The following is a 108,576-nucleotide window of genomic DNA, read 5'->3' as shown; positions in this document are numbered from 1 at the left end:
CATGGCGCGGGGCGGCCGTCATGATGCTTCTCCGCGAGAGCATGTTGCGAAAAAGTGGCACGGTTTTTCGCAATCAGCATGCTCTAAACGATGAGAGTCGATCACGTTTTCTGCGTTTGGACAATTACGTCCAAACGCAGCGTGATCGAGAGCATTTCCGATGAAAATCGAATCCTCTGCAATGCTTTATCTCTTTGTCTTCACGTCATTTCTTAGACCAGTCCGCTACGCAGTCTGACTGGAATCGTTCTGGCCCTTGGGCGCCTCGGGAGACATGTTCTCCTCCTGCGCCGCGAAGACATTATGCGCGTAAGCGTCGAGAATGGCTTCAGACCGCGTCAGCCGGCCAGCGGCCTCTTCGGCGCGATCGGCCTTGTAGAAATCGAGCTTCTGGATCCTCGCGATCCAGGTCTTGAACTTGGACAGTTCCTGCTCGTTCTCCTCGAGCTCCGCGAAGGTGAAATGCCTGACGCGGGTTTCTTCCGCGATCTCCTCTTCGAAGGCGATGCATTTCTCGATGAACTCCTTGTACTGGTCGTCGCGATCGGCATTGAACCGGGCGATGAGCTTGTCCTGCTGCTTCTGGTCGAGACCGACGGTGGCCAGCAGCAGCGCTTCGCCCTCGGCCTCGGCGATCTCGTTCTCCAGCATCTTGAGGCGCCGCAGATGGTCATCCGTCTTCGGCAGGACGCAGACGCCGCCCTGCAGATAGAGCGCCCCCATGCCCTTGAGCTTGCGCCAGATCGAGATCCGCTTCCGTGCGGGCTCGGCGGGGACCTTGTAGGTCAGCAGCAACCATTCCAGCGCCGTCATCGTCTCTCTTCGATCCTCTTGAATGTTACGGTCGTTACAATCATACTGAACGGAATATCGCGTATCGATCATACCACGGTCGCGCCGAAAGATCCCGTTCTGCTGGGCGGCCTGCGAAACGAAAGCGACAGCCATGATCTCATGGGCCACCGCCGCACCCGCCATCTCCGCCGCCTTCCTCGCCTCGCTGGTCGAGGTGGTCGAGGCCTTCACCATCGTGCTCGCGGTCGCAACCGTGCAGGGCTGGCGACCGGCCCTGGCGGGGACGGCGGCAGGGCTCGGCGTTCTCGGCCTGCTGGTCCTGGCCTTGGGCCCGGTGATCGACCGCGTCCCGCTCCAGGGCCTCCAGCTCGTCATCGGCGTCCTGCTGCTGCTGTTCGGCCTGCGCTGGCTGCGCAAGGCGATCCTGCGTGCCGCGGGCATCATCGCCCTGCATGACGAGGACCGCGCCTTCGCCAGCGAGACGGCCAGTCTTGCCGAGGCCGCGCGCCTTGATGCCACGCGGCGCAACTGGATCGCGGGTCTTGCCGCCTTCAAGGCGGTCGTGCTGGAGGGCGTCGAGGTCGTCTTCATCGTCATCGCGGTCGGTGCCGGGCGCGGGCTGCTCTGGCCGGCGGCGTTCGGCGCGGTTGCGGCCTGCGCGCTTGTTCTCGTCATCGGGCTTGCCGTCCACAAGCCGCTCTCCCGCGTGCCGGAGAACACGCTCAAATTCGGCGTCGGCGTGATGCTCTCGGCCTTCGGCGTCTACTGGACCGGGGAGGGGCTCGGCGTCGCCTGGCCCGGCCATGATCTCGCGATCCTGGTCCTCGTCGCCATGTTCCTGGCCATCGGGCTCAGCCTCGTCCCGTTCGCCCGTCGTCCCCAGAAAATTGAGCCTCAGGAGATGGCCCGATGACCCTGCTGCGTCTGATCCTTCGGGAGCTCGTCGGCCTGTTCGTCGATGACGAGAAGCTTGCGCTTTCGATCCTGGCCGTGGTCGGGGCCTGCTGGCTCCTCGTCCATGCCATTCATGGCAGCGCCTTCAGCACGGGGTTGCTGCTGGTTTTGGGCTGTGTCGGCGTGCTGATCGCCAGCGTCCTCCAGGGCGCGCGGCGCTAGGGCAGGCGGACGAAGCCGGCCTGGTTGATTGATCGGCACAAAGGAGGCCGGGTTGTGTGTCCGCGCGGCATGGTGCGCGTCTGCGCGATGCGTACTGGTGGTGTCGTCCCTCTGAGCCCGAATGATCGCAAGCGACTGCGGTCGATCGTTGATGACTGCAGCAGCCTGCAGAAGCATGTGACCCTCATTGTCTCTTGTTCATTGGCGGAGCCTTCCACTGTCCATCGAGCGCTTCGTGTTTTGGCCAATAGAGGCGCATCGCCGCGAAGAACGGACCGGCGGGCGCCGGCAGCCAATTGGCTTCCTTGTCCTTGCCTGGCGAGTCGTGCTGGACATTGAGCGTCACGCCACCGTCGGCATCGCGCTTCAGGTCGGGCAACATGGCAGAGTTGACCAGGTAGCGGTTGAGTGGATTGGCCGAGAGGAGGCTCGACGGAAGCTCATAGACCGTGAGCGACCAGAAGGCGTTCACTGGCGGTAGCTGGTCCGGGCCAAAGCGAAGCGTGTATCTGTTGGCGCCGTTGACCGGCTTCTTCTCGCTATCGACGAAGTAAAGCGGGTAGATCGCCTCTTCCTTCGAGTTGCCATAGATGCCGAGCACGGCTGCGGACATGCGGTCGATATAGCTGCCGTTCAGGAATTCGCGTGTTCCGAGGCTGTCGCCACTGGTGCGCTTGCGAGTGTCGATCTGTGTCTCCTTGAATTCCTTGAACGCGGCCCAGCCATCGGCCATGCCCTCGGCGACCGCCTTTTGAATCTCGGGGGAAAACGCCTTGAGATCGAAGGATTTGCCACCGCCGATATTGAGCTTGGCAAAACGCGCCATGAGCTCCGTTTCCGAAGGATGTGTCGGGCAGAACTGGAGGACAAAATTGAGGATGCTGAAGAATGAGGGCGAGGTCCTTTCATCGGCGGCGCTCAACGGCTCGATGAAGTCGACGGGGCGCGCGGCGGCTGGGGCTGGCCGGCGAAGGAATTGCGACAGCGGCTGGACCTCGTAGCCGGCCTGGATCTGCTTGACGTTGTCGATGTCGGCGGGATTGAACAGCTGTGTCCGGTAGATGACGAAGGCGAACTCGGTTTCAGACCGGATCACCGACTTGATGCCGGCGGGTGTCTCGCCTTTCCAGTTCGGGCCGGCCAGGAGGAAGCTTCCGGCATCGCTGCCAGTGGCGCGGCTGCCTGCATAAGCGAAGTTGAATGTGTACATGTCGATGAACTGGAGCGAGTAGTAGCGCTCCTTGTCGATGGCAGGCACCGTGAGTACCAGAGGCTCCGCCCACAGATCCGCGCCCAGGAACGAATAGGGCGTATCGGAGTTTGGCGACTGGATCGCCTTGTCGTCGGGCGTGTAGACCCGAGCAGTATTGCTGAGCGTATTCCACGGCCCTTTGAATTCGGCGTTACCGCGATCGACGAAATAGGAATACTGGATGCGGTAATTGTCGACGAGCGGGAAGCCGTAGATGGTGGCCTCCTTGGCAATGGCGCGCGCCTCTTCTGGGGAGAGCGACTGCGCGGTTGCCGGGCAGACAGCCATGCCAGCCAGGGAGATGGCGAAGAGCCAGGCAAGAGCCAGGTTCGCCCGGGATTTCCCGGCTACACCGGCCGCCTTTGGAGTGCCTGAGTTCATTGTCTCTCTCCGGGAAGGCCATGCTTCCTGCTCATTTCTAAGGGCGGGGCGTGCGCCTGTCTGCATTGCGCTGCCGGACAGAGACCAGCGGCCGCTTGCCACTCTCCCGTGACCTTCGCAACATCTTATCGTGGGCAAGGCCCCGGCGACCTTCTGCGAGCCGGAAGGACGGTCCGTAGGCGGGTGCCAAGCGTTAGATTCATGCCACTGGTCAGTGCACGCCCCGACCGGCCATCGTGATAGGGAGGAGGCTATGGCCTTCACCCTCCACTGCTTTGCCGACATCCCCACCTCCGACTGGCTGGCTCTGCTGAACCATCCTGATGTCATCCGTCACATGCCGCTCGCCGATGGCAGCTGGACTGAAGCATCTGCCCGCGACTGGGCCAAGGGCAAGGACGCCCAGTGGCATCAAAACGGCTATGGTCCATGGTCCATCCGCATTGACGACCGCTTTGCTGGCTGGGGTGGTTTTCAGAATGAGGCGGATGGCGCTGACCTCGCCCTCGTTCTGCTTCCCCAATTCTGGGGGGCACGGCGCCGAGCTATTTCGTGGCTTCATGGACCGTCGGACCGCGCTTGGCATCGGCAATGTCAGCATCCTGCTGCCGCCGAGCAGGTCGCGAGTGAAGGGCCTTGCCCGACTTGGATTCGTTGCCGACGGTGAATTGGATTACGAAGGCCAACGCTTCATGAGGTTCCGGACGAACGCGTGAACGGTCGACCATCCCTGGGTCGTGCCGGACTTGGCAAGGTCTACGTCCGTCCGAAGCCGACGTCCGCGCCCAGGGGACGAGAGATCGCGCCGGCCAAGGATCGCGCCCAGACAAACTGGCGTCCTCTCTCCACCCTCCCACGACCTTCGCAACTCCGCGAGACGGAAGGCAGGTACGTGCCCTGCCGCATGACCTGAAGATGCTTGCCGAGGATCCCGCGGCGACAGTGTCTAAAGGGTTTGTCAGGGGGCACCTATGGGCGGTTAGGACGTTCGGCAGACCACCTGCTGGTCGGGATGGTTCGGCTGGAATAGCATCTCCTTGAACGGCGCGGCTGTCGCCGGATCATTGTCTCCGAGCTTGTGAGCGAGCGAGGGCGGAATCGCCCATTCTGGGGAGAGACCAAACATGGCCGTCCAAGAAGGCACCTATAAAGCGGAGTTTGGGACTACCCTTGGTATCGGCAGCGGCGTCGTGGTGATCTGCGGCGGCAAGCTGCGCGGAGGCAACTCAGCAATGCTGTATGTCGGAAGCTATCAAGAGGATCGAGATGCCTTTAGCGCCGAGATCCGTGTAACCCGGCATACCCCGACTCTGGCTGTTGAAAGCGTGTTTGGTAAGGACGACGTCTCTGTCAGCCTTACAGGAGTGGCCATCGAGGGCACGATTTCCCTGCTGGGCGAGTCGCCGGACGCTCCCGGGATCAAAGTCCGGGTCACACTTGTTCGCGTTGCCGACTGAGCAGCGCACCGCGACACCAATCAGCCGAAAGCTGTCATGGACGGCGCCGAACAGGCGGGCGACCGAACGTTGACCGGCGCGGGACGTGCGCCATGATCCTGTCTTGCTGGCACGGTATGGCGCAATGCAGTGACCGCCCCAGGGGGTGATGTCGCCAGACACCGTTGCGCTCCGGTGCCTGAACTCTACCAATAGGGAAGGCCGCATAATGCCCAATTCCAGCGCTGGGCCTAAGGCGCCCATTTTCACAATTAAGACCTCTGCCGACTATCGGAGAACTTGGCAGCGTATCAGAGAGCTCAAAGGGGCCAAGCCTGGCTCAGTGCGATCCATTGAACGAAAAATCCTGAGACTCGCCGCGCGGGAATACGAGCCGGCGGCGAAGCCAGTACGTCCGCTCTAAACACGAAATGGCCCGCGGCTCCGAAAGGGTGGCGGGCGATTTTGGGAGAGTGAACCTCTTGAATCCGGCAATCCTCGGGATAAGTTTCCGGCATCAGCCACGGAAGGAGAAATCCAATGACCGCGGTGGCCGAACTCAAACCGGATACGCTCACTGCCTGCGTCAAATGCCATGAGGATTACCGGTATGCGCTTCAGCGCATCGGTGAAATCGAGGACGCGAAGCCTAAGTCGGTGGAGGCCCTCGAGCTGGAAAAGCTCAAGGCCGCAATCGCCGTCTATGAGGCTCGGGAGCCGGTGCGCACAGGATGACAGGAGATGCTGCCCGTGGTCCAACCTGGCTCAACAATCCCTTGGACATTTTTCGAGCCGTCGCGCGCGTCGAACAGCTGAGGCCTGCCTCGAGGATACGCCAGAGGAAGCTGAGCCGGTTGCGCTCGTTGCATTCCTAGAGGAATGGCTCAGCGCCACCCCCCAACTGGGCGTAGCGCACTACCCAGCTACCCAATAGGGCGGTCACATTCCCGCGCCGCCTCCTCGAACGCTGCCCGCGCGTCTTCCACGGTCCCGGCACCGCTGATGGCGCCCTTGCAGGCGCGCACAGCGTCTTACCACTTCGGGCCGGCACCGAGAGCTATCCAGGCGAGCAAGATCTCTGCTGCTCGTTCGACGTCGGTGATAGAATAGCCCACTCCGGGCCGGTCGGCTTGAACGACGACGGGCGGGTTGAACGAGTGCAGCGGCATGGCTCATTCTCCCAGGGGTTCTCCTAGGCATTCCGCCACGCGAAGAGCAGCCCCGCCGCTCTGGGCGGAGTTAGGCGGGGCGCTTAGGCCGCGCCGGCGCCGCGGCAGGCGCCAACACGCGTAGCGAACCCATAGCGAAACCCATGGTTCCGCGGTGCACCTAATTATTTGTCAGAGATTTTTTGGCGTTCCGCCCTGTGTCCTAGAGCTTTAGAAGCCACAGCAGTTTCTTCGAACCGTCGAACAGCGACTTCAGTCAAATCGGTCGTTTGGCCCGCCGCCCACAAACCAGCGATGATGTACCCAAGACGCTCGCGTTGGGCAGGAACGCTCACGGGATCGATAGAATTCCGGGCGTCGATTTTGCTCCACGCTTCCTCGAACGCCGCGACGATCCCGGCGAGTTCCTCTGGCGTGGCGACGATCGAACGGAACGGCATCGCTTTCTCCCATGCGATGCACACAGTTTAAAACATCTAAAAAGAACACAAGGGCGGAACGGTACGCACCGAGCGGTCCGCTGCGACCGTGGTCATAATGCAACAAAGAAAGCCCCGCCGTATGGCAGCGGCGGGGCCCGAGGCCGTGCGGGCTGTGGAGAGTGGCGGCCAGCACGCAGAGAAAACGGACTTTGCCCTCGGCTGTTCCGTCGACGAGAGCATAGGAACAAAAAAGGACCCGCAGCGTCCTCACACAGCGGGCCAGTTCACCCCTCTTGGGCTAAGAAATGAAACGCGCAGCGGTCCCTGCGGGTTCCGGGCGCGAGCAAATAGTTTCATCGGTGCGGAACACGCGATCCGGTTCCAGGGTTAAGTCGAATAGACAGCGTTGGGTGCCACAATGAGCGCCACATTCGAAATCGACATGTCCAGGCGGCCTGTGACCCGCCAGAGATTTGCGGCGGCCAGGCCCGTTCCTCGCATCGTGTGGTCCTATCTCTTTGGTCGAGAGGTTCTCTCCGATTCGGGGGAGTGGCGGCACGAATGCGAAGTTGAGTATCTGCTCTCCCTCCCGGAGGCGAAGCGCGTCGAGATCCTCGACGGCGTCCCCGGTGCCCTTGACCGCGAGAGCCAAGGCATCAAGGGCATTCGTGGCGAGGCTGCGGTTGCGGCGCTGAGAGTTCAGATCGAGCGCCTGCGGCTCATCAAGATGAAAGGCTGAGACAGCGTGAAGGCCGGGCTACGCCGGGCAAGCCACTCGTGAGCAGGCTGACGCGCTCTCGGTGCGTATCGGCGCGCATTGCCGAAGCCGAAAGACGCTGCCTGACCATCAACGCAAAGCAAAGAGGCTCGCCACCCCTTTTCGGAGCGGCGGGCCAGGCGATGGGTTGTGAAGTGATTGCTACCGCCAGAGGCAACTGACGGCGATTGCGATCAGACCGAAGGCCATAGCAAAGAGCGGCTCCCCTGAGGCGGAATTTGCCAATTCGTAAGCCTCCCTGCCATCCTCGGGCGAGCCTGCGAAATCGAGAGCGAGCACCATCGCGTTGACTAGCGCCAGGGCCGCCCCACCAAACAGAAAAACATCACGCCATAGCTTGTACATGCGATTCTCCTACCTACGATTGTACGGTAGGAAGTGACCGATTTGTGGTTGTGTATTTCGATTATTGTTCGAAAACTGAAACGCACAAGCGAACCCGCCCACCTTTCGGAGCGGCGGCGAGGTGTTGTTGGATCAGATTTTCTCAGAAGGATGGTCTTGGAGGTGGTGACGCCACTCAGGAGCTCTGGAATTGCATAGAGCCATCATTCGCGCCCCATCACGGCATGAAGGCTGCAGTCAAAATGATGGAGTGACTGGCCAAATCGCCGAGTGAGGCCGGGCCATCGACCGCGCGCCTCACTCTTTGTTCGGTTGGCAGGCCTATCCTGCCCAACCCGATTTGGGCTCGATGAGAAACGGACTAGTCGAGTTTGTCGACTTTCGTGTTTCCAGATGCGCCGACAGCACCATTGGCCTTCTTCCCAGCCTTGGCTCCAGCGCTGCCATGCCCGCTGACGCCTGCCTTGGTGCGTGGGGCCACGACCTCAGCATCGACATCGGCATTTCCGCGGGCTGAGGTCGCGGGACCGCCGATTGTGCCCTGTGCCTTGCCGCGAGTCTGGGTATCGACCGAGAGGCCCTGCGCCAGAGCGGGCCCTGCAAGTGCGGCAGACATCGCAAGCACAATCGAGGACAGTTTCACGCCATTCATCGGCTTCTCCTAGTCTGAGTGCGCGACGGTATCGGGCAATCTTGAACGCCACTCGCCTGGGACAATTGGACCGCCGCGCCAGGTCGGAACGAGCGACGCAGACCCATGCAAACGGCGCAGCATGACCATTCTTCGGAGTTTCTGGGGTGATTTCGCGAGTCCGGTGCCGTATTGCGGCCCCGCATGTGGCAATCATGAATGCCTGGCTAGAAAGAGCGCGGGCGCTTCAGATTGTCACCATGCGGATAGGCCCTTTCGTCGCATGGCATGCGGCTCGCGACGCCGCGTAGGCAGGATGCGCGCCAAACGGCGGTCAGCCCGCCCGTTTTGCAACGATGGTCAGCTCGCCATCTTCATCGAGCTGGGCAACGACCACGTCCCGTGACGTGAAGCCCTTCGCTGCGAGCGCCGATTTTAACTCCGGCGCATTCTCTATGGCCGCTCGCAATTTCTGGATCTCGTCGGCCGAACGGTTTGTCAGTGCCTGGTTCACCTGCGCTTGGGCCGCAGCCGGGAGCTCATCGATATCGACGACGCTTACCGTTTTGATAGTAGCACGTTCCCGTTGCGGTGATGCAGCCGGAGGCGTGGATTGTGATGGACTCTGCGCATTTGCGCTGCCTGCCAGAATGAACGTAGCGCCGACCACAGCTGTTATGAATTTTCGCATCGGATTTCTTTCCATGAGCAGTGGATAGTCGAAGAATTCCACAACACGAATGCGGTCAGAGACTGAGGTTGAGCTGGTGTTTTAGTGACCATATGGTGGCAGTTTTGCGGTTATTGAAGCTATCTATCCTTCAAGGAAAGTCTCTAGGCGCGTCGATACCAAGAAATTGCCCGATGCCTCCAGCGCGGCTTCGGCGAGCGGGCGAACGAATGCCCGGCTTGGTCGGGATCTCCTCTGCTTAGGGGCGATTTCGATCCTAGGGCAGCTACGCCGCGTCGGTCCGCTTTCGGGCGACGACTCAATGTCAACTCCTGGCGCGACCCAGCCCTTTCGGTCGGCCTGGAGGCACGTCAGCAATCCACTCTCCCGTGACCTTCCGAACGTCTGCAAACGAACATCGCCGCGCCGCTCTTTCCCGAGCTGTGAGGACGGTCTCGGGGGGGAAGCGTCGGATTCAATCCAATGGATCCTGCGCGACCGCGCGCCAGGGTCGGACAGGAAGCCCCTCTGCGCGCCGCCTCGCGCTTGATCTGTGGCAGCGTGGCCGCATCTGCAAAGGTCGCTCGCTTGTCTGAGCACGGCGAGACCGGCTCGCACGGCTCGACACATGGGATCAGGGCCCGCTTTGCAGGAGATTCCGCTAGCCTCGCCCGTTCGGCTTGTGCGGCATGGCTGGCGCGGTCGACTGCCTGACGATCAGCTCCGGGGGGAAGATTCGGCTTTGGACGGGCTGCGATTGTCCCATCGCATCGAGCAGGCAGTCGATCGCGGCATGCGCCATCGCCGAGAGCGGCTGTCTGACGCTGGTCATCGGCGGGTTCATCAGGCGGGCCAGGAACAGGTCGTCGATCCCGACCAGCGAGATGTCGTCGGGAATCGCCAGGCCCTGTTCGCGCAAGCCCGCCGCGAGGCCGATCGCCAGCAGGTCGTTCATCGCAATCACGCCGGTCGGGCGGGTCTGCAGCTTTGCGATGGCGAGGCCGGCATCGATCCCGAGTTCCGCGATCATGTCGTCGCCATACTCGTTGGGCGGCAGCGAAATCTCATGGACATAGCCGTCCAGGCCATGTCGCTGCGCTGCCGTCCTGAAGCCGTTCAGACGCGCTGCGCGCACCGCCGTCTGAAGCGGTCCCGTGACATAGGCGATATGCCGATGTCCCAGACCAACGAGATGATCCACAGCAAGCGTCGTTGCTAACGCATTGTCGGTCGATACGACGGTGATGCCCTGGGCTGCCGACAAGGCGGCATTGCCCTCGAAGGCGACGATGGCAAGTCCCTTGGCGGCAAGGCCTGAGAGATGCTGCGGGTTCAGCAGGGACGATCCGGTGATGATGCCGCGAACGCCGAACGCCGCCAGTTCCTCGGCAAACTCGGTTTCCCGGTGCGGGTCCCGGTAGGTGTTGCAGAGGATGACCTGATGCCCCCTGGCCTGCGCGGCATGCTGGATGGCGGTGGCGATTTCGCCAAAGAACGGGTTTGCGACCGAGGGCACCAGAAGCCCGATCACCGCCGAATGCCCGGTCTTCAGCTGGCGTGCAGCCGAACTCGGCTTGTACCCGAGTTCCGCGACTGCGCTGCGGATGCGCTCCAGCGTGGCGGGGGTCATCTTCGCATGGCGATCGTTCAGGAAATTCGAGACGCTTGAAGCGGAGACTCCGGCTATCCGCGCCACATCGAGAATCGTCGCCACCCCTTGGTTTCTCCCCTTTTTGGTGTTGGTGCATCGTTGCACCGATGCTGGAACCGTGCAACAAATCGCGACAACAACTGTGCGGCCCTCTCGTGGACGAGCGAGAATCAAGGCCGAAGCAGGGTACCAAGGGAGAGCGAAATGGGCATGAAGGCATCACGGCGTGATGTGTTGCGTTTCGGGGCGCTGATTGCGTCGCCGGCCATTCTGAAGCTGACTGGCGCCGGCGCGCTGTCCTCGCCGGCGGCTGCCGCGGAGCCGGGCCGCCTGCGCATCGCCTGGTGGGGCGGAACGGACCGGGCGCGCCGGACGCAGGCCGCGATCGATGCTTTCAAGCTGGGACGTTCCGGGCTCGAGATCGCTCCCGAGACTGTCGGCTGGGATGCCTATTGGACCAAGCTGGCAACCCAGGTCGCCGGCGGCAACGCGCCCGATATCATTCAGATGGACTACCGCTACCTGCCTGAATATGCGCGTCGCGGCGCGCTGCGGGCGCTGGACGATCTCGTCCCTTCGGTCATCGACCCCAGCGACTATGTCCCCTCGGTGCTCGAGGCCGGCAAGATCGACGGCAAGCTCTATGGCATCCCCATGGGCATGAACAGCGACGTCCTGCTCTATGATAAGACGATGCTGGAGAAGCTCGGCCTCGCCGCGCCAAACCCGGAGATGAGCTGGGCCGAATTCGCGACGCTGGGCGAGAACATCACCAAGAAGGCGAACCGCCGCGGCTATTTCGGCTCGGCCGATCCCAGCGTGATGGAGCCCGAGCTCGAATACTGGGTGCTGACGCGCGGCCGCACGCTTTACGACAAGGACGGTCGTCTCGGTTTCACCCGCGACGACGCCGAGTCCTGGCTCGCGCTCTGTGCCGAGATGCGGGGCAGGGGCGCCATCGTTCCCGCCGATCTCGCTGCGACCGACAAGATCACCATCGACAGCGACCTGCTGACGACGGGCCGGGCCGCGATCACCTTCACCAACAGCAACCAGATCGTCGGCTACCAGGCCGTCAGCAAGAGCAAGGTCGGGATGGCCTTCCATCCCAAGGGCCAGAAGCCGGGCGAGTATCTCAAGCCCTCGATGATGCTCTGCGTCTCGGCGACTGCGGCCGATCCCAAGACCGCTGCAGCCCTGATCGACTTCATGGTGCTGAAGCCCGAAGGGGCCAAGCTGCTCGGCGTCGAGCGCGGCGTCTCGCCGTCGGAGAAGATCCGCGCCCTGCTGGCGCCGGAGCTCGACGAGGGCGGGCAGATGCAGGTCGAGCATCTCTCGCAGCTGAGCAAGCGCGGACCGGCGCCGCTCCCGCCGGCGCCACCGAAGGGCGCGGCCGAAGTCACCGCCCTGATCCGTCAGGCGGCCGAGAAGGTCGGGTTCAAGCAGCTCACGCCGCAACAGGCGGCAGAGCAACTGGTCTCCGAGGCCGAGCGCATCCTCTCGAAAGCCTGATCATCCATGGCTCACAGTGCCAGTCTCGCCGCCTCCACGCCGGGCCCTGTCGCCCGGCGTCGCTGGGACGGCGTCAGGAATGCCTTGCCCGGCTATCTCTTCCTCGCGCCGTGGCTCGCGGGCTTCGTGCTGTTCACGCTCGGCCCGACCCTCGTCTCGCTCTATCTGTCCTTCACCGACTTCGACCTGCTGCGCGCGCCGCAATGGGTGGGCGCGGCGAATTATCAGCGGATGTTCTCCTCCGACCCGAAATTCTGGGCGTCGGTCAGCGTGACATTGACCTATGTCGTGCTGTCGGTGCCGCTGAAGCTTGCCTTCGCGCTGGCCGTTGCGATGGTCCTCGATCGTGGCATCAGGGGCCTCAGCATCTATCGGGCGATCTTCTACCTGCCTTCGCTGCTCGGGGGCAGCGTCGCGGTCGCGATCCTGTGGAAGCAGGTCTTCGGCTATGAAGGCCTCGTCAACGAATTCCTCTGGTTCGCCTTCGGGATCAACGGGCCGAGCTGGATCTCGAATCCGGCAACCTCGCTCTACACGCTGGTCCTGCTCAGCGTCTGGCAGTTCGGCTCGCCGATGATCATCTTCCTCGCGGGCTTGCGCCAGATTCCGCGCGATCTCTACGAGGCAGCCAGCATCGATGGCGCGACGCGGCGGCAACAGCTCACCCGCATCACCCTGCCGCTGCTCGCCCCCGTGATCTTCTTCAACCTTGTCCTGCAGACGATCGAGGCGTTCAAGGCGTTCACGCCGGCCTTCATCATCAGCGGCGGCACCGGCGGACCGGTCGACTCGACCCTGTTCTACACCCTCTATCTCTATCAGCAGGGTTTTGCCTATTTCCGCATGGGCTATGCCTCGGCCCTGGCCTGGGTCCTGTTGCTGACGATTGCGGCCTTCACGGCGCTCACCTTCTTCTCGCAACGCTTCTGGGTCTATTATGAAGACGATCAGCGCTGACGGCCGCCTCGCGCCGGAGGCGATCGACCGCTCGTGGCGGGCGCTTCCCAAGCATATCGCGCTCGCGCTCGCCTCGCTGGCGATGCTCTATCCTTTGCTCTGGATGCTGAGCAGTTCCTTCAAGCCGGAAGACGAGATCTTCAGCGATCTCTCGCTCTGGCCGAAGGCGGTTACCCTGGCGAGCTATGTCGAGGGCTGGTACGGTCTCGGCATCAATTTCGGCCGGTTCTTCCTGAATTCGCTGATCGTCTCGGGGCTGGCCGTCGTCGGCAACCTGGCGGCCTGTTCGCTCGCCGCCTTCGCCTTCGCGCGGCTCGAGTTTCCGCTGCGGAAATTCTGGTTCGCGGCGATGCTGGGCACGCTGATGCTGCCCTATCACGTCACCCTGATCCCGCAATATGTCCTGTTCCAGAAACTCGGCTGGCTGAACACGTTCTGGCCGCTGGTCGTCCCGAAATTCATGGCGGTCGACGCCTTCTTCATCTTCCTGATGGTTCAGTTCTTCCGCGGCATCCCCCGGGAGCTCGACGAGGCGGCCGTCATCGACGGCTGCGGACCCTGGCGGATCTACTGGAGCATCATGCTGCCCTTGTCGAAGCCGGTCCTGGCGGCGGCCGCGATCTTCTCCTTCATCTGGACCTGGGACGATTTCTTCGGGCCGCTGCTCTATCTCACCGATGTTGCCAATTACACGGTGCCGCTGGCGCTGCGCGGTTTTGTCGATGCGACGAGCCGCTCGGCCTGGGGGCCGCTCTTTGCCATGTCGGTGCTCAGCCTCGTCCCGGTCTTCGCAGCCTTCCTGATGTTCCAGCGCCATATCATCGAGGGTATCGCGGCCTCTGGCCTGAAGCGGTGAGCAAGCAATGAACGCGACCGCCACCTCCGTCCCGCCCAAACCTGTCGAGCTCGGCGCCTCGATCCGCGGGGAATGGTTGCTCGACTGGAGCAAGCTGACGGTCAATCACGGTGCCTATGGCGCCACGCCCAAAACCGTTCTCGCCGCCCAGGACGCGTGGCGCCGGGAAATGGAGAGCCAGCCTTCGCTCTTCATGCGCTCGGTCTTGCCTGCGGCCCTGCGGCATGCGGCGGACGCGCTGGCGGATTTTCTCGGCGCGAAGGGCGAGGACCTCGTCTTCGTCGACAATGCCACCAGTGGCTGCAACGCCGTCCTGCGCTCGCTCGACTTCGCGCCGGATGACGAGATCCTGATCCTGAGCCACGCCTATGGCGCGGTGCGCAACACGGTTCACTACCTCGCCGAGCGGACCGGAGCCCGCATCGTGGAGGCGCCGATTGCGTTTCCGCAGCCCGATGCCACGCAGATCGTCGCGGCCGTCGCGGCCGCCATCACGCCACGCACGCGCATCGCGGTGCTCGACCATATCACCTCGTCCAGCGCGCTCCTGCTGCCGATGGTGGAGCTGATCGCGGTCTGTCACGCGGCAGGCGTGCCGGTCCTTGTCGATGGAGCCCATGCGCCCGGCCAGATCGCGCTCGATCTCCAGGCACTCGATGCCGACTGGTATGTCGGCAATTGCCACAAATGGCTGATGGCCCCGAAGGGCTGCGCCTTCCTCTGGACCCGGCCGGATCACCAGGCAGCGATCCATCCGCTGACGATCTCGCATGGTTTCGGTGGCGGCTATCTTGCGGAGTTCGACTGGACGGGCACGCGCGACCCCAGTGCCTTTCTGGCCGTGACGGCAGCGCTCGCCTTTCACCGCGATCTCGGTGGCGCCGCCCTGCGGGCGCGCAATGCCGATCTCGCGGGCCGTGGCGCTGATATCCTCGCAGCGGCGCTCGGCACGCAAACCGGCGCCGGGCCCGAGCTCGCGCGGGCGATGCGGCTCGTGCGCCTTCCCGTGCACGGCGAGGCGAGTGCGGAGGGGGCGTTGGCGATCCGACGGCGCTTCGAGGCCAGGGGCTGCGACGCGCCGGTCTCCGCTCTCGCCAATGGGCTGTGGCTGCGTCTTTCGGCCCAGGCCTATAACGAGGAGGCCGATTACGAACGGTTGGCCGCGCTTGTGCGGGCCGCGCTCGCCGAGTGACGGAGCAGGCACGCGGGCATAGGCCGCGGCGACGCGAAAGGCGGGGCAAGCGGTGGGCAGCCTTCAATCCCGTCCCGATTCAGGCTGTCCGCTCGGTGAGGGCAGGGGGCGGCGCGGCTGCGGGCCCGGTTTATTCTTGCGCCAACCTTACAAAACGTGCTGCGGTTCCCCATGTGCAAAACACGGTCGCCGAGAACGAGCCGCTTTGCGGTTGATCTGTTCCGGCGTGGCCGCATGTGAGAAAATGGCTGGCTTGTCCCTGCAAAGCGAGACCCGTCGCGGCGCCCATGCGCGTCGCGGGCGGCTGAACGGCCACAGTAGTCCTGACCTCCGAAGCCGCACGGTATCCGGGCATTCCAGTTCCCCTGCGGATGGCGCCGCGGGCCGCTTTGCGCCGACGCGACCGGGAGGACGCTGACGATGGCCCTCAATTTTCCCAATCCCGTCCGTCGCTTCGATGCAGGGCGCTCCTGTGTCAGCTTCTGGGGCTCCGACGCATCGCTGGAAATCACCTTCCAGGTCGATTTCGCGGCCTTGCACAAGCTCAGCCCGAGTGCGGGCGATGTCGAGGCGGCGGTTCTCGCCGTCTTCGACCAGAACCGCGACACGATTTACCAGGCCGCCCGCTCCGCCTATTCCCGGCATCGCGGCGGCTATCACCGGCTGACGGCGGAGAGCTTTTGACGCCCCCGCCCCAAGGACAATGAAGACATGACCACGATAGCCTACAAGGCAGGGGATCTCCTCAGCCTCACCAACGACATGATCAATCAGCCGCGGCCAGGTCCGTTCGAGGTTCTGCGCGTCATGCCCGCTCGCGACAATGCCGAGGAGCAATATCGGGTGCGGGGGCCCGATGGCCGCGAGCGCGTGATCGGGCATCACGAGATCGTCGGGAATGGCGGCGCCGCCACGAAGATCTAAAGGGGAAACCGATGTCCGATCGTTCAAAGCTGCTGGCCAATGCCGATAATGCGTTCTTGAGGACGCAGACCCAGTCATCGGTGCGCAACCGGATCATCTCCGAAGAGGAGAGCGCCATCCAGGCGCGCGAGGCAAAGACCGCGAGGCTGAAGGCGGAGCGGTTGGCCAAGGAGGCGCTGGACCGCGAACTCCTCGCAGCCGAGCCGCCGAAGCCGAAGAAGCGCCGGTCGGCCTCCGCTTGAAGGGGCGATCGGCATCCCGATCAGAGTGAGTGCTTCGTGGACATCACCGTGACCCAGAGCCCCGATGACGCCGTCTGGCTGCTGAGCGACCTGCTCGGCCGGCCGATGGGCGAAATCACCGAAAATCCCGCGGGCGAGTTCCGGCTTGTCACCGCGGGCCAGGCGCAGGAGACGATGAAGGCCATGAAGCATGGTCCCTTCCCCAGCCTGGATGCGGCTCTGGCCGAGATCGAGCGCTTCACGCGCAGCGCCTGCCGCCGGGTCTCAGTGAAATCCGGGAATGGCGAAGTCCCGGCATAGGATCGCAAGCTCTGGAACGGGCCCGGGTCGGGCCCGTATATCGTCAGGCAGATCCCAAGCCGATCTCGGCAGGACGGCCCCGGCCGCTGGGCGTGGCAGACATCTCCCGGACCGGTCAGCATCAGCGATATCGTCGCAAACCCTGGGCTTCCCGCACGATCGGGAAGACCATTCCAAAGGTGATGACGGCGATTGCGGCGAGCTGCGGCTGCGTCGGGATTTCGCCGAGCACCACCATGCCGATCAGAACTGTCGTCACCGGGATGCAGGGCATGAATAGCGAAGCCGGTTGCGGGCCGAGCCGGCGAACCACATAGGTATAGAGGACGATCGCAGCCGCCCCGGCCAGGAAGCCCTGGATCACGAATTGCGTGGCGATCTCGGCCGGCGAGGCGGCCCGAAATCCGCTCGGCGCCAGGGCGTGCAGCAGGGGCAGCGGCAGGCAGGAGAGGAGCACGACGGCGATCGTCGCCGTCACCGCGTCGACCGACCAGAGCCGCGCCAGCACCGCATAGGCCGAGAACATGATCCCTGAGCCGGCAAAGAGCAGGTCGCCGCGCCAGGTGTCGCTTGCGCCGATACCCGCGCCGAAGACGAACAGCACGAGCCCGGCGATGATCGCGCCGATGCCGATCAGGCGCGCGCGGGAAACCGTTTCCTTGAACGCGATGCGCGAGAACAGGAACGAGAAGAAGACGATGGAGGCGGGAGAGAGCGCGGCGGCATGGGCGGCCGGCGCCAGGGTCAGCCCCTGATTGATGATGAGCGGATAGGGCAGCCCCGCCAGCAGCGCCAGCAGCCCGGCCTTCCGCCAGCCGAGTGCCTTCAGCTTTCCGGTACCTCTCTTCCAGAGCACGGGCAGGAAGACGATGGCTGCGCCGGCAAAGCGCAAACCCACGATATCGGCCGCCGTCAGATGCTCGCGCAGGCTGAAGCGGGCGGCGACGAACTGGAGGGTGGTGATCGCGACGAAGGCCGCACCCGCCAGGATCGCCAGCCGCTTGCTGCCGGCGTCCTCTCCGCACATCGCATCGCGCATGCTGGCCTCCATGGGGCCGGTCCGGCCACGGGTGGGCGCGCGACTGGGCCGTGTTGCAACAATCACAGCCTATTGTCGGGTTCTGCGTGGCTGAATATGCTCATTCCGCAGACTTGACGTGAGATTCACTTGATCTGGGGCAATCCAGCGTGAAACATGAAATCGCCGATCTCGACACGATCGACCGCACGCTGCTGAGGCTGCTTCAAGAGGACGGCCGCCGCACCACGCTCGAACTGGCGAACCGGGTCGGCCTGTCCCCGACCGGCACCAGCCAGCGCGTCAAGCGCCTGTTCCGCGAGGGCTATGTCAGGGCGGTCAGGGCGATCCTCGATCCGCAGAAGATCGGCCGGGGCACCGTAGTCTTCATCCAGGTCCGCCTCGACCACACGGCCCCGCATATCTTCGAGCGGTTCGCCCAGGCGATCGCGCAGGCATCCGAAGTTCTGGAATGCCACATGGTCATCGGCGGCTTCGACTATTTGGTGAAAGCGAGAATTGCCGAGATGTCCCTGTTCCAGGACTTTCTCGAGCGGGCGATTCTGCCTTTGCCCGGAGTCAGGGAAACCCATACCTACGCATCGGTGTCGGACGTGAAACCCGACGCCCTGTTGCCGATCTGAGGCGGCGGCGCAAGGCACAGGGTTGAGCGACGATTTCGGATCGGATTTCTGCGACGATGTTCGGCCTGATTCTTGATCTGCGAGGTCCGGACTATCGCAGGCTGGCGCCTGATAGAATGCCAGCTTGTCGACAGGGATCGACGGGGCAGAAGCGGCCATAGCCAGCCGCTACGACGTCTTCAGCGAGAGGACGCGGCGCGGACGGTCTCCAGCCGAAGTCGGACGTCGATGAGGCTGGGGAGCACGCCGACGCAAAGCGTCATGACCTCGGCCGTTGGTGCCAGCAGGTCAGGGATCATGATGGTTGCCATTCCCGCTGCCGCCGCAGCACGTACGCCGTTATGCGAGTCTTCCAGCGCCAGGCAGTTCAAAGGATGGGCCTGCAACGTTTTGGCCGCCCTGAGGAAGGTCTCTGGATGGGGCTTGCCTTTGTCGACGTCGCTGCGTGTTACCAGGACGTCCACGAGATCGAAGATACCCGCAGTGCGAAGTTGCGTTTCAGCCTTCGCGCGCGCCGTCGAAGTGGCGATGCCCCTGGGTACGCCCTCGTTCTTCAGGTAGGTCAGCAGTTCCAGCGCGCCGGGGCGCAGAGGCACGGCTGATCGGCACAATCCGTCGAAATGGCTCGCGCAGGTCACATGATAGAGATCGAGATCAAAGGCCTCGCCGAAGTGAGCCATCAGCTTTGCATCACCGAGGTCCTTCGGTGTGCCGATGAGGCTCAGATGAACATGGTCGACCATCTCCTGACCCTGGCTTGCACAGGCCGCAAAGATGGCCGTCCGGTATAGGACCTCGGTATCCAGTAGCAGGCCATCCATGTCGAAGATGACGGCGTCGAGCGGTTGAGGGATCATGGTGTCATCATGCGGAGAGCTCATGGGGCGAGTTTAGCAGTCCTCGGGCCGGTTCCAATATCCGTTCTCCACCGCCCTCATGGGACCTTGGGAACATCTGCTCATGGGCCAGGCCCCGGCGACCTTCTGCGAGCCGGATGGACGGTAAAAGCATCCACCGCTGGCGCGGCCGAACCCGGAATCAGGCGGGGCTCAACGCAACCGGACGCTCCAGGAAGCAATGGGTCTCCGAACGCCTTGTCTCCGCAAAGCCATGCCGGAGATAGAGCGAGCGAACCGGATTCCAGTGCAGGTGTTCCAGCCGCACGGGCAGGGCAAGTTCGTCGGCGAGCGCAAGGCAATGGCGCAGAATGGCCGTGCCCGACCCCTGTCCGTGAAAATCCGGGAGGAGATAGAACTCTCCGAACCGGACATGGTCCGGCATCGCCATCAGGGACAGCGTCCCGATCGACTGACCGGCGCGCCTGATCAGGAAGAATGCCTTTTCCTCGAAATGACGCTGGTGCAGGTCCCGCTGGAATGCCTCATCCCAGGGCCAGCGGCGACGGATATGAGGTCCCATCGCGGCCCGCTTGGCCTCGAAGGCGAAGTCGCTGGCCTCCCGGGTCCGGGGCAATCGCGGAAACACGTAGTCAGGCGGGAGATCGGGCAGGTCCATGAGGCGGAAGCCTAGCGCATGTGGCGGGGCGCTGCGTAGGGCAGGGAGGCGATAGCGCCGGGCTCGCGCATCAGGTGTGGAAGAGCCCGGCATGGGCCAGGCCGTCCTCCGCGCTGCCGGCGGCTGGCGTAGCGCCGAGCTCGAGCAGCACCACCTCGCAGGCGCCCTCCGGCGCGGCTGGCAGCCATGCAGCACGACGATGAACTCGCCCTCCTCGACGAGCTCGTCGCGGTCCCGGAACCGCATCAACAGCCGGCCCTTGTGGACGAAGAAGACCTCGTCCTCGTGCTTCCGGAAATACCAGGGCGCTTCGATTATCTCGTGAGGCGAGAATGGCCGAGATGTCGCTGACCCATACCTATGCATCGATGTCGAATGTGAAGCCCGACGCCCTGCTGCCGATCTGAGGCAAGGTCGAACCGTTGCGGATTCTGCTCATCTGATCCTGGCGTCGCTGAAACACTTCCGCGGCGGGACCTCGATTCATATTTTCTTAAATGCGAATCCAATCGCAGGAATGTGAGCCTCATTGTTGCGCGAGCGCGCCACTAACAGTCGGCCAACCTCATAACCCCATGAGCTGAGACCGGTGGTCGCCGGCGGAGACTTCACGTGCAACGACGTTTTCAAAATGCCCTGCTGATTGCCCTCATCGCCGGCATCGGCATCTCCAGCGGTCCGCTGCACGCCCAGGCCCAACCGGCTCCAAAGGCCCAGCCTGGCGAGGGGCGCCCATACGAGATCGTTGGTAGCGAGGTATGGGACGTGCCCGATCCGGTCTCGGGCCGCGACTACCAGGTCTTCGTCGCTTTGCCGCCGTCCTATGCGAAGCAGCCGCAGCGGCGCTACCCCGTGCTCTATGTTACCGACGCAGACTACGCCTTCCCGATCATCCGGCAGATAGGGCGCCGCCTGAACGTCGAAGGGCCCAAGATTGAGGAATTCATCCTTGTCGGCCTGTCCTACGGGAAGGGCGAGGACGGCATGGTCAGCCGCCAGCGTGACTATACTCCGACATCGAACGGTCCAAGCACCGCACCAGCCAATGCGATCCATGGTCAGGCGCGCGCCTATCAGAGATATCTGCGCGATCAGGTAAAGCCATTCATCACCGCTCGCTACCGGGCCGACCCTGCCAGAGCACTCTTTCTCGGCCACTCCTACGGCGCCCTGCTTGGGACACAGATCCTTTTCACCGAGCCCGGCCTATTCAACGGCTATATCCTCGGCAGCCCGTCTCTCTGGTACGACAAGCGGCATGCCTTGAAGCTCGAAGCGAGCTACGCCACGCAGAACCAGGACCTGACGGCGAATGTCTATCTTTATGTCGGTGCCTATGAGGCCCTGCATAAAGGCGATCGACGCTACAACCAGACGGTAGACATGGTCGCCGACAACCGGGCTCTGGAGACGGCGTTGCAGGGCCGAAAGTATCCGAGCCTGAAACTGAAGTCAGCGGTCCTGAACGACGAGGATCACGTCACGGTCGCGCCGCGTGGCTTCACGCAGGGCCTGAAATACCTGCTGCCAGTGCGCTGACCCATCACAGAGAGCTCCGGGTCGGAGACGGTATCGGCTGCGGGTGCTTGCGCGCGCCCGTCCAGGGATCGGCTGACGGCGCGCGTCAGGTGTGGAAGAACCCGGCATTGGCCAGGCCGTCCTCCGCGCTGCCGGCGGCTGGCGCCGGGCCCAGCTCGAGCAGCACCACCTCGCAGGCGCCCTCCGGGGCTGCCGGGCAGCGTTCGACGCCATGGGGCACGACGATGAACTCGCCCTCTTCGACGAGCTCGTCGCGGTCACGGAACCGCATCAGCAGCCGGCCCTTGTGGACGAAGAAGACCTCGTCCTCGTGCTTCTGGAAATGCCAGGGCGCTTCGCCTTCGAACCTGGCGAGCTTGATCTGCATGTTGTTGACGCGCGCGGCGATATGGGGCGGCCAGCCGTCGGAAAACCGGCCGAACGCAAATCTCAGGTTCTCCTTATGGAACGGTGAAATATGCCGGTTGAGCGTCGCGACGTCGCGAATGATCCTGGCGAGCTGGTGGGGCACGTCCTTGCCCTCGGCCGGGTATTTCCCGTCGAGCGCGGCCGTGCCGATCGTGAATCCGGCGGCTCCGGCCTGCTTGAGGGCGGTGATCCGCTCCGGCGTGTCGATCGAGCCGGCGACATAGACGGGCTTGGAGACCGCGGCGCAGACGGCCTGGATCAGGGCTGGCACGTTCTCTCGCGAGCGATAGGCCAGCAGATCGAGCCCATGCACGCCGTCGCGGGTCGCCAGCGCGCGCGCGCTGGCGACAACCTCGTCGATGCTGCCTTCCAGGACGCTTGGAAGGCCGGAGATCCGCCCCGGGAACGGACAGTACTGGATCGTCGTGCCGGCGATGATCGGGAGCACGTCATCGACCCTCGTCCCGCCGAGCAGGACGTCGATGCCGATCTCGACCGCAGCCTTTGCCGATGCGATTTCGCTGTCGCGGTCGAGCGAAACGACCTCGAGATAGGATGTCGCGCCGCCCTCCCGGATGGCCCCGTTCAGCGCCTTCAACTGGTCGAGCGGCAGGCCGATATCCTTGAAGCCGATATGCCGGACCCCGAGATGCAGGGCGGTTTGCAGCTGCTCCGACGCGTCTTCGACGGTGCGGTCGTTGCGCGTCAGCATGAAGATGAAGCGAAGTCCCATCAGGACACCTTTTTCGTTCTGTTCGACCGGGCTTGCGCGGAATCGAGCGGCCCTGCATCGGCGAACGCGGTCTCCAGGCTGGCGGGATCGGCGATGCCCCGGCCAGAGAGAGGCGCCCCGTGGCGCAGCCGCGTGACCGCGCGACGCAAGGTGTCATCCCCGCCAAACCCCCCGGCCTTCATGGCGAGAAGGAGGGGGCGCCCGTCATCGAGCCAGGCGCGGCCAAGCGGAAAACCCGGCTCGAGCTCGTGGAGGATCTCGAATTCCTGGACGTCCAGGAGGTCGAGGATCGCCGCTATCGTGTCCCCGCCCGTGGCAATCAACGCGTCGAAGGCTCCGGCGTGAAGCCTGTCTGCCGCATCTCTTGCGATCCGGAGGAGAAGCGGCGCTGGATCGTCCTCGCGCTTGGCCGGGCTGCGCAGCAGGGTGACCCCGCTCGCCCTCTCGATCTGATCGGCCTGACGGTGACTGCGCGGGTTCGCGCTGCCGATGACGATGAGAATATTGCCAGGCCCGCAACCGACCGCTGCAGCCGGAGCCTCGGTCGCTGCCGGCGCCAGCCGCCGCGCCAGCGCCGCCGCCATTCCGGGGGAACCCACCCACAGCGTGGCCTCCGGTTCGGGCAAGGCCGCGACCTGCGCGTCGAGCTCGTCTTGCGTCGTGGCGTCGAGCAGCACCACGTTCCCGATGGAGGGCGGGACCAGGTCGGCGAGCACCGAATGGCGTGCCGGATGCACCGGATCGCGGCCATAGGCGGTCTCCGACACGGGGATACCGTCCACGCATTGAACGCCGCCGACGGTCGTGCGTCCGGCCGCGGGAAAGGCCGGGGCGAAGACGAGCCTCTTGCGCCCGCTGGCCCGGAACGCCGCGTCCAGCTCGGACCTGACATGTCCGCGCAGCGTCGAGTCGACCGTCTTGTAGAGGATGTCACGCGAGGCGAGCTGCGCGGTGAGGCGCGCGACCCGCTCCGCGACCTCAGCCTCCGGAGCCGAGCGCGAGCCACTGTCCACGGCGATGACGTCGCTCGTTTGCCGGGGCAACCGGCCCCGGCCGACCCAGGCGCCGCGGCCCCGCATGACGAAGGGGCCAGCCCCGTCCGCTGCACTGGTCAGGTCGTCGGCGAGAACCCCGACCGTCGCTTTCCCATCATTTCGCATGTCCCGATCATGCCCCGTCCACGCGACAAGAAAAGCGATAGTTTTGGCGCCATACCGGTAATGCCAGATCACCCATGAAGCGGTCGCAACTGCCATCCCTGGGCGACCTGCGCGCATTCGAGACGGCGGCCCGCCTCGGCTCGGTGCGCCTGGCGCCGGTAGCCTCGCGCTGACCGATGGCGCCGTCAGCCGGCGCATCACCAGGCTGTCGGAGGACCTTGGCTTCAAGCTGTTCGGGAAGAGCGGCCGGACGCCTGGTCGCACTGGCTCGCTGCCCATCCCTCATGCCATCCGCCCAGCGAGATCCGGTTCTACGACCATCATTTCCTGATCGTCGAGGCGGCTTCAGCCGGGCTGGGGGGCGCTGAGCCCGCTCGTCCTGGCGACCGACGACTTGGATCGGCAACGCGTGCTGGCACCTGTCGGCTTTGACGCCGATGGAAATCACGACGGCCTGATCTGGACCGGCGAGAGCGAGCTGCCCAGGGGCGCTCGTGCTCTCGCAGATTGGCTGCAGGAGGAGGGCGCAAGGCCGCTCGGCTGACCGAACGCGCCAGGCGGCCTTCCGCCCGTCACGCAGGTCATCACCGTCATCCGCCCCGCGAACCATCCGCCGACACGCAAAGCCCCGCGGCCCGCGCGGCGGAAGCGCGGCTCTATGCTGGCGTCTGATCGAATGTCTGGTTCCGGGCCGGAGGCGAACGGGCACCATCGCCCCTAAGCGGAAGCGTGTTCGCGCTCGGCCGAATTCACGCCCCTGACCCATCTCCGAAGGGCTGGCCCCTAGCTCAGCTCTGAACCCGCTCAACTCATGAGCTGTGCTTTCGGAGCCTTCCAAGTCTTCGCCTTCGCAAGATCGGGAGCATATAGCCGCAGCATTGGACTGATACCTTGGTCCTCGCGGTTGATCGGCAGCCAATTTTCCGGCGGCACCCCAGAGGGCTTGTTGGCGGCAATGTGGATTTCGATTCCGCCATCGGCGTTCAGTTTATATCCCGCATTTTGGCCGACCGAATACTTGTTTTCCTTGTTCGGGATGAACCAGCCGTTTTTCGTGTCGTAAAGAGTGACTGACCAGAAGGCCAGGGCAGGCGGCAGTCCTTCCTTTGTCATCTTTATGACGTAGTCATGCAACGCATTCATCGGCTTGTTATCTGCGGGGTTGACGGGAAGATAGAGTGCTTCGTCTGCTGGCTGACCGATCGGCCCGATCACATTCTGGAACACCAAAGTGTCGAGGTCGATGTGGCCCTTCGGCTTAAACGCGCGAAAGAGAAACTCCTCAGCCTTGGCCTGATCGCCCAAGACTGCAATGTTTGCCTGCTTCACTTCCTCTGAGACTTGGCGGAACGTCGCGCCATCAATCGGCGTCACCTTCGTCGCATCATAGGTCTTGCCAGGTTCCACACCGAGAGGTTTGTAGGCGTCGAGCAATGCCTTATCGAGTTCGTTATCTGAATCGAAGGTAGTATGGTTAAAGATGAACTGCATTACTTCCAGAAGATTAGTGCCGTAGGTGTCTTGATCTGTCGCGCCGTAAGCGGGAAATTGAACCTTGCTGGAAGGTTGGGCGGACTTGCTCTGATATTCGGACAGGGTTTGGACTTTCAAATCCTTGATCTGCTCAAGGATGCGGGCGTGCTTCGCGGGGTTGCTGGATTCCGGCATGACGCGGATGAAAGCGATAACGAAATCGCCTGTCATCGCTATCGACTTGGCCACGCCTGCTATCCTGGTATCCCGCGTATATCCCTGAGTGCGAGCTGAGTAGAAAAGGACCTTCGTAGGTTCCTTATAATCGCCCGATTTAGTCGACAACGGTATGTCGATATAGCCATCGTAAGCGGAGGTCTCCATTGAGGCATAGCGCGTATCGAACGCAGGAACAGAGAGTATTGCCGGCTCATTTCGTAGGTCAAGCATAGCGACCTGATAAAGAGTATCATTGTTAGGTCTAGCAATAGCGTGCATTTTTGCGTTTGCTAGTTCCATGGATTTATGAATCTTGTTCCATCCCTTGGTGCTCAAGGGATTCTGCGCATCCATAGCAGCTTTATTGTTTACATTATACATGGCGACGTATTGGTACGATCGCCGTACAATGTTTTCGATCTGAGCATGGTCAAGCTTTACTTGTGCACCCTGCGCGTGCGCCCATTTTGGCATCGTCACTGCGGTGGCGATTGCAGCAAGTGGGACGGAACGAAGGAAGTCGCGTTTCGTGAACATTTTCGGCACTCCTTCCAGTTTAGAGTTCGTGCTCAAACGCGCGTATGCTGCCCCCAGACCATCTGTCTTCGAGAGGTTACGCGCCTCCGCGACCGCTGACTACGCAGAAACGGCCCATCCGAAGCCCGCCTGGATGTCCGTTGGTTGGCGCGATCCGGGGCCAATGCGGCGGCTCACGGGACGTTCAGCTCCCCACGCTCCCTTCGGAACGTCTGCTCAAGGGCCAGGCCCCGGCGACCTTCTGCGAGCAGGAAGGACGCCCGTTGCTGGCGGGAGAATGCCGCAACCATCCGTAGAGGCTGCTCCCAGGCAGGCGAGGCGGCCCGCCTGAAGGCTTGCGCGGTCCGGCCTGTCACGAAGGCATCCCCCGTTGGCGCGGCCGGGCACACAATCAGGCGGGGCTCCGCGCAGCCGGACGCTCCAGGAAGCAATGGATCTCCGAACGAACTGTCTCGACAAAGCCATGCCGCAGGTAGAGCGAGCGAACTGGCTTCCAGTGCAGGTGTTCCAACCGCACGGGCAGGGCGCGTTCATCCGCAAGCGCCAGGCAATGGCGCAGGATGGCCGTGCCGGAGCCGCGCCCGTGAAAGGCCGGAAGGAGATAGAATTCCCCAAACCTGACATGCTCCGGCAACCGGCGATGACGAGAAGAGCGTTTCGTTGAGCCGTTTGTCGCGCAGGCGGCCGTTGCCGACTTCGGGCAGGACTGTCGGGGCAGGACTGTCGGGGCAGGATGGAGGTGCAGGATGGAGGTGATCGAGAGCGGTGCTATGAAGGGGCATGATCGGTGCGGAGGCAGTCAGGCTGCATCGCCTAGGCACCTGAACAGCCGCCAACTATCATGTCTGTTCCAGCAACGGTTCCAGTGTTTTTGAATGTCCGACAACTCCGCAATCGCATCCCGCATCGCCGCCGAGATCGGCGCGCGCCTGCCGCAAGCAGCCGCCGCCATCGCACTGATCGACGAGGGGGCGACCATTCCCTTCATCGCGCGCTATCGCAAGGAGGCCACCGGGGGGCTGGACGACACCCAGCTGCGCCAGCTCGGAGAACGGCTGATCTATCTGCGCGAGCTGGAAGGCCGGCGCGCCGCCATTCTCGGCTCCATTCGCCAGCAGGAAAAACTGACGCCCGCACTCGAAGCCTCCATCTCTGCCGCCACGACCAAGGCGGAGCTGGAGGACATCTATCTGCCCTTCAAGCCCAAGCGCCGCAACAAGGCGGAGATTGCGCGTGAGCGCGGCCTCGGGCCGCTCGCGGAGGCGATCCTTGCCGATCGCCGGGCGGTGCCGACCGAGCTGGCGGCGGCCTATCTCACTGCCGAAGTGCCGGAGACCAAGAGCGCGCTGGACGGCGCCCGGGACATCCTGTCGGAGCAGTTCGCCCAGAATGCCGAACTGCTCGGGCGTCTGCGCGGCTATCTCCATCAGAAGGCCGATCTGCGTGCGCGCGTGGTCGAAGGGAAGCAGGAGGCGGGCGCCAAGTTCGCCGACTATTTCGACCACACCGAGCGCTGGGCCAATGTGCCGAGCCACCGTGCACTCGCTATGCTGCGGGGCCGCAACGAGGATATTCTGACGCTCGACATCGAAGCCGACAGGGATGATCCGCGACCGGTCAAGCCGGTGACGCGCATGATCGCCGACACCTACGCGATCGGCGACAGGTTGCCGGGGGATGCCTGGCTGATGGAGGTCGTCGGCTGGACCTGGCGGGTGAAGCTGTCGCTTCACCTCTCGGTGGACCTGATGACCGATCTGCGGATGAAGGCCGAAGCAGAGGCGATCAATGTCTTCGCCCGCAATCTCAAGAATCTGCTTCTGGCCGCACCGGCGGGCTCAAAGACGACCATGGGGCTCGATCCCGGCATCCGGACCGGCGTGAAGGTCGCGGTGGTCGACGGCACCGGCAAGCTGCTTGCCACCACGACGGTCTATCCATTCCCGCCGAGGAACGATGTTCGCGGCACGCAGGCCGAGCTTGCGAGCCTGATCCGCCGGCACGGCGTGGAGCTCGTCTCCATCGGCAACGGCACCGGCAGTCGCGAGACCGAGAAGCTGGTCGCGGAGCTGCTGGGCGATCTGCCGCCGCCCAAGCCGATCAAGGTGGTCGTCTCGGAGGCCGGTGCCTCGGTTTATTCCGCCTCGGAACAAGCCGCCGCCGAGTTTCCGGGCCTCGACGTCACGCTGCGCGGCGCGGTTTCCATCGCAAGGCGCTTGCAGGACCCGCTGGCGGAACTCGTCAAGATCGATCCAAAATCCATCGGCGTCGGCCAGTATCAGCACGACGTCGATCAGTACCATCTTGCCCGCGCGCTCGACGCCATGGTCGAGGATGCCGTGAACGCGGTCGGGGTCGACCTCAACACCGCTTCGGCCTCGTTGCTGGCGCGGGTCTCGGGGCTCGGCGCTGCGCTTGCCGAAGCGATCGTCGCTCATCGCGATGCCAATGGCCCCTTCGGCAGCCGCCGCCAATTGCTCGCCGTTGCCAGGCTCGGACCGCGGACCTTCGAGCAATGCGCCGGCTTCCTGCGCATCCGGGATGGCTCGGAGCCGCTCGACGCCTCCGCGGTGCATCCGGAAGCCTATGGCGTCGCGCGCAAGATCGTCGCCGCCTGCGGGCGTGACCTGCGTTCGCTGATGGGTGACAGCGCCGCGCTGTCCAGGCTCGATCCTCGCGCATTCGTCGACGATCGCTTCGGCTTGCCGACCGTGCGCGACATCATCGCCGAACTCGACAAGCCGGGCCGCGACCCGCGCCCTGCCTTCAAGACCGCGACCTTCGCGGACGGCGTCGACGACATGAAGGACCTGGAAATCGGGATGATGCTGGAGGGCACGGTGACGAACGTTGCCGCCTTCGGCGCCTTCGTCGACATCGGCGTCCATCAGGATGGGCTCGTCCATGTCTCGCAGCTTGCCGAGCGCTTCGTGAAGGACGCGCATGAGGTGGTGAAGGTCGGCGACGTGGTGAAGGTGCGTGTCCTGGAGGTCGACATCAAGCGCAAGCGCATCTCGCTGTCCATGCGGAGCGACGCAGGTGCCGACGGCTCGAAGGGGCCGCGCGAGAACGCGCGCCAGGATGCTCGCAGCGGCCAGGATGCTCGCGGCGGCCAGGATGCTCGCAGCGGCAAGGACGCTCGCGACGGCAAGGGCAGCTCCGGCCGGGGAGGGCCGCCGCGAACACCACAGAAGGAAAGCCAGGGCGCTCTGGGTGCCGCCCTCATGGACGCGTTCAAACGACGATAGGGAGACAGGCTGCCGCGACGCCTTGGGGCGCGCAATCGCGCTCGTCTGGCATGCTCCTGCTCGGTGCGGACCCCTTAGCTATATCCTTAGCTAAGGAGAAGCGGATGGCCCAGTTCTCGGTTCACGAGGCAAAGACCAACCTGTCCAAACTGATCGCAGACGCACTTGAGGGCGGAGATGTTGTCATTGCCCGTGGCAACGTGCCGGTCGTGCGCCTGGTGCCGGTTGCACCACGCGGCAAGCGGCGCTTCGGGGCGCTTAGGGAAAAGATCGCCGTTGATGCGCGCTTTGACGAGCCGCTGCCCGAGAATGAACTCGGGGGGTGGAATCTCACTTGAGGCTGCTGCTCGATAGCCATGCTCTGATCTGGTGGCTGGCGGGTGACGAGGCGCTGAGCCCCCGTGCTCGCGAGGCGATCGGGGACGAGGCCAACAGCATCGCCGTCAGCGCCGCCTCGGCCATGGAGGTCGCCACAAAATTCCGTGTCGGCAAGCTCCCTGACGCGGCGCTGCTCGCGCAGGACTTTGAGGCGATCATCGCCGATCAGGGCTTTTCGGAATTGGCGATCACCGTCCGCCATGCCCTGCTCGCCGGCGCGATGAACATCGCGCACAACGACCCGTTCGACCGCCTGCTCATTGCCCAGGCTCAATCCGAAGACATCGTGCTGATTTCGAACGACGCACTCTTCGACGGCTTCGCAGTCAAGCGTCTTTGGTAGCGGGCTCCGAAGCCTCACAATCATCCCAATAACAGCGGCAGCCGAGAGCAAACATGCCCAGGTCCGACTCGGGTCGGGAACGGAAGTCAGGCGAGACCGTTGGCAATGCCTGCTTCCGGGCTACTGGCCAGAATCCGCTCCCGGACCCATCTGAGACATTCGCGGTGTTGCGCGTAACGGCAGGGCGCGGCCCTTTGCGGACGCTCTGAACGTCCGCTTCCAGGCAGGCAGCTCAAGGAATATAAGTCCGCATCCTGTCGATCGTGAACAGGTAATCATCCCGGGACTGCGAGCTATGACAGGACTGGCACCTCTCTGCGAACGCCGTGCGCATTACCTGGCGGGTCGTGTCGAACTGCTGGAAATGCCAGTCGCCCGTGCGGACATCGGCCGGGAAATCCGCGCCCCAGTTCACCCCCTTCTCCATCACGAAATACTCCGCAAGTTGGCGCGCCCTCCATATGCCGAGGACGAGCTGCGTGCCGGGCGGCAGCGGCTTTCCAGCCTTCGCGAGAGCCAGTGTCTCGGGCAGCGCGAACGCCTCCTCCTTGGCGAAGCCGCGGTCGTAGGTCGCGTACAACACGTATCTGTCGAAGGCCTTTGGGAAGGTCGCCCGGTTGGTTTGGCCGAATGCGGGCGGAAACGAGCAGGCAAGCAGCGCGATCGCCACCAAGGCCACGCGATGAACCAACATGGAAATTCCTTTCGGCTCTGATCAGTCGTGGGCGAGGGAGGCGGACAGGTCGCGAAGCGCGTCGATCTGGCTCTGTACGGTCTTCAGATTGGCTTCGACCGCAGCCATGGCGTCACCGCCAGCGACAAAGCGGAGGGGCAGCTTCCCGGAATCCGACAGGGTCACGATCGCGCCCGCCAGCTTGGCGGGATCGCCGCCTTGCTGGCCGTTCATACCCGACCAGGCTGCGATCGTCTGAGCCGTGCGCTCGGCATAGTCCTCGATCGGGAGTTCCGGCCAGATGGTCGAGGCGCCCTCGACGAGAAGCTCCGTGCGGAAGAAGCCCGGATCGACGACCATGGCATCGATGCCGAAGGGCGCCACGTCGAAGCGCAGCGACTCCATCCACCCCTCCAGAGCGAACTTCGAGGCTGCGTAGGCGACCACGAATTCCTGCCCGATTAGGCCGGCCAGGGAGGAGACCGTGATGACCTGGCCAGCGCGCTGCCTGCGCATGATCGGGAGGATCGCACGTGTGACGTTGAGGGGACCGAAGAAGTTCGTTTCCATCTGCGCCCTGAAGTGGTCTGGGCTGATGTTCTCGAAGTACCCGGCGTAGAAATTGCCCGCGTTGTTCACCAGGACGTCGATCCGGCCGAACCGATCCACGGCTGCCTGCGCCGCGGCGATCGCCCCCTCTGGGTCGGTGATGTCGAGCGCCACCGTGAGCAGGTTCTCATGGGCGCCGATCGCATTCAGCATGGTTTCGGGCTTGCGCCCCGTGGCAACGACCGAATGCCCGGCCGCCAATGCCTTTCGGGCGATATCGATGCCGAGGCCACGGCCTGCGCCGGTCACGAACCAAACCTTGCTCATTGTCGTTCTTTCTCTTTTGGGGTCAGCGGCGCGCGGCATGGCGAGACGGCCTCAGCGCACGCACCAGGATTTTTAGAGCTCGGCCGCTTCGCGAAGGAGCCTTGTTGTTTCCGCTAGGAAGTCGAGCCTCTCCATCTGGCGCGTCATGCGCCCGCGAACGATGAAGATATGGCGCGCGAAGGTGCCGCCCTTCTGGCGTACGAGGCGGGCGAAAGCGTCGATGTAGCTCTGCTCAAATTTGCTGTTCAGCGAATTGAAGAGGATGACGCGCTTGCCGCTGAGATCGTTGCTTTGCACGAATTGCCATACCGGCGGCGCCGGGCTGTACAGCCAGATCGGCGAGCCGACATAGATCGTGTCATATCCGGACAGATCGATCTTTTCCGGCGTTATCGCCGCGCGCTGCTTCCGAGCGTCTCGCATGGCATTCAGCCAGCCGCGCAAGCCGATCCGGTACGCGGCGTCTACTAGCTGAACGACCCGCGCGCGCCGCTCCTTGGCAATCTCCAATGCCATCAGCTCGGTGTTGCCGGAGCGCGAAAAATACACGACCAGATCGCGGCTTTGTTGCTGCTCTGGCGAAGCGCGCAACGCGTCCGCCAGAACCATATTTTTCGTATGCTGCCTGTTCTCGATAATGACGACCGAGATGGTCGAAACCACCGGTATCCCTACGATCAGTGCTGCTAAGCCCCAGAGCATGATTTGGGCGCGTCGCGTCGTCATGCGGCCAACACCTCAGCCGCTTAAGCCAACGTGCGGGTAAAGAACGGGGCCAGCTTGCCCGCCGCGAGGTCGGCGCCAGCGCCGTCATAGAGGTCCATGTGCGTGGCACCTGGGACGACGAACAGTTCCTTCGGCCCCGCCGCCTTGGCGTGCAGCTCGTGGCTGTGCCAGAGCGAGCCCGCCTCGCTGCCGGCGACGACCATGAGCGGCTGGGTCAGCAGGGTCTCGATCTGGTCAAAGCCCGTGAACGAGACCATGGCGCTGAGGCTGGTCAGCAGCAGCTTGTTGGGCGCGTTCGGGTGCTGGCCGCGAGGCGTCAGATAGTAATCGGCGGCCTCCTGAAGATCGCGCGGAGCGGTCTTGTCGCCAACGGCGGGAACGTAAGGCACGTAGACCGGGGCGGCGCCGGTGACCTCGGCCGAGCGCTGCTTGGCAACGGCGTCGAGCGTGGCGATCTGCTCGGCGACGGTGGCCTTTCCGTCCCAGCCCTTGCGGGTCGCGGCGCCGACGTCGACGGCGCTCACCGTGCCGACGACCTTGATCCGGCGATCGGTGGAGGCGGCCTTGATGGCCGTGCCGCTGCCTGCGCAGACGCCGAGCGCGCCAATGCGGTTCGCATCGATATAGGGGAGCGAAATGAGGTAATCGACCGCGCTGTAGATGTCGCCGACGCGCCGCATCGGATCGTCGAGAAAGCGCGGTTCGCCGCCGCTGGCGCCCTGGTGGCCGGCGTCGAAGGCAAGCGTTACGAAGCCCTGCTCAGCGAGCTTCAGCGCATAGAGTCCTGCGGTCTGCTCCTTCACGCCACCGCCCGGATGGACGGTGATGATCGCGGCATACTTGCGGCCCTCGGTAAAGCCGGCGGGCAGATAGAGGTTGCCGGCGAGTGTGATGGCGTTGTTCTTGAACTGGACGGCCTTTACCGTCGCTCCACCGACCTTGGCAGCCGTCGATGCCGGAGCGGCTTTGACCACGGTGGGGACGATCATCGCCGCGACGAGGACCGAGCCGAGCGAGAGAACGCTACGACGGTTGAAGCCGGTGGTGGACGTAGCGGACACTTCGTTCATGGCCATTCCCTTTTGATGAGGCTGCCGTTGGTGTGCCCAAGGGCCAGCGCTGTTCCGATGGCCGTAACGTACGCGCTGTCGCTATTAGCGATTAGCCGCTATGAATTGCATGAACCTAGAAGCAGGCGCACTGAATGAAACGCGAGGATCTTGCCGATCTGTCGGCCTTCATGGCCGTCGCCGAGGCGGGCAGCTTCACGCTGGCGGCGGCGAAGCTCGGCATGTCCCAGTCGGCCCTCAGCCAGATCGTGCGACGTCTGGAAGGCCGGTTAGGCCTCAGCCTGCTGAGACGAACCACCAGAAGTGTCTCGCCCACAGATGCCGGCGAACGCTTGTTGCAGACGCTGGTCCCGGCCTTGAGCGGGCTCGATGAGAGCCTCGCCGCCCTGAGCGAGATGCGCGAGAAACCCGCCGGCACGATCCGCATCACGTCGGTCGAGCATGCGACGGACACCATCATTTACCCGGTGCTGAAGACCTTTCTGCCGAGGTACCCAGACGTCAGCGTCGAGATCGTCTCCGACTATGGCTTGGTCGACATCGTTGCCGAGCGCTTCGACGCCGGCATTCGCCTCGGGGAGCATGTCGACAAGGATATGATAGCGGTCCGCATCGCGCCCGACCTCGAAATGACCATGGTCGGGTCACCCGCGTATTTTACGGAGCTGCCGGCTCCGACCATTCCCCAGGACCTGGTACGGCACCGTTGCATCAACCTTCGCCTCTCCGCCTCGCGCGGACATTTCGTCTGGGACTTCAGGAAGGACGGGCGCGAGCTTAAGGTTCGCGCTGACGGACCACTCGCCTTCAACACGATCGAACTGATCGAGAAGGCCGCGCTGGATGGCTTTGGGCTGGGCTTCCTGCCGCGGGACAAGGTACGGCATCATCTCGAAGCCGGCAGCTTGATCAGCGTCCTTGAAGACTGGTGTCCAAGCTATCCCGGCTATCACTTGTATTACCCTAGCCGGCGTCAGCCTACTCCGGCATTTGCCCTGCTCGTGGACGCCCTGCGCTTGAAAAGGTGAAATCGGCTAATGCTCAACGTCGCTTCACTGCTCGCTCCAGCGTCCGCTTGTTGGAACCGCCCTTGGGTCAGCTTCTGACGCGATCAAGGCGTTTGCGGCGGCGGTCGCGAAGTTCGGCTTCCCGCCCACCTGCGACCTTCGAAACGTCTGCTCAAAGGCTAGGCCGCGGCGACCTTCCCCGTGTCGGAAGGACCGCCTTGGGCGTGCGCGAATGCTGCACCATCCGTGAAGGCGCGGCGGGGGCGCCGGAAGGCCTGCGCGGTCCGGCCTGCCGGCGAAGGCAACCCCGCTGGCGCGACCGGACACGGAGTCTGGCGACACTCTTCGAAGCCGGCCTCGACCTCGCGGCGAACCGTCAGGCCGAGGAGCTTGCCGACGTGACCGCGACCCCGCCGGCTGGCTCCTGAGACAGGGCCGGAGTCGCTGCTGCGGGAGCCTCTGCGGTGCCGTCCTCGTGCTGGTCGCCCGGCCGCCTGGTCCTGAGCAGCTTGAGCACGAACACGAAGAAGACCGGTACGAAGAATATCGCGAGCACGGTCGCCGAGATCATGCCGCCAAGCACGCCGGTGCCGAGCGCGTTCTGGCTGGCGGCGCTCGGGCCGGTCGCGATCGCCAGCGGCACGACACCGAGCGCGAAGGCGAGCGAGGTCATGATGATCGGCCGGAAACGGACCTTTGCCGCATCCGTCGCCGAATCCAGCAGCGACCGACCCTCCGCATAATAATCCCTCGCGAACTCGACGATCAGGATCGCGTTCTTGGCGGAGAGGCCGATGATCGCGATCAGTCCGACCTTGAAGTAGATGTCGTTGGGCATCCCCCTCAGCATGACGGCGAGCACGCAACCGATGATGCCGAGCGGCACGACCAGCATCACCGAGAGCGGGATCGACCAGCTTTCGTAGAGACCGGCGAGCAGCAGGAACACGAACAGGATGCTGAGCGCAAACAGCATGGGCGCCTGCGAGCCGGACTTGATCTCCTCCAGCGATTGCCCGGTCCATTCGAAGCCGAACCCGCCCGGAACTTCGGCGACGAGCCGCTCCATCTCGGCGATGGCCGCGCCCGAGGACTGGCCGGGAGCCGGCTCGCCAGTGATCCGGACGGTCGGGTAGCCATTATAGCCCACGATCTGTGGAGCGCCTTTCTGCCATTGCGCGATCGCGAAGGACGACAGCGGCACCATCCCGCCCTGGGCGTTGCGGACGTTGAGCTTGAGCAGGTCCTCCGCCTGGAGACGGTCGCGGTCGCGCCCCTGCACGATCACCCGCTGCATGCGTCCGGCGTTCGGGTGGTCATTGACATAGGACGAGCCGAGATTGGCCGTGATCGTGGTGTTGATGTCGGTGAAGGTGACGCCGAATGTGTTGGCCTTCTCGCGGTCGATGACGAGCAGAAGCTGCGCGGCGTCCGGCATGCCCTCGATGCGCAGGCCCGTGACCACGCTGCTCTTGCCGGCCCGGGCAAGCAGGTCCGCGGCCGCCGTGGCGAGCGCGCGCTGGCCGGCGCCGGCACGGTCCTGGAGGCGGAAGGCAAAGCCGTTCGTCGTGCCAAAACCCTCGATCGGCGGCGGCGACAGGGCAAAGGTCGTCGCGTCCTTCAGGCTGAACAACTGGGCATTGGCCCGGTCCGCCACGGCCTGGGCCGAGCTGTCGGCGCCACGCTCGCTCCAGTCCTTCAGCGTCACGAAGGCAAGCGCGGCATTCGCGCCGTTGCCGGAGAAGCTGAAGCCCTGGATCGCCACGACATTCGCGACGGCTGGGTCGGCCTGGAAGATGCCTTCGATCTGCTTGATCGAGGCGAGCGTGCGGTTGGCGCTGGCTTCCGGCGGGCCCTGGATGTCGACGATGACATAGCCCTGGTCCTCGTTCGGCACGAAGGCGCTGGGCAGCTTGACGAAGAGGTAGCCGAGCCCGACGACGAGCGCGAGATAGACCACCATGACGCGACCGGCCCGCTTCGCCAGGCCGACGACACTGCGGGAGTAGCCGGCGGTAACCCGGTCGAAGTTGCGGTTGAACCAGCCGCCGAGCCCCTTCTTCTCGTGATGTCCCCTAGCGATCGGCTTCAGGAACGTCGCGCACAGCGCCGGCGTCAGCGACAGGGCCAGGAAGGCCGAGAACAGGATCGAGACGACCATGGTCAGGCTGAACTGGCGGTAGATGATGCCGGTCGATCCGGGGAAGAAGGCCATCGGGATGAAGACGCTGGCGAGCACGAGCGTGATCCCGAGGATCGCGCCTGTGATCTGGCCCATGGCCTTCTTCGTCGCCGCCCGCGGAGACAGGCCTTCCTCGGCCATGATGCGCTCGACATTCTCGACGACGACGATGGCGTCGTCGACGAGGATGCCGATGGCGAGCACCATCGCGAACATCGTCAGCACGTTGATCGAGAACCCGGTCGCGTACATGACCGCGCAGGTTCCGAGCAACGCGACCGGCACGACGAGCGTCGGGATCACGGTGTAGCGGATGTTCTGAAGGAAGATCAGCATCACGATGAAGACGAGCCCGACCGCTTCCAGCAGCGTGAGGAGCACCTTCTTGATCGAGGCCGAGACGAAGGGGCTGGTATCGTAGGGAATCGATTGCTCGACGCCCTTGGGGAAGAACCGCGAAAGCTCGGCGAGCTTGTTGCGGATCGCCTGCGAGGTCGCGACCGCGTTGCCGGTGGACGAGAGCTGGATGCCCACCGCCGCGCTCGGCTTGCCGTTGAGACGGCTGCTGAAATTGTAGTTTTCCGCGCCGAGCTCGATGCGCGCGACGTCGCGCAGCCGAACGGTGCTGCCGTCGGCATTGGCGCGCAGCACGATCTCGCCGAACTCGGCCGCGCTCGCGAGCTGGCCCTTGACGAGCACGGTTGCGGTCAGGTCCTGGCTGACCGGGTTCGGCGCGGCGCCGATCTGGCCGGCCGCCACCTGGGCGTTCTGCGCGCTGATCGCGGCCGTGATGTCGTCGGCGGTCAGCTTCAGGCCGACCATCTTCACCGGGTCGATCCAGACGCGCATGGCGCGCTGGGCCGCGAAGAGCTGCGCCCGGCCGACACCCTCGATGCGCCGAAGCTCGCCGAGCACATTGCGGTTGAGGTAGTCGCCGAGCGCGACCTCGTCCATTTGCCCGTCCAGCGAGGTCAGCGAGACGATCATCAGGAAGCCCGCGGATGCCTCCTCGACGGAAACGCCCTGCGTGGTGACCGCCCGCGGCAGCCGGGATTCGACCCGCTTGATCGCGTTCTGGACCTTGACCGACGCCTGATCGATATCCGTGCCGGGCTGGAAGGTCGCGTTGATCGAGACCGAGCCGGAGTTGTCCGAGGTCGACTCGAAATAGAGCAGCCCGGCGACGCCGTTCAGCTCTTCCTCGATCAGGCGGGTCACGCCCTGGTAGATCTCCTGGGGCGAGGCGCCGGGGTAGGCGGTCGAGATCGTCAGCTGCGGCGGCGCGACCTTGGGGTACTGCGCGATCGGCAGGAAGGGCAGGGCCAGCGCGCCGGCAATGCAGATGAACAGCGCGAAGACCCAGGCGAGGATCGGCCGCCTGATGAAAAACTGTGCCATGTCAGGACCTATCGGCTCTTCGAGCCATCAGCATCGGTCGCAGGCGACCAGGGCTCCGGCGCCAGTTTTGCGCCAGGCTGGAGTTTCTGGACGCCGTCAACCGCGACCTTTTCGCCGGCCTTGAGACCGGACAGGACGAGCCAGTCGGAGCCGATGGCCTCGCCAAGCTCGACGTCACGCGCCTCGGCAGTATTGTCAGGCGTGATCACGTAGATCTGGGCTCGCCCCTCCTGCGTGCGGACGATGGCGCGCTGCGGCACGGTGATCGCGCCCTCCCGGACCGCCTGCTCGAGGCGGACACGAACATACATGCCGGGCAGCAGGTCGCCCTTCGCATTCGGGAACTCGGCACGCAGCGTCACCTGACCGGTCGTCGCATCGACGCTGGCACTGGCAAACAGGAGCGAACCGGCCTGCGCATAGGTGGCGCCGTCGTCGAAGACCAGCTCGACACGGGCCTTGCCCGGCTCAGGGCTAGCGAGCTTGCCGGCATCGACCGAGCGTTTCAGCGCCAGAAGCTCCTGAGCCGACTGCGTGAAATCCGCGTAGACCGGGTCGATCTGCTGGATCAAGGCCAGGTGTTGGGGGGCGTCGGCGGTGACGAGCGCTCCCTCCGTGACCAGGGCTGCCCCGATGATGCCGGTGATCGGGGCCCGAACCTCAGTGTAATCCAGGTTGATCTTCGCCTCCGCCAGCGCGGCTTCGGCCAGCCCGACATCCGCGTTGGCCTGGGCGAGCGCCAGTTCCGCGTTCTCGAAATTGATCCCGCTCGCCACCTCGCGCTCGCGCAGCGTCTTCTGGCGCGCGAGTTGCTGTTCGGAATTGGCCTTGCCGGCCTTGGCCTTCTGCAGGGCGGCCTGCGCGCTCGCGACCCTGACCTCGAAAAGCTTGGGGTCGATCCGGTAGAGCACATCCCCCTGCCTGACGAGCGTGCCTTGCTGGAAGACGCGCTCCAGCAGGATGCCCGAGACCCGGGCGCGGACCTCCGCGACACGCGTCGCGGCAATGCGGCCGGGCAGGTCGCGCACGACCGGAACGGCGCGCGGCTCGACCTGAAGGACGGCGACGGCAGGCGGCGGCATCCGGGACGGGTCCTGGGCGTTCGCTGCCGCCACCGTCATGGACAGGATGACCGCGACGGCGCCAAACCGGCGCAAAAGGGATTGCTCCCCGACCTTCGACAGGCGGGAAGGGGCAGAGGCAGATTGGGAATTCATGGGGAAGCCGGATTCTCGGAGATGCGTTCGAAGATGCTTTTGATGCCGTTCAGGATGGCGGCGCGTTCGGAAGGCTCGAACTCGCGGAACCCCTGATATTCGATGGACGAGAGCCCGAAGAGGGCGAGATAGGCCATCAGGGACGCGAAGGGCTTTTCGGTCCCGGCCTGGATCGCGTCGAGGTCGCGGGCGAGCCAATCGCGCATGCTGCGCTGAAACGCGTCCTCGTGGGAGGCCGCCGCGCTGACCGCCATCGCAATGGCGCGTTCGTCCGCGGAAGGCTGGCCGGCGGCGGTGGCCTCGATCCTGCCGAACAGTTCGGGATTTGGGGTGGCAACGGCTGCCGCCACCGCGGCGGCAACCTTCTTCTCGTCGGCCTTGATGATCCGCCCGATCAGCGCCTCCAGCACGGCGCCCTTCGACTTGTAGTCGTAGAGGACGCTGGATTTTGCGATGCCTGCCTCCTTGGCGACGGCATCGATCGAGAGGCCGGCCGCGCCGCGGCTGAGGACCACCCGCTCCGCCGCGTTCAGGACCTCCTCCGGATCGTGCTTTCTGTGTCTGCCCATGGCGTTCCCTGGCGAAGGCGGGAAACCGGCTTGCCCTCATCGCGATAATTTATATACGAACGGTCGTACTGAAACACAACCCCTCGCCGCTGAGGAGGCGAGGGGCGGGAACAAGGTATTGGCGGCCGGTTTCGACGCACGGTGACGGACTGGTCCGTCCATCGCCCCATGCGTGCGCCGGTCTCATTAATCAGAACACGCGGATTGCCCGAACATTGCCAACCGGGCGCGCGTGACGTTGATCGCCGGAGGGCAGCGATCAACGGCGGTCGCCGGCACGGGCCGCGGCCGCGCCCGGAGAATGTCGGCTCGGTGCCGCGCAGCTCTCCCTTTAGCGCCCGCCATGGCCATACCCGCGCGGGTTCGCATTTTTATGAGCTCTGCCTCGAACTCGGCAAAAGTTGCGGTCAAAATCATAGCGAGAAAGTGGAAGCTACCTGCCTGGTCTGGCGTGTCTCCGTTCAGGCAAGCGCATGATGGGGCGAGGCCCAACGCCGGAACATGTCTGCCAGGCCGTTCGTTCCCTGTCGTCCAGGCGTCGACAAGGTCCCCCGTGAGCAGCATCTTTCTCCCCCTTCTCAGGCGGATCAGGCCGAGCGAGGCGTCGGCTCCGGCGATCGCGTCCGACCAGACGCTGAGCCGCTTCGTCTGGCGCGCAAGCGGCGTCCACCAGTTCTATGTCGGGCTGATCGCGATAGCGGTGGCCTTGCTGAATTTCGCGCCGATCGATCTGCAGAGGAGGATCGTCGACGTCGCGATCGCCGACAGGGACGTCCGGACCCTGCTTCTGATGGGGGCAGCCTATCTCGCGATCGTCCTGATCCAGGCCGCGTTGAAATATGCGCTTCTCGTCTATCAGGGCTGGGTCAGCGAAAGCGTCGTGAAGAACTCGCGCGACCGTTTGACGATCGTTGCATCCGAGCGCGTCTCGCCGGACGAACACACCAGCGGACAGACGGTCAATGTCATCGGCCGGGAGATCGACGGTGTTGGCGGCTTCGTCGGGGTCGGTATCTCGGAATTCGTCGTCAATCTGACGTTTCTCTGCGTGATCATGGCCTATATGCTCTATATCCAGCCGCTGATTGCGCTGATCAGCCTGGTCTTCCTGCTGCCGCAGATCTTCCTCGCGCTCTATATGCAGGCCGACCTCAACGTCCTGGTCGAAAGGCAGGTCAGCCTGGTGCGCAAGCTCGGTGATGAAACCGTCGCCCAGACCGGCAGCCACTCCAGGGAAACGGCGAGGGAATCCGCCACCATCCGTGCGATCTTCCGCAATCGCATCCGGTTCTACTTCCTGAAATACGGCCTCAAGACCTTGCTCAACATCGCAAACGCGATCGGACCGCTGATGGTTCTCGTCGTCGGCGGCTGGATGGTGATCCACGGACGGACCACGATCGGCACCGTCGTCGCCTTCATGTCGGGCCTGGAGCGCCTTTCGAACCCCTTGCGCGACCTGCTCAGCTTCTACAGGGAGTACCAGCAGGCGAAGGTCCAGTACCAGATGATCGGGCGCTGGGTCGAAGGCAAGACCTGAGCCGGGTCGGGGAGGTTCCCCATCTTCGCGCATAGCGCCAGGGCTGCCGAATGGTCCGGCCTCCGTGGCTCCCCGGCGGAGCATGGCCGAGGCGTTTTTTGGGAATGCTACGGCCGGGACCGAAGCATTTATCCGCCCGATGCTGCCATAAGCGCCTGAGCCGCGTCAGGAGCTTCATCATGTCCTCTCTTTCAGCGAAGCCGCCGTTCTTCGGCTGGCATATCGTCGCTGCGACCTTTGTTCTGGCGGTATTCGGGTGGGGCGTCGGTTTCTACGGGCCGCCGATCTACCTGCAAACCGTGGTCGAACGGACCGGCTGGTCGGTGGCCTTGGTCTCTGCGGCTGTCACCCTGCACTTTCTGGTCGGGGCGATCGTCATCGCCAATCTGCCGCGCCTCTATCGAAGCCTGGGTGTTCCCATGGTGACGGCTCTCGGGGCGGCCTTGCTTGCGACCGGGGTCGTCGGCTGGGCGATGGCCAGCGAGCCGTGGCAACTCTTCTGCGCGGCTCTGTTGAGTGGCGTGGGCTGGGTTGCGATGGGCGCCGCAGCCGTCAACGCGATCATCTCCCCCTGGTTCGTGAGGTCCCGCCCTGCGGCTCTCTCGATGGCCTATAACGGAGCCAGTATCGGCGGCGTGATTTTCTCACCTCTGTGGGTCGCTCTCATCCTCGCCATCGGTTTTCTCAAGGCGGCGATCGTGGTTGGCGTGACGATGGTCGCCGCTATTCTTGTCCTGTCGATTCTTGTGTTCTCAAAGACCCCCGAGCGACTGAACCAGTTCCCTGACGGCATTCGGCCAGGCCCAGTTCCGGCCGCGGTCAGCGCTTCGGCTGTGGCGGCCATGCCAAAGGGCTCGCTGTGGCGGGAGCGTCGTTTCCTGACGCTGGCGGCAGGGATGGCGCTGGGTCTGTTCGCCCAGATCGGCCTTCTCGCCCATCTGTTCTCCCTGCTCGTCCCCGCCATCGGGCCTCAAAATGCCGGGTTGGCCCTGGGGGGCGCAACGATCGCCGCGATCGCAGGCAGGACGGTGGTCGGCCTTGTCATGCCTGCCTCAGCGGACCGTCGTCTCGTCGCCTGCGCGAGCTATGCGGTCCAGATCGCGGGGTCATTGACCCTCCTGATCGCGGGCGATGCCAACGCAACGCTGATGATCATGGGCGTCATTCTGTTCGGTGCAGGGATTGGCAATGCCACATCCCTGCCGCCGCTCATCGCACAGGTCGAATTCGGCAAGGCAGACGTTGCCCGCGTCGTTCCACTGATCGTTGCCATCGGACAGGCGAGTTATTCCTTTGCGCCGGCCGTGTTCGGCGCTCTGCGGACGATGTCGCCAACCGGATTGTCGAGTTTCGATGGAGCCGCGCTGTTTGCGGTCGCCTCCGTGGTGCAAGCAGCCGCCATTGCCTGTTTCCTATGGGGGCGCCAAAGGCGCTCGCTGCCAGGCGGGACCGCATGATTGGGGGCAGGCCCCTTGTGACCTGGCAGGGGCGAACCCTGTGCGGCTAGCTCTCGCCGCCTGCGTCGGACAGCACCCTTGCCGGCAAGGGAAGGACGGCCGCTCTCTGGCCGTTTTGCGTGGCCAGCCATTTCAGATAGCGCAGGCGGGCCGCAACCGTGTTGCTGCGATGGGTGCTTTGCAGCCACTCCAGATACTCGGCGGGGCGAACGGTGATGATCTGGACGGTCTTGCCCTTGGCCAGAAGCAGCTCCGTCGCGGCAGCGACCTGGCGCTTCCATTCGGAATAGGAGCGGGGGATCCTCGGGTCCTTCCCGGCCATGTCCAGCAAGGCAGGAAAGTCATCTTCTGAATACCACGGTACCAGCACGGTGTCGTAGTAGTCGAATTTCCGCATGCCTGTGTCCGCCCAGCAATCGGAAAGCGTCGCCCGCCTGCGATCCTACCAGTTCTCCGGCTGATTTACGAGTTGCGCGCAGTGCCTCATCGGCTTGCGCGCGGGCGAATAGCAGCAGATTTCTCGATGTCCGGTCTGCGCCGTCACGAAGGATGCAAACCCCTCGGTCGTGCGCGGAAGGCCGTTTCAAGCCCGTTTCCTGGGCACTGTCCCGATCCCGCCCCGGCGCGGGAACCGGCCGTTTCCTTCGCGCCTGGTCGGTCAGGCGCGCCTAGGCGCTGGCCGGCAAGGATTTCAGCGTCCTGATGATCTCGCTCTCGGAATAGGGTTTTCGAAAAAACCGGGCGCGCTCGGGCAATTTCTGCGGGTCGACCCGGACATGGCCCGAGGTCACCATCAACCCGATCGGCGGCCATTTCTCGCGCACGACCTCGACCAGTTGCAGGCCGTTCAGCGAACCCGGCATCTCGACATCGGTGAAGAGGATGCGGACATCGTCGCGTTGCTCCAGAATGGCCAGGGCCTCGTCGGCGGTCGCTGCCTCGACGGCGAGGTACCCGGCCTCCTCGACGAGCAAGGCCGCATACATCCTGATGATCGGTTCGTCCTCGACGATGAGAACAACCGGCTTTTCCGCGTCTGTAGGCACTGGGCTTCTCCTGAACCGCCTTCTTGTCGCGACGGTAGAGGTCCAACGGCTCATGGTCCGGAACGTTCCGCCGTCGCGCCTGCTTGGGCGCTACGGACAATGCAGGCTGTTGGCGCGGCGGGCGGAGCGCTCCCTCGTGAAGTTGCCCGACTGGCCGCGCGTGCCGGCAGCGGAAGCGGAGAGCGGGTGAATAGGGTCAGGCGAGGTGCTTCAGCAGCGCCTTGACGGCGATCGATGGTGTCACCGAGCGCGCCTGCAACGCCGTCACTTCGAGCTGGTCCATGGGATGTTCGGGCAGGATGCGAGTGAGGCTTCCGGCTGCGATCGGGGCATCCGCCAGAAAACCGGGCACGAGGGCGATACCCAGGCCGGCACACGCCGCATGGCAGGTGACGGACATGTTGCCGGTGCTGATATGCCAGCGGACGCGGATCGACTGGTTATCGACCGTCCACTGGTCGAGATCGCTGCGGGTCAGGATGCCGCGATGGTTCGCAAGCTCCGCCACCGCCCGCGGTGTCCCGGCACGCGCGAGATAATCCGGCGAGGCGACCAGCCACATGTCGATGCGTTCGAGCAGCCGGCCGCGCAGGTCGCTGTCGTCGAGCCGGCCGAGCCGGATCGCAAGGTCGAAGCCGCCGGCCACGATGTTCACGAGCTCGTCGCCCAGGCGCAGGTCGAGGCGGACCGCCGGATAAAGCTGCTGAAACGTGAAAAGCTTTGGCGCCAGCACATGCTGGCCATAAGCGACGGGGGCTGAGATCTTCAGCGTCCCGCTCGGGCTTGCATGCTCGGCGAGCGTCTCGACCTGGGCGAGCTCCGCATCGCGCACGATCGGCCGAACGCGCTCGAAATAGCGCCGGCCCGTGTCGGTCAGGCTGAGCGCCCGTGTCGAGCGCAGCAGCAGGGGCGCGCCCATGCGCTGCTCCAGCAGCGCGAGCTGGCGGCTGACCGTCGCCTTGGGCAGGCCAAGCAGGCGGCCGGCGGCGCTCAAGGAGCCGGATTCGACGATCCTGACGAAGAGAGCCATGCCGGAGAGGTCGACAGCGTCGGTCATCGTTCCAGATATAGAACGCCGGCGTTTCAAAGGCGAGGCTACTGTTCCATATGGCTGGCGGCCATAGTCGTTGCATCACCCGCCCTTGATGAGGAGCGACCGATGAACGCGCCCGCCAAACCTTATGCCCCGCTGACCTCCGACAATGCCGCGCTCATTCTCGTCGACCATCAGGTCGGGCTGATGAGCGGTGTGCGGGATTATTCCACCGGCGAGCTCAAGCACAATGTCGTCGCGCTCGCCAAGGCCGCCCAATTGCTGAAATTGCCGATCGTGGTGACGACGACGGCGCGCGATAGCATGTGGGGACCGACCTTTCCCGAACTCGTCGCGGCGCTGCCCGGCGTCACGATCCTGGACCGGGCCTCGGTCAATGCCTGGGACGACCCGAAGGTTGCAGCCGCGATCGAAGCGACGGGGCGCAGGAAGCTGATCTTCGCCGGCATCTCGCTGGAGGTGTGCGCTGCGTTCCCCGCCATGACGGCGATCGGCAAGGGCTATGAATCCTATGTCGCTGTCGACGCGTCGGGCACGTTCAGCGAGACGAAGCGGCAGGCCGGGCTGCTGCGGATGGTCCAGGCCGGCGTGGTCGTGTCCGACTATGCGACCCTGATGGTCGAGATCCTGAAGGACAATACTCACCCGCAAGCCGGGGCCGTCTATGGCGCGCTCGACATGCCCTGGGCGACGCTGGTCGGCCAGATCGCGCAGGCCTACGGACGATAACCGGCCTCCCGTCGGCGCACGAGCGTCAAGTCGAGAGGCTTCGATGGCCCCGCGAAGATTCCGGCCCGTGGCCCTCCAGCCTGGGTCCTCCCGACATTTGTGTCGGGTTGGCTCTTGACCTCGCTGCTGCCCCGGCTCCAGACTGCGCGCATTCCAGGGAGATCCCCGGCAAGGGGCTGAGAAACCGCTGGCAGACCGGGTGTTCCCCGGAAAGGCGCGCGGAAATCCTTCGAACCTGATCCGGCTCATACCGGCGGAGGGATGGAGCGTCGAGGCACTTGCCGGCAGCCGAAGGGCTGCCAGATCTCCTTACCCGAGCTGGGCGAGGAGTTTGCCATGCGCGGCCCGCCACACACCACCCTTCGCCGATCTGGCGACGATCCTGGGCCCGTCGCCTGCGAGGTGCCGTCCTCCACCGATATCGCCATCATTGGCGGTGGCCTGATCGGTTTGTCCATCGGCTGGCGGTTGGCCCGGCGCGGGTTTGATGTGACGGTTTTCGAGCGTGGCACGATCGGACAGGGAGCAAGCCTTGCCGCGACCGGCATGCTGGCCGCGGCCGCCGAGCTGGAGCCGGGCGGCGAGGACCATCTGCCGCTGGCGCTCGAAAGCCAGCGGCTCTGGCCGGTTTTTGCACGCGAGCTCGAAGCCGATGGCGGGCTCGGCATCGACTATCGCCGGGACGGTGTCCTGCTGGTCGCGCTGGGGCGTGAAGAGGTCGAGCGCCTGCGTTTCCGCCATGACCTGCAACGGCGCGCCGAGGTCGAGGCGGCATGGCTTAGCGGGGCGCAATGCCGCGAACGCGAACCCGGGCTGAGGCCCTCGGTCGTTGCCGGCATTCTCTGCCCCGCCGACCATCAGGTCGATCCGCCGCGCGTCATGGCGGCGCTGCGACGCGCCTGTCTCGCGGCCGGAGCGCACCTGGTCGAAGCCTGCGAGGCCGAGCCGGAGCTGGCCGGGGGCCGCGTTCTCGGCGTCTCGACGCCGCGCGGACTCTGCAAGGCCCCGGTCGTGATTGCGGCTGCCGGCGCCTGGACCCGATTTCAGGGGCTCGACATCCCCGTCCGCCCGCTCAAGGGCCAGTCGCTCGCGCTCCGCAGCACGCCCGGGACCGGTACGCTCGCGCGCGTCGTCTGGACCGAGCAAGTGCATCTCGCCCCCAAGAGCGACGGCACTCTCCTGGTCGGCGCCACCATGGAAGAACGCGGCTTCGACGACAGCGTGACTGCTGGCGGCGTCTATGCCCTGCTCGACGGTGCCCGGCGCGCACTGCCCTCGATCGAGGAAATGCCGGTCGAGGCGATCTGGTCCGGCTTTCGCCCGACCTCCATCGACGATGCGCCGATCCTTGGCGAGACGGGGATATCGGGCCTGCTCGTTGCGACCGGGCATCACCGCAACGGCTATTTGCTCGCCCCCGTCACGGCAGCCGCGATCGAGCAACTCCTCGTCGAAGATCGCATCACGGGACCGGCCGCTTCATTCGGCCAGGCGCGCTTCACCCCAACTCTGGAGGCAATCTCATGAAACTCATCATCAACGGCAAGGACCGCGAGAGCGCGGCCGAGAATCTGGCGGCGCTTTGGCAGGAGGAGACGTCCGAGCTGGACTTGCCGGGACCGCAGGGCTTCGCCATCGCGCTGAATGGCACCGTGGTGCGGCAGGTCGACTGGGCGCAGACGCCTCTGTCGCGCAACGACCGCGTCGAAATCATCCGTGCCTTCGCGGGAGGCTGACATGAACACCCCGATCGAGGCCCTTACCATCGCCGGCACGTCATTGTCGTCGCGGCTCCTCATTGGCACGGCCGGCTATCCGAGCCAGCGCATCATGGTCGATGCCATCAAGGCCAGCGGTTCGGACCTTGTCACGCTCTCCGTGCGTCGCATTTCGCTGCAGGGCCATGGCTCCGACACGCTGCGCCTGCTTGCCGGCCGCCGCTTCCTGCCCAACACGGCAGGCTGCGAGACCGCGCGCGACGCGATCCTCACCGCCGAGCTTGCACGCGAGGCGCTCGGCACCAACTGGATCAAGCTCGAGGTGATCGGCGATCGCGAGACGCTCTATCCCGATGTTGGCGAGTTGCTGGAGGCGACGCGCCAACTTGTCGACAAGGGGTTCGTCGTGCTGCCCTATTGCAACGACGATCCGGTCATCTGCGCGCGCCTGGCTGATCTCGGAGCCGCCGCCGTGATGCCGATGGGGTCGCTGATCGGCTCGGGCATGGGCGTCGCCAATCCAGCCAATCTCGAGCTGATCTGTGCACGCTCGCCCGTGCCCGTGATCGTCGATGCCGGCATCGGCACCGCCTCCGACGCCGTGATCGCCATGGAATGCGGCGCGAGCGGGGTTCTGCTCAACACCGCCGTCGCCAAGGCCGATGATCCCGTGCGAATGGCACTCGCCATGCGTCACGCCGTCGAGGCCGGCTGGAACGCCCGCCTGGCGGGGCGCATTCCGCGGCGTGGGCGGGCTCAGCCGTCCAGCCCCCAGCTCGGGCTTGTGGGTTCGTGAACAGGCTGCCCGACCGGCTGCTCGTCGTCACCGACCGGCATCAGGCCGTGAAGCCCTTGCCGCAGCTTGTCTCTGCGGCGCTCGCCGGCGGGGCACGCTGGATCTGGCTGCGCGATCGCGATCTCGATCAGGCGGAACGCCGCAGCCTGGCGCTGCAGCTGCATGAGCTCGTGAGCATGGCGGATGCGGTCCTGACGATCGGCGGTGATGTTGATCTCGCCGCCCGGGTCGGGGCGCGGGGCGTCCATCTGCAATCGGCTGGAGCGATCTCCGCGGCCCGCGCCGTGCTCGGCGTCTCCGCGCTGATCGGCGTTTCCGCGCATGACGAGGCCGATGTCCGGGCGGCAGCAGCGGCAGGCGCCGATTATGTCACGGCGAGCCCGATCTTCGCGACGGCGAGCAAGCCTGGCTATGGCCCGGCCTTGGGCCTGACCGTGCTGCGGCGCTGGGCGGCGATCGGCCTGCCGGTCGTGGCCCTTGGCGGCATCACCTGCGACCGCGCGTCACTCTGTATCGAGGCTGGTGCTGTGGGAGTTGCAGTGATGGGGGAGGTGATGCGAGCCGTGGATACGGCCAAGACCATTCGCAGCCTTCGCGCCTGCGCGCTCATGAGTCCACGCCCTGGTGTATGAGCAGGTCGAAACGAGAGGAATGGCCTGCGCCAATGCGACGGATCGTGATCCTGGGGAATGCCGGCAGCGGCAAGTCGACGCTCGCGCGCGCACTGGGCGAGCGCCTCGCGCTGCCGGTCGTGCATCTCGACCGCCTGTTCTGGGAGGCCGGCTGGACGAAGGCCGAGCCCCGGCTCTTTCGGGATCGCGTGCGGGACGCCGTGTCCGGCGATGCTTGGATCTGCGAGGGCAACTACTCCAGCCAGACCTTCGAATTGAGGCTGCCGCGCGCCGATATCGTCATCTGGCTCGACGTCCCGCGGACCACCTGCCTGGCCCGCGTCCTGTGGCGCAGCATCCTGAACCGGCCGCGGCCCGATCTCCCCGATGGCTGCACCGAAAAGCTGAACGCGGAGTTCCTCGGCTTCCTCCGATATGTCTGGGCCTTCGATAGGGACAAGCGACCGCAGATCGAGCGCGAGCGGGTGGCGACCGCCGCTCATATCCCGGTGGTCTATCTCCGCGACGCCGGCCAGATCTCGGCGTTCGTGAATGCGGCGGCGGCTGCGTAGGGCGGGCAGGAGGGCAGGGTGAAACAGGATCTCGACCTGATCAGGGGACTGGAGGAAGCGCTGTTCAAGCCAGCGGTTCGAGCGTCTCCGGAAGCGCTTGATCGGCTTCTGGCGGAAGGTTTCGTCGAATTCGGTCGATCAGGCGGTGTATACGAGAAGGCCGAGGTGATCCGAAGCCTTGCCGAGGGCAATGCCGAGACGGTCGACGTGCCGGCAGCCAGGGATTTCGTTCTCCGATCCCTGGCCGATGATGTGGTCCTGCTGACCTATCTGAGTTTTCGCGTCGCGAATGGCCGCGAGGAGCGGCATACGCTGCGAAGCTCGATCTGGCGGTTCATCGAGGGCCGCTGGCAGATGGTCTTTCACCAAGGGACGCCTGCTGGCCAGTCGTCCTGACGGGGGCTTCGTGCGGGGGCTTGAGCCGCGCCGGCGGTGTTGACCCAGATCCGCGATCGTCCCTCCCGCTGCGCCCGGGAGGGACAATCGCAATCGCCATCACCACGCCGAGCCCGGCCTCAAGCCCGGCGCCGTTCAAGTGCGTGCTCGATCCGGGCCGTCATCCGGCGCAAGGCACGGTGCAGATGGTCGCGCATGAAACCTCGGCAGTTTCGCCGCGCCGAAGACCGTCGCAGCAAAACGGACGAAGTCTAATGTGGGACATTGCGGTGTACTTGACGCTGCGTCTGCTATCCTTTGATACTGCGTGCGGCGAAGCAGATCCGGCGACGCGAAAAGCGGGCAAGGGGCGCCTGATGACTGTCGAGGAGGCGGCCGTGTCCGTCGCGCAGAGCCAGGAGATGTTTGCGGGGGCGGAAGCGCTACGCCGGATGCAGCGCTACCATGAGGCGATCAACGGCGACGATCGCGCCAGCGAGGCGCAGTTCAGCCGCGCCTTCAAGGAGCGCTTCGGCATGGCGCCGCGGGAGCTCCGCTCAGTCGCCCGCGAGCGCGGCGTCAACATGCTGCCGCCCATCCCTGTCGGCGTCCCCCCGGATTTGGTGCAACGACTTGAGCGCTGACATCCTGCCGCAATATAGGCCCGTGCCGATCCCGTCCGGCCGGGGCGAAGCGCTGTCGGTGCCGGAGGCAATCGCCTACACAACTCGATGGATCGACATCCGCCTTTCGCCCGGGGAGGATTTCGACGGGCATCAGATGCGCTGGCTCATGACACAGCTCGCCACCCGGGCGCTTGCCGAAACGATCAAGACAGGCGGCGACGGCTCGGCATATTCGGAGCGTCTTCATCAGTCGTACACAGTCCTCAGGAGGGCGCAGGCGGCGCTGAGCGACGGCAAACATCGGTGGTGGGGCAGCCCGGCTGAAGACCAGGCCCGGAAGGCTGCCGAGCGTGTGATGTGGCAGCGGCGCGATCCGGGCCGCGGATACGTGGAGGGCTACGAAAGCCGCTATCAGACCTCGCTCCGCGAGGACCAGTTCAACAGCTGCGTCGCAGACTATCTGGCGCAACCGTGGATGCGGCACCCTGTCCTCGATTGGATGCTCGTCGATGCGATCGTGACGCACGAACTGTCTAGGTTCGGGGAAGCGGTGAAGAAAGCAGAAGAACCGGGGGACCCATGGCGCCGGCGTCGCTATTTGAGGGCCCGCGGCAACCTCGAGGAACTCCGGAATCTCAAATGGAAGGCCGAATTCCAGCTGCAGCTGGCGTCTGCCGCTTTTTTTATCGTTGTGCCTCTGTTGGGGATAGGGGCGGCCTTCCACTTCGATTGGACAACAACCGGCATATGGCTGTTGGGCATCTACACCCTCGTCGTGATCAACGAACTATGGTCGCTGGTGGTCAAGCTGATCCGTCGCAGCGTGCCAGGTCCCGAGAGCAGTTCTCAAACGCTGTGGCGCGAGATGTACGAGGTCTGGCGACTGCTTGAAGGACCGGTCGTCAACCCGATGCTCGTGGGCGCCGAGTTGGCCAGGACGACAAGGAGGGGGGCCAGATGGAACAGCGCTGCCTGGTCGATCGTCGTGCGCGCGATGGAGCATGATCCACTGGAGTGGGTCGTCGTGCCGGCCGAGCGGGACGCTGCACGCAGCGATGCCGGTCGCCAGGACGGAGCCAGATCGGCGCCGTCTCAATCGTTGGATCCCACCTCGTCCGCTTCGTCATCGTAAAGCAGCTTGATGCCGCGCTGCCGGGGCTCTTCTTGGACAGCGCTGTGACGGCTACGTCTGCTGGCCGATCGGCAAGGCGCGGATTCGGAAGGGGAGAGACCCGCCGCCGAACCCGTTTCTCGCTGATCGCTCAGAGGCCAAGCACCTTGCGCAGCTCTGCCTTGGCGGCGGTGAACTCGGTCTGAAAATCCTGCTGCTCCAAGATGCGCGCAGCGATGACCGAGCCTGCAATGCGGCCGGCTTCGATATCGGAGCGATAATGGATGCCGCCGATCACGCGGTTCCAGCCATAGACCCAGGCCCTGTCCATGATCTCGGCGCGCTTTTCCGGAACCATGTTCGACAGCACGATGCCCATCAAGGTCCCGACGGTGGTGTGGCCGGAGGGATAGGCGCCGGAGTTCGAGGTCTTCACGACAGGCTTGACCAACGGACTCGCCTGATGCGGCCGCGGCCGCTTCCAGCTGTCCTTGGCCGGATCGACCACGGCGCCCTCAGTCGCCACGATCCGATCGAAGAAGGCCGAGAAGATCGGCAGCGCTTCAGTCTTGAAGGCCGGGCCCATCACGTCGGAAAAGCGCCAGACATCCTCGACGGCATCGGCCTGGGCCTGCGCTTCCATCTCAGGCGTGCGCGTCACCTGAATGGTGAGGACCTCACCGATCTCGGCCTTCGTCTGGACCGAGTCCGGCGCCGGGGGCGGCTTCAGGACGGCTGTGAGGTCGATCGTCTTGCCGGTCGCGAAGGGTTTCGCATCCTCGGCATGAACGGGAGAGAAGGCCAGCGTGGCGGCTGTCAGAAGAGCGAATGCTATATGGCGCATGGTTGCGGTCCCTGTTGGCCAGGGATCGACGCTCCTGAATTATGACAGTGTGATGTAAGCCAATCTCCCGCCGCGAGGCCATCTCGCCTTCCGTCGGTGCCCCCAGTGGCGACGTCTCGAACCACGTGCGCCAGGGGAGTGCCGCGCTCGCCGAGGGGTGCACTTTGTCTCCAGCGTCCTTTGCGTCTCAATCGTAGGATTCCACCTCGTCCGCTTCGTCATCGTAAAGCAGCTTCATCAGCATGACGTAGCGATTGAGCGAGGCCATGCTGAGATCGCGCAGGCATCTTTCCCGAAGCTTGAGGGCTTCTGCGCGAACGCTCAGGCGCAGTTCAGGCGTGTGGATGCCGAACGCCTCGCTCCAGTCGAGCAGGTGATGCAGGTCCTTGTCCCAGACCGGGCAGGTCCGCGATTGAAATGTCCTGTGCTGCGGGGCGTCCGCCGCGATCGCAGAGGTCGCCGCCACCAAGGCGACGCATGCCAACGAGAACAAGGGCAAGAACAAGGGCCTTTGGAGCGACCGGCCTGACATTCCAATCTCTCCCGATCGAGGTTGAAGCCAGGATGGCAGGCAGGCTCAGCCGCACTGTCTCACCCGTCTGTGGCACCTGAAAAACCCGAGCCCGTATGTGATCTTCATCACATACGGGCTGGGACAGTTCGACAATGGTGCTGGGCGGCAATTTCAAATGGGGGGCAAAACGAGGGGTAGAAAGAATAGATCTTCATATGGTACATATTACTTACTGCATATATTGATAGAAGCATAAATTACTGTGATTATATTATCATATTGTTGATATTCAACGTGATTCAGTAGAGCGTATTTTATCGCCTGATATCGATCGTTCATTTCCAATTTCGATTTGATCATGCCCCGAACGTTCCGGGGTCGTCCAGAAGGCGCGCGAGGCTGCCACCGGCGGCCTCGCGCGCCGGCCTTCATTGTGCCCCGGTTCGGACGCGCAGACTGCGGTTTCCGCCGGTGCTTGCTCGTCTTGGCCAGGGCCGTCGGTGCGCCGTGAAGGCGGTCGACACGGCTTGTTGGCGATGGTGTCGCGCCAGTCCCGCGCCTCGCTGGGATCGCCGACGGGCCGGACTGTTTGGCGCATCCCGAAGCGTTCGAGGCCGATGATCGCGAACCGGTCGGTTTCAGCACAGGGCTCCTCCGCCGTGCAATGAGGGGAGAGGTTCGTGAACTGCCGGCCCAGGAGGGCACTCCGGCCGCTGGAAGCACAGGATATCCGCGCCCCACGGATTCTGCATGGCAGCTGGCCGGTCATCGCCCTGGCCAGTCTCGCGTCGCATGGCTCAATATCATGACCGCCTGTTGACAATCCCCGACGGCCGATCTCATCATTCCGGTATAGTGGAATCTTGGGAGGGATTCGATGGGGACTCGGTGGATGGCAGCGGTCCCTGGATCACGGCTTAGCCGTGCGCCCGCGGCATGAATTACCGCTGGAACTGGTCCATCCTCCTGCAGGAGCCCTATTGGGAGTGGCTGTGGAGCGGCGTGCAATGGACGCTCGCCATCAGCCTGGTCAGCTGGGTCCTGGCGCTGACGATCGGTCTTGGCGTCGGCATTGCGCGCAGCCTGCCGGCCCGCGGCGCCCGCCTGGTCGCCGGCATCTATATCGATGTCTTTCGCAATATCCCGCCGCTGGTCCAGCTCTTCCTCTGGTTCTTCGTGCTGCCCGAGATCGTGCCCGAATCCATCGGGCTCTGGCTGAAGCGCGATCTGCCCTATCCTGAATTCGTCACCGCCGTCGTCGCGATCGGCCTGTTTGCCGGATCGCGCGTCGCCGAGCAGGTCCGGGCCGGGATCGAGGCGGTCGGCAATCCGTTGCTGCCGGCTGCGCTGGCGACGGGGCTTCGTCCCGTGCAGGCCTTTCGGCTGGTCGTGCTGCCGCTCGGTCTTCGCGCCATCGTCGGGCCGCTGACCTCCGAATTCCTGATCACGATCAAGCTGTCATCGCTGAGCCTGACGATCGGTGTCCTCGAACTGACGGCGCAGAGCCGCCATGTCGAGAACTATACCTTCCAGGGGCTCGAGGCCTTCACCTTCGCCACGGTCGGCTATCTCGTCATCGGCTTGTGCGTGACGGCGCTGATGCGCTTCATCGACGACCGCATCGGCGGCTCGGCCCTGCGGAAGGCCGCGACATGAACGATTTCGACTGGGGCGTCATCGCCCGTTCCTGGAGCTTCCTCGCCGAGGGCATGGCGCTCAGTGCCCTGCTCGTGCTGGTCGCGACCGTGGGTGGGCTGGTCCTCGGCTTCGGCCTCGCCCTGATGCGGCTGTCGACCCACCGCTTCATTGCGGTGCCGGCTGCGGCCTATGTCACCGTCATGCGCTCCCTGCCGCTCGTGCTGGTGCTGTTCTGGTTCTATTTCCTGATCCCGCTGGCGATCGGCCGGCCGATCGGCTCGCTGATGTCGGCGCTGATCGCCTTCGTGATGTTCGAGGCCGCCTTCTATTGCGAGATCATCCGCGCGGGCATCGCCAATGTCCGCAAGGGGCAGGCCGAGGCCGGCCTCGCCACCGGCCTGCGTCGCGGCCAGGTGATGCGCCATATCGTCATGCCGCAGGCCCTGCGCGCGATGATGCCGCTCGTCCTGAACCAGATCGTCATCGTCTTCCAGGACACGTCCCTGGTCTATGTCGTGGCGCTGCACGATTTCCTGACGACAGCCAGCATCGTCGCCTCGCGCGATGGCCGGCCGACCGAAATGTATACGCTGGTCGCCGTCGTCTACCTCATCATCTGCCTGTCGGCGACGAAGGCGGTCGAGTTCTACAGGAAGGGCCGCACGACATGATCGCCGTCGAGGACGTGCACAAATCCTATGGCAAGCTGCAGATCCTGCGCGGCTGCTCGGCAACGGTCCGGCAGGGCGAGGTCGTGGTGATCTGCGGCCCGTCGGGCTCGGGCAAGAGCACCCTGATCAAATGCGTCAACGGTCTCGTGCCGTTCGAGCGTGGCACGATCACCGTCAACGGCGTCTCGGTTTCGGATTCCAAGACCGATCTGCCGGCCCTGCGCTCGCGCATCGGCATGGTCTTCCAGAGCTTCGAGCTCTATCCGCACATGACCGCGCTGGAGAATGTCAGCCTGGCGCAGATCCATGTTCTGAAGCGCTCCCGGGCCGAAGCCGACGAACGCTCGGAGAAGATCCTGATGCGGGTCGGGCTCGGCAGCAAGATGACGAGCCGGCCGAGCCAGCTCTCCGGAGGACAGCAGCAGCGCGTCGGCATCGCGCGTGCGCTCGCCATGGACCCGGCCGCCATGCTGTTCGACGAGCCGACCTCGGCGCTCGATCCCGAAATGATCAACGAGGTGCTGGAGGTGATGCAGGAGCTGGCGCTCGAAGGCATGACCATGATGGTCGTGACGCATGAGATGGGCTTCGCGCAGCGCGTCGCCGACCGGGTGCTGTTCATGGATGGCGGCGAGATTCTCGAAGACACGCCCAAGGCGCAGTTCTTCACCGCCCCGGCGACCGAGCGCGCCAAACAGTTCCTGACCAAGGTCCTGACGCACTAGGCCGCCGGCATGACAGAGCTGAGCGCCCCCCAGATCGGACCGATCCTCCAGCGCCAGCGCAAGGCGCGGGGGTTGACCCTGCAGCAGCTCGCAGCCGTCTCCGGCGTCTCGAAATCGATGCTGTCGCAGATCGAGCGGGGCGAGGCCAACCCGACCTTCGCGGTGCTCTGGAGCCTGACGCGAGGGCTGCAGATCGAAATTTCCGCACTCCTTCAAGGCAGCGAATCCTCCCCTGGCGGCAGCGCGATCGAGATCGTTCCGCCGGAGCATACGCCTGAGATCCGCAGTGCCGACGGCTCCTGCCAGCTGCGCATCCTCAGCCCGCCGAGCCTGGCCGGCACTGTCGAATGGTACGATGTCGAGATTGCCGGCCATGGCCGGCTCGACAGCGCCGCGCATGCACCGGGCGCGGTCGAACATTTCACGGTCCTGTCGGGCCAGTTCGTCATCGCAAGCGGGACCTCGCGCTATCCGGTCAAGGCCGGCGAGACCGCACGCTATCCCGTCGATGTGCCCCACTCGATCTGCAACGAGCTCGGTCAGCCGGCCCGTGGGCTGATGGTTCTGCTCTACCAGAAGGTCAGGCAGGAGCGAGGTTCTACTTGAGCGTGTTCCACTATAGCGGATTAATCGACCCCGCGGCGACGCACGCACCATGGCAGGTGCCTGCGTTCGCGCCGGTTCGCTGCCGCCCCTTTTCGTCCCCCGATCCAAAGGCCCAGATCCCATGCGCGTGAGTATCCTTGGAGCAGGCGCCGCCGCCTATGGCGCAGCCGCCCAGCTTTCAATCTGCGGGCATGATCCCATGCTCTGGTCGCCCTCCGGCCGCGGCACGGTCGAGCTGGCGGCGGGGGCTCCCTTGCGGGCCAGCGGCGCGATCGAGACCAGTTTCCATCCCCGCATCGCCCAGAGTGCGAAGGAGGCCGTCACCAGCTCCGACGTGGTGATGCTGGCCATGCCGGGCAACGCCCACAAGATGGCGCTGGAGGCGACCGCCGAGCATCTGCGCGAGGGGCAGCCGGTCATCATCAGCTCGCACGCCTCCTTCGGGGCGCTCTATCTCTCGCGGCTCCTGGCCGAGCGCGGCATTCGCGCGCCGATCATCGCCTGGGGCACGACGCTGACGACGGGGCGCAGGGCGTCGCCGACCGAGGCCGCGGTCAATTCGCTGCGCTCGAAGATCGATATCGCGACCGTGCCGGAATCCGGGCTCGACGAGGGCCACGCGCTTTGCACCGCCCTGTTCGGCGATCGCTTCGTCAAGCGCGACGGGCTGCTCGCGATCGCGCTCAGCAATCTCAACCCGCAGAACCATCTTGCGATCGCGCTGTTCAACCTCACCCGGATGGAGCGCGGCGAACGCTGGGGGCAGGCCGAGAACGTCACGCCGGCGGTCGGTCGCGTGATGGAGCTGCTCGACGCGGAGCGGCTGGCGATCGCGCAGGCTTTTGACGTCTCGGTGCGGACGATCAAGGAGCACTATGCCTTTTCCTACCAGCTGCCGGTCGCGAGCATCGCCGAGATGAATGCGGAGCTGCATCAACGCGGCAATGGCGGCTTCGGCCCGGCGACCCTGACCAGCCGCTATGTGCTCGAGGATGCGCCCTTCGGCCTGCTGCCGACGGTCCTGCTCGGGCGGCTCGCCGGGCAGCCCGCGACGCTGCACGAGGCTGGACTGACCATGCTCTCGGCGGCCTATGGTCGCGACTTCGTCGGGGACAATGATCTGCTGCCCGCGCTCGGCTTCGAGCAGATGAGCAGCGAGCAGCTGCGGGAGCGGGCCCGCACCGGATTCTAGAGCATCGGACCGAAAAGTGGACACCGGTTTTCGGGAAAATCCGATGCTCAAACAAAGAGCTAGAGCATCGGACCGAAAAGTGGATACCGGCTTTCGGAGAAATCCGATGCTCAACAACGATCTAGACTCCCGCGCATCAGCCGGTGCGCGGGCAATCATGCGAGCAATCGCTGCAAAGGGGAGAAGAATATGAGACGGAACCTTGTTGCCGCTATCGGCGGGCTCTTGGCCTTCGGTCTGGCCGCCACGGCCCAGGCCCAGGAGGTCGACGCGATCGTCAAGAAATTGCGCGACACCAACACCATCACCATGGGGATTCGCGAAACGCTCTACCCCTATGGCTTCCTCGACAATGACAAGAAGCCGTCGGGCTATTCCGTCGAGTTCTGCCAGCGCATCATCGAGGACATCAAGGCGGAGCTGAAGCTGCCCGAGCTCAAGATCAAATACGTCCCGGTCAGCATCCAGAACCGCCAGGCGCTCGTCGCCAACGGCACGGTCGATCTCGAGTGCGGCGGTACGGTCAACACCTTCGGCCGCAACAAGCAGGTCGATTTCTCCTCGGTCTCCTATGTCTCGTCGAGCCAGCTGCTCGTCCTGAAGAATTCCGGCATCACCAAATACGAGGACCTGAACGGCAAGATCGTCGCAGTCGCCACCGGCGGCAGCAGCGAGCCCGACCTGAAGAAGCTCGTCGCCGAGAAGGGCCTGAACATCCGCATCCAGAATGTCGACGACCACGCCGCCGCGCTGATCTCGGTCGAGACGCGGCGTGCGGACGCCTATTTCAGCGACAATGGCGCCTTCTACAGCCTGATCCGGCAGTCGAAGAACCCGGACGCCCTGACCATCGTCGGCACCGAATACGGCTATGCGCCCCAGGGTTTCATGGTGCCCAGGCTCAACCCGACGATTCTCTGGATCGTCAATCATTCCATGGCGAACATGTTCAAGTCGGGCGAGGCCGAAGCCCTGTTCAACAAATGGTTCGGCCCCTTCGGCGCCCAGGTCTCGCCGAAGCTCAAGGCCGCCTGGGCGACCCAATCCTACGCCGAGTAGACAGCGCCGGGCGTTCCGTTCGGCCCCCTGGCTAGCCGAACGGAACGCATTGCGAAGCGGGGGGCCGAAGCCGTCTTAGGACGGCGAAGCGTCATGGCGCTTTCGGTCGAGGGCCAAGACGAAACGACGCTGCTTCAGGCCCCGGTCGGAACACCGTCGTCACCGGCGATCGCGGGGCTGCGGATCGGCCAGATCATATCGGTTCGTGTCGACGCTGAATCACTTTTCTTGAGGCACTGAAAGATGTCGTGTCGTGCAAGTCGGTGGAGGCACGGTGGTTCATGGCGAAGTTCGAGATGCAGATCGATACCGCACATCCGGTCCTCTTTCTGGCGGACTCGGCACCAGCTGTCTCAGTCCCGCCGGATGTCAGCGCGGCATTCGTTACCGCAGCCGACGACTGCCTAGCCTTCTGGGTTCTATCCCACGTCGATGGCGCCTCGCTTGTAACCATCGCAGACGAAAGCTGTAAGGCTGATGGCCCAAAGCTCTTCAGCGGATCGATAAATGCACCTAGCGGCGTGGTCACCCTGACGGACAGCAGCAGTTTCAGGTATTTGAACGTGCCGGTTCCCGAGGGGCGCGTAAGCGTCGACCTTTGGGCCGACAATGATCAAAACCCCGAGTGGGTATGGGTTCAGCTCGGGGCGATCCGCTCGATCTGACTTACCGAGTTTATAGGTTCACGGCTTAAGCCAACCCCCGCCTGCCGGCTGGTGTCGCGACCGTCGGTCCACTGGATCGCCGGGCGTCCGTTCGGACGCAGGAGCGGCGATCTAGCTCTTTGTTTAAGCATCGGATTTCTCCGAAAACCGGATTCCACTTTTCGGTCCGATGCTCTAGCATCGGCCGGCATCACTCCGCGAAGGCGGGTCAATCCCTGGGGGCCCGGTGAACCATATTGGGGTGGAGATCGGCCAGACGCCGGGGGAGAGAGCCTGGTTCAACCTCGCGTTGAAGCTGAAACTCACCGCGCTCGCCCTGGGCTGCCCGACCAACAAGGAACTCTGCGCGCGCTTTGCGGCGGTCAATCCCGCCACCTTGTTCGTCACCCAGAACGCCTACAAATGGCTCTCGGGCAAGGCGATGCCGCGTGCCTCCAGCGTCTATGAGGATTGGGCGAGGGTGCTCGGCGGTTCGCTGACGGCGCCCTTCCTGGCCTCGTCCTCGTTCGAGGAGTTCCAGCAGGCGATCTGCACCCGCTTCGGCGTGCCGGAAACTGTGCTTGCGACGCTCAGGGGCGAGGCCGGTCTGCCGCCGGTGCCGGTGCCAGTCCCGGTCACCCCATCCGCCGCCCGGGCGGGATCACGACAGCCCGGCGAGCATTGGCTGGCCGGAACCTATCTCGCGATTTCGCCGGCCTGGTCGCGTGTCGAGGCGGGCCGGCTGATCATCGGCGCGATGCGGATCTACGCTGATCCGATGCAGCAATTGCAGATCAGCTACAGCGAAAACCTGTTCAACCGCCCGGTCGCGATGCAGGGACAGCTGCTCAGCGACGGGCGCACGGCGCAGAGCGCCCTGACATGTTCCTATACGCACCGCCTGTTCTTCCTGGCGCTGAATGTGCCGACACCGCCCGCCAACCTGATCGGCGGCATTCTCAGCGGCGCAGCCGTCCATGATCCCAATGCCCGCGCCGTCGCCTGCCGCATCCTGTTCCTGCGCGCGCATGGCCGCAGCATCGAGGATCTGGCCGCGCGGATGGGCTATCTCGATGCGGACGCGGACGGAATCGAGCAAGAGCTGGCCGGCCTGGGTTACCGCGCCGATGCCGCCAGGCGGGGCCTCGCGGCAAGCATCGTCACCTCGCTCGGCATGCATTCGACCGCCGCCCTTTGTGAAGCCGCCCCCAGGGATTTCGCCGATATCGAGCTGACACTCGACCGGTTGGCGCCCGCCTGAGCCCCCCATATCCGCAACAGGACGCTGCGATGTACCCATTGACCGGAATGATGCGTCTCGCGGCAATCGCCGTCGTGGTCCCGCTGCCCTTGTCGGGCACGGCCTGGGCGCAATCCGCGGCCACCCCGCAGCAGGGCGTGACGTTGACGGGGCTCATCGGCAAGGTTCTGTTCGCGCCGCAGCCCGTGCTGGGCTCCGATGGTCGCCAGCATATCGTCTACGAGCTGCAGCTTTCGAACGTGACCGGCGAGCGCGTCGTGATGAAGCGGTTCACTCTCTACGGCGACGACGACAACGAGCCGCTGGCGACGCTCGACGAGGCCGAGATCGCGCGGCGTTTCTCCCCCGCCGGCCGGCGCGGCAATGAGTCGGCGGAACTGGGCGGCTTTCAATACGGGGTCGCCTTTCTCCATATCGCGCTGCCGCCGGGGCGCGCGGCTCCGCAACGGCTGACGCATAAGGTCGATGCGTGGTTCGATCAGTTCAAGGCGGATGCCGCGATCCAGCTCGGTGCGACCGCTGTCACGCGCTCGGCGCCCCCGGTTCTCGGGCCACCGCTTCGGGGCGACAACTATATCGCGGGCGACGGCTGCTGCGATTCGACCCGGCATGTCCGGGCGCTTTTGCCGCTGAACGGCGCCTTTCGGCTCGCCCAGCGCTTTGCCATCGATTGGGAGAAGCTTGGCGGGGATGGCCGACTCTTCGCGGGCGATCGGAAGCAGGTCGCGAGCTATCACATCTATGGCCAGCCGATCCTGGCGGTGAGCGACGGCACCGTCGTCGATATGCGCGCCGATCTTGCCGATCAGGTGCCCGGGGCGCTCCCCGACGGGCTGCCGATCGGCGAGGCTGACGGAAACTTCGCGGTCCTCGACATTGGCGGGGGCGCTTTCGTGCTCTACGCCCATATGCAGCCCGGCAGCGTCCGCGTCAGGACCGGCGACAGGGTGCGCCGCGGCGATGTCATCGGCGCGGTCGGCAATACCGGCAACAGTTCGGAGCCGCATCTGCATCTGCATGTCATGGACGGGCCCTCGCCACTTCTTGCCAATGGCCTGCCCTATGTCTTTGAGGCCGCCACGGTGAAGGCGATCGATCTGGCGGGCACTGCGGATTTCGACCGGGCGGCGGAAACCGGCTCGCCCGTAAGCCTGACGCCGCTCGTGCCTCCTCTGGCGCTCAAGCGCGCGCTGCCGCTTGATCTCACCCTTGTCGACTGGGGCAACTGAGAGGCCGCGTGAGGCTTTTTGTCTCTGAGCATCCGGCCCCCGCCGGCAGCGGATGATCGCGGTGCGCCGGCATGCTATCCAAGGCGCCGACGAGGTCATCGCGTTTCCGGAGCGGGTTGTTCACATGGCTGAGACGAGCAAAGCGCCTCCCGTTGAAGTCCTGATCGCGACCGATCTTTCGGCCAGGGGCGATCGCCCGCTCGACCGCGCCTTGCGTCTTGCCGACGCGTGGCGGGCGAGGCTCGCCATCGCCCATGTCCTCGAGGACGAGGTTTCGAACCTGGCGGACACGACGGCGCGGCTTCGCGCCGAGCTGCCGCCGGCGGCGGCGCAGGCGGAATTCGTCGTCCGGGTCGGCTCGGCCCCGAGCGTGCTGGCGGATCTGGCGGCGGAGCGCGGCAGCGGCGTCATCGTCACCGGCGTCGCGCGCTTCAACAGCCTCGGCGACTATGTCACCGGGACGGCGGTCGACCATATCGTGCGCCATGCCTCCGTGCCGGTGCTGGTCGTCCGCAAGCGGGCGGAGCGCCCCTATGACCGCATCCTCGTCGCCACGGATTTCTCCGAGTGCTCGCGCGCGGCCTTGCTGACCGCGGCTGCTCTCTTTCCGACGGCGCGTCTCGTGCTGCTGCACGTCAATCCGCAAGCGGCGACCGGGCGCTACAAGGTCGAGGGTGCGGCGGACCATCTGCACGCCGAGGCTGCCGACGACATGGCGGAGTTTCTCGCGGCGGCAGAGCTTCCGCAGGCCGTGCGGGAGCGCATCGAGCCGGTCCTGGATGATGGGGCCGTGGTCAACGTGATCAGGCGGCAGGTGCAGGAGACCGGCGTCAGCCTCGTCGTCGTCGGCGCGCATCGCAGCCGAGGGCTGGTGCAGGATGCGATCGGGAGCCACGCGGAAGGCGTTCTCCGGGGTGTCGATGCCGACGTGCTCCTGGTCCGGGAGGCTTGAGCCGCGCCGAGGCGCTGGACCTCCCCGGGCGCGCGTCTTCCTCAGGCCTGCGTCTTCCTCAAGCCCGTGTCTTGCCCAGCGCGGCGAGCGCCTTTTCGTCCCTGAGCAGGCGGATGACGGGCAGGGCGGTGTCGTCCTGCGTCGGCAGCCCGAGCGCCTCGGCGATGGTGTCGCGCCATTCCAGCGCCTCGCTGGGATCGCTGACGACCCAGACCGTGCGCCGCGCCTTGAAGCGTTGGATGCCGACGATCGCGAGCTGGTTGAAGACGATCCTGCGCAGCGCGCTCTGGTCGACCGGACGCTTGGCCGTGGCTTCGGCCGCAGTCGCGGTGGTCGGCTTCGGCAGGGGCGGTTCGACCAGGAGCGCATCGACATCGTCGACGATGAGAAGGTCGACATTGCGCCAGGGCCAGAGGATGCGGCCATCCTGTTCCTCGAGCGGCGGGTGGGCGGACTCGGATTCCTCTTCGCGCTCCACCGCAGCCTCGAACAGCTTCACCAGGGTGGTGTAGCGGGCGATCCCGAGCCGGAAGGCGTATTCGGTGCCGATGCCGCAGGCGAGGCAGGTCTTGCCCGAGCCGACGGTGCCGGTCAGCAGCACATGCGGAAAGCGCGGCGCATTCGCGCCTTTCGCCGGCGGCTCCGACAGGGCGATCAGCGCGTCGCGATAGCCCGGATCGGGCTTTTCGATGGTCGAGCAGAGATTGGTCAGGCGAAACAGGAAGGGCAGGCCGACCTGCTGGAAGGTCATCTTGCGCTTCACCCACCAGAGCACCAGCAGCGCGGCGGGACCGAGCATGACCAGCAGTGCCACGATCGCCTGGACGCCGCCGAGCCCCGCAGCGCCGGCGACGATCGCGCCGGCGCTGATGAAGAACAGCGCGGTCGCGACATTCCACCAGAGCTCGCGGCGATTGAACGGAAAGAGCGGCCCCTGGCGCCGACGCTCGCGGACGATGTCCAGCACCTCCTTGACGATCCAGAGCAGCATGTTGAGCAGGGCAGCGATGATCGCAGTCTTCCAGGCCGGAAGATCGGTGAAGAGGGCGGCAATGATCCAGCCGAACAGGAAGGTGATCTGGAAGCCGAGGCCGAAATGCCCGAACTGATCGGCCGTCCAAACATAGCTGACGGTCGGAGTCTGCTGCACATCCTTGCCGAACCAGTCATATCGCAATTGCGATACGATCTCCCTGAGGGATGGGGGCGTCAGCTTCTTGTCCATGGGGCCGCATCTCGCTCAGGGAACGGAGAAACGTCGGATTTACTGGAATGTCGGGGGAAGGTAGGCGCAGGAAAAGCTTACGCCGATGCTAGCAGCTTCATCAGAACCGGCAAGAGCGCCGTTACGTCAGGGTGTGATCCGGGCGGGGAACGATGGGCGTGTTGCCGCGCGTTGCTGAGCCAGTGCCGCTGGAAGCCTGGCCTGGGCGCACCATGGCCTATCCGCTTTCAGGGGATTTGGACAGCCGCTCAGCGTTTGAACAAGGGCGTGCGGACATGCCCCGAGGCGGCATAGGACAGGCAGGGCTCCAGGCGCTCCAGCGGAACACCGCGCGTGAGCAGATGGTCGACGGCGATCTCGACGATCAGAGCTGCGACCTTGTCCGCGGGGCAGGCATGGCGACCGGCGCCGAACTCCAGGGATTTGCGGTCCCTGCGCGCGATATCGAAGCGATCCGGCTCGGGATTGAGCGCGGGATCGCGGTTCGCGGCTGCCAGGAGCACGATGATCAGATCACCCCGGCGCAGCCCATGTCCGGCGATCTCGCCGTCCTGCGCCATGAAACGGAAGGTGCTGCTGGTGACGGTATCGCAGCGCGCAACCTCCTGGATCAGTGGGCGCAAGTATCTCCGGTCGGCCTCGACCTGTCGGAAGAGTTCCGGCCGCCGCGCGAGCGCGAGCAGCGTCGACCCGATCAGCGAGGCCATCGCGGCGAAGCCCTGGACCATGTAGCCAAGGGCGTTGGCGATCAGGTCCTTTTCTTCGTCGCAGCCGAGGCGCGTCGCTTCGCGCAGCAGCGCCTGGAAGAGCGGGCCCCGCTGCGCCTCGGCGTTCCCGACGGCACTGGCGAGGTCGAACAGCGCCTGCGCGCCCTGATGTCCCGATCTCAGCAATTCGGGCGTCAGCGCGGGAATTCCGGTTCCAGCAGCCGCGGCGGCTGCACCATAGGCGCCGAGCCAGCCCATGACGTCGCCAAACCGGTCCCGCGATATGCCGAGCAGCAGCGCGATGACCTGCACGGGCAGTGCGAACATGAACTGCGTCGTGCTCGCTTCATCGAGCGTAGGCCCGAGTTCGTCGTCGAGTTCGGCCGCACGCCTGCGCGCCAGGGCCGCGACCTCACCGAGATCGATGCTGCGCACGGCGTTCGTGACCGCCTCCTTCAGCTTGGCCCGCGCCTCGTCATCCCGCAGGCGCACGAGCCGGCCGAAGATCTCGGCGGCTGCGCCACCCTGTAGCGCCACAGGGATCGGCTCGCTCAACGGGCGGGTGAGGCAGGTTTCGCTGGTCAGGACCTCGGTGACTGCGGCCGCGCTCGCCGCCACCCACCAGCCATTGGCCTCGTCCCGGAAGAACGGGCGTTCGCGGGCGAGGCGGCCGTAATAGGGGTAGGGATCGGGATGCGACGGCGCGGCGCGAACATGCGCAGGGGAGTGGTAGGCAGGCAACGCGGGAGCAGGGGCCGGAGGCGCCGAAATCCTTGCCGTCATGATGCGACTCCGTCCGGTTCGCGCTGCAGCGCCGTCTTCGAGTGCTCTTCGATAGCCCTTGCCTTTCCATCCGTCGAAATCATAGTCTCTCTAGGGTCAATCAGCTTTTTGCATGGGCATGTTCTTCATGGGCCTGGACAGCGAAGCGCTTCTGACTTTCGTCACCATCCATCAGGCCAATGGCTTTTCCAGCGCTGCGGAGGTTCTCGGCCGTTCGCAGCCGGCGATCAGCCGGCGCATCGCCTTGCTCGAGGATGAACTCGGCGTGCCGGTCTTCGAGCGCGCTCCCGGGGGCGTGGTGCTGAGCGAAGCCGGCCGCGCGCTGTTGCCCCACGCCGAACGCGTGCTGGCCGCGCTGCGCGATGCGGAGAGCGCGATCAAGGCGATGCGCACGGAGGTCGCCGGCCGCGTCGCGATCGTGGCGGTCGGCACACTTGCCGGCACGAACCTGACAGCGGTTCTCAAGCGCTTCGCTGCCGATCATCCGAAGGTCGATCTCGCGATCAGCACCGCGACCAGCGCCGAGGTGAGCGACCGGGTCCGGCGCGGCGAAGCGATGCTCGGGCTTCGCTATCTCCTCGACCTCGCACCGGATCTCGTCTGCGAGCATATCGCCTCGGAGACCATGGCCGTGGTCTGTTCCGCGGAGCATCGTTTCGCGGGCAGGCGGCTCACGTCGCTCGCGGCGCTGCGCCATGAATCCTGGTTCGCATTTCGCAACGCCTATGATCAGCGCGAGACCTTCGCGGACAACATCTTCGCGCAGTTTCAGGAACGCGGCATCGGCGAGATCCGCTGGACATCGATCGACAGCCTGAATGCGATGAAGCGGCTGGTCGAGGCCGGCCTCGGCATCGCATTGCTGCCGGAAAGCGCGATCGACGAGGAGCGGCGGCTTGGCTCGCTCGCGACAATCCCGGTCGCGGACCTGAGCGTCGCCAATCCGATTTATGCCGTTCTGCGCCGAGGCGGCTATCTCAGTCCTGCCACGCTCCATTTGCTGGCGCTGCTGCGCACCGCGCCTGGCCTCGCGAACGGCCCTTTGATTGCGCGGCAGGACAAAGAGGAGCCGCTGCCGGCAGACAGGCCCCGACAGGGATGAGCGGCAGCTCACGGATCGGCTGATGCGCGCCGATCCCGTCCCGGTCGGGGAACCTGGGCCGGCGCCGCCCGTTCAACTCCGAAATGCGATGAGACGGAGGCCACGATGGCAAAATCCACGACCAAGCCTCGCGTGAAGCCCGAAAGCGCGGCGAACTCCACCATCCAGCAGCAGCGCCGGATCCAGAGGCAGGTCGCACAGTCGGATTCCAGGCCGACCAAGGCGAAATCCGGAGCGATGCAGGCGGGGGCGCGACGCTATCCCGAGCCGCCCTTCCGGAAGCAGCATCAGGCCAAGCCCGGCTCGGAGGCCGTGCTCGATCCGGCCCCGATGTATGAAGCGCCTTATTACAAGGGCTCGGGCAAGCTCGAGGGCAAGGTCGCCATCATCACGGGCGGCGATTCCGGCATCGGGCGCTCGGTCGCCGTGCTCTTTGCCCGCGAAGGCGCCGATGTTGCGATCCTGCATCTCGGTGAGGCTGGGGACGCGAAGCTGACCGGGCAGGCGATCGAAGCCGAAGGCCGGCGCTGCCTGGTGATCCCCGGCGATGTCCGGGACGCGGCCTTCTGCCGAAAGGCGGTGGCAAAGGTCGTCAAGGCCTTCGGCAAGCTCGACGTGCTCGTCAACAACGCCGCCTTCCAGGTCCATTCCGCCCGCTTCGAGGATCTGAGCGAGGAGCATTTCGACACGACGCTGAAGACCAATCTCTACGGCTATTTCCACATGGCGCAGGCGGCCCTCGAACATATGAAAGTCGGCGGCGCCATCGTGAATTCCGGTTCCGTCACCGGGCTGATGGGCAGTGAGGCGCTGATCGATTATTCCATGACGAAGGGCGGCATCCACGCCTTTACCCGCGCGCTTGCCGCCCATCTCGTGCCGCGCGGCATTAGGGTCAACGCGGTCGCGCCCGGGCCGGTCTGGACGCCCCTCAATCCCTCCGACAAGACGGCCGAGGATGTCGCGACATTCGGGGCGCAGACGCCGATGAAGCGCCCGGCCCAGCCTGAGGAGATCGCGCCGGCCTATGTCTTCCTCGCCTCGCCGCACTGCTCCAGCTACATCACCGGGGAAATCCTCCCGATCATCGGCGGCTATTAGCCGGCGCGGACGAATCTGAGCCGATATCCGGCGGTGTTGTTAAAGGAGCGTCGCTCTGGCGCTTCGGGCCTCCCATCGCACCGATGACGATGTCGGCGGCATCGGATGGCGTCATCGACCCGGTGTCGATCCGAAGCGCGGGACGCGGCATCTGGTCTGTGCAGGCCGCCATGGCGGGCCGCAACTCGCGCAGCAACGCGACGGACCGGAGCTTGCCGAACTCGGCCCGGCTCGCAGCGACGAGGCGACGCTCCTGTTCCGCCCCGTCCAACTCAAGCGCGACGAAGAGCACGTCGCCGCCAGAAGCGGTGACGACTTGCGACAGCCTTTGCGGAAAATCAGGTGCGACCGTGGGTTCCGGCGCGAAGGTGAAGACAAGCGAGCGCCCTGCGGCCGCAGCCGACGAGATGATCTCCAGCCAGACGCTCTCGCGCAGGCGGATGAACTCCTCCGAACCAAATGGGAAGATAGAGGCGACCGCATCCACGACAAGGTGGTTATGGAACAACGACAGGCCCGTTCGTTCAGCGATCAGGCGGCCGATCGTCAGTTTGCCCGAGGCGACCGGGCCATAGAGAAAGAGCAGTTGCATGGCGGAAACCTAGCTTAGGAAATCGCGGCGTCCCACCCCAAACCGCCGTTTCCGTCAGCGATCAGCATTTCATCGAACAGCATGAAGCAGGCGCTGGCTTTCAGGCGCCGGGGCCTGCTTGCTGCCGACAAAGGCATTCGCCTTCGCTGTCCAAAGGCCTGGCCGGTCATGCGGCTGTCGGTGAACGCCCAGCCATGCCGACTGCAGGCATCGCTCGGAATCCTGGGAGGCCTTCGAGCGCTTGCCGAGCGAGCACGATGCCGCGCGGCCCTCTTATCGGGACGCCGCACGGAACCCGAGCGTGCCGTCCAGGGTTAGTACAAAAGTTGTGGTGTTCATTATGCCCGGGCGGTCCTGCCATGCGCTCGCGCTCTCTGAAACTCGATATCCTCATCTGGCTGATCGTCTTGGTGCTCGTCGCGGGGGCGGGCGTGATGCTGTTCCGCACCGGGCAGGTTCCCCCGCCGCCCGCGCGCATCTATCGGGACTGAGCGAGCCGCCCAGTCCCGGGGAATGCCGATAGCGCCTGTCTCAGCCCGAGCGCTTCTTCGGGGCGGGGGCTGGATGTGGAATGGCGGCCTCTTGCGGGTTGCCTTGGCCGGCATGCTTGATCGAGGCCGTCCCCTCGTGCTCGTCAGCCTCGAACGGGGCATGCGGCCCGGTCTGGTGCTGCGACAAGGGGCTTGGGCCGGCGCGACGCTGTTCCTGTGCGCCCGACTGTCCCGGGCGTTGCGCCGTGCGATAAGGCACCGGCGCGTCCGTGTGCTTCTCCGTGGCCATCGCCATCACCTCATGTTTCACAAATCCCGGGAGGAGGGAGTTCGGCTGCCTTGTCGGGGCTCTGCCCCGCCGGTGTCCGATCCCGTCTCTGCTCGCCGCGCGTGCCCTGGCCCTTGCCCTGCTCGCCATGTCCCGGGGACAGGGTATTCGGGGTCTCAGCGGTGGGAATTTTCCGTCCGTAACCGTCTCGCATCATGGCCTCCCGTGTCGTCAGGCCCAGCTTGCGCATGCAACGTCGCGGCATGGGCGAGGTTCCAGCGCGCTGATGTCACAGGCCGGCCGCCGGAAAAGGAGGGGCGGGTGCTCGCTTCCCCACCAGCTGCGCAAGGAACCCGGGGGCGAGGGCCGCCACCCTCTGAGCGCGCCGTGGCGTGGAACAGGCCGCCGGCCAACACGTTGCTCCCGGCAGGAAGCGCGCCGGTCCAGCGGCGTCGGCGGGGTCAGAACCAGGAGGATGGAATGGGACTTTTTTCCAAGGACATCAAGACGATGGACGATCTTTTTGTCCATACGCTTCAGGACATCTATTACGCCGAGAAGCAGATCCACAAGTCGCTGCCGAAGATGATCGAGAAGGCCACGGACACGCAGCTGAAGCAGGGACTTACCGCCCATCGCAGTGAAACCGAAGGCCATATCAAGCGGCTCGAGCAGGTGTTCAAGCTACACGGCGCGGAGGCCAAGGGCGTCGATTGCCCGGCCATCGACGGCATCCTGGAGGAAGCCGACGAAGTTCTCGGCGAGGTCGCCGACAAGCAGGTGGTCGATGCCGCGATCATCGCCTGCGCGCAGGCGGTCGAGCATTACGAGATCACGCGCTATGGCACGCTTGTCGCATGGGCCAAGCAGCTCGGCCGGAACGATTGCGCCACCCTGCTGCAGCAGAATCTCGACGAGGAATTCGCAGCCGACAAGAAGCTCAGCAAGCTCGCGGAATCGGGCATCAACCGGAAGGCGGCCTAGCCCTCCGTAGCCGACAGCCCTGAGAGCTGCGCCACGCCGCCACCTCTCTAGGCCACCTCTCGGCGCCACCACTTTGGCCCCGCCGTTTCACCGCGGCGGGGCCATGCGTTTGAGGTATTTGGCCTGCGAACCCGCGCCTTGCAGGCGCTGGCGACTGATAGGACGGCTATTTATAGGCGATCGCGGCGCTTGATGGGCCGGTGAGCCTGACGGTCTCGAACGCCCTGAACCCGGCCTCGCGACACCACCCGGCAAAGTCGGCGGCGGTATAATCGAAGGCGTCGCCGCATTCGATCAGCATGTTGAGCGACATCAGCAGGCCGAAGGCGTTTTCGCGCCTGGCATCGTCGATCAGCGTCTCGATCACCACGAAGGCACCGCCCGGCGGCAGCGCATCATAAGCCTTCCGGATCAGCGCCTTCTTCGTCGCAAGGTTCCAGTCATGCAGGATCATCCCCATGGTGATGACATCCGCTTGGGGCAGTGAATCCGTGAAGAAGTCGCCGCCGACGGCCGTGACCCGGTCGGTCAGGCCCGTCTGTTCGATCCTGCGCATGGCGATCGGCACGACCTTGGGCAGATCGAAGCTGGTGCAGCGAAGATGCGGATGGGCTGCCGCAACGGTGCAGGCGAGCAACCCGGTCGCACCGCCGACATCGCAAAGGGTGCTGTATTTGGAGAAGTCGAACGCCCCCGCAAACGCCTTGAAATTACCCGCCGAGATGCCGGACATCGCGTTCATGAACTGCTCGAGCCGCGCCTGGTCGGCATAGAGCGTCGCAAACAGCGGTTCCCCGGACACCTTGGTTTCGTTCTGCGCCTTGCCGGTCCTGAGCGCCTCGGTGAGGTCGCCCCAGAAGCGGTAGAGACGGGCATTCGCCATCTCGAGGATGCCGCCGATATAGGCGGGGCTGTCCCGGTCCAGGAAAAACCCGCTCTCCGGCGTATTCGCATAGCGCGCCTCGGGACCATCGCCGTCGCGTTCGAGGAATTTGAGCGCAACCAGCGCGTCGGGAAAATCCGGAACGGCACGCGGACTGAGCTGCAAGGCCGCGGCGATGTCCTGGCCGGTCAGCGGTTGGCTGGCGAGTTTGGTGAAGAGGCCGAGCTCGACGGCCGAAAGCAGCGTCTTCGAGGCAAAGAACCCCATTCCGACCTGCATGATAGGCGACGGATCAAGCCCGGACATGATGGCCCTCTTGCTCGTCGGTTTCGCCCCCGGGGGCATGGCTCGTGGCGACGCCGATCCTAGCACAGCTGGCCGCCAACCCCGACGCTTGCCGCAAGGCGCGCGGTGTGGGCGGCGTTGGCGTGGGCCCTTTCGAGAGAGGGGCCCTGAGGGGCTTTGCCGGGAGCTGCCTCTGCCACCATGCGCCACAGGGCTTTCCGCCCCGGGATGGGCGGCTGCTTCAATCCGCTGGCCCGGTTTCGCTGTGGCCCAGCCCGGGGGCGCGCGGCAGTTGGCCGTATATCATTTCCGCATAGAGATGTTCCGTAAAAGAATTTTTCCGTATTTCCTCGGGGCTCTATCCTCTGCCTTCTCCGTCCTGCGGCCCCGGCTCTGGACGGCTCCGGGCGGCGCTCCGCCCCAAGATCAGAAGAGTCAGGGCCATCACCTGAGACTGGCGACTGGGTACCTTTGCGACGACGGCTCGACGTTCCAGCGGAGCGTTGCCGATTTTGGGAGTGGAACATGAAACAGAGCAGGTTTTTGGTTGGCGCTGCATTGCAGGCTGCAGCGATGGTGGGAGCCCTGGCGGCGGGCACGACCGCCGGTCAGGCCCAGACGTCGCAGCCGGGTTGGGTCTCCGTTTCGGCCTGCACACCGGCAGGACCGCTGATTCCGACCAACACGACCGAGACCTGCGGCTCCGACGTCCTGCAGCCGATCCTTGCCGGGCTCGTGACGAACGACGCGAAAACCGGTGCGATCATCGACGATATCGCCGAGGCGATCACGACCACTGACAACAAGACCTGGAGGATCAAGCTCCGGAACGGGCGCAAGTTTCACGATGGAACCGAGGTTCTGGCCCGGAACTTCGTCGATGCCTGGAACTGGGCGGCCTACGGGCCGAATGGCCAGTCGAACAACGACTGGTTCTCCGTCATCGTCGGCTATGGCGATCTCAATCCGAAGGCGGCCAAGGGCGAGAAGCCGCCGGTTCCCGCCACCAAGGCGATGAGCGGGCTCAAGGTCCTCAACGACCATGAATTCCAGGTCGAGCTGAAGCTTCCCGTGCCGGTCTTCAAGTCTCAGCTGAGCTACAAGGCCTTCTACCCGATGCCGGATTCGTTCTTCGCCGATCCGGCGGCCTTCGGCAGGAAACCGGTCGGCGCCGGGCCGTTCCAGCTCGTCTCCGGGACGCCGGATACCGGCTACAAGCTCGCGGCCTTCCCGGGCTATGGCGGGCCGGCCAAGCCGTCGATCAAGGGCGTCGATCTCAGGATCTATACGAGCCGGGAGGCGGCCTATAACGATCTCGTGGCCGGCAATCTCGACCTGCTGCGCGACATTCCGGCGTCAAAACTCGTCGCCGATCTCTGGAAGCGCGACCTGCGCGGCCGCGCCGTGGTCCAGCCGCGCGCGAACATCCAGGCGCTCGGCATGCCCTATACCGATGCCAACCCGCACTTGCTGAAGCCGGCGATCCGGCAGGCGCTGTCGATGGCGATCGACCGCAAGGCGATCGTCGAGATTCTCTTCAACGGCATCGGGCAGCCCGCGACCGGCTGGGTGCCGCCCGGCGTCGAGGGCTATCAGCCCGGCGCCTGCGGCGAGTATTGCAGCTTCAATCCCGAAAAGGCCAAGGAATTGCTGGCCAAGGCGGGCGGCTACAAGGGCGATATCAAGGTCTATTATGCCGGCGACAGCGAGGTGAAATCCGCGATGGATGCGGTCTGCAACAGCATCCAGAACACGCTCGGCATCACCTGCGTCACCTCGGCCCTCTCCGACAACGCCGCGTTCCGCTCCTATACCCGGTCGGGCAAGGTCGACGGCCTGTTTCCATCGAACTGGACCATGGATTACCCGTCGATCGACAATGCGCTGGTGCCGCTCTACTCGAAGGAGGGCACCTCCAACCGCGGCGCCTATGAGAGCGCAGCCTTCGACGCCCTGCTGGACAAGGCCGCGACGGAAGATTCGAGCGCCGCGATCAAGACCTATCAGGAGGCCGAGCGCCTGCTGATTGCCGACATGCCGCGCGTGCCGCTCTGGAACCCGGCCATGACCGTCGGGCATTCCCCGAAGGTGCGCTCGGTCACGCTCTATGCGAACGGCCGCATCGACTACTCCGCGCTGGCGCTGAAGGAATGAGGCGGGGCAGCCGCCACGGCCGGGAAACGCGAGCGAAGACATGACAGGCTATATCCTGCGCCGGCTTCTGCAGTTCATTCCGGTGTTCCTGGGCACGACCTTCATCGTGTTCTTCCTGGCCTGGGGGATGCCGGGGGATCCACTCGCGGGCAAATGCGGCGATCGCGAGTGCCCCGACGCCTTCGTCGCGGCCGCCACCGAGGAGTTCAAGCTCGATCGGCCCCTGATCGTCCGCTACGGCTACTATCTGGCCGATCTTGGCCGGGGCTATCTCGGGCGCTCCTTCACGGGGCGGGATGTTTCGGAGCAGCTGCTCGCGGCCTTTCCCGCCACGATCCGCCTGGCGCTGCTCGCCGTGCTGATCGAGGTGCTGCTCGGGGTGACGATCGGCGTCTTCGCGGCGCTGCGGCCAGGCAGGACATTCGACACCGCAACCACGCTGATCGGGCTGGTGATCATTGCCTTCCCCGGCTTCGTCGTCGCCAACCTGGCGCAGCTCGTCTTCGGCGTGCGGCTCGGCTGGTTTCCGGTGACGGTCAGCGACCCCACCAGCCTGTACGAGCTGTTGCTGCCGGCGATCGTCCTGGCGCTGGCGCATCAGGTCACGCTGTCGCGGCTGACGCGGTCGGCGGTGATCGAGAGCATGCAAAGCGACTATGTGCGCACCGCCCGCACCAAGGGGCTGAGCGAAGCACGTGTCGTCGGCGTGCACGCCCTGCGCAACAGCCTGATTCCGGCCGTGACCTATGTCGGCAAGGACATCGGCGGATTGATCGTCCAGTCGATCCGCAGCCATGACGGCATCACCATCGTCGGCGCCGTCACCGTGATCGTGGTCGCCTATCTCGTCATCAATCTCCTCGTCGACCTCTCCTACGCGCTCCTGGACCCACGGATCCACTATGACTGATCTGCTTCAGGCCACGCCGCGCGCCGCGAAAGACGGCGTCGAGCCGCGCCGGCGCAACCGCTCGCTCACCGGCGAGGCGCTGGCCCTGCTCGGCAGGTCGCCGCTCGTCTGGGTCGCCCTCGTCGTGCTCGCGATCCTCGCCGCGATGGCGATCGCGCCCGGCCTTTTCACCAATGTCGATCCGCAGCGCTGCATCCTGCTGAATTCGCGCAAGCCCCCGGCCTATGGCAGCTGGTTCGGCTTCGACATCCAGGGCTGCGACGTCTTCGCGCGGACGGTCTATGGAGCCCGCGCCTCGCTGGCCGTCGCGCTTCTCGCGACGCTTGGGAGCACGCTGATCGGCGGAGCCCTGGGGCTCGTGGCGGGCTTCAACGGCGGCATCATCGATGCGGTGATCTCGCGCGTCACCGATGTCGTCCTCGGTCTGCCCACCCTGCTCGGGGCCATCGTCATCCTCGCCACGCTGGGCAATACCGGCGGCGGCGTGCTGCGCCTGGCCTTGGTGCTCTCGCTGCTGGGCTGGGCCACCGAGGCGCGGCTGATGCGCGCCAGCGTGCTTCAGATCCGGAACGCCGAATATGTCCGCGCCGCGCGCGTTGCCGGGGCGAGCAGCCTATGGATTGCTCTGCGCCACGTGCTGCCGAACGCTGTCGCCCCGCTGCTCGTCCTCGCGACGCTCTCGCTCGGCAGCTATGTCGGAACCGAAGCGACGCTCTCCTATCTCGGTCTCGGCTTGCAGCCGCCGACCATTTCCTGGGGCACTGCGATCAGCGATGCCCAGCCCTATCTCGCCAGCGCGCCGCATATGCTGATGTTCCCGAGCCTGGTGCTGACCGTGACCGTCCTGGCCCTGGTCATGCTCGGCGAAGCCGTCCGCCGCGCCTTCGACCCTCGCTCGCGGTGACAACGATGCCCGGCAGCACAATGATTGGCTTCAAGACAACCAGTGGCGGGGAGCCGCTTCTCGAGGTGGAGGCGCTCTCGGTGGCGCTGGGGCGCGGCGCAGGCGCGATCCCGATCGTGGCGGACCTCTCCTTCCAGGTGCGCCCCGGCGAGGTCGTCGCCGTGATCGGTGAATCCGGCGCCGGCAAGAGCATGTCCGCCCTTGCGATCATGGATATCCTGCCGCCAACCGCGGGCGTGACCGGCGGAAGCATCCGCTTCATGGGCGAGGACCTCCTGACCATGCCGGCGCAGCGGCGGCGGATGCTTCGGGGTTCCAGAATGGCGATGGTGCATCAGGATGCGCCGACCGCGCTCAACCCGGTCTATTCCATCGGCTGGCAGATCGCCGAGATGTTCCGGGTCCATCGCGGGGCGACCGCGGCTGACGCCCGGCGCGAGGCCATCGCCCTGATGAAGAAGGTCGGCCTGCCGAACGCCGAGGAGCGGGCAGGCGCCTATCCGCATCAATTCTCGGGCGGCATGCGCCAGCGCGCCATGATCGCAATGGCGATCGCGCTCGAGCCTGCCTTCCTGATCGCGGACGAGCCGACCACGGCGCTGGACGTGACCGTGCAACGGCAGATTCTCGACCTGCTCGTGGGCTTGCAGCAGGAACGCGGCATGGGGCTGCTGCTGATCACGCATGATTTCGGCGTCGTCGCCGAGGTCGCCGACCGCGTCATCGTGCTCTATGCCGGCCGCGTCGTTGAGACGGGCACTCCGGACGAGATCCTGACCAACCCGGCCCATCCCTATGCGAGAGCGCTGGCGGCCTGCGTTCCGCATCTCGATAGCAGCGTGGAGACGCTGCCTTCGATCCCCGGCATGTCCGCCAGTCTCGCGACCGCCGGACCGGGATGCGCATTCGCGCCGCGCTGCCCGCTACGCCGGCCGATTTGCCTCGAAACGCGCCCCGCCTTGCGCGAGATCGCGCCCGGCCGGCGTGCCGCATGCCATTTCAGTGAAGAGGTTCTCGCCGATGACAGCCGCGCCGTCGCCTAGAGCGGCCGACGCCTCGCCGCCGCTGATCGAGGTCAACGGTCTGGTCTGCCACTACCCGGTTCGTGGCGGTCTGCTGCGGCGCCAGGTCGGGGCGATCCAGGCGGTGTCGGACGTCTCCTTTTCGGTCAGGCGAGGGGAGGCACTCGGCATCGTCGGCGAGTCCGGCTGTGGAAAGTCCTCGCTGCTGAACGCCCTGCTGCGCCTGGTTCCGGCCACCGGCGGATCGTTCCTCTATGAGGGCAGCGACGTCCTCAAGATGAACGCGCGCGAATTGCGGCGCTGGCGCCAGGACGTGCAGCTGGTCTTCCAGAATCCGTTCGCATCGCTGGATCCGCGCATGACGGTGCACAAAATCGTCGAGGAGCCGCTTCGCATCGCCGGGCTCTTTCCGCACGCGGCGGAACGGCATGAGCGCGTTCTGGCGATGCTCGAGAAGGTCGGACTGGCTCAGCAGCACGGCGAGCGCTATCCGCACCAGCTCTCCGGCGGCCAGCGCCAGCGCGTCGGCATCGCGCGCAGTCTCATCCTGGAACCAAAAGTCCTGTTTCTCGACGAGCCCGTCTCGGCGCTCGACGTCTCGGTTCAGGCCCAGGTCCTCAATCTGCTCGGAGAATTGCGCCGGGACCTCGGCCTGACCTTCGTCTTCATCGGCCACGACCTCTCGGTCGTTCGCTATGTCAGCGACCGGATCGCCGTCATGTATCTCGGCCGTATCGTCGAGATGGGCCCCCGCGACGCCATCTTCTCGCAGCCGCGCCATCCCTACACGATGGCCCTGATCTCGGCGATTCCGCAGGCCAGGGCGCGCCAGGCGGCCCGGCAGGGCCAGCGCATCACGCTCCAGGGCGACCCGCCCAATCCGGCCGATCCGCCGTCCGGTTGCCATTTCCGGACACGCTGCTGGAAAGCCACGGATCTTTGCGCACGCGTCAGCCCGGAGCTCACCTCGGGCGGTGACGCGGACATGCATTTCGCGGCCTGCCACCATCCCGAGCCGGCGCCGCAGGGCGTCGAGATCGGCCTGCCTCCCGGTCGGTCCCGTGCGGCGCCGGAGCTTCGCGAGCGTCAGTGAAAGGCTGCCGGCGCAGACACGCCCGCGATCGCCAAAGCCCATCAATGAAGTCGACCGTCAGAACAGTTGGATTGCATGACCGCCTTCGCAGCCTTCCTGAATAACCGCCTCGTCGAGCCGGGTCCGCTTGAACGACTGATCGCCGCCGAGGAGGCCCGGGCCGACCTGGAAACGTTGCGGGAGATCATTCGCACCCGCCATTCCTATGTGGCGGCCGTCGGCTATCCCTATGAACGGGCCATCGACGCCATGGCTGAGCGGCTTCCGGAACGGGTCTCGGTCCGCAATCTCACGCTCCAGGTCCAGAAGCTCGTCCAGCATCTCGGCGATTCACATGCCCAGGTCGTCGACTGGATGCAGGTCCTGCCGGATGGCTACAGCCCGGTCGCGATCGGCATCGAACACAACCTGGCCTTTGCCTATGATCCGGACACGCGGCGCCTGCTCGATGGCGAGCATCCATTCGTCAGGTCGATCGACGGCCTGCCGTTCTTCCAATGGCTGGAGCGAGCCGGCGACATCACGAGCGGCCCCTACGCCTCGCGCTCGCAACGCCTCGCCCGCAGCCTGCGGCTGCTTCGCCATGTCAGCTATATGCGCCGGGAGCTTGGACTGCCGGCTGAGCCGAACATCGCATTCGAGCTCTGCGACGCGAGCAATCATTCGGTCAGAACGGTCATGGTGCCCGTCGCGGCGGCGCAGATGGCGCCCGGGCCGTTGTTGCCGCTGCCGACCGAAAGCGGCATCCGGCCGGGGAATATCGGCTATCTCCGCATCCATTCCCAGAACGACAGCGCGCTGGCCGCACGCATCGACCAGTTGATGGCGCCGCTGCGCGACACGGATGCGCTGATCATCGATGCGCGGCAATGTGGCGGCGGGACGCGGGAATGCCTGTCGGCGCTCTTTCCCTATTTCATGACGCCGGAAGACGGCCCCTATATCCATAATGTCGCAAGGCTGCGGGCCCCGGCGCAGACCCCGCTGCAGACCCTCATCGACCTCCTCAAGGTTGATGACAAGGCGATGTCCTATCGGGCCGACCCGGGCCTTCCTGCCGCCGACAGGATGGCGCTCGAGGCGCTTCTTGCCGGGTTCGAGCCGCAATGGCAGGTGCCGGACGACGACTTCACCGACTGGTATTTCGGGGTGCTGCCCGCGGTTGCCGGCAAGCCGCACTATGACCGGCCGGTCTATGTCCTGATGGACTGGGGCGTCGGCAGCGCCGGCGACATCTTCGTGTCGACCTTCAAGGGCTGGCGGAACGTTACGCTGGTCGGCTCGGCCAGCAACGGGCGCAGCGGCAACAGCATCCCGTTCCTGCTGCCGCAGAGCCGCATCAGGGTGAGGCTGTCGACGATGGCCTCCTTCCAGAAGAGCGGGGAGATGTATGACGGCTTCGGCATCGCTCCCGACATCGCCATGGAAGCCCGGATGTCGGATTGGCTCGGCAAAACCGATACGATCCTCGACCGCGTCATGGCCATGGCACGCCGGGACAGGCCGAAAGCGGCATGACGCCCGGCATCGCGCGACGATGCCGGGGCCTATGACACAAGCATCTCGGAAAAGGCCTTGGTCAGCATGGACGGAGCCATGGTGATCGATTGCGCCAGCAACACCTCGACCGGGATGGGCGGGTTCAGGTCCTTGATCGCGAACTGTCCCGAGAACGTATTGGCGATGAAGGGATTGACGACGCCGATCCCGACGCCCGCGGCGACGAGCGCGCAGATGGTGATCGACGAATTGGTTTCCACCGCGACATCCTCGGGATAGCCGTTCTCGCCCAGCAGTTCGCGCATCCGGATGACGATGTTGTCGGAGTCGTTGAGCAGGATCAGCCTGAAGCGCTGGAGCGTGTCGAGATCGACCGAGGGCAGGCGCGCGAGTTCATGGTCGTGGGGCACGATGCAGACGGCCTTGGCCCGGGCGATCGTCGAGCATTGAAACAACGCCGTATCCATCGCCCCGGTCGTGAGGGCGAGGTCGATCAGCTCCTGGCGCAGGTGTTCCTCGAGCTGGGGCGTCGGCACGGTCTGCAGGCTGATGAAGGTGCCGGGGAAGCGCTGCATGAAGCGCTCGATCACCTTCGGCAGCAGCCCCGTGGCGAGCGTCGGCGTGCTGCCGATGCGCAGCACGCCTGCACCCGATTTCCTGAGGATGCCGACCACGGTTTCGATCTTCGCGAGCCCTTCGAAATGCTTGCGGACCGACTGGTAGAGATGGCGCCCTTCGCGTGTCGGGCGCAGCCGCCCGTGATGGAGCTCGAAGAGCTGCACGCCGGTGGCCTGCTGCAGGTCGGCGAGCTTGCGGCTGATCGAGGGCTGGGTGGTGTTGAGCGCGATCGCGGCCTTGGTCGTCGTGCCGGTTTCCATGACCGTCTTGAAGACCTGAATCTGCTGGAAATTCAGTGGCCTGCCCATGAATGTTGTCCTCCCAGACGCCTGCGTCAGCATATATCATTTCTGTATAAAGACGTTTCAAAAAAGAATTTTTCGTATTCCCCCAAAATCCTATTCTCGTCGCCTGTTCGCTTCGCCGGTTCGGCGGAAGCAACCGCTACGGGCGGCGCTCCGCCCGGATCTCTCGAGAGCACAAGTGACGCCGATGCATAGTCTGGTTCAACCGATCCCGCGAACCTGTCCGATTTCGCGGATCGGCAATGGCGCCGGCCATTACTTCTTCGGCTATTACGACAAGACCAATTGGGGTGCGGGGAATCGTGTCCTGCTCGGGCACCGCGTCGCGGCACGCGATTTCGAGCTGGCGCCCGATAGCGTCGCCGAAATCGGCTATTTCGACCTCGCAGGGAGCGGCGATTTCCATGCCTGCGGCCGCACGACGGCCTGGAACTGGCAGATGGGCAGCCAGCTGCAATGGCTCGACGCGGCACGCAGCGAGAGGCTGATCTATAATATCCGCACCGATGGAAGCACCGGCCTCTATCCCGGCTTCGGTTCCGTCATCTTCGACCGCGCCAGCGGCCGCTCGCGCCAGTTGGACACGCCGATCTATGTCGCGGCCCCCAATGGCCGCTACGCGCTGACGGTCGACTATGAACGGCTCTACGTCACCCACAAGACGATCGGCTATGCCGGTCTCGCCGGGCGCCGCGCCGACCTGCAGCCTTGCCCGGGGGACGACGGAATCCACCATCTCGATCTCGAGACCGGGGAAACCAGGCTGCTCGTCAGCTATGCCGATCTGAAGGCGCTGGATCACCGCCCATCCATGGACAAGGCGATCCACTGGGTCAGCCATATCGAGATCAATCCGTCCTCCAGCCGCATCCTCTTCCTGCATCGCTGGACCGAGCGCGTCGAGGACGAGACCTGTTTCCTGCATCGGCTGATCACCATGGATCCCGATGGCGGCAGCATCAGGCTGCTGGAGTGCTCGGACCATCCGCTGCCGCAGCTGCAGGACGACTTCGACCCGACCGCGGTCGGCACCTTCGACTACGAGAAGTCCGAATACCAGATCTCCCATCCGCTCTGGCGCGATGACCATCACATCATCGTCTGGGGCCCGCATGCCGGCGCGATCCACTACCATCTCTACGAAGATGCCGAGCCTGCCCTGGTCTCCATCGTCGGCAAGGGCGTGCTCACCGAAAACGGGCACATGACCTATTCGCCGGTCGATCAGCGCTGGCTGCTGACCGACACCTATCCCGACCCTGTCAGCAATGAGCGGATCCTGATCCTCTACGACGTCGCCAACGACATCCGCTACGATATCGGCACCCTCTATGCCGACCCGAAGCTGACAAAGGAGAACCGCTGCGACCTGCATCCGCGGTGGAGCCAGGACGGCAGAACCGTCTGCATCGACTCGATGCACGAGCATGAGCGGCAGATCTATGCGATCGACGTCTCGGCGATCGTCGGGCCATGACCTGACGGCTGCTTTGCCAGGTCGGCGGCAACTCCCCGTCGCGACGCCGATCCCGACGCGGTTGCCGTCCAATCTCGCCGCCTGCCGCGGGCGGCGGGCCCTCACCGAGATGAGGGCCTGCCTTAAGCAGGCTTGACCAAACCTGGCGCGTTCCTGCTGCCTGCGGGCTGTATCATTGACGCAACGTGAGGAGAAAAGCTCGCAACTCGCCCTTGGTCGATCTTGCAACCCATGAGCGCATCTGCAGGAATGAACTGCAGCTTGCGATCCAGCATCCAGGCCGAAGCGTTTTGCGGGCAGGAGGCTCGGGTGATGGCGGAGCAGGCGGGCGGGGCGCAGGGCACTGCGCCGGGCGATCTGAGCGCGGGCCGCTCCGAGCATGCCGATCAGACCGCCTTGGCCATTCCCGGCGGTATCCCCTGGCTGATGAGCCGGAGCCCCGAGATCGCGCGAGTGCCGCCGCCTGCCGCATTAGATCTGGCGTAACGCCGAGAAATCCAATCAAGCGCCCGTTTCGGGCAGGGGGGCACGTGAATTCTGGACGATTGATCTGCTGCGCCGCGCTGACGCTATTCGCAGGGGGCTGCAACACAACCACGGTCACGACCAAAGCGAATACTCCGGTCATCGTGTCTGCATTGGGGATGTATTCGGTCTCCGGCTGTAACAGCTGGGAGCCGCCTGAGACGACGCTGACCACGCGGCCGACAAACGGGCGCGTGCAGACGGCTTTAAAGGCATTTCCCATCACGGAGAAGGGCCACCCCTGTGAGGGCAAGGTGATCGATCGCCGGCTGGTGGCCTATGTTCCGAGCGCCGGATTTCGGGGGCAGGACAGCTTCACTATGAAATATGATTTCATCACCAATGACGGCGGCGGGCGCGGCACGCGGCAGAGTACTTTCATCGTCGATGTAAAATGAGGCTCCGAGCAGGGACAGTGGTCGCAAGGGCCAGAGGTCGGGGACGAGGGAGAAGGTCGCGACGGTGATTGCGCTGTTCGGCGGCCCCGAGCGACGTTCCGCGCAGGAATGATCTGAAGCTTGCGCTTCAGCGTCCAGCCCGCGGCGTTCTGCGGGCAGGAAATTGGGGGAGCATTATGACGTTGGCTAAGTTGCGAGCGCTTTTCATAGCTTATGAGAGCAGATTTAGAGCGCTTGCCATAGCTCATGAGAAGAGCTTCAGGATGCTGTTTGGTTCAACATTCATGCTGGCTTTAGCATTGCTGTATCTCATTATGTTCGACGTCGAGTCTCGGGGGGAGACTTTACAGTTTATGACTTTTGTCGGTGTGAGCGGGGGAGTGGGGTCGTATCTGGCGGATAAGGTCGTCTCCTGATCGATGCAGAGACTGCTCGCCCTTGGCGGGCGGCGCCAGTCTGTGCTGTGAAGGTCCAAGAGAGGGCGCGCCGAGGCCGCCCGAGGGGCCGTTGGGGCGTGTCCCGGTTCTGACCCGACTGCGCTGAAGCCCGCCGCCTGCCATCTTGCTGTCATTCCAGTATTCGCGGAATGTGCTGGCATTCGGGGGAGGGGGCGGCAAGAAATCGACCTGCGATTGCATTCTTGTACCGCGTCCCAGGTGTGGCGCTTAAGCAACTGGTGCCGAATACTTACGCCTCTGCAAGCCGAATTCATGCGTTTCTGCTTGTCCTTTGCCGGCAACGGCGCGAGCCTCCGCCCGTCGTTTGAGAGTGCGTGAGGGAGTTGCCCATGAATGCGCAATCAAGATCCGACCTGACGATGACGCGTTGTCACTGGGTTCTGTTCCGGACAGCGATCGTCGTGATCCTCGCAGCAGCCGTGTTGGCGCCGCTGACCCGGTGACGGGAAAGCGCCGGCACGGTGCTGGATAAGATGCCCCGATCCGGTCGGCATATCTGGATCGGGGTCATGCTCGCGATCATTCTCGTGGTCTACGCGTTTACGCATCCGTTCCGGATTGTCCTGCTCCGCGCGCTGGGCTATTGAGCGGATCGGCCGCCAGTGCGACGGCGCGCGCGTCGGGCGGCACGAGCTTGCCGCCAAGGGGCTCGTGGAAGGCGTGGGCGAAGCTCGCCGCGCGAGAGCAGATCCGTAGGGCGCCATAACGCCTGATCGGTACCGCGCGGCTGGTGACGGTCCATTCGCCGGATGATCGGGCCTCCACCTGGGCGGCAGCGAAGGAGCGGTCCATTCCTGCGGCTCAACCAGGTCAATTCTCCATCCTACACGCTCCAAACTGACATTACGCTGACAGGTCCCGTCAGCTTCGCGCGCGCGCGCTTCGGATATGCAGCGCTGTTGCCAGGGGGCGATCGCGCCCCCTGATCGTGACAGCGCGGCCGGACGGTTGATGAAGACCAGACGCGGGCATCTGCGTCCGTCCGCCAAGAAATCCATGGGCTCCCCGGGGGCATTTCCACCAATTCGGAGCAGGATCATGGCCAATATCGACGGCACAACTGGAGACGACACTCTCTTTGGCACGGAAGACGCCGACCTCATCCGTGGTTTGGCGGGCGCCGATTTCATCCTCGGCTTCGGCGGCAATGATACGCTTGAAGGCGGTGACGGTGACGATCAATTGGCCGGCGGCGGCGGCGCCGACGCGCTGCAAGGCGGCGCCGGCAATGACACGCTCGCGGGCGACTCCAATTTCGAGATCGCGGGCGTGGACACGCTCACCGGCGGCGCCGGCAATGACAGGTTCGAATGGGACCCGTTCGGGGGAACCTCGACCGCGGCGCTGACCGATATCGTCACCGATTTCCAGGGCGCCGGGAACGCCATCGGCGATACGCTGGAGTTCGACGCCTTCAGTCCCGCAACGCGCTTCAGCTTCGGCGGGCAGCTCGCCGCCATGCCTTCGCTCGGCAGCGCGATCGGGACCAGTGGCGACGGGCTGGCGGCCGTCTCCTACGCATTCAATGGCGGCAACACCTTCGTGCTGGCCGATACCAACGACAATGGCAGCTATGATGTGGGCGATCTGACGATCCGCCTGAACGGCCAGCTCAACCTGGTCCAATCGGATTTCGGCAGCACGCGCTTCGTGATCGCCGGCACCAATGGTGCGGACACCTTGAACGGTACCCAGGGAAACGACACGATCCTGGGACTGGGCGGCAACGATACGATCAACGGCCGTGCCGGCGATGATGTCATCGAAGGTGGCAACGGCGCCGATACCCTGAATGGCGGTGACGGCATCGACCGCATCCAGGGCGGCAATGGCGCCGACACGATCAATGGCGGCGAAGGTCGCGACTTCCTGACAGGCGATGCCGGCAACGACACCATCGACGGCGGCGCCGGCGATGACGGCGTGCTGGCCGGCGGCGACGGAAACGATACGGTGTCAGGGGGCGCAGGCGACGACAATGTCGACGGTGACGATGGCGCCGACACGCTTTCGGGCGGCATCGGCGATGACGACATGTTTGGCGGTAACGGCTCCGACGCGATGTTCGGCGACGCAGGCGCCGACGAATTGTTCGGCGGCCGGGGCAATGATCAGTTGAGTGGCGGAGCGGGCGCCGACGAGCTGGAAGGCGAAGAAGGCGCCGACCGGATCGAGGGGGGCGCCGGCAACGACCAGTTCAACTTCAACGCCGGCGCCTTCCAGCCGGATTCGAGCTTCTCGGTGCGCGATTTCGTCGCCGATTTCCAGCGTGCCGGTCTGGCCGATGGCGATGTGCTCCAGCTCTCCGGCAGCGAATTCGCCTGGGTCGGGGCGATCAACGCCAATCCGCGCATCGGCGCGGCCCTGCCAGGCGGTGGCGATGAGCTGACGCAGCTGGGCTATATCCAGCGCGCCGGCAATACCTTCCTTGTGGCCGATACCAATGATGACGGCGTGCTCGATGCCGACGACTTCACGGTCGAATTCGCTGGCCTGCAGAACTTTACGACCGGCGATTTCACCAGCACCGATTTCGTCATCGCCGGCACGAATGGCGATGACGTCATCACCGGCACGCCGGAGGACGACCGGATCTTCGCCGCTGGCGGCAATGACCAGGTCACCGGCCTTGGCGGCAGCGACGAGATCCATGGCGGCGCCGGCGACGATATCCTCGATGGCGGCCCGGGCGGCTTCGACAACCTGTTCGGCGAGGCGGGCAACGACCGGCTGACGCTCGCGACGAGCGATGGCGGCGGGGTCGCCTCGGGCGGCGAGGGCGATGACGTCCTGTTCGGCAGCGACAGCTCCTTCAGCAATTTCGACAACAGCCTGCAGGGCGATGCCGGCAATGACGAGCTGCATGCCGGCGCGGTCGGCTCGGGCATGAACGGGGGAGCTGGCTCGGATCGGCTGATCAGCGGCGCGGCCGACGACCAGATGGAGGCCGGGCGCGACGAATTCGGCTTCGATCTCGACAATGCACAGGACCTCTTCGTCTACAGCGGAACCGGGCGCTGGAGCACGGAGGGCAGTTTCTTCGGCGACACCGTCTCCGGCTTCCAGGACGGCTCGGACCTGTTCGACCTGCGCGGCAGCGGCCTGCAGTTCTCCGACCTGTCGATCGTCAACGAGGACTTCCAGACGACGATCACCTCGGAGCGCGGGCAGATCACGCTCTTCGAGAGTTTTGGGCAGGAGGTTTTTCTCGACCAGGATGACTTCCTGTTCGGCCCGGCGCCCGCGCCGTTCTCGACCGATCCGCTGTTCATCTAAGGCATCGGCCCGAAAAGTGGATCGCGGTTTTCGGGAAAGCCGATGCCGGCGTCAAAGGTTCATCGGCCCGAAAAGTGGATCGCGGTTTTCGGGAAAGCCGATGCCGGCGTCAAAGGTTCATCGGCCCGAAAAGTGGATCGCGGTTTTCGGGAAAGCCGATGCGACCACAGAAAGTCGATGGTCTGGCAGCGTCGGACACAATCGGACTGACGGAGAAGGGGCGCCGGCAGGGGCGCTCCTTGGCTTTCAAGCGTGTCGCTTCCGACCAGGGGGCGGTCGCAAATGTGCTGGAAAAACTTGATACTCATCGCATATGGTGATAATATCACCATATGAAATCATATCAATGCCGAATGGCCCGAGCGGCCCTGAACTGGAGCATGCCTGAGCTGGCGCAGAAGGCCGGCGTCGGCGTCAACACCGTCAACCGTTTCGAGGCGGGCCAGGATGCAAGGATGAGCAGCGTCGAGAAGATGCAGGCCGCCTTGTCCGAAGCCGGCATCATCTTCATCCCAGAGAATGGCGAAGGCGCGGGCGTGCGGCTGCGGAAGGGCTTTGTGCCCACGGCTGTCCCGACAGCGTCACATGCCTCGCTCAAGGTCAGCGCCAGCACGGTGCGGGCCCGCGCCGCACGCGCGGTGGACCATGCCATGAGCGACATGGACGCAAGCACGGCCGAGAAGACGGAACGCCGCGAGCGTTTGACCAACGAGCCTGACGTCGTCAGGAAAGCCCGCAGCAAGAGCAGGGACGCATCATGAACCACGACAGACCGCGCCGGCCGACCAGCGCCCGCGACCAGGCGGAAGCCCTGTTCAAGCCGGCTGCCCCGAAGGCGCCGCCCGTGATCGAGAAGCGACCCGCGCTTCCCGGTGCGAAGGAAATGGTGACGCTGCGGATCGACCGCGATGTCCTCGATCATTTCCAGAGCGGCGGACCAGGCTGGCAGGACCGCGTCAATGACGCGCTGCGCCAGGCGGCGGGCCTCGTAGGGGACGACGTGCTGAAGCTGGACGACCTCAACTCGTCGAATGATGGCTGAGGCGACCGGCGACGGCCGGCCCAGATCCGGCTGGTCGACAAACCCCTGAACTGGCGTCACCATCACCGCGCGGCCGGCACCGGTCGCGGGGAGCGCCTTGGTCAGGTCTTGTTCTTGAGGCCGTGCAGGCGGATGATTTCGGCGCGGAGCTTGGCCACCGCCGCCTCGCCACGAACGCCCTTGATGCCGCGCTCTTCGCGATCGGTCGAGCCGGGAACGCCATCGAGGAAGGTGTTGCGCTTCGCGGTCGGCATCGCCAGCAGATAGGCGATCTCGCATTCGTGCCGCCATTCTTCCGACGAGGTCGAGACTTCGCGCCCGGCGAGATGTGACCAGGCGAAGGAAGGGGCAGGGGCAGACAAGGCGAATCTCCTGAAATGACAGGCTAAGCCTTAGCGATTCCCGTAGTGCCGTGACGAGCCGATCGTCGCGGCATCCTCACATGTTTCTGTCCAACTGCCGGTTCAGCGGCCGCATCCGCGTTAAGTTCGCCACCGCGATGAAAACCTGGAATCCCGAGCCCGACCTGGGCTCATGACGTCTGGCGCTGCGGCTGTTTCCTGTTCGCGCGTCGCTCGCTATTGCGGCGCCTCGCGCCAGTGCCTTGCCAGCCGCCGAGCATGTCGAAGACCTCCAGCCCATCCCACGCTTCGTCCTCCTGCGAGCGGCGTTTCGCCAGCGTCACGAGGGCCCAGGCCTTGCGCAGGACGCGGCCCAGAGCGGACGGCTGCGTCGGCGCGGGATGCGCGCCCGGCGCTCCGCCATCTTGCGGTCTTTGCATGAAATCGTCGCGCCTCACCCGGTGCTTGTTGCTTGGGCCTTCTTGCCGAAGGCCGGTTTTCTTCGGGCAGATCGTCGCGATTTCCAGGGCCAGCCGGAAGGTTTCAGATCACATCCACAACGCTCGATCCGCGATATCGATCGCGCTGTCACGGCCCCGAACCGGGTGGAGCCGCGCATTGGGACGTCCAGTCATCAAGATGAGATCGGCGGGCAAGGCCGCCCTTACCGCAGGGGAAAGCGGCCTTCCAAGGGGGAATAATGGACGTCAGATGTCCAGATCGGTTCGCGCGTAATTCAGGAAGTATCCCGTGAAGACCGTCGCCCCCAGGAACGCAAACGCGTCGGTCAGCTGCACATCGCTCCAGCCGCTCTTCCGAGCTGCCGTCCAGGTGGCGTCGGCAACGTATCCCGAATTGGCAGCGGATTCCCTGACCAGGCCGGCCAGCACATCGATCTTGGCGTCGTTTGTCGAGGTGCCCGTCGTCAAGGCCGTGCCCTGCTCTTCGGTCCAGCCATTCATCTGGGCGAGCCGACTGGCGATACGGGTCATATAGCCGTTACCGACTCCGGACGCGGCCGCGAGGGTCAGCGCCGCACCCACCTTCGGGTCGAAGCTGGTCTGCTCGGCAAGTACGGCCCGTAGCGACGTGTACGCCGTCAGGACCGCCGGAGAATGCGCCATCTGGGCATGCAGGTTCGCCGGGCGTCCCGTCGGGGTGGCCTGGACGATCTTGTGCAGGAGCGGCCGCGATGCGGCGGGGGCATCCTCGACTGTGTGGGTTGGGATCCGGCCCATCGGTATCACCTCGCTCACGGGGGGCTGAAGGCGTCGGACGCGCGGTCGTCCGGGGCGCCATCGTCTTGAGCGCCGTCGTCTTGAGCGGCGTCGTCCTGGGCGCCTTGGAGAAGCGTGTTCCAATCCTGCGCCTTCGCCCACGACGCGAAGTCGTGAAAGGCGACGTCGGGGAACTCACGGCGGAGCGCCGCGCGATCGAGGGTGTAGCCGACATGGTCGAACCACGCGTACATCTTGGCCCAGTCTTCACCCATGCGTTGGCGGATGACGTCCAGCGGGACCTGGACATAGGTGAAGGGACGACCGGTGACACGCGAGAGGATGGCGAGAACCTCGTTGCCCGTCAGTTCGTCGCCCCCGAGATCAAAGCGCTGACCTGCAAAGCGGCCTGGGTTCTCAAGCAGGCGAACGGCGACGGCCCCGATATCCGCGACGGCGACTTGCGCGAGCTTTCTCGTCGGCGGGAGCGGCGTGGCGTAGATGCCCTTCGCGAGCTGCTCCTTGCCGAAAGCGAGGTTCTCCATGAAATAGACGGGCGCCAGGACCGTGGCGCGCACGCCGATCCTGGCGATGTGCTTTTCGACCTCGTATTTGCTGTCGAAATGCGGGACGCCCGTCTGTCGATTGGCAGAGCCGACCGAGCTGAAGACGAGATGTACGCCTGCGGCCTTGGCTGCGTCCGCAGCCGAGATGCCCTGCCGCGTCTCGGCTTGCGGACCTCCTTCGAATGGCGTCGTCATCGCGAAGAGGGAGGTCGCTCCTTCGAGCGCCTTCGTGAGCGCGGCTGTGTCTTCGAGTGACGCGCGCACGACCGTGGCGCCTGCATGTGCGAGCGCTCTCGCCTTCGCGGAGTCGGTGCTGCGCGTGACGGCGCGAACCGCGTGACCGCGTTCGAGCAGGGTCTTCACCACCGCGCCACCTTGTTGGCCGGTGGCCCCCGTGACGACGACGACAAGCTTCTGATCCATGACCAATCTCCTTGCGCTGGACCGTCCCGGCAGACCGTCCTCGCCGGCGTGGGTGAACCGAGCGCCGGCTTGAAGCGTTCAGGCGGCCGACGCCTGTGTCGATGCGGCCTGACGCCCGGCTTGCAATGTGTGGCTCCACCAGGACAGGTCATCCAGCAGAGCGACCGCCGCCTGTTCGAGATGCGGAAAATCCACGAAATCCTTGCCCTGCTGCCAGATGCCAAGGAACTCGGCCATGCCGACATTCACGGATTTGGGGATCGGAGCCATCTGAAGTTCGACGGCAACCATGCGCAGTTGCTCGATGGCGCGTGCGGCGCCGACGCCGCCATAGCCGACGAAGGCGGCCGGCTTGCGGTTGAAGGGCTGGAAGGCATAGTCCAGCGCGTTCTTCAGCACGGCGCTGTATCCGTGATTATATTCGGGCGTGACGAAGACGAGCCCGTCAAGCTCGGCGAGTTTCGCCGTCCAGCGCTCTGCAACCGGGTCCTTTGGTGGCACCCAGGCTGGCGATGCCGGCTCATCGAAGAATGGCAGCGGGTAGTCGCGCAGGTCGATGATTTCGACGCTGAGATCGGTCCGCCGAGCCGCAATCCTGTGAAACCATGCGGCCGCCCGCTCGCTGAAGCGGCCCTCTCGCGTCGAGCCGATGACGATGCCGATATGCGGGTTCCTGGTCATGGGGCTGCTTCCTTTCAGGCTGATTGGACAATCGGGACCGAGTGGAAGTCCCGCTCCCCCTGAAAATGAGCGCCGCATGTTTGGTTGACTAGTTGGGGATATCGGATTTGACTCCCTCATTTTTCGAAGGAATATCCGCATGCTCGACCTGAACGACATCGGCCTGTTCGTGCAGGTTGTTCGCTTCGGCAGTTTCGCGGAGGCCGGACGTCGTCTGGGAATTCCCGCCAATACGGTCAGCCGGCGTATCCAGGAACTGGAGGAGCAGCTCGGCGCCCGGCTCATGCAGCGATCGACCCGGAAACTGAAACTCACCGATGCCGGGCATGAACTCTACGGCAATAGCGCCGCGGCCGTGGACGGATTGCAGCAGGCAGGAGAGGACCTGATGGCCGGCGCGCGGGTCCCGAGGGGGCTGATACGTGTGGCGATGCCCGCCGATTTCTTCGACTTCTACAAGATGGAATGGGTGGCCGAATTCCTGGCCGCATACCCGGAGGTACGCATCGAGTTCGCGTTAAGCGATGCCACGGTCGATCTGATCGAAGAGGGCATCGATGTCGCCTTCCGAGGAAACGCAACGCGTGGTCCGAACTATGTCGTGCGCAAGATCCAGACGCGCTCGATCGGACTTGTCGCCAGCCCCTCCTACCTCGCCGCACGCGGGACGCCGGCCACAGTGCAGGATCTGGCCCATCATGACTGTCTGTTCGTGCCGCAGGCCCGGGACTATGCGACCTGGCGCCTGCAAGGTCCCGACGGCGCCGAGGAGGAGGTGACCGTCACCGGCCGCGTCATGGCGAATACCGCGCAGGCGATCCGAAAGGCGGCGATGGCAGGCCTCGGCATCGCGTTGACGCCAATCCTGGGGACGGCTGATTTCGCCGCTGGCCGACTGGTGCCGGTCTTGCCCCAATACATGCGTCGCAATCTCGGGATGAGCGTCGTCTACCCCAACCGGGCCCACTTGCCATTGGCCGTTTCGGCTTTCATCGATTCCGTCGTCGGCAGGCTGCGGGCCGAAATCCTGAGCATGCAGCAGGGATTGCGGTAATTCGGGCCAGCGCCAGCCCATGGCGAGCAGCGCTCGGTTTCGGTGACGGTGAAGCGCTTATGCGCGGGAACCGGATCATGTTCGCAATCGGCGCTCCCCACCGGTCCCGGCCCAGTCTCCGGTGCGAGACGAGGCGAGCCAGGCCTCGGCCATCGAAGAACCCTCGGTTCCCATATCTTCCTCCGCCCAGCCCAGATACGCCAGGCTGCCATGCGCGTGCAGGGTCGAGGCCTGCGCCGCGCTCGGGCTCATGCCATAGCGCTTCCGGAACGCACGGCTGAAATGGGCCTCGCTGCGAAATCCGTGCTGATGCGCGACGGCCGATATTTTCAGTTTTCCAGCAGATCTGATCATGACCTGCAGGCTGGCGCTCAGCCGGATCCCGACAAGCCAGCGCCGCACGCCGCCATGGGCCTCGAACGAGCGGAACAGTTTCGAGCGCGATACGCCCAGCGCGGCCATCAGGTCGTCGGGGCCGAAATCCGGGTCGGACAGCCTGCCTCGGGCCAGCCGATGGGCGCGATCGAAGAGGGGGACATCCTCGCGCTCCTTTCTCGGCCCGCCGGAGGGAAGGGTGGCTGCGGCAAAGCGCAGGATGCCGTCGACGGCCGATTGCGCCTGGTCGACGCTAAGCCCGTCGATATGCTCCACCAGCGACCGGATCAGGGTGCAAAGAAGCTTGCCTGTGCTGCTACTGGCCGTCAGTACCATGCCATGCACGTCGCCTTGAAGCCCGGCCGGCGCGCTGGCTCTGTCGAAGGTGAGCGTGATTCCCTCATAGCCGGGCGTATGGGATTCATATGGCAGCGAGTAGTCGACGGCGACGACGTCGCCCGGTCCATGGCTGCGCTTGCGTCCGTCATAATCGGCGACTGCACTTCCGCTTGTCAGCACATAGAGCGACATCTGGGAGATTGGCCGGTCGTCGATGACGCGCTGGGTCCGGGACATCGACATGGCCGACCCGCCATTGATCTGTACGAAGGCCTCGGGGAGCTGCCAGGAGCGGCCATGAAAGTCGAACAGGGCCGGGTCTGCATCGGCCGGTATGGCGCAGTCGACCAGGCGCGACAGCGCCGTCTTCCAGGCCGCGAAACACTCCGCGCCCGGAGGGAACGGCCAGACAATGCTGCGCGAGGCGCAAGTCTGCGAATGGGTGTCGGGCCTGGGCAGCGGCGCCGGCCATGAGCGTCCCCCGACAGGCCGGCCGATCGCGCCGCCATGCGCGATAGCCTGTGAGAATGCTGACGAGACGATCTGCGCTGCGCTGGGCCGAGTTGAAATATTCATATGTCCCCCCGCGGTTCCCCATTGGCCCATCGCTGGGAACGAGGCACTTTGGAAGAAACTCTAGTCGAGGCGCTGTATTCGCTGGCGTTAATCTGCCGTTACACGACCGTTAATCTTGCGCGCCAGGCCTTTATGCAGCGCGGGATGTGGCTTTGGGGAGACTGTCGGCAGCCGGCCCATGCTGTCCATGACGATGGCTGCGCGGCCGGCCAGCCGGCACATCGGGGCGGGGCCCTGCTGGTGATCATCCAGCTGCCAGCATCTCAGGCTTGATCGGCAGCTTGCGGAGCCGGATGCCGGTTGCCGCATGGACCGCATTCAGTACGGCGGGCGCCAGCGCCGACGTGCCGGGTTCGCCAAGCCCGCCAGGCGCCTGCGCGCTTCCGACGATCTCGACCTCGATCTTCGGGGCCGCGTCGATGCGGAGCATCTGGTAGGTGTCGAAATTGGTCTGCTCGACCCTGCCGTTTCTAAGGGTGATCTCGCCGTACAAAGCCGCGGTGATGCCGAAAATAATGCCGCTTTCGATCTGCGCCACGATGGTGTCGGGATTGACTGCGACCCCGCAATCGACGACGGCGACGACGCGGTCGACATGGACCTCACCGCTCTTCGAGACCGTCACCTCGGCGACCTCGGCGAGATAGCTGCCGAAGGATTGCGACAAGGCGATGCCGCGCCCCTGGCGTGGCCCCAGCGGCGTTGCCCATCCCGCCTTCTGCGCGGCGCGTTCAAGCACATGGAGCGCACGCGGATTCCCAGCCAGAAGTGCGCGTCGATAATCGACGGGGTCCTTCTTCGCGGCTGCGGCGAGTTCGTCGATGAAGCTCTCGACCACGTAGACATTGTGGGTCGGACCGACGCCGCGCCAGAACGCGGTGGGAATTCCCGGAGGCTCGACCCGGACATAGTCGACATGCCTGTTCGCGATTGCGTAGGGGATTTCGGCGGCCCCCTCGACGGCGTCGGGATCGACACCATCCTTCACGGCCGACGGGAAGTAGCGGGCCATGATCGACGAGCCCGCGATGCGGTGGCTCCAGGCGACCGGCATGCCCTGGCGATCGAGCCCGGCACTGATCCGGTCATAGTAATAGGGCCGGTACATGTCGTGCTGGATGTCCTCTTCCCGGCTCCAGACAACCTTGATCGGGTCCTTGGATTGCTTGGCGATCAGCGCCGCCTGGGCAATGAAATCGACCTCGAGCCGGCGCCCGAAACCGCCGCCGAGCAGATGGTTGTGAATTCGCACCTGCTCAGGCTTCAGCCCGAGATGTTTCGAGACGACGAGCTGAGCGATATCGGGAACCTGCGAGCCGACCCAGATATCGCAGCCGTCGCTCGTGACCTGGACGGTGCAGTTGATCGGCTCCATCGTGGCATGGGCCAGGAACGGGGCCTCATAGATCGCAGCAACCCTGGTCGCAGCCTTGGCGAGGGCGGCGGTCGCGTCACCTTCGCTTGTGGCAACGGCGCCGGGTTTTTCCGAAGCGGTTGTCAAGGCGGCAACAACATCGGCCGTGGAGGCGGTCGCATGCGGTCCATCGTCGAACCTGACTGCGCAGGCTTCGAGCCCCTGCTTGGCAGCCCAATAGTGATCGGCGATGACGGCAATCGCGTTCTCGAGCTTCGCGACCTGGTGGACGCCTGGAACCTTCAGGGCCGCCGCCTCATCGAAGGACGCGACCGTGCCGCCGAACACCGGAGAGGCGGAGACGGTAGCGACCTTCATGCCCGGCAGCCTGACGTCGATGCCGTAGATCGCAGTGCCGTTGACCTTGGCCGGCGCATCGAGCCGCTTGGCCGGCGTGCCGATGATCCGGAAGGCACTCGGGTCCTTCAGCGCCACATCGCTCGGTATCGGGAGTGTGGCCGCAGCGTCGACCAGCTCGCCATAGCCGATCCGGCGCTGGCTCGCGGCGTGGACGACATGGCCCGGTTCGGTCGTCAGACTGCCTGCATCCGTGTTCAGCTTCGCGGCGGCGGCAGTGATCAGCATCTTGCGCGCGGCGGCGCCGGCCTGGCGCAGCGGCAGATAGAAGGCGCGGATCGAGGTCGAGCCGCCCGTCATCTGCACGCCGGCGATCAGGGGATTGCCGTAGAGCTTTGCGTTCGCGGGAGCGGGCTCGACCGCGACATCGCTCATGGCGACGTCGAGTTCCTCGGCGATCAGCATCGGCAGCGACGTATAGGTGCCCTGGCCCATCTCGATCATCGGGGAGATGACGGTCACCTTTCCCGCGCGATCGATGCGGATGAAGGCGCCGGGTGCAAAGGGCTGCGCCTGCGCGGCGGTCGCTGCCGGTTGTGCTGCCCCCTGCAGTGGCCAGCCGATCAGCAATCCGCCGCCGACGGCCGCACCGGCTTGGAGGAACGTCCGACGCGAAACGCGGGAATCCCGGAGATTCTGCACATGTGCCATGACTGCATCCTCACTGTGCGCCGGCGGATGCCGCGGCCTGCTTGATGGCTTCACGAATGCGCAAATAGGTGCCGCAGCGGCAGATATTGCCGGACATCGCGGCATCGATATCGGCGTCCGTGGGTTTGGGATTGCCGGCAAGCAGCGCGCTTGCCGACATGATCTGCCCGGATTGGCAGTAGCCGCATTGCGCGACCTCCAGGTTCAGCCAGGCCGCCTGGATCGCCTTGCCGGCAGGCGTCTCGCCAATGGCCTCGATCGTCGTAATGGACGTGCCGGCGACATCGCTGATCGCCGTGATGCACGAGCGGGTCGCCTCGCCGTCGATGTGAACGGTACAGGCGCCGCATTGGGCGATACCGCAGCCGAATTTGGTTCCGGTCATGCCCAAAATGTCCCGGATCACCCAGAGCAGCGGCATGTCGTCGGGAGCATCAACCGACAGGGAGTGGCCGTTTATGTTGAGATCATGCATCGCACCATCCTCCTCAGCCTGCCCTGGTTGTGCTGATGAAACAATCGATCGATCCGGCAGCATGGTGCCGGCTTAGCCAACCGGACGGGGGCCCGGCCATATCGCTGAAGCGATCGCCGTGGCCCCGACGCACCCTGTCTCGTCTCGCCCGTTGCCGTGCCGGCACGGTTCGGTGGCTCGGAACTCCGCGGCTGGAAACACGGCTGGAGCCATCAGCACGCATGGCGATCTCCCCAACGCGTTGGCAAACCGTTGGCTGATCAGAGGCGCAGGACGGAGCATGACGTTCGCCGACGGCGCGTCATGGCATGACGGACTGCGCCCCCAAAACATGGCCGTAATATGGAAGGGAAGGGTGGGCGGCAGCGCTGCTCTTCGACCGGCCTGGCTTCCGCCACCGCCCCCTTGGCGGGCCTTCGAGCCTGGGCGCTGCGCTCCGCAACCCCAAGGCGATACGGAACCACCGTCTCACCTCAACAGTTCCGTTTCGACACGCAACGGAGGAGTGACCGACATGAGACCCGTCGACGTGATCGCAAAATACGCCGGCGTCGAGATCGGCGTCCTGCTCCGTGCGCGTGACAAACATGCCGGCGAGGCCGAAACTGTCTATTGGATGGAGTATCCGTCGATCGAATACGCCCTGGAGGCCGTCGCGGAGGATCTGTTCGAAGGACGGGTGGAACGGATCACCGCGGATGGCGACCCCCTGAGCGATGACGAAGTGAGTGTTCTGACGGATTAGGTCTGTGTCCGGCGAGACCTTCACGACGCTGACCAGACCAGGCGGGGAGCACCGGCATGGCAGCACATACCGGCTCACGCAGGGTGATCCACGCCGCCCTCGCTGGAAACCTTCTGATCGCGCTGACCAAGTTTGGTGCGGCCGCCTATACCGGCAGCTCGGCGATGCTGTCCGAGGGCATCCATTCCCTGGTCGACACCGGCAATGGCCTGCTCCTGCTCTATGGCCTGAGGCGCGCGGCGCGCCCGCCTGATGCCCTGCATCAGCTCGGCCATGGTCGCGAGCTCTATTTCTGGAGCTTCATCGTCGCCCTGATGGTCTTTGCCGTCGGGGCCGGCGTATCCTTCTACGAAGGCGTTCTTCACATCGTCGAGCCCCACCACGCGACAAATCTCCTGGTGAATTACGTCGTGCTCGGGCTGTCGCTGGTTTTCGAAGGCTATTCCTGGCGCGTCGCGCTGAAGGAGTTCCGGAAGACCAAAGGCAGGCTTGGCTATCTCGATGCAGTCCGGCAAAGCAAGGATCCAACCGTCTTTTCCGTTCTGTTCGAGGATTCCGCGGCCCTGATCGGCCTTGCCATCGCATTCGCCGGCATCACGGCGGCCGCATGGTTCGACCAGCCGATCCTGGACGGCGTCGCCTCGCTCGGCATCGCGGCCGTTCTCGCGACCACCGCCATCTTCCTGGCCCGTGAGAGCAAGGCACTCCTGCTCGGCGAGGCCGCCATCCCGGAGGTTCAACAGGCCATCCTGGCGATCGTCCGCGCCGACGAAGAGGTCAGGACGGTCAATGGCATGACGACCGTTCATCTCGGTCCCAACGAGATCGTCGTCGCGCTGAGCCTCGAGTTCGAGGACGACCTGACCACGACCGGGATCGAGGCGAGCGTCGAGCGCATCGAAAGGCGGATCCGGGCAACCGAACCAGCCGTGACCTCAGTCTTCATCAAGCCTAAGGCTGCGGCCAGGCGAGCCTAAGGAGGGAGAGCCCGGCGCGATCGCGTACTGAGCGAACCACCACCCGCTCATTCCCGCGCAAGCGTTCTGCCTCCGTCACCCCTCGGACCTAGCCTCGCTATCCCTGACGCCGTGGGGTGTCGGGTGCGGCTCGGACGCTGGAGGCAGAAACCGCAATGCAGCTGCCCTTAGCCGTCGCAATTCTATCGTTCTGATCGGGCTCGGTGGTTTGCCTTCAAGCTGTCTGATGCGTTCACAGACCAACCGGAACTCACGCTCCGTCCTGATGGTCAGCAAGATCGGAAACTCGGGCATAGGCGAGGCCTCCAGCGTGGCTGTATCCCCAAACGATGAGAGTGCAGCGCTCGATCCGTTCCTGGCAACCCTTTGACATTACCGTCCAGAATAGCACTGGACAGGGTTCGGTTGACAGATTGGGTCGCCATTCTTCCTCCCCCGGGGACTTTGAAGGGAAGGGCCGGTCAGGCGACTATTGGCTCGGCCTTGGGAGGCAGATGCATCGGCACTGAGGCCGAACGCTGAGGCGCGAGGAATCCGGGGAAGGCAGGGAACACGCGAGCCGCCTAATCGTTGAGTCCAGGCAGTTGCGTTGTGGTGTCAAAGATGGGTTCGCTCCCGAAGCCGTATCATCCAAGATGGAGAACGGGTTGGTCGGCTCTCCGCAGTGCAACTCTGCCGGCACACCCCCGCTCCATCGCGATCATGCCGACCGAACTCTATCGCGAGCCATGCGAAGACAGTGATGGAAACCGATACACTGTCATTGTCTGGCGCCTCTACCCCGGCCTGAGCAGCACCTCCTACACGCTCGATACCGGCGCCCTGGTGACCTATGTCGACGCGCGCACATTCGAGATCGACAGGACAGGGGTGATGATCACAAGGCTGGACTGTCTGTAGGATCTTCAGCCTGCCTGTGAAGCCACGAAGGCAGAAAAGCCGGCCAGAAACCCGCGCAAGCGATCCCGGGTGGCGGGATCGCTCAGTTCACCCGCTTCATCGAACAGATTCTGTGCGCGCGAGACCAGCATGCGCCCCTCGAACCAGGGACGGGTCCCGAGCGTCCGCAGCACCGGCAGCCAGGCCTCCTGCGCGAGAACGGTGCCGAAGCCACCCATGGAGGCCCCCAGAAAGGCGACGGGACGCCCACCGAAGAGCGGGCCGATATCGCTCGCCGGGCGCGATAGCCAGTCGATCGCGTTCTTCAGCACGCCGGGGATCGAGTTGTTATATTCCGGCGTGAACAGGATCAGCCCGTCGGCCTGGGCAAGTTGCCGCTTCAGGACCTGAACGGCGGGTGGAATGCCGGTCTCGACCTCGTCATCGGCGTTGTAGAGCGGGATACCGGCAATGGTGCCTGCGACCAGTTCCGCCCCGTCAGGCATCGACGCCTGGGCCGCCCGCAGCAACGCGCTGTTGTAAGAGCCGCGTCGCAAGCTCCCTGAAACCCCGAGAATGCTGACCATTGCCTGTTTCCCTTGGCACGTGCCGCGGCGGATGTCGGGGCGGAATACCGGTTGCCGGCACCGCCGGCTAGCCATGCCGCTTCACGGGCCGCCAGCTAAATGTCGAACGCTCCTGGCAGGTCGATCGTCGCATGGGGTGCGATCGGGCCGTTCGCCCTGGCCTATTGCGCCAGCCATTCGGGATCGGGGTCTAGGAAGGATGCCGATGGCGGCCCGATGACGGGCAGTACCAGCCGAGCGGCGCGTCACACCCGCCAGCGATGATATTGATCATAGGGGGAAACTGCCGTCGAGCAAGGAGCCCCGAAGCAGGACCGGCTCGCACGATCGGATATATCGACCACGCTGGCGCGGCGTGTAGATCTCGGCCCGCTCAACCAATGCGAGACGAACCATGCAGCTGCAGCCGACGGCCCCGATCACGCCCCGTGGAATCGAACTCAACCTGGCTGCTGCCCGTCCCTTCAAGGCCATGCAGGAAGCGCGGAGCTTGCTGAGAACGGCCCGGCTCGCTGCCCTGGCAACGCTCGATCCGCAAAGTGGCTATCCCTATACGATGGCCACCAACCTGGCGGTCGAGCCGGATGGCACTCCGTTCTTCTTCGTCGCAAGGCTCGCCGTTCACGCCCGGAATATCGAAGCCGACAACCGTGTCTCGCTCGGGCTCGCCGAGGCAGGCGCTCCGGATGCGCTCACGCGCCCGCGCCTGACGCTGGTCGGCCGCGCGCATCTGATCCCGGCCGCCGAGGAGAATGACGCGAAGGAACGCTATGCCCGCCGCTATCCCAAATCGAAGCTCTATCTGGATCTGCCCGATGCCTGCCTCTATCGCGTCGAGGTCGAGGCCCTGCAGATCAATGGCGGCCCGGCGCAGAACGCCAATGAAGTGACGGCGGCCGCCTTGAAGACGGAGCTTTCAGGGGCGGAACCATTGATGTCCCGCGCCAGAGACGAGATCGATCGCCTGAACGGTTCGGCAGCCGAGCTCGCCGCCCTCGTTGCGCTTGCCGGACAAGCCCCGGGCCAATGGCGCGTCAGCGGCCTCGATCCGGACGGGGTCGAGCTGTCGACGAACAGGGAGACGATTCGGCATTGGTTTGGCCGAAGAGTCACAAATGTCGCAGAGCTGGCCGAGCAATTGCAACGCTGAATCGCATTCCGAGGGCTGCGCGCAAGCGGGCAGGGCCGGCCTCTTTGCCAGTGCAGTCCCGAGGCGGCCCGTTTTCTGTTGGGCCATCCCGGCCGAGGAAGCGCCGGATTTCGGGATTGGTCGAGTTTCCGGCAAGCGCCCTGGCATTGGCCTTGGTGACGCCGAACTCCTCGCGTTGAGCTGGGCAAACAGCGTCCAGCGCACCAGTCTGAACCAGGCATCATGATCCTGCCGCGATCGCGATGGGGCAAAGTTCTCCCCGCGCGGCGGACGCCTGCTCCCGCCGCGTCGGTTTTTGGATCTGGACGGGTCCGGATCGGTTGTCTCAGGCCACTTTGGCGGCCGGCCTGCGTTCGAGCGCGACGAGCAGCGCGTCGAGGTCGTTCCAGAGGTCGTCTTGATCCTCAAGGCCGATGCTGATGCGCAGCACGGTGCCCTCCGGCATCCAGGGGGTGATTGTGCGGTCGCCCTTGACCGCCATCGGCGCGATCAGGCTGCGCGTGCCGCCCCAGGAGGCGCCGATGGCGAAAACCTTGAGCGCGGTCAGGGCCGCTTCAAGATCTGCCTCGGCAACGCGTTTGAGGACGACGCTGAAGACGCCGGAGGAGCGGCCCATGTCACGCTTCCAGAAGGCATGGCCGGGGCAGGTGGGCAGCGCCGGGTGCAGCACGGTCTCGACTGCCGGCGAATGCGTCAGCCGCCGGGCGAAATCCTCGGAGACCTTGCCCATATGGGCGAGCCTCAGGCCCATGGTCTCGATGCCGCGCAGCGCGAGCTGGCACTCATCCGGCGAGACGCCGACGCCGAAGGCGCGCAGCGTCTCCTTCATCTTCTCGCGCAGCGCCATGTCGGAGACGGTGACGGAGCCGAGCAGCAGGTCGGAATGGCCGCCGACATATTTGGTCAGCGCCTCGCAGGCGAAATCGGCGCCATGGGCCAGCGGCTTGAAGATCAGTGGCGTCGCCCAGGTGTTGTCGCAGCCGACGAGCACGCCCTTGGCCTTGGCCGCCTTGACGATGGCGGGAACGTCCTGGACCTCCATCGTGCCCGACCCCGGCGACTCGACCCAGACGAGCTTCGTGGCGTCGTCGATCAGGTCGGCGATATCAGCACCGATCAGCGGGTCGTAGACGCCGTAATCGATGCCGCGCGGCTTGAGGTATTCCTCGCAGAAGCTGCGCACCGGCGGGTAGACATGGTCGGGGATCAGCACCTTGTCGCCGGGCATCAGCACCGAGAGCATGACGATGGTGACGGCGGCCTGGCCCGAGGGCACCAGCACGGTGCGCACCCCGCCATGCAGCGCGCTGAGCTGCGCCTCCAGCGTGCGCGTCGTCGGCGTGCCGTGCAGACCGTAGGTATAGCCGTCGAAGCCGCGATATTTGCGCGCCGCGAAGCTCGCGGCGTCCTTGTAGACGATGGTCGAGGCGCGATGGGTCGGCACGGCGAGGCTGGCATAGCCCTCCTCGTTGACGGCCGGGTGGTGAACGCAGCGGGTAAGGTCGTGCATGGCTGATCCCTTTCGTGGGACAAGGTGTAAGCGCTTGGCGGGGCGGGACAATCAGGCTGCGGGCATGAGGCGATGCCTGGCTCTTATGGCTCACGCGGCATCTGCGAGCGCGCGCCTGGCGACCTCGCTCATCCAGCCGACGCAGACCGGCAGGATCGCGTCGTTGAAATCGTAGCGGGCATTGTGGAGCTCGCCCTCCGGACCGGCCGGGCCGTTGCCGATCCAGACATAGGCGCCCGGCCGCTCCTTGATCAGGAAGGAGAAATCGTCGCCGGTGGTGCTCGGCCGGACGTCGCGCCGGACCGGCGCCCCGATCGCCTGTCCCGCCTGCACCGAGAGCGCGGCTTCCGCCGGGGTGTTGATGATCGGCCGGCCGGTCGACAGGATCTCGACATCGGCCTGCATGCCATAGGCCTCGCAGATGCCGGCGATGATGCTCTCCATCCGCTTGATCACCGCCTCGCGAACCTCGGGCCGGTAGGTCCGCAAGGTGCCGAGCAGGGTCACGCTTTCCGGGATCTGGTTGCTGACGACGCCGCCGCTGATCTGGCCGATCGAGAGCACGACTGCGTCGACCGGATCGACATTGCGCGCGACGATGGTCTGGAGCGCGACGATCAGGTGCCCGGCGGCGACGATCGGGTCGCGGGTCTGGTGCGGGATCGCGGCATGGCCGGCAAGCCCGTGCAGGGTGACGCTCCAGCGCCCGCCCGCCGCCATGACCGGCCCGTCATGCACCGCGATGGTGCCGGCTTCGAGCCCCGGCCAGTTATGGAAGGAAAAGACGCGCTCCATCGGAAAGCGCTCGAACAGCCCGTCCTGGATCATCGCCTTGGCGCCGACGCCGTTCTCCTCGGCGGGCTGGAAGATGAACTGGACCTGGCCCTTCCAGCTTTCGTCGGCGGCCAGCGTCGCAGCCGTGCCGAGCAGGGCGACGGTATGGCCGTCATGGCCGCAGGCATGCATCGCGCCCTGAATCTGCGAGGCGTAAGGAGCGCTGTTCAGCTCCTGGATCGGCAGCGCGTCCATATCGGCGCGTAAGCCGACGGTGCGGTTCGAGCCCGGCCGGGACAAAGTCGCGACGACACCGGTGCCGCCGACGCCCGCGACGAAGGGAATGCCGAGTTCGGTGAGTTTCTCCTGCACGAAGCGGGAGGTGGCATGCTCGTGCTCGGACAGCTCGGGCTGCGCATGCAGCTGGCGGCGCCATTGCGTGAGCTGGTCGAGGAAGGCCTGGTCCATGATCGATCTCGGATTTGAGCGGGTTGCGGCGATGCCCGGGCGAACGCGGTGCCCCGGGCGGGATTCAACGCCCGGGCAGGATTCAATGCTCGGGCAGGATTCTTGGCCTGGACGGACCTCAGCGCTGGGCCGAGAGCGCGAGATGCGCCTCGAATTTGCGGATGAGGAAGGAGAGCGTGACGGCGATAGCGAGGAAGAGCGCGCCGACGACAGCCATCGGTTCGCCGTAGCGGAAGGTGTCGGAGGCGATGTCGAGGGCCGAGCCGAAGGATTCCGGCACGGCGATGACCGCGAGATAGGGCGTCGATTTGAAGATCGAGATGAAATAATTGCCCATCGGCGCGGCGATGTTGCGCAGCATCTGGGGCGCGATCACCAGCAGCACGGTCTTGGTCCGGTTGAGCCCGAGCGCCTTGGCGGCCTCGAACTGTCCCTTCGGAATCCCGTCGATGCCGGCCTTGAACACCTCGGCGAGATAGCCGCAGTAATACAGGCTGAGCGCGGCGACGCCGACGACGAGGGCCGGCAGCTTGATGCCGTAGACCGGCAGCACATAGTAGAGGAAGTAGAGCTGCACCAGCACCGGCGTGGAGCGGATGAAGTCGATGACGAAGCGCATCGCGTAGCGCATCGGCTTGCTGGAGCGGCGGGTGATCTCCAGCCCGAAGCCGAGCAGGGCGGCAAATACGCAGCTCAGCAGCGTCACCGCGAGCGTCGTGGTCAGCGCGCGCGCGATCGGCGGCACGATCGAGAGGGCGAAGGCGAGGTCAAACGTCATGGGCGAATTTCCGCCCGGCGCCGACCTTGCGCTCGAGCCAGCGCCCGATGATCGTCGCGGGGTAGCAGAGCACGAAATAGGCGACGAGAAGGCCGGTATAGACCTTCACCGGGTCGTAATGGAGCTGCGAGATTTCCTTGGCCCGGAAGGTCATGTCGCTGAGCGTGATGAGCGAGACCAGGGCCGTGCTCTTCACCAGCTGGATGAACTGGTTGACGAAGGTCGGCATCATCGCCAGCAGCGCCTGCGGCAGCTCGATCAGCAGCAGGATCTGCCAGCGCCGGAAGCCGAGCGAGCGGCCTGCCTCGGCTTGGCCGCGATCGAGCGACTGCAGGGCGGCGCGCACCGCCTGGCTGCCATAGCCACCGATATTGAGGCCGAGCACCAGCCCTCCGACCGCGAGGCCGGAAAGCCGGATGCCGAAGCCCGGCAGCGTGTAGTAGAAAGCGTAGAGCAGGATGATCACCGGCGACGAGCGCCAGAACTCGATCACCGCGGTGATCGCGGCATGGGGCCAGCCGCGCGTGCTGAATTGCAGCACGCCGGCGATGAAGGCGAAGGGCACGGCATAGGCCATGCCGAGCAGCGTCACCGAGGCGGTGACGCCGAAACCCTGATAGATCCCGGCAAGGACATCGGCGAAGCTCATGATCGGGCTGGCGTTTTCGGGCCGGCGCTCACGGCTTGGCTGCGCAGAGATCGGCGGTCGAGGCCTCAGGCGGCATCTCGGCATCGGTGAAGCCGTATTTCGCCATGATCGCCTTCATCGTGCCGTCGGTCTTCAGCGTGGCGAGCCTGGCGTTGTAGAGCGCCTGCAGCTCCTTGTCCTTCGGCGCGAAGACGACGGCGGTCGCCATCATGTATTCCTGCCCGCCCGGCTTGACATAGCCCTTGAAGGGCAGGGCGCGCTCGATCGCGTTCATACCGCCGGCCTCCATCAGCCCGGCGACGCTCGGCGCCGACAGCGTCGCGGCATCGACGCGCCCGGCCAGCATGGCGCTGACCACGGCCTCGTTGTTCGGGAAGAGCAGCAGCCGGTCTTCGGGGACGCCGGCGGCCAGCGCGTTCTTCGCATTCTCCGTGCCGCGCCCGCCGCCGAGCTTGACGTTCGGGTTCTTCACGATGTCCTCGTAGCTGTGCAGCTTGAGCGGGTTGCCCTTGAGCACCAGCAGGCCGTCCCCGGCCGAGAGGTCGGGCTCGCTGAACAGCACCTGCTGGCAGCGCGCCGGGGTGATGGCGACGCCGGACGCGATGATGTCGAAGCGGCTGGCGAGCAGGCCCGGGATCAGCGCGCCGAAATCGGCGACGGTGAACTCGATCGCCTTGACGCCGAGCGGGGCAAGCGCCGCGCGCACGAGGTCGGGGTGATAGCCGACGACATTGCCGTCCTTGTCGCGATAGCCCCAGGGCGAGCGGTTATGGATGCCGATGGTGATGGTCTTGCCCGAGAGGGTTTTGAGATCCGGCTGCTGGGCCTGCGCGGTCCAGCCGCTCAACGCAGCCAGTCCAAGGGCGGCGACACCGAGCGCCAGGCGCCGGGAAGGAAAGCTCATCGATAAATCCCCTGTCATTAGAGGCCGGCGCGCCACGGCCTGTTGCCGTTGCTGCGTGGCTCCGGCCATCACTGCAGGCCAAGCCTGCTGCGCCACGATAGCGGCGGGGCCCTTCGCGACAATTCAGCTGGGGAAATAGCTTGATGCCTAAATCTTATACCTGCGCGGCGCGTCCCTGCCGCGCCTCGGGTTCCTATCGGCCCCTGCGATCGTAGGCGGCTGAATAACAGCCGCCGAGGCGGGGACGCTGGCGCTGAGCGAAACGAAATCCACCCATGCCGGCGTCCTCGATCGCGTTCGAGGTCTCCGACGGACGGCGTTCGACTCATGAAGGCCGCTCATTCCAACGAGAGGTTTCCATGCCTGGACGATTACTTTGCGCAGCCGGATTTTGGCTGATCACGACGGTTCTTGCCCATTCCGCCGCCGGCATCGGCTTCCGGCAGACCACGCTCGACACGGGCGGGACGCGGCCGCTTCAGGTCAGCATCTGGTATCCGACGAGACAGGATGGCGGCACCGAGATCGTCGGAGACAATCCTGCCTTCCATGGGGTTCCCGTCATCCGCGGCGCCGCACCTCTCTCCGGTGATCTGCCGCTCGTCGTCCTGTCGCATGGCCATGGCGGCAGTTGGCGCAATCTCTCCTGGCTGGCCGCGGAACTCGCCGCACGCGGCGCCATCGTCGCGGCTCCGGACCATCCCGGCACGACGACATTCGACATGGATCCTGCGCAGGCGGCGGTGCTGTGGGAACGCCCGCGTGATCTGAGCCGGGTCATTGACGTCGTGGCAGGCGATGCAACACTCGCGGGCAGGGTCGACCCGAGCCGGATCGCCGCGATCGGTCATTCCCTGGGAGGATGGACGGTTACGGCACAGGCTGGCGCTCGCTTCGACACCAAGCGGTTCGAGGCCGACTGCAGGGCCAATACGAGCCCCCGAGCCTGCCGTCTCAAGACTGAGCTCGGCCTGGACAGGGTCGAACTCGAACGCAGCATGGCTGACCCGCGCCTGAAGGCGTTCGTCTCCCTCGATCTCGGCCTTGCCCGGGGTTTTACGCCGGACAGCCTGGCGAGCCTTCAGATTCCGGCCTTGGTGATCGGCGCAGGGATCGATATCGACGGGTTACCGGCCAAGCTTGAATCCGGCTATCTCGCGGAGCATCTGCGCAAGCCCTCCGCGACCTCGGTCGCCATTCCGGACGCGACGCATTTCGCCTTTGTCGGGCTCTGCAAGCCGGATGCCGCCGCCCTTATCGAAAAGGTCGAGCCCGGCAGCGGCATCATCTGCAGGGATGACGGACCACGCGGCCGCGAAGAGATCCACCGCGAAATCGCCTTTCTCGTGATCGGCTTTCTCGCCAGGTCCATTCCGGTCAGGCCGTAGAGCGGCTCGTCTCCCCGGCACGCGCTCCGCCCGCGCGGCGATACTCGCTCGGCGTCGTGCCGGTCACGCGCGCGAATTCCCGATTGAAGTTCGATTTCGTCTGGAAGCCGCACTCGAACATCACGTCCGTGACCGGCAGGTCGGTCTCTCCGAGCAGACGCAGGGCTTCGCGAACCCGATATTCATTGACGAGCTGCGGCACATTGCGACCAAGCGTGCGGTTGATCGCGGCCGATATCGACCGTGAGGGCAGCCCGAGCCGGCGCGCGAGGCGGTTCAGGGTGAGATCGGGATCGCGATAGATCGCCTTCTGGCGCATCGCGGCCTCGACCAGCACCATGATCCTGGCGTCGTCCTCCGTTGCGGCCGGAAACGCGGCTTCATCCGGCCGGGGCCCGGCGTCTTCGGCTGGGTCCGAGCCGGATCGATCGCGCGTCTCGTCGTCCGGGACGCTGCGGCCGATCACCGCGATCGCATAGGCGATGATGGGGAGGAGCAGGAGGTTGCCGGCTGCAACGATCGAGGCTGCGTGGCTGCCTTGATGGGAACCAAAATCCGCGGCGATCAGAAGATCGATGATCCCCGAGCAGACCAGGAGCCCGCCGATGGCGGAAACGGCCCGGCGCGCGCCCTGGGCATCGGAGAGACGCACGCTCCCGAACTGATCAGGCGAGGCTTGGCCGTGGCGAACCAGAGCCGCGCCATAGCCGAGAAAGAGCAGGGCGAGAATGAGGTCGATCGGCGCCTGCCAATTCTGCCACAGGGCAGACAGGATCAGGATTGCGACGGGAACCAGGACATGCGGCCAGGATCGCAGCGCGGACGGCTGCCGCAGCCTTGCAAAGCAGAGCCAGGCGATGGGCGGCAGAAAGGCCGCCATGACGGGCTGCAGGAACCGGACCCAACGGGCATCGATCGTCCAGCGCAAGCCGACCGTAACCACCAGCAGAATGCAGGCGCCGATGAAGATGCTCGCTGGCCGGACGGGCGTCCGGTCCTGAAGGAGGACCCGGATCAGCAGGATCGCCAGCAGCAGAGCAACCACGAAGGGCAGGGGTATCGCGGGCATCCAGTGGTCTCTCATCCCGATTGCGTCCAGATCGACGATAGCGCTGGTTTTGCCGCCGACAATCAGGCGGGAGACGGCTAGATGCCGCAATCCTGACCTGATGTCTTGCTGGCGCGGGCCTCAGCGCGAGGCGAGCAGGCAATCGATGAAATCGCGCACCAGCTGCGATTTCGGCCGGTCGAGCGGCAGGATCAGCAGGCTCTTGCTGTGCACCGCCGGCTCGAACGGCTTCAGCACGATCCGGCTCATATCGGCGCCGGCGACCGCATAGGGGCTGACCAGGCCGATGCCGACGCCTTCGGCGACGAGCGCGCAGACGGTCGCGGCATAGATCGTCTCGACCACGACATGCGGGCTGACCTCGGCCTGATGAAAGACCAGGTCGAGCCGCTGGCGGGTCCGGTCCTCCGGCACATAGGCGACGAAGGGCAGGCGGTGCAGGTCATGCGGCGTGATCAGGTCGCGCTCGGCCAGCGGATGCTCGCGCGGGATCGCGCAGAGCACGCGCGGCGAGACGAAGGGCTGGTGCAGCACGCCGCTGACATCGATCTCGTCGGCGGCGAGCCCAATATCGAACTGGCCGGAGACGACGCCCTCGCGCACGTCGCGCGAGGGCAGCACCATCAGGGTGACGCCGATATCGGGATGGCCTTCGCGAAAACGCCGGACGGCGCGGGGCACCAGCGACGAGCCGAGCGCCGAGAGCGAGCCGATCCGCAATTGTCCGGAGCCATGGTCGCGGATGCGGGCAGCCGTGGCCCGGAGTGTGTCCATGCCGCGAAACGAGGCTTCGACCTGCGCATAGAACAGCTTGGCCTCGGGCGTCGGGATGATGCGGTTGCGCACCCGGTCGAACAGCAGGAAGCCGACCGAGCGCTCCAGCTCGGCGATGGTGCGGCTGACCGCCGGCTGCGTGATGCCGAGCAACTCGGCTGCGCGCGAGACGGTGCCGGATTTCATCACGGCGGCAAACGTCTCAAGCTGGCGATGGTTCAAGTCATGGCACCTCGGCGGGGGGCGGCAGATTACACCGGCCGCGCCCCGTGGCGAGGCGCGTTCGAACGCACCTCGCCTCCGGTGGATGCAAGGCCGCGCGCCCTCAGTGCAGGATCTGGCTGAGGAAGAGCTTGGTGCGTTCGTGCTGCGGGTTCTTGAAGAACTCGTTGGGTTCGTTCATCTCGACGACCTGGCCGGCATCCATGAAGATGACCCGGTCGGCGACCTGGCGGGCAAAGCCCATCTCGTGGGTGACACAGAGCATGGTCATGCCCTCGTCCGCCAGGCTCACCATGGTGTCGAGCACCTCCTTGACCATCTCGGGGTCGAGCGCCGAGGTCGGCTCGTCGAACAGCATGATCTTCGGGCTCATGCAGAGCGAGCGCGCGATCGCGACGCGCTGCTGCTGGCCGCCCGAGAGCTGGCCCGGATATTTCAGCGCCTGCTCSGGGATCTTGACGCGCTTGAGATAGTGCATGCCGATCTCCTCGGCATCCTTCTTCGGCATCTTGCGCACCCAGATCGGGGCCAGCGTCAGGTTCTCCAGGATCGTCAGATGCGGGAACAGGTTGAAGTGCTGGAAGACCATGCCGACATC

At 64.9% G+C, this 108,576-nt stretch carries 116 protein-coding genes and 1 riboswitch (1 of these 117 only partly in view); of the genes, 64 read left to right on the top strand and 52 right to left on the bottom strand.

All coding sequences use genetic code 11. From position 1 onward, the window contains the following. Both AB4099_RS27100 and AB4099_RS27095 read right to left on the bottom strand, forming a co-directional pair. Positions 1-22, bottom strand: partial view of a hypothetical protein gene (locus AB4099_RS27100; RefSeq protein WP_441480330.1) — the 5' end (the start) only. 197 nt of this gene lie to the left of the window's left edge; the window shows 22 of its 219 coding nt (coding positions 1-22); the start codon lies at positions 20-22; its stop codon lies beyond the left edge, outside the window. Between the two features lie 203 nt (positions 23-225). Beyond that, complete coding sequence (locus tag AB4099_RS27095) at positions 226-813, bottom strand: Chromate resistance protein ChrB (protein WP_441480329.1); 588 nt, start codon at positions 811-813, stop codon at positions 226-228. A gap of 133 nt (positions 814-946) precedes the next feature. On the opposite strand from AB4099_RS27095, the gene AB4099_RS27090 reads away from it, so the two are divergent. Together AB4099_RS27090 and AB4099_RS27085 are read left to right on the top strand one after the other, a co-directional pair. Then, positions 947-1,708: a COG4280 domain-containing protein gene (locus AB4099_RS27090; RefSeq protein WP_441480328.1), complete on the top strand. Its 762-nt coding sequence runs from the start codon at positions 947-949 to the stop codon at positions 1,706-1,708. Continuing rightward, positions 1,705-1,911, top strand: a complete 207-nt coding sequence (locus tag AB4099_RS27085; RefSeq protein ID WP_441480327.1) for a hypothetical protein — start codon at positions 1,705-1,707, stop codon at positions 1,909-1,911. The genes AB4099_RS27090 and AB4099_RS27085 overlap by 4 nt, the downstream gene beginning before the upstream one ends. A 184-nt stretch (positions 1,912-2,095) precedes the next feature. Here AB4099_RS27085 and AB4099_RS27080 read toward each other — a convergent pair whose 3' ends face one another. Next, on the bottom strand, positions 2,096-3,451 hold the full coding sequence (locus AB4099_RS27080; RefSeq protein ID WP_441480348.1) for a DUF1254 domain-containing protein: 1,356 nt from the start codon (positions 3,449-3,451) through the stop codon (positions 2,096-2,098). 346 nt (positions 3,452-3,797) lie between these two features. Here AB4099_RS27080 and AB4099_RS27075 point away from each other — a divergent pair, with 346 nt between their 5' ends. From AB4099_RS27075 to AB4099_RS27065, 3 genes are all read left to right on the top strand, one after another. Beyond that, positions 3,798-4,211, top strand: coding sequence for a GNAT family N-acetyltransferase (locus tag AB4099_RS27075; protein WP_441480326.1), 414 nt, complete (start codon positions 3,798-3,800; stop codon positions 4,209-4,211). 457 nt (positions 4,212-4,668) lie between these two features. Next, on the top strand, positions 4,669-5,001 hold the full coding sequence (locus tag AB4099_RS27070) for a hypothetical protein (protein ID WP_441480325.1): 333 nt from the start codon (positions 4,669-4,671) through the stop codon (positions 4,999-5,001). Positions 5,002-5,520: 519 nt separating this feature from the next. Then, on the top strand, positions 5,521-5,715 hold the full coding sequence (locus AB4099_RS27065) for a hypothetical protein (protein ID WP_441480324.1): 195 nt from the start codon (positions 5,521-5,523) through the stop codon (positions 5,713-5,715). Positions 5,716-5,903: 188 nt separating this feature from the next. Here the strand turns inward: AB4099_RS27065 and AB4099_RS27060 are convergent, their stop codons facing one another. Both AB4099_RS27060 and AB4099_RS27055 read right to left on the bottom strand, forming a co-directional pair. Then, positions 5,904-6,005, bottom strand: a complete 102-nt coding sequence (locus tag AB4099_RS27060; RefSeq protein ID WP_441480323.1) for a hypothetical protein — start codon at positions 6,003-6,005, stop codon at positions 5,904-5,906. 308 nt (positions 6,006-6,313) lie between these two features. After that, on the bottom strand, positions 6,314-6,589 hold the full coding sequence (locus AB4099_RS27055; RefSeq protein WP_441480322.1) for a hypothetical protein: 276 nt from the start codon (positions 6,587-6,589) through the stop codon (positions 6,314-6,316). Between the two features lie 424 nt (positions 6,590-7,013). Between AB4099_RS27055 and AB4099_RS27050 the strand changes: the two genes are divergently transcribed. Next, positions 7,014-7,310, top strand: a complete 297-nt coding sequence (locus tag AB4099_RS27050) for a DUF7696 family protein (RefSeq protein ID WP_441480321.1) — start codon at positions 7,014-7,016, stop codon at positions 7,308-7,310. A gap of 180 nt (positions 7,311-7,490) precedes the next feature. Here AB4099_RS27050 and AB4099_RS27045 read toward each other — a convergent pair whose 3' ends face one another. From AB4099_RS27045 to AB4099_RS27030, 4 genes are all read right to left on the bottom strand, one after another. Beyond that, complete coding sequence (locus tag AB4099_RS27045) at positions 7,491-7,694, bottom strand: hypothetical protein (RefSeq protein WP_441480320.1); 204 nt, start codon at positions 7,692-7,694, stop codon at positions 7,491-7,493. Positions 7,695-8,055: 361 nt separating this feature from the next. After that, entirely contained in the window at positions 8,056-8,346 is a 291-nt protein-coding gene (locus AB4099_RS27040) for a hypothetical protein (RefSeq protein ID WP_441480319.1), read from the bottom strand. A gap of 313 nt (positions 8,347-8,659) precedes the next feature. Beyond that, positions 8,660-9,058: a hypothetical protein gene (locus tag AB4099_RS27035; protein WP_441480318.1), complete on the bottom strand. Its 399-nt coding sequence runs from the start codon at positions 9,056-9,058 to the stop codon at positions 8,660-8,662. A gap of 598 nt (positions 9,059-9,656) precedes the next feature. Beyond that, positions 9,657-10,709, bottom strand: coding sequence for a LacI family DNA-binding transcriptional regulator (locus tag AB4099_RS27030; RefSeq protein ID WP_162768115.1), 1,053 nt, complete (start codon positions 10,707-10,709; stop codon positions 9,657-9,659). Positions 10,710-10,856: 147 nt separating this feature from the next. Here AB4099_RS27030 and AB4099_RS27025 point away from each other — a divergent pair, with 147 nt between their 5' ends. From AB4099_RS27025 to AB4099_RS26990, 8 genes are all read left to right on the top strand, one after another. Next, the gene (locus tag AB4099_RS27025) at positions 10,857-12,158 is read left to right on the top strand and encodes an ABC transporter substrate-binding protein (protein ID WP_441480317.1); all 1,302 of its coding nucleotides are present in this window, start codon (positions 10,857-10,859) and stop codon (positions 12,156-12,158) included. Between the two features lie 6 nt (positions 12,159-12,164). Continuing rightward, complete coding sequence (locus AB4099_RS27020; RefSeq protein ID WP_441480316.1) at positions 12,165-13,115, top strand: carbohydrate ABC transporter permease; 951 nt, start codon at positions 12,165-12,167, stop codon at positions 13,113-13,115. A gap of 82 nt (positions 13,116-13,197) precedes the next feature. Beyond that, on the top strand, positions 13,198-13,971 hold the full coding sequence (locus AB4099_RS27015; RefSeq protein WP_441480347.1) for a carbohydrate ABC transporter permease: 774 nt from the start codon (positions 13,198-13,200) through the stop codon (positions 13,969-13,971). A gap of 7 nt (positions 13,972-13,978) precedes the next feature. After that, a complete protein-coding gene (locus AB4099_RS27010) occupies positions 13,979-15,163 on the top strand; it encodes an aminotransferase class V-fold PLP-dependent enzyme (protein ID WP_441480315.1) in 1,185 nt (394 codons plus the stop codon). A 420-nt stretch (positions 15,164-15,583) separates the two neighbouring features. Beyond that, complete coding sequence (locus AB4099_RS27005; RefSeq protein ID WP_113514502.1) at positions 15,584-15,847, top strand: DUF1488 family protein; 264 nt, start codon at positions 15,584-15,586, stop codon at positions 15,845-15,847. Positions 15,848-15,874: 27 nt separating this feature from the next. Next, positions 15,875-16,087, top strand: a complete 213-nt coding sequence (locus AB4099_RS27000; protein ID WP_113514500.1) for a hypothetical protein — start codon at positions 15,875-15,877, stop codon at positions 16,085-16,087. 11 nt (positions 16,088-16,098) lie between these two features. Then, positions 16,099-16,329 carry a hypothetical protein gene (locus AB4099_RS26995; RefSeq protein WP_113514498.1) on the top strand — a complete coding sequence of 77 codons (231 nt, stop codon included), beginning with the start codon at positions 16,099-16,101 and terminating at the stop codon, positions 16,327-16,329. Between the two features lie 36 nt (positions 16,330-16,365). After that, complete coding sequence (locus AB4099_RS26990) at positions 16,366-16,629, top strand: hypothetical protein (RefSeq protein ID WP_113514496.1); 264 nt, start codon at positions 16,366-16,368, stop codon at positions 16,627-16,629. Positions 16,630-16,750: 121 nt separating this feature from the next. Here AB4099_RS26990 and AB4099_RS26985 read toward each other — a convergent pair whose 3' ends face one another. Next, positions 16,751-17,668: a DMT family transporter gene (locus tag AB4099_RS26985; RefSeq protein WP_441480314.1), complete on the bottom strand. Its 918-nt coding sequence runs from the start codon at positions 17,666-17,668 to the stop codon at positions 16,751-16,753. A gap of 161 nt (positions 17,669-17,829) precedes the next feature. Here AB4099_RS26985 and AB4099_RS26980 point away from each other — a divergent pair, with 161 nt between their 5' ends. Next, positions 17,830-18,291 carry an Lrp/AsnC ligand binding domain-containing protein gene (locus AB4099_RS26980; protein ID WP_441480346.1) on the top strand — a complete coding sequence of 154 codons (462 nt, stop codon included), beginning with the start codon at positions 17,830-17,832 and terminating at the stop codon, positions 18,289-18,291. A gap of 179 nt (positions 18,292-18,470) precedes the next feature. Here AB4099_RS26980 and AB4099_RS26975 read toward each other — a convergent pair whose 3' ends face one another. Both AB4099_RS26975 and AB4099_RS26970 read right to left on the bottom strand, forming a co-directional pair. Further along, on the bottom strand, positions 18,471-19,148 hold the full coding sequence (locus tag AB4099_RS26975; RefSeq protein WP_441480313.1) for an HAD family hydrolase: 678 nt from the start codon (positions 19,146-19,148) through the stop codon (positions 18,471-18,473). Positions 19,149-19,329: 181 nt separating this feature from the next. Then, positions 19,330-19,806: a GNAT family N-acetyltransferase gene (locus AB4099_RS26970; protein ID WP_441480312.1), complete on the bottom strand. Its 477-nt coding sequence runs from the start codon at positions 19,804-19,806 to the stop codon at positions 19,330-19,332. A 612-nt stretch (positions 19,807-20,418) separates the two neighbouring features. Between AB4099_RS26970 and AB4099_RS26965 the strand changes: the two genes are divergently transcribed. Then, a complete protein-coding gene (locus AB4099_RS26965) occupies positions 20,419-21,345 on the top strand; it encodes an alpha/beta hydrolase (RefSeq protein WP_441480311.1) in 927 nt (308 codons plus the stop codon). 85 nt (positions 21,346-21,430) lie between these two features. Here the strand turns inward: AB4099_RS26965 and AB4099_RS26960 are convergent, their stop codons facing one another. Beyond that, a complete protein-coding gene (locus AB4099_RS26960) occupies positions 21,431-22,486 on the bottom strand; it encodes a cupin domain-containing protein (protein ID WP_441480310.1) in 1,056 nt (351 codons plus the stop codon). Then, positions 22,486-23,646: a four-carbon acid sugar kinase family protein gene (locus AB4099_RS26955; RefSeq protein ID WP_441480309.1), complete on the bottom strand. Its 1,161-nt coding sequence runs from the start codon at positions 23,644-23,646 to the stop codon at positions 22,486-22,488. Before AB4099_RS26955 ends, AB4099_RS26960 begins: the two co-directional genes overlap by 1 nt. A gap of 409 nt (positions 23,647-24,055) precedes the next feature. On the opposite strand from AB4099_RS26955, the gene AB4099_RS26950 reads away from it, so the two are divergent. Further along, on the top strand, positions 24,056-24,190 hold the full coding sequence (locus tag AB4099_RS26950; RefSeq protein ID WP_441480308.1) for a hypothetical protein: 135 nt from the start codon (positions 24,056-24,058) through the stop codon (positions 24,188-24,190). Positions 24,191-24,450: 260 nt separating this feature from the next. On the opposite strand, the gene AB4099_RS26945 is transcribed toward AB4099_RS26950, so the two are convergent. After that, the gene (locus tag AB4099_RS26945) at positions 24,451-25,875 is read right to left on the bottom strand and encodes a DUF1214 domain-containing protein (protein WP_441480307.1); all 1,425 of its coding nucleotides are present in this window, start codon (positions 25,873-25,875) and stop codon (positions 24,451-24,453) included. Between the two features lie 391 nt (positions 25,876-26,266). Next, positions 26,267-26,509 (bottom strand): GNAT family N-acetyltransferase, encoded by a 243-nt coding sequence (locus tag AB4099_RS26940; RefSeq protein WP_441480306.1) that lies wholly within the window; start codon positions 26,507-26,509, stop codon positions 26,267-26,269. A gap of 241 nt (positions 26,510-26,750) precedes the next feature. Between AB4099_RS26940 and AB4099_RS26935 the strand changes: the two genes are divergently transcribed. From AB4099_RS26935 to AB4099_RS26925, 3 genes are all read left to right on the top strand, one after another. After that, a complete protein-coding gene (locus AB4099_RS26935; RefSeq protein WP_441480305.1) occupies positions 26,751-29,123 on the top strand; it encodes a Tex family protein in 2,373 nt (790 codons plus the stop codon). 104 nt (positions 29,124-29,227) lie between these two features. Further along, positions 29,228-29,461 carry a type II toxin-antitoxin system Phd/YefM family antitoxin gene (locus tag AB4099_RS26930; RefSeq protein ID WP_441480304.1) on the top strand — a complete coding sequence of 78 codons (234 nt, stop codon included), beginning with the start codon at positions 29,228-29,230 and terminating at the stop codon, positions 29,459-29,461. Further along, positions 29,458-29,844 (top strand): type II toxin-antitoxin system VapC family toxin, encoded by a 387-nt coding sequence (locus AB4099_RS26925; protein ID WP_441480303.1) that lies wholly within the window; start codon positions 29,458-29,460, stop codon positions 29,842-29,844. Before AB4099_RS26930 ends, AB4099_RS26925 begins: the two co-directional genes overlap by 4 nt. A gap of 232 nt (positions 29,845-30,076) precedes the next feature. Here AB4099_RS26925 and AB4099_RS26920 read toward each other — a convergent pair whose 3' ends face one another. The 4 genes from AB4099_RS26920 to AB4099_RS26905 form a co-directional block, all read right to left on the bottom strand. After that, positions 30,077-30,523 carry a cytochrome P460 family protein gene (locus AB4099_RS26920; protein WP_441480302.1) on the bottom strand — a complete coding sequence of 149 codons (447 nt, stop codon included), beginning with the start codon at positions 30,521-30,523 and terminating at the stop codon, positions 30,077-30,079. 36 nt (positions 30,524-30,559) lie between these two features. After that, positions 30,560-31,393, bottom strand: a complete 834-nt coding sequence (locus tag AB4099_RS26915; RefSeq protein WP_113514476.1) for an SDR family oxidoreductase — start codon at positions 31,391-31,393, stop codon at positions 30,560-30,562. Between the two features lie 72 nt (positions 31,394-31,465). Next, the gene (locus tag AB4099_RS26910; RefSeq protein ID WP_441480301.1) at positions 31,466-32,119 is read right to left on the bottom strand and encodes a flavodoxin family protein; all 654 of its coding nucleotides are present in this window, start codon (positions 32,117-32,119) and stop codon (positions 31,466-31,468) included. Positions 32,120-32,139: 20 nt separating this feature from the next. Further along, positions 32,140-33,189: an alpha/beta hydrolase gene (locus tag AB4099_RS26905; RefSeq protein WP_113514542.1), complete on the bottom strand. Its 1,050-nt coding sequence runs from the start codon at positions 33,187-33,189 to the stop codon at positions 32,140-32,142. A 134-nt stretch (positions 33,190-33,323) separates the two neighbouring features. Between AB4099_RS26905 and AB4099_RS26900 the strand changes: the two genes are divergently transcribed. After that, a complete protein-coding gene (locus tag AB4099_RS26900) occupies positions 33,324-34,217 on the top strand; it encodes a LysR family transcriptional regulator (RefSeq protein WP_113514475.1) in 894 nt (297 codons plus the stop codon). A 355-nt stretch (positions 34,218-34,572) separates the two neighbouring features. Here AB4099_RS26900 and AB4099_RS26895 read toward each other — a convergent pair whose 3' ends face one another. The 3 genes from AB4099_RS26895 to AB4099_RS26885 all read right to left on the bottom strand — a co-directional run bounded on the left by AB4099_RS26895 (position 34,573) and on the right by AB4099_RS26885 (position 39,562). Further along, positions 34,573-37,776 carry a multidrug efflux RND transporter permease subunit gene (locus AB4099_RS26895; protein ID WP_441480300.1) on the bottom strand — a complete coding sequence of 1,068 codons (3,204 nt, stop codon included), beginning with the start codon at positions 37,774-37,776 and terminating at the stop codon, positions 34,573-34,575. Positions 37,777-37,784: 8 nt separating this feature from the next. Beyond that, positions 37,785-38,897, bottom strand: coding sequence for an efflux RND transporter periplasmic adaptor subunit (locus AB4099_RS26890; protein ID WP_441480345.1), 1,113 nt, complete (start codon positions 38,895-38,897; stop codon positions 37,785-37,787). Between the two features lie 92 nt (positions 38,898-38,989). Further along, entirely contained in the window at positions 38,990-39,562 is a 573-nt protein-coding gene (locus AB4099_RS26885) for a TetR/AcrR family transcriptional regulator (RefSeq protein ID WP_441480299.1), read from the bottom strand. A 553-nt stretch (positions 39,563-40,115) separates the two neighbouring features. Between AB4099_RS26885 and AB4099_RS26880 the strand changes: the two genes are divergently transcribed. Together AB4099_RS26880 and AB4099_RS26875 are read left to right on the top strand one after the other, a co-directional pair. Continuing rightward, a complete protein-coding gene (locus AB4099_RS26880; protein WP_162768112.1) occupies positions 40,116-41,102 on the top strand; it encodes an ABC transporter transmembrane domain-containing protein in 987 nt (328 codons plus the stop codon). A 179-nt stretch (positions 41,103-41,281) separates the two neighbouring features. Continuing rightward, positions 41,282-42,559, top strand: coding sequence for an MFS transporter (locus AB4099_RS26875; RefSeq protein ID WP_441480298.1), 1,278 nt, complete (start codon positions 41,282-41,284; stop codon positions 42,557-42,559). Between the two features lie 46 nt (positions 42,560-42,605). Here AB4099_RS26875 and AB4099_RS26870 read toward each other — a convergent pair whose 3' ends face one another. The 3 genes from AB4099_RS26870 to AB4099_RS26860 form a co-directional block, all read right to left on the bottom strand. After that, positions 42,606-42,956, bottom strand: a complete 351-nt coding sequence (locus tag AB4099_RS26870) for a hypothetical protein (protein WP_441480297.1) — start codon at positions 42,954-42,956, stop codon at positions 42,606-42,608. A 271-nt stretch (positions 42,957-43,227) separates the two neighbouring features. Next, positions 43,228-43,605 carry a response regulator gene (locus tag AB4099_RS26865; protein WP_441480296.1) on the bottom strand — a complete coding sequence of 126 codons (378 nt, stop codon included), beginning with the start codon at positions 43,603-43,605 and terminating at the stop codon, positions 43,228-43,230. A gap of 196 nt (positions 43,606-43,801) precedes the next feature. Next, complete coding sequence (locus tag AB4099_RS26860) at positions 43,802-44,662, bottom strand: LysR family transcriptional regulator (protein WP_113514456.1); 861 nt, start codon at positions 44,660-44,662, stop codon at positions 43,802-43,804. A gap of 102 nt (positions 44,663-44,764) precedes the next feature. On the opposite strand from AB4099_RS26860, the gene AB4099_RS26855 reads away from it, so the two are divergent. The 9 genes from AB4099_RS26855 (at position 44,765) to AB4099_RS26815 (ending at position 51,218) form a co-directional block, all read left to right on the top strand. Further along, positions 44,765-45,388: an isochorismatase family protein gene (locus AB4099_RS26855; RefSeq protein ID WP_113514454.1), complete on the top strand. Its 624-nt coding sequence runs from the start codon at positions 44,765-44,767 to the stop codon at positions 45,386-45,388. 146 nt (positions 45,389-45,534) lie between these two features. Further along, a riboswitch (TPP riboswitch) is annotated at positions 45,535-45,667 on the top strand. A gap of 57 nt (positions 45,668-45,724) precedes the next feature. After that, positions 45,725-46,915: a glycine oxidase ThiO gene (thiO, locus tag AB4099_RS26850; protein ID WP_113514452.1), complete on the top strand. Its 1,191-nt coding sequence runs from the start codon at positions 45,725-45,727 to the stop codon at positions 46,913-46,915. Continuing rightward, entirely contained in the window at positions 46,912-47,124 is a 213-nt protein-coding gene (gene thiS, locus AB4099_RS26845) for a sulfur carrier protein ThiS (protein WP_113514450.1), read from the top strand. Before thiO ends, thiS begins: the two co-directional genes overlap by 4 nt. A 1-nt stretch (position 47,125) precedes the next feature. After that, on the top strand, positions 47,126-47,902 hold the full coding sequence (gene thiG / locus AB4099_RS26840) for a thiazole synthase (protein WP_441480295.1): 777 nt from the start codon (positions 47,126-47,128) through the stop codon (positions 47,900-47,902). After that, on the top strand, positions 47,899-48,534 hold the full coding sequence (locus AB4099_RS26835; RefSeq protein ID WP_441480294.1) for a thiamine phosphate synthase: 636 nt from the start codon (positions 47,899-47,901) through the stop codon (positions 48,532-48,534). Before thiG ends, AB4099_RS26835 begins: the two co-directional genes overlap by 4 nt. A 32-nt stretch (positions 48,535-48,566) precedes the next feature. After that, complete coding sequence (locus AB4099_RS26830; RefSeq protein ID WP_113514444.1) at positions 48,567-49,085, top strand: P-loop NTPase family protein; 519 nt, start codon at positions 48,567-48,569, stop codon at positions 49,083-49,085. Positions 49,086-49,103: 18 nt separating this feature from the next. Then, positions 49,104-49,481, top strand: coding sequence for a nuclear transport factor 2 family protein (locus tag AB4099_RS26825; RefSeq protein WP_441480293.1), 378 nt, complete (start codon positions 49,104-49,106; stop codon positions 49,479-49,481). Positions 49,482-49,735: 254 nt separating this feature from the next. Continuing rightward, on the top strand, positions 49,736-50,104 hold the full coding sequence (locus AB4099_RS26820; RefSeq protein WP_441480292.1) for a helix-turn-helix transcriptional regulator: 369 nt from the start codon (positions 49,736-49,738) through the stop codon (positions 50,102-50,104). Beyond that, positions 50,094-51,218 (top strand): hypothetical protein, encoded by a 1,125-nt coding sequence (locus AB4099_RS26815; RefSeq protein WP_441480291.1) that lies wholly within the window; start codon positions 50,094-50,096, stop codon positions 51,216-51,218. Before AB4099_RS26820 ends, AB4099_RS26815 begins: the two co-directional genes overlap by 11 nt. A 130-nt stretch (positions 51,219-51,348) precedes the next feature. Here the strand turns inward: AB4099_RS26815 and AB4099_RS26810 are convergent, their stop codons facing one another. After that, a complete protein-coding gene (locus tag AB4099_RS26810) occupies positions 51,349-52,041 on the bottom strand; it encodes an acid phosphatase (RefSeq protein ID WP_441480290.1) in 693 nt (230 codons plus the stop codon). Positions 52,042-52,228: 187 nt separating this feature from the next. Continuing rightward, positions 52,229-52,573 (bottom strand): hypothetical protein, encoded by a 345-nt coding sequence (locus tag AB4099_RS26805; protein ID WP_441480289.1) that lies wholly within the window; start codon positions 52,571-52,573, stop codon positions 52,229-52,231. A gap of 918 nt (positions 52,574-53,491) precedes the next feature. Between AB4099_RS26805 and AB4099_RS26800 the strand changes: the two genes are divergently transcribed. From AB4099_RS26800 to AB4099_RS26755, 10 genes are all read left to right on the top strand, one after another. Beyond that, a complete protein-coding gene (locus AB4099_RS26800; RefSeq protein WP_441480288.1) occupies positions 53,492-54,211 on the top strand; it encodes an amino acid ABC transporter permease in 720 nt (239 codons plus the stop codon). Further along, positions 54,208-54,864 carry an amino acid ABC transporter permease gene (locus AB4099_RS26795; protein ID WP_441480287.1) on the top strand — a complete coding sequence of 219 codons (657 nt, stop codon included), beginning with the start codon at positions 54,208-54,210 and terminating at the stop codon, positions 54,862-54,864. The genes AB4099_RS26800 and AB4099_RS26795 overlap by 4 nt, the downstream gene beginning before the upstream one ends. Beyond that, complete coding sequence (locus tag AB4099_RS26790; protein WP_441480286.1) at positions 54,861-55,589, top strand: amino acid ABC transporter ATP-binding protein; 729 nt, start codon at positions 54,861-54,863, stop codon at positions 55,587-55,589. The genes AB4099_RS26795 and AB4099_RS26790 overlap by 4 nt, the downstream gene beginning before the upstream one ends. A gap of 9 nt (positions 55,590-55,598) precedes the next feature. Continuing rightward, positions 55,599-56,195 (top strand): helix-turn-helix domain-containing protein, encoded by a 597-nt coding sequence (locus AB4099_RS26785; RefSeq protein WP_113514423.1) that lies wholly within the window; start codon positions 55,599-55,601, stop codon positions 56,193-56,195. Between the two features lie 121 nt (positions 56,196-56,316). Next, positions 56,317-57,387, top strand: a complete 1,071-nt coding sequence (locus tag AB4099_RS26780) for an NAD/NADP octopine/nopaline dehydrogenase family protein (RefSeq protein WP_441480285.1) — start codon at positions 56,317-56,319, stop codon at positions 57,385-57,387. A 189-nt stretch (positions 57,388-57,576) separates the two neighbouring features. After that, complete coding sequence (locus tag AB4099_RS26775; protein ID WP_113514419.1) at positions 57,577-58,446, top strand: amino acid ABC transporter substrate-binding protein; 870 nt, start codon at positions 57,577-57,579, stop codon at positions 58,444-58,446. Between the two features lie 281 nt (positions 58,447-58,727). Next, on the top strand, positions 58,728-59,111 hold the full coding sequence (locus AB4099_RS26770) for a hypothetical protein (RefSeq protein WP_441480284.1): 384 nt from the start codon (positions 58,728-58,730) through the stop codon (positions 59,109-59,111). Between the two features lie 226 nt (positions 59,112-59,337). Further along, entirely contained in the window at positions 59,338-60,351 is a 1,014-nt protein-coding gene (locus tag AB4099_RS26765; protein ID WP_162768109.1) for a hypothetical protein, read from the top strand. A 29-nt stretch (positions 60,352-60,380) separates the two neighbouring features. Further along, on the top strand, positions 60,381-61,580 hold the full coding sequence (locus AB4099_RS26760; RefSeq protein WP_441480283.1) for a M23 family metallopeptidase: 1,200 nt from the start codon (positions 60,381-60,383) through the stop codon (positions 61,578-61,580). 124 nt (positions 61,581-61,704) lie between these two features. Further along, on the top strand, positions 61,705-62,532 hold the full coding sequence (locus AB4099_RS26755) for a universal stress protein (protein ID WP_441480282.1): 828 nt from the start codon (positions 61,705-61,707) through the stop codon (positions 62,530-62,532). A gap of 58 nt (positions 62,533-62,590) precedes the next feature. Here AB4099_RS26755 and AB4099_RS26750 read toward each other — a convergent pair whose 3' ends face one another. Next, on the bottom strand, positions 62,591-63,757 hold the full coding sequence (locus AB4099_RS26750; RefSeq protein ID WP_441480281.1) for a hypothetical protein: 1,167 nt from the start codon (positions 63,755-63,757) through the stop codon (positions 62,591-62,593). Between the two features lie 248 nt (positions 63,758-64,005). Next, the gene (locus tag AB4099_RS26745; RefSeq protein ID WP_441480280.1) at positions 64,006-65,247 is read right to left on the bottom strand and encodes a cytochrome P450; all 1,242 of its coding nucleotides are present in this window, start codon (positions 65,245-65,247) and stop codon (positions 64,006-64,008) included. A gap of 127 nt (positions 65,248-65,374) precedes the next feature. Here AB4099_RS26745 and AB4099_RS26740 point away from each other — a divergent pair, with 127 nt between their 5' ends. After that, on the top strand, positions 65,375-66,349 hold the full coding sequence (locus AB4099_RS26740) for a LysR family transcriptional regulator (protein ID WP_441480279.1): 975 nt from the start codon (positions 65,375-65,377) through the stop codon (positions 66,347-66,349). A 105-nt stretch (positions 66,350-66,454) separates the two neighbouring features. Then, positions 66,455-67,450, top strand: coding sequence for an SDR family oxidoreductase (locus AB4099_RS26735; protein WP_113514383.1), 996 nt, complete (start codon positions 66,455-66,457; stop codon positions 67,448-67,450). Here the strand turns inward: AB4099_RS26735 and AB4099_RS26730 are convergent. Beyond that, positions 67,434-68,042, bottom strand: coding sequence for a hypothetical protein (locus tag AB4099_RS26730; protein ID WP_441480278.1), 609 nt, complete (start codon positions 68,040-68,042; stop codon positions 67,434-67,436). The two genes, AB4099_RS26735 and AB4099_RS26730, sit on opposite strands and share 17 nt — an antisense overlap. 359 nt (positions 68,043-68,401) lie before the next feature. Between AB4099_RS26730 and AB4099_RS26725 the strand changes: the two genes are divergently transcribed. Continuing rightward, positions 68,402-68,533 (top strand): hypothetical protein, encoded by a 132-nt coding sequence (locus tag AB4099_RS26725; protein ID WP_441480277.1) that lies wholly within the window; start codon positions 68,402-68,404, stop codon positions 68,531-68,533. A gap of 40 nt (positions 68,534-68,573) precedes the next feature. Here AB4099_RS26725 and AB4099_RS26720 read toward each other — a convergent pair whose 3' ends face one another. Then, on the bottom strand, positions 68,574-68,822 hold the full coding sequence (locus AB4099_RS26720; RefSeq protein WP_441480276.1) for a hypothetical protein: 249 nt from the start codon (positions 68,820-68,822) through the stop codon (positions 68,574-68,576). A 459-nt stretch (positions 68,823-69,281) separates the two neighbouring features. Between AB4099_RS26720 and AB4099_RS26715 the strand changes: the two genes are divergently transcribed. After that, positions 69,282-69,785: a YciE/YciF ferroxidase family protein gene (locus AB4099_RS26715; RefSeq protein WP_113514379.1), complete on the top strand. Its 504-nt coding sequence runs from the start codon at positions 69,282-69,284 to the stop codon at positions 69,783-69,785. Positions 69,786-69,951: 166 nt separating this feature from the next. Here AB4099_RS26715 and AB4099_RS26710 read toward each other — a convergent pair whose 3' ends face one another. Next, entirely contained in the window at positions 69,952-70,974 is a 1,023-nt protein-coding gene (locus tag AB4099_RS26710; RefSeq protein WP_113514377.1) for a methyltransferase, read from the bottom strand. 504 nt (positions 70,975-71,478) lie between these two features. Between AB4099_RS26710 and AB4099_RS26705 the strand changes: the two genes are divergently transcribed. From AB4099_RS26705 to AB4099_RS26680, 6 genes are all read left to right on the top strand, one after another. Beyond that, positions 71,479-73,107, top strand: coding sequence for a peptide ABC transporter substrate-binding protein (locus AB4099_RS26705; protein WP_441480275.1), 1,629 nt, complete (start codon positions 71,479-71,481; stop codon positions 73,105-73,107). 40 nt (positions 73,108-73,147) lie between these two features. Further along, entirely contained in the window at positions 73,148-74,017 is an 870-nt protein-coding gene (locus tag AB4099_RS26700) for an ABC transporter permease (protein WP_441480274.1), read from the top strand. After that, positions 74,010-74,921: an ABC transporter permease gene (locus AB4099_RS26695; protein WP_113514371.1), complete on the top strand. Its 912-nt coding sequence runs from the start codon at positions 74,010-74,012 to the stop codon at positions 74,919-74,921. The genes AB4099_RS26700 and AB4099_RS26695 overlap by 8 nt, the downstream gene beginning before the upstream one ends. A gap of 5 nt (positions 74,922-74,926) precedes the next feature. Then, positions 74,927-75,964 (top strand): ABC transporter ATP-binding protein, encoded by a 1,038-nt coding sequence (locus AB4099_RS26690; RefSeq protein WP_441480273.1) that lies wholly within the window; start codon positions 74,927-74,929, stop codon positions 75,962-75,964. Further along, positions 75,942-77,036, top strand: a complete 1,095-nt coding sequence (locus AB4099_RS26685; RefSeq protein WP_441480272.1) for an ABC transporter ATP-binding protein — start codon at positions 75,942-75,944, stop codon at positions 77,034-77,036. Before AB4099_RS26690 ends, AB4099_RS26685 begins: the two co-directional genes overlap by 23 nt. A gap of 75 nt (positions 77,037-77,111) precedes the next feature. Beyond that, positions 77,112-78,554, top strand: coding sequence for a S41 family peptidase (locus AB4099_RS26680; RefSeq protein WP_441480271.1), 1,443 nt, complete (start codon positions 77,112-77,114; stop codon positions 78,552-78,554). Between the two features lie 29 nt (positions 78,555-78,583). Here the strand turns inward: AB4099_RS26680 and AB4099_RS26675 are convergent, their stop codons facing one another. Next, the gene (locus AB4099_RS26675; protein ID WP_113514363.1) at positions 78,584-79,462 is read right to left on the bottom strand and encodes a LysR substrate-binding domain-containing protein; all 879 of its coding nucleotides are present in this window, start codon (positions 79,460-79,462) and stop codon (positions 78,584-78,586) included. A 184-nt stretch (positions 79,463-79,646) separates the two neighbouring features. On the opposite strand from AB4099_RS26675, the gene AB4099_RS26670 reads away from it, so the two are divergent. The 3 genes from AB4099_RS26670 (at position 79,647) to AB4099_RS26660 (ending at position 81,859) form a co-directional block, all read left to right on the top strand. Beyond that, on the top strand, positions 79,647-80,936 hold the full coding sequence (locus tag AB4099_RS26670; protein ID WP_441480270.1) for a TolB-like translocation protein: 1,290 nt from the start codon (positions 79,647-79,649) through the stop codon (positions 80,934-80,936). Positions 80,937-81,248: 312 nt separating this feature from the next. Further along, positions 81,249-81,422 carry a hypothetical protein gene (locus AB4099_RS26665; RefSeq protein ID WP_441480269.1) on the top strand — a complete coding sequence of 58 codons (174 nt, stop codon included), beginning with the start codon at positions 81,249-81,251 and terminating at the stop codon, positions 81,420-81,422. A gap of 44 nt (positions 81,423-81,466) precedes the next feature. Then, complete coding sequence (locus tag AB4099_RS26660) at positions 81,467-81,859, top strand: hypothetical protein (RefSeq protein WP_441480268.1); 393 nt, start codon at positions 81,467-81,469, stop codon at positions 81,857-81,859. A 998-nt stretch (positions 81,860-82,857) separates the two neighbouring features. Here AB4099_RS26660 and AB4099_RS26655 read toward each other — a convergent pair. Further along, a complete protein-coding gene (locus tag AB4099_RS26655) occupies positions 82,858-83,109 on the bottom strand; it encodes a hypothetical protein (RefSeq protein WP_441480267.1) in 252 nt (83 codons plus the stop codon). Between the two features lie 246 nt (positions 83,110-83,355). Here AB4099_RS26655 and AB4099_RS26650 point away from each other — a divergent pair, with 246 nt between their 5' ends. From AB4099_RS26650 to AB4099_RS26640, 3 genes are all read left to right on the top strand, one after another. Then, positions 83,356-85,593 (top strand): calcium-binding protein, encoded by a 2,238-nt coding sequence (locus tag AB4099_RS26650; RefSeq protein WP_441480266.1) that lies wholly within the window; start codon positions 83,356-83,358, stop codon positions 85,591-85,593. A 332-nt stretch (positions 85,594-85,925) separates the two neighbouring features. Beyond that, a complete protein-coding gene (locus AB4099_RS26645; RefSeq protein ID WP_441480265.1) occupies positions 85,926-86,354 on the top strand; it encodes a helix-turn-helix domain-containing protein in 429 nt (142 codons plus the stop codon). Continuing rightward, positions 86,351-86,635, top strand: coding sequence for a BrnA antitoxin family protein (locus tag AB4099_RS26640; protein WP_113518571.1), 285 nt, complete (start codon positions 86,351-86,353; stop codon positions 86,633-86,635). The genes AB4099_RS26645 and AB4099_RS26640 overlap by 4 nt, the downstream gene beginning before the upstream one ends. Positions 86,636-86,736: 101 nt before the next feature. Here AB4099_RS26640 and AB4099_RS26635 read toward each other — a convergent pair whose 3' ends face one another. From AB4099_RS26635 to AB4099_RS26615, 5 genes are all read right to left on the bottom strand, one after another. After that, positions 86,737-86,997, bottom strand: coding sequence for a DUF7696 family protein (locus tag AB4099_RS26635; protein ID WP_113518572.1), 261 nt, complete (start codon positions 86,995-86,997; stop codon positions 86,737-86,739). 170 nt (positions 86,998-87,167) lie between these two features. Continuing rightward, a complete protein-coding gene (locus tag AB4099_RS26630; protein WP_441480264.1) occupies positions 87,168-87,416 on the bottom strand; it encodes a hypothetical protein in 249 nt (82 codons plus the stop codon). Positions 87,417-87,683: 267 nt separating this feature from the next. Further along, the gene (locus AB4099_RS26625; protein WP_441480263.1) at positions 87,684-88,214 is read right to left on the bottom strand and encodes a carboxymuconolactone decarboxylase family protein; all 531 of its coding nucleotides are present in this window, start codon (positions 88,212-88,214) and stop codon (positions 87,684-87,686) included. Between the two features lie 14 nt (positions 88,215-88,228). Continuing rightward, complete coding sequence (locus tag AB4099_RS26620) at positions 88,229-89,182, bottom strand: NmrA/HSCARG family protein (RefSeq protein ID WP_441480262.1); 954 nt, start codon at positions 89,180-89,182, stop codon at positions 88,229-88,231. Positions 89,183-89,260: 78 nt separating this feature from the next. Then, the gene (locus tag AB4099_RS26615; protein WP_441480261.1) at positions 89,261-89,863 is read right to left on the bottom strand and encodes an NADPH-dependent FMN reductase; all 603 of its coding nucleotides are present in this window, start codon (positions 89,861-89,863) and stop codon (positions 89,261-89,263) included. Positions 89,864-90,002: 139 nt separating this feature from the next. Here AB4099_RS26615 and AB4099_RS26610 point away from each other — a divergent pair, with 139 nt between their 5' ends. Next, complete coding sequence (locus AB4099_RS26610; protein ID WP_441480260.1) at positions 90,003-90,917, top strand: LysR family transcriptional regulator; 915 nt, start codon at positions 90,003-90,005, stop codon at positions 90,915-90,917. Between the two features lie 75 nt (positions 90,918-90,992). On the opposite strand, the gene AB4099_RS26605 is transcribed toward AB4099_RS26610, so the two are convergent. The 3 genes from AB4099_RS26605 to AB4099_RS26595 form a co-directional block, all read right to left on the bottom strand. Beyond that, complete coding sequence (locus tag AB4099_RS26605) at positions 90,993-92,207, bottom strand: helix-turn-helix domain-containing protein (RefSeq protein WP_441480259.1); 1,215 nt, start codon at positions 92,205-92,207, stop codon at positions 90,993-90,995. Between the two features lie 244 nt (positions 92,208-92,451). After that, positions 92,452-94,629, bottom strand: coding sequence for a xanthine dehydrogenase family protein molybdopterin-binding subunit (locus tag AB4099_RS26600; RefSeq protein ID WP_441480258.1), 2,178 nt, complete (start codon positions 94,627-94,629; stop codon positions 92,452-92,454). Positions 94,630-94,639: 10 nt separating this feature from the next. Then, complete coding sequence (locus tag AB4099_RS26595; RefSeq protein WP_113518580.1) at positions 94,640-95,104, bottom strand: (2Fe-2S)-binding protein; 465 nt, start codon at positions 95,102-95,104, stop codon at positions 94,640-94,642. A 514-nt stretch (positions 95,105-95,618) separates the two neighbouring features. On the opposite strand from AB4099_RS26595, the gene AB4099_RS26590 reads away from it, so the two are divergent. The 3 genes from AB4099_RS26590 (at position 95,619) to AB4099_RS26580 (ending at position 97,726) form a co-directional block, all read left to right on the top strand. Continuing rightward, positions 95,619-95,849, top strand: a complete 231-nt coding sequence (locus tag AB4099_RS26590) for a hypothetical protein (protein WP_441480257.1) — start codon at positions 95,619-95,621, stop codon at positions 95,847-95,849. A gap of 56 nt (positions 95,850-95,905) precedes the next feature. Beyond that, positions 95,906-96,826 carry a cation diffusion facilitator family transporter gene (locus AB4099_RS26585; RefSeq protein WP_441480256.1) on the top strand — a complete coding sequence of 307 codons (921 nt, stop codon included), beginning with the start codon at positions 95,906-95,908 and terminating at the stop codon, positions 96,824-96,826. Between the two features lie 702 nt (positions 96,827-97,528). Next, a complete protein-coding gene (locus tag AB4099_RS26580) occupies positions 97,529-97,726 on the top strand; it encodes a hypothetical protein (RefSeq protein ID WP_113518583.1) in 198 nt (65 codons plus the stop codon). 5 nt (positions 97,727-97,731) lie between these two features. On the opposite strand, the gene AB4099_RS26575 is transcribed toward AB4099_RS26580, so the two are convergent. Further along, positions 97,732-98,292: an NADPH-dependent FMN reductase gene (locus AB4099_RS26575; RefSeq protein ID WP_441480255.1), complete on the bottom strand. Its 561-nt coding sequence runs from the start codon at positions 98,290-98,292 to the stop codon at positions 97,732-97,734. A gap of 394 nt (positions 98,293-98,686) precedes the next feature. Between AB4099_RS26575 and AB4099_RS26570 the strand changes: the two genes are divergently transcribed. Then, positions 98,687-99,442, top strand: a complete 756-nt coding sequence (locus tag AB4099_RS26570) for a HugZ family pyridoxamine 5'-phosphate oxidase (RefSeq protein ID WP_441480254.1) — start codon at positions 98,687-98,689, stop codon at positions 99,440-99,442. Between the two features lie 325 nt (positions 99,443-99,767). Here AB4099_RS26570 and metC read toward each other — a convergent pair whose 3' ends face one another. The 5 genes from metC to ehuB form a co-directional block, all read right to left on the bottom strand. After that, a complete protein-coding gene (gene metC / locus AB4099_RS26565) occupies positions 99,768-100,952 on the bottom strand; it encodes a cystathionine beta-lyase (RefSeq protein WP_441480253.1) in 1,185 nt (394 codons plus the stop codon). Positions 100,953-101,042: 90 nt separating this feature from the next. Further along, a complete protein-coding gene (locus AB4099_RS26560) occupies positions 101,043-102,194 on the bottom strand; it encodes an amidohydrolase (protein WP_441480252.1) in 1,152 nt (383 codons plus the stop codon). 118 nt (positions 102,195-102,312) lie between these two features. Next, complete coding sequence (gene ehuD, locus AB4099_RS26555; protein ID WP_113518590.1) at positions 102,313-102,972, bottom strand: ectoine/hydroxyectoine ABC transporter permease subunit EhuD; 660 nt, start codon at positions 102,970-102,972, stop codon at positions 102,313-102,315. Next, positions 102,962-103,621 carry an amino acid ABC transporter permease gene (locus tag AB4099_RS26550; protein WP_113518591.1) on the bottom strand — a complete coding sequence of 220 codons (660 nt, stop codon included), beginning with the start codon at positions 103,619-103,621 and terminating at the stop codon, positions 102,962-102,964. The genes ehuD and AB4099_RS26550 overlap by 11 nt, the downstream gene beginning before the upstream one ends. Before the next feature lie 28 nt (positions 103,622-103,649). Further along, complete coding sequence (ehuB, locus tag AB4099_RS26545) at positions 103,650-104,525, bottom strand: ectoine/hydroxyectoine ABC transporter substrate-binding protein EhuB (protein ID WP_441480251.1); 876 nt, start codon at positions 104,523-104,525, stop codon at positions 103,650-103,652. Positions 104,526-104,884: 359 nt separating this feature from the next. On the opposite strand from ehuB, the gene AB4099_RS26540 reads away from it, so the two are divergent. Then, entirely contained in the window at positions 104,885-105,913 is a 1,029-nt protein-coding gene (locus AB4099_RS26540; RefSeq protein ID WP_441480250.1) for an alpha/beta hydrolase family protein, read from the top strand. On the opposite strand, the gene AB4099_RS26535 is transcribed toward AB4099_RS26540, so the two are convergent. The 3 genes from AB4099_RS26535 to AB4099_RS26525 form a co-directional block, all read right to left on the bottom strand. Then, positions 105,903-106,982: a helix-turn-helix domain-containing protein gene (locus tag AB4099_RS26535; protein WP_441480249.1), complete on the bottom strand. Its 1,080-nt coding sequence runs from the start codon at positions 106,980-106,982 to the stop codon at positions 105,903-105,905. The two genes, AB4099_RS26540 and AB4099_RS26535, sit on opposite strands and share 11 nt — an antisense overlap. Positions 106,983-107,102: 120 nt before the next feature. Next, positions 107,103-107,978 (bottom strand): LysR substrate-binding domain-containing protein, encoded by an 876-nt coding sequence (locus AB4099_RS26530; RefSeq protein ID WP_069881360.1) that lies wholly within the window; start codon positions 107,976-107,978, stop codon positions 107,103-107,105. 103 nt (positions 107,979-108,081) lie between these two features. Then, positions 108,082-108,576: amino acid ABC transporter ATP-binding protein (locus tag AB4099_RS26525; RefSeq protein WP_441480248.1), on the bottom strand; the 495-nt coding region annotated here is incomplete at its 5' end.

It is taken from the genome of Allobosea sp. 2KB_26 (assembly GCF_052115715.1).
Lineage (GTDB): Bacteria > Pseudomonadota > Alphaproteobacteria > Rhizobiales > Beijerinckiaceae > Allobosea.
This window is presented reverse-complemented; position numbering and strand designations above follow the sequence as displayed.

What these genes read in the sequence shown, in the direction of transcription:
- AB4099_RS27095 (WP_441480329.1), bottom strand. Translation starts at nt 813, where the DNA reads ATGACGGCGCTGGAATGGTTGCTGCTGACCTACAAGGTCCCCGCCGAG.
- AB4099_RS27090 (WP_441480328.1), top strand. Translation starts at nt 947, where the DNA reads ATGATCTCATGGGCCACCGCCGCACCCGCCATCTCCGCCGCCTTCCTC.
- AB4099_RS27085 (WP_441480327.1), top strand. Translation starts at nt 1,705, where the DNA reads ATGACCCTGCTGCGTCTGATCCTTCGGGAGCTCGTCGGCCTGTTCGTC.
- AB4099_RS27080 (WP_441480348.1), bottom strand. Translation starts at nt 3,451, where the DNA reads ATGGCTGTCTGCCCGGCAACCGCGCAGTCGCTCTCCCCAGAAGAGGCG.
- AB4099_RS27075 (WP_441480326.1), top strand. Translation starts at nt 3,798, where the DNA reads ATGGCCTTCACCCTCCACTGCTTTGCCGACATCCCCACCTCCGACTGG.
- AB4099_RS27070 (WP_441480325.1), top strand. Translation starts at nt 4,669, where the DNA reads ATGGCCGTCCAAGAAGGCACCTATAAAGCGGAGTTTGGGACTACCCTT.
- AB4099_RS27065 (WP_441480324.1), top strand. Translation starts at nt 5,521, where the DNA reads ATGACCGCGGTGGCCGAACTCAAACCGGATACGCTCACTGCCTGCGTC.
- AB4099_RS27055 (WP_441480322.1), bottom strand. Translation starts at nt 6,589, where the DNA reads ATGCCGTTCCGTTCGATCGTCGCCACGCCAGAGGAACTCGCCGGGATC.
- AB4099_RS27050 (WP_441480321.1), top strand. Translation starts at nt 7,014, where the DNA reads ATGTCCAGGCGGCCTGTGACCCGCCAGAGATTTGCGGCGGCCAGGCCC.
- AB4099_RS27045 (WP_441480320.1), bottom strand. Translation starts at nt 7,694, where the DNA reads ATGTACAAGCTATGGCGTGATGTTTTTCTGTTTGGTGGGGCGGCCCTG.
- AB4099_RS27040 (WP_441480319.1), bottom strand. Translation starts at nt 8,346, where the DNA reads ATGAATGGCGTGAAACTGTCCTCGATTGTGCTTGCGATGTCTGCCGCA.
- AB4099_RS27025 (WP_441480317.1), top strand. Translation starts at nt 10,857, where the DNA reads ATGAAGGCATCACGGCGTGATGTGTTGCGTTTCGGGGCGCTGATTGCG.
- AB4099_RS27020 (WP_441480316.1), top strand. Translation starts at nt 12,165, where the DNA reads ATGGCTCACAGTGCCAGTCTCGCCGCCTCCACGCCGGGCCCTGTCGCC.
- AB4099_RS27015 (WP_441480347.1), top strand. Translation starts at nt 13,198, where the DNA reads ATGCTCTATCCTTTGCTCTGGATGCTGAGCAGTTCCTTCAAGCCGGAA.
- AB4099_RS27010 (WP_441480315.1), top strand. Translation starts at nt 13,979, where the DNA reads ATGAACGCGACCGCCACCTCCGTCCCGCCCAAACCTGTCGAGCTCGGC.
- AB4099_RS27005 (WP_113514502.1), top strand. Translation starts at nt 15,584, where the DNA reads ATGGCCCTCAATTTTCCCAATCCCGTCCGTCGCTTCGATGCAGGGCGC.
- AB4099_RS27000 (WP_113514500.1), top strand. Translation starts at nt 15,875, where the DNA reads ATGACCACGATAGCCTACAAGGCAGGGGATCTCCTCAGCCTCACCAAC.
- AB4099_RS26995 (WP_113514498.1), top strand. Translation starts at nt 16,099, where the DNA reads ATGTCCGATCGTTCAAAGCTGCTGGCCAATGCCGATAATGCGTTCTTG.
- AB4099_RS26985 (WP_441480314.1), bottom strand. Translation starts at nt 17,668, where the DNA reads ATGCGCGATGCGATGTGCGGAGAGGACGCCGGCAGCAAGCGGCTGGCG.
- AB4099_RS26975 (WP_441480313.1), bottom strand. Translation starts at nt 19,148, where the DNA reads ATGATCCCTCAACCGCTCGACGCCGTCATCTTCGACATGGATGGCCTG.
- AB4099_RS26970 (WP_441480312.1), bottom strand. Translation starts at nt 19,806, where the DNA reads ATGGACCTGCCCGATCTCCCGCCTGACTACGTGTTTCCGCGATTGCCC.
- AB4099_RS26960 (WP_441480310.1), bottom strand. Translation starts at nt 22,486, where the DNA reads ATGGGACTTCGCTTCATCTTCATGCTGACGCGCAACGACCGCACCGTC.
- AB4099_RS26955 (WP_441480309.1), bottom strand. Translation starts at nt 23,646, where the DNA reads ATGCGAAATGATGGGAAAGCGACGGTCGGGGTTCTCGCCGACGACCTG.
- AB4099_RS26945 (WP_441480307.1), bottom strand. Translation starts at nt 25,875, where the DNA reads ATGTTCACGAAACGCGACTTCCTTCGTTCCGTCCCACTTGCTGCAATC.
- AB4099_RS26935 (WP_441480305.1), top strand. Translation starts at nt 26,751, where the DNA reads ATGTCCGACAACTCCGCAATCGCATCCCGCATCGCCGCCGAGATCGGC.
- AB4099_RS26930 (WP_441480304.1), top strand. Translation starts at nt 29,228, where the DNA reads ATGGCCCAGTTCTCGGTTCACGAGGCAAAGACCAACCTGTCCAAACTG.
- AB4099_RS26915 (WP_113514476.1), bottom strand. Translation starts at nt 31,393, where the DNA reads ATGAGCAAGGTTTGGTTCGTGACCGGCGCAGGCCGTGGCCTCGGCATC.
- AB4099_RS26910 (WP_441480301.1), bottom strand. Translation starts at nt 32,119, where the DNA reads ATGACGACGCGACGCGCCCAAATCATGCTCTGGGGCTTAGCAGCACTG.
- AB4099_RS26905 (WP_113514542.1), bottom strand. Translation starts at nt 33,189, where the DNA reads ATGAACGAAGTGTCCGCTACGTCCACCACCGGCTTCAACCGTCGTAGC.
- AB4099_RS26900 (WP_113514475.1), top strand. Translation starts at nt 33,324, where the DNA reads ATGAAACGCGAGGATCTTGCCGATCTGTCGGCCTTCATGGCCGTCGCC.
- AB4099_RS26895 (WP_441480300.1), bottom strand. Translation starts at nt 37,776, where the DNA reads ATGGCACAGTTTTTCATCAGGCGGCCGATCCTCGCCTGGGTCTTCGCG.
- AB4099_RS26890 (WP_441480345.1), bottom strand. Translation starts at nt 38,897, where the DNA reads ATGACGGTGGCGGCAGCGAACGCCCAGGACCCGTCCCGGATGCCGCCG.
- AB4099_RS26885 (WP_441480299.1), bottom strand. Translation starts at nt 39,562, where the DNA reads ATGGGCAGACACAGAAAGCACGATCCGGAGGAGGTCCTGAACGCGGCG.
- AB4099_RS26875 (WP_441480298.1), top strand. Translation starts at nt 41,282, where the DNA reads ATGTCCTCTCTTTCAGCGAAGCCGCCGTTCTTCGGCTGGCATATCGTC.
- AB4099_RS26870 (WP_441480297.1), bottom strand. Translation starts at nt 42,956, where the DNA reads ATGCGGAAATTCGACTACTACGACACCGTGCTGGTACCGTGGTATTCA.
- AB4099_RS26860 (WP_113514456.1), bottom strand. Translation starts at nt 44,662, where the DNA reads ATGACCGACGCTGTCGACCTCTCCGGCATGGCTCTCTTCGTCAGGATC.
- AB4099_RS26855 (WP_113514454.1), top strand. Translation starts at nt 44,765, where the DNA reads ATGAACGCGCCCGCCAAACCTTATGCCCCGCTGACCTCCGACAATGCC.
- thiO (WP_113514452.1), top strand. Translation starts at nt 45,725, where the DNA reads ATGCGCGGCCCGCCACACACCACCCTTCGCCGATCTGGCGACGATCCT.
- thiS (WP_113514450.1), top strand. Translation starts at nt 46,912, where the DNA reads ATGAAACTCATCATCAACGGCAAGGACCGCGAGAGCGCGGCCGAGAAT.
- thiG (WP_441480295.1), top strand. Translation starts at nt 47,126, where the DNA reads ATGAACACCCCGATCGAGGCCCTTACCATCGCCGGCACGTCATTGTCG.
- AB4099_RS26830 (WP_113514444.1), top strand. Translation starts at nt 48,567, where the DNA reads ATGCGACGGATCGTGATCCTGGGGAATGCCGGCAGCGGCAAGTCGACG.
- AB4099_RS26820 (WP_441480292.1), top strand. Translation starts at nt 49,736, where the DNA reads ATGTGGGACATTGCGGTGTACTTGACGCTGCGTCTGCTATCCTTTGAT.
- AB4099_RS26810 (WP_441480290.1), bottom strand. Translation starts at nt 52,041, where the DNA reads ATGCGCCATATAGCATTCGCTCTTCTGACAGCCGCCACGCTGGCCTTC.
- AB4099_RS26805 (WP_441480289.1), bottom strand. Translation starts at nt 52,573, where the DNA reads ATGTCAGGCCGGTCGCTCCAAAGGCCCTTGTTCTTGCCCTTGTTCTCG.
- AB4099_RS26800 (WP_441480288.1), top strand. Translation starts at nt 53,492, where the DNA reads ATGAATTACCGCTGGAACTGGTCCATCCTCCTGCAGGAGCCCTATTGG.
- AB4099_RS26795 (WP_441480287.1), top strand. Translation starts at nt 54,208, where the DNA reads ATGAACGATTTCGACTGGGGCGTCATCGCCCGTTCCTGGAGCTTCCTC.
- AB4099_RS26790 (WP_441480286.1), top strand. Translation starts at nt 54,861, where the DNA reads ATGATCGCCGTCGAGGACGTGCACAAATCCTATGGCAAGCTGCAGATC.
- AB4099_RS26785 (WP_113514423.1), top strand. Translation starts at nt 55,599, where the DNA reads ATGACAGAGCTGAGCGCCCCCCAGATCGGACCGATCCTCCAGCGCCAG.
- AB4099_RS26780 (WP_441480285.1), top strand. Translation starts at nt 56,317, where the DNA reads ATGCGCGTGAGTATCCTTGGAGCAGGCGCCGCCGCCTATGGCGCAGCC.
- AB4099_RS26775 (WP_113514419.1), top strand. Translation starts at nt 57,577, where the DNA reads ATGAGACGGAACCTTGTTGCCGCTATCGGCGGGCTCTTGGCCTTCGGT.
- AB4099_RS26770 (WP_441480284.1), top strand. Translation starts at nt 58,728, where the DNA reads ATGGCGAAGTTCGAGATGCAGATCGATACCGCACATCCGGTCCTCTTT.
- AB4099_RS26760 (WP_441480283.1), top strand. Translation starts at nt 60,381, where the DNA reads ATGTACCCATTGACCGGAATGATGCGTCTCGCGGCAATCGCCGTCGTG.
- AB4099_RS26755 (WP_441480282.1), top strand. Translation starts at nt 61,705, where the DNA reads ATGGCTGAGACGAGCAAAGCGCCTCCCGTTGAAGTCCTGATCGCGACC.
- AB4099_RS26750 (WP_441480281.1), bottom strand. Translation starts at nt 63,757, where the DNA reads ATGGACAAGAAGCTGACGCCCCCATCCCTCAGGGAGATCGTATCGCAA.
- AB4099_RS26745 (WP_441480280.1), bottom strand. Translation starts at nt 65,247, where the DNA reads ATGACGGCAAGGATTTCGGCGCCTCCGGCCCCTGCTCCCGCGTTGCCT.
- AB4099_RS26740 (WP_441480279.1), top strand. Translation starts at nt 65,375, where the DNA reads ATGGGCCTGGACAGCGAAGCGCTTCTGACTTTCGTCACCATCCATCAG.
- AB4099_RS26735 (WP_113514383.1), top strand. Translation starts at nt 66,455, where the DNA reads ATGGCAAAATCCACGACCAAGCCTCGCGTGAAGCCCGAAAGCGCGGCG.
- AB4099_RS26730 (WP_441480278.1), bottom strand. Translation starts at nt 68,042, where the DNA reads ATGCAACTGCTCTTTCTCTATGGCCCGGTCGCCTCGGGCAAACTGACG.
- AB4099_RS26725 (WP_441480277.1), top strand. Translation starts at nt 68,402, where the DNA reads ATGCGCTCGCGCTCTCTGAAACTCGATATCCTCATCTGGCTGATCGTC.
- AB4099_RS26720 (WP_441480276.1), bottom strand. Translation starts at nt 68,822, where the DNA reads ATGGCCACGGAGAAGCACACGGACGCGCCGGTGCCTTATCGCACGGCG.
- AB4099_RS26715 (WP_113514379.1), top strand. Translation starts at nt 69,282, where the DNA reads ATGGGACTTTTTTCCAAGGACATCAAGACGATGGACGATCTTTTTGTC.
- AB4099_RS26710 (WP_113514377.1), bottom strand. Translation starts at nt 70,974, where the DNA reads ATGTCCGGGCTTGATCCGTCGCCTATCATGCAGGTCGGAATGGGGTTC.
- AB4099_RS26705 (WP_441480275.1), top strand. Translation starts at nt 71,479, where the DNA reads ATGAAACAGAGCAGGTTTTTGGTTGGCGCTGCATTGCAGGCTGCAGCG.
- AB4099_RS26700 (WP_441480274.1), top strand. Translation starts at nt 73,148, where the DNA reads ATGACAGGCTATATCCTGCGCCGGCTTCTGCAGTTCATTCCGGTGTTC.
- AB4099_RS26695 (WP_113514371.1), top strand. Translation starts at nt 74,010, where the DNA reads ATGACTGATCTGCTTCAGGCCACGCCGCGCGCCGCGAAAGACGGCGTC.
- AB4099_RS26690 (WP_441480273.1), top strand. Translation starts at nt 74,927, where the DNA reads ATGCCCGGCAGCACAATGATTGGCTTCAAGACAACCAGTGGCGGGGAG.
- AB4099_RS26685 (WP_441480272.1), top strand. Translation starts at nt 75,942, where the DNA reads ATGACAGCCGCGCCGTCGCCTAGAGCGGCCGACGCCTCGCCGCCGCTG.
- AB4099_RS26680 (WP_441480271.1), top strand. Translation starts at nt 77,112, where the DNA reads ATGACCGCCTTCGCAGCCTTCCTGAATAACCGCCTCGTCGAGCCGGGT.
- AB4099_RS26675 (WP_113514363.1), bottom strand. Translation starts at nt 79,462, where the DNA reads ATGGGCAGGCCACTGAATTTCCAGCAGATTCAGGTCTTCAAGACGGTC.
- AB4099_RS26670 (WP_441480270.1), top strand. Translation starts at nt 79,647, where the DNA reads ATGCATAGTCTGGTTCAACCGATCCCGCGAACCTGTCCGATTTCGCGG.
- AB4099_RS26665 (WP_441480269.1), top strand. Translation starts at nt 81,249, where the DNA reads ATGGCGGAGCAGGCGGGCGGGGCGCAGGGCACTGCGCCGGGCGATCTG.
- AB4099_RS26655 (WP_441480267.1), bottom strand. Translation starts at nt 83,109, where the DNA reads ATGGACCGCTCCTTCGCTGCCGCCCAGGTGGAGGCCCGATCATCCGGC.
- AB4099_RS26650 (WP_441480266.1), top strand. Translation starts at nt 83,356, where the DNA reads ATGGCCAATATCGACGGCACAACTGGAGACGACACTCTCTTTGGCACG.
- AB4099_RS26645 (WP_441480265.1), top strand. Translation starts at nt 85,926, where the DNA reads ATGAAATCATATCAATGCCGAATGGCCCGAGCGGCCCTGAACTGGAGC.
- AB4099_RS26640 (WP_113518571.1), top strand. Translation starts at nt 86,351, where the DNA reads ATGAACCACGACAGACCGCGCCGGCCGACCAGCGCCCGCGACCAGGCG.
- AB4099_RS26630 (WP_441480264.1), bottom strand. Translation starts at nt 87,416, where the DNA reads ATGCAAAGACCGCAAGATGGCGGAGCGCCGGGCGCGCATCCCGCGCCG.
- AB4099_RS26625 (WP_441480263.1), bottom strand. Translation starts at nt 88,214, where the DNA reads ATGGGCCGGATCCCAACCCACACAGTCGAGGATGCCCCCGCCGCATCG.
- AB4099_RS26620 (WP_441480262.1), bottom strand. Translation starts at nt 89,182, where the DNA reads ATGGATCAGAAGCTTGTCGTCGTCGTCACGGGGGCCACCGGCCAACAA.
- AB4099_RS26615 (WP_441480261.1), bottom strand. Translation starts at nt 89,863, where the DNA reads ATGACCAGGAACCCGCATATCGGCATCGTCATCGGCTCGACGCGAGAG.
- AB4099_RS26610 (WP_441480260.1), top strand. Translation starts at nt 90,003, where the DNA reads ATGCTCGACCTGAACGACATCGGCCTGTTCGTGCAGGTTGTTCGCTTC.
- AB4099_RS26605 (WP_441480259.1), bottom strand. Translation starts at nt 92,207, where the DNA reads ATGAATATTTCAACTCGGCCCAGCGCAGCGCAGATCGTCTCGTCAGCA.
- AB4099_RS26600 (WP_441480258.1), bottom strand. Translation starts at nt 94,629, where the DNA reads ATGGCACATGTGCAGAATCTCCGGGATTCCCGCGTTTCGCGTCGGACG.
- AB4099_RS26595 (WP_113518580.1), bottom strand. Translation starts at nt 95,104, where the DNA reads ATGCATGATCTCAACATAAACGGCCACTCCCTGTCGGTTGATGCTCCC.
- AB4099_RS26590 (WP_441480257.1), top strand. Translation starts at nt 95,619, where the DNA reads ATGAGACCCGTCGACGTGATCGCAAAATACGCCGGCGTCGAGATCGGC.
- AB4099_RS26585 (WP_441480256.1), top strand. Translation starts at nt 95,906, where the DNA reads ATGGCAGCACATACCGGCTCACGCAGGGTGATCCACGCCGCCCTCGCT.
- AB4099_RS26580 (WP_113518583.1), top strand. Translation starts at nt 97,529, where the DNA reads ATGCCGACCGAACTCTATCGCGAGCCATGCGAAGACAGTGATGGAAAC.
- AB4099_RS26575 (WP_441480255.1), bottom strand. Translation starts at nt 98,292, where the DNA reads ATGGTCAGCATTCTCGGGGTTTCAGGGAGCTTGCGACGCGGCTCTTAC.
- AB4099_RS26570 (WP_441480254.1), top strand. Translation starts at nt 98,687, where the DNA reads ATGCAGCTGCAGCCGACGGCCCCGATCACGCCCCGTGGAATCGAACTC.
- metC (WP_441480253.1), bottom strand. Translation starts at nt 100,952, where the DNA reads ATGCACGACCTTACCCGCTGCGTTCACCACCCGGCCGTCAACGAGGAG.
- AB4099_RS26560 (WP_441480252.1), bottom strand. Translation starts at nt 102,194, where the DNA reads ATGGACCAGGCCTTCCTCGACCAGCTCACGCAATGGCGCCGCCAGCTG.
- ehuD (WP_113518590.1), bottom strand. Translation starts at nt 102,972, where the DNA reads ATGACGTTTGACCTCGCCTTCGCCCTCTCGATCGTGCCGCCGATCGCG.
- AB4099_RS26550 (WP_113518591.1), bottom strand. Translation starts at nt 103,621, where the DNA reads ATGAGCTTCGCCGATGTCCTTGCCGGGATCTATCAGGGTTTCGGCGTC.
- ehuB (WP_441480251.1), bottom strand. Translation starts at nt 104,525, where the DNA reads ATGAGCTTTCCTTCCCGGCGCCTGGCGCTCGGTGTCGCCGCCCTTGGA.
- AB4099_RS26540 (WP_441480250.1), top strand. Translation starts at nt 104,885, where the DNA reads ATGCCTGGACGATTACTTTGCGCAGCCGGATTTTGGCTGATCACGACG.
- AB4099_RS26535 (WP_441480249.1), bottom strand. Translation starts at nt 106,982, where the DNA reads ATGCCCGCGATACCCCTGCCCTTCGTGGTTGCTCTGCTGCTGGCGATC.